The sequence below is a fragment of the Latilactobacillus fuchuensis genome (genome assembly GCF_900258455.1).
Classification (GTDB): Bacteria; Bacillota; Bacilli; order Lactobacillales; family Lactobacillaceae; genus Latilactobacillus; species Latilactobacillus fuchuensis.
This window is the reverse complement of record NZ_LT984417.1, coordinates 1,459,294-1,574,636: the sequence shown is the minus strand read 5'-3', so window position 1 is coordinate 1,574,636 and position 115,343 is coordinate 1,459,294. Positions and strand designations below refer to the sequence as shown.

Annotated in this window: 116 protein-coding genes, 1 tRNA gene, 1 other RNA gene and 1 other annotated feature (1 of these 119 running past the window's edge); of the genes, 93 read left to right on the top strand and 25 right to left on the bottom strand. The window is 42.4% G+C overall.

Going from position 1 to position 115,343, the window contains the following annotated elements; translation table 11 throughout:
• Nucleotides 1-560: the 3' portion of a response regulator transcription factor gene (locus LFUMFP_RS07500; RefSeq protein WP_106483352.1), read on the top strand. 127 nt of this gene lie to the left of the window's left edge; the window shows 560 of its 687 coding nt (coding positions 128-687); its start codon lies off the left edge, out of view; its stop codon occupies nucleotides 558-560.
• Nucleotides 560-2,062 (top strand): HAMP domain-containing sensor histidine kinase, encoded by a 1,503-nt coding sequence (locus LFUMFP_RS07495; protein WP_025083915.1) that lies wholly within the window; start codon nucleotides 560-562, stop codon nucleotides 2,060-2,062. Before LFUMFP_RS07500 ends, LFUMFP_RS07495 begins: the two co-directional genes overlap by 1 nt.
• Before the next feature lie 51 nt (nucleotides 2,063-2,113).
• Here LFUMFP_RS07495 and yidC read toward each other — a convergent pair whose 3' ends face one another.
• A complete protein-coding gene (yidC, locus tag LFUMFP_RS07490) occupies nucleotides 2,114-3,109 on the bottom strand; it encodes a membrane protein insertase YidC (RefSeq protein ID WP_025083628.1) in 996 nt (331 codons plus the stop codon).
• 62 nt (nucleotides 3,110-3,171) lie between these two features.
• On the bottom strand, nucleotides 3,172-3,450 hold the full coding sequence (locus LFUMFP_RS07485) for an acylphosphatase (RefSeq protein ID WP_025083627.1): 279 nt from the start codon (nucleotides 3,448-3,450) through the stop codon (nucleotides 3,172-3,174).
• Between the two features lie 125 nt (nucleotides 3,451-3,575).
• On the opposite strand from LFUMFP_RS07485, the gene LFUMFP_RS07480 reads away from it, so the two are divergent.
• The 12 genes from LFUMFP_RS07480 (at nucleotide 3,576) to LFUMFP_RS07425 (ending at nucleotide 14,498) form a co-directional block, all read left to right on the top strand.
• On the top strand, nucleotides 3,576-4,337 hold the full coding sequence (locus tag LFUMFP_RS07480; protein ID WP_025083626.1) for a TrmH family RNA methyltransferase: 762 nt from the start codon (nucleotides 3,576-3,578) through the stop codon (nucleotides 4,335-4,337).
• Between the two features lie 114 nt (nucleotides 4,338-4,451).
• Entirely contained in the window at nucleotides 4,452-4,964 is a 513-nt protein-coding gene (locus LFUMFP_RS07475) for an HD domain-containing protein (RefSeq protein WP_025083625.1), read from the top strand.
• Nucleotides 4,965-5,035: 71 nt separating this feature from the next.
• Nucleotides 5,036-5,404, top strand: a complete 369-nt coding sequence (locus LFUMFP_RS07470) for a winged helix-turn-helix transcriptional regulator (protein ID WP_025083624.1) — start codon at nucleotides 5,036-5,038, stop codon at nucleotides 5,402-5,404.
• 23 nt (nucleotides 5,405-5,427) lie between these two features.
• Nucleotides 5,428-5,632: a binding site (T-box leader), on the top strand.
• Between the two features lie 45 nt (nucleotides 5,633-5,677).
• Nucleotides 5,678-6,724 (top strand): phenylalanine--tRNA ligase subunit alpha, encoded by a 1,047-nt coding sequence (gene pheS / locus LFUMFP_RS07465; protein ID WP_025083623.1) that lies wholly within the window; start codon nucleotides 5,678-5,680, stop codon nucleotides 6,722-6,724.
• A 3-nt stretch (nucleotides 6,725-6,727) separates the two neighbouring features.
• Nucleotides 6,728-9,148 carry a phenylalanine--tRNA ligase subunit beta gene (gene pheT / locus LFUMFP_RS07460; RefSeq protein WP_106483351.1) on the top strand — a complete coding sequence of 807 codons (2,421 nt, stop codon included), beginning with the start codon at nucleotides 6,728-6,730 and terminating at the stop codon, nucleotides 9,146-9,148.
• An 84-nt stretch (nucleotides 9,149-9,232) separates the two neighbouring features.
• Nucleotides 9,233-10,378, top strand: a complete 1,146-nt coding sequence (gene mltG / locus LFUMFP_RS07455; protein WP_106483350.1) for an endolytic transglycosylase MltG — start codon at nucleotides 9,233-9,235, stop codon at nucleotides 10,376-10,378.
• An 80-nt stretch (nucleotides 10,379-10,458) separates the two neighbouring features.
• Complete coding sequence (udk, locus tag LFUMFP_RS07450) at nucleotides 10,459-11,088, top strand: uridine kinase (RefSeq protein WP_025083620.1); 630 nt, start codon at nucleotides 10,459-10,461, stop codon at nucleotides 11,086-11,088.
• 33 nt (nucleotides 11,089-11,121) lie between these two features.
• A complete protein-coding gene (gene greA, locus LFUMFP_RS07445; protein ID WP_025083619.1) occupies nucleotides 11,122-11,595 on the top strand; it encodes a transcription elongation factor GreA in 474 nt (157 codons plus the stop codon).
• A gap of 141 nt (nucleotides 11,596-11,736) precedes the next feature.
• The gene (gene liaF / locus LFUMFP_RS07440; RefSeq protein WP_106483349.1) at nucleotides 11,737-12,495 is read left to right on the top strand and encodes a cell wall-active antibiotics response protein LiaF; all 759 of its coding nucleotides are present in this window, start codon (nucleotides 11,737-11,739) and stop codon (nucleotides 12,493-12,495) included.
• Nucleotides 12,492-13,565 carry a sensor histidine kinase gene (locus tag LFUMFP_RS07435; RefSeq protein WP_025083617.1) on the top strand — a complete coding sequence of 358 codons (1,074 nt, stop codon included), beginning with the start codon at nucleotides 12,492-12,494 and terminating at the stop codon, nucleotides 13,563-13,565. The genes liaF and LFUMFP_RS07435 overlap by 4 nt, the downstream gene beginning before the upstream one ends.
• The gene (locus LFUMFP_RS07430) at nucleotides 13,558-14,187 is read left to right on the top strand and encodes a response regulator transcription factor (protein ID WP_025083616.1); all 630 of its coding nucleotides are present in this window, start codon (nucleotides 13,558-13,560) and stop codon (nucleotides 14,185-14,187) included. Before LFUMFP_RS07435 ends, LFUMFP_RS07430 begins: the two co-directional genes overlap by 8 nt.
• A gap of 11 nt (nucleotides 14,188-14,198) precedes the next feature.
• Nucleotides 14,199-14,498 carry a HesB/YadR/YfhF family protein gene (locus LFUMFP_RS07425; RefSeq protein ID WP_025083615.1) on the top strand — a complete coding sequence of 100 codons (300 nt, stop codon included), beginning with the start codon at nucleotides 14,199-14,201 and terminating at the stop codon, nucleotides 14,496-14,498.
• A gap of 31 nt (nucleotides 14,499-14,529) precedes the next feature.
• Here LFUMFP_RS07425 and LFUMFP_RS07420 read toward each other — a convergent pair whose 3' ends face one another.
• Nucleotides 14,530-15,516: a YhdH/YhfP family quinone oxidoreductase gene (locus tag LFUMFP_RS07420; protein WP_056950319.1), complete on the bottom strand. Its 987-nt coding sequence runs from the start codon at nucleotides 15,514-15,516 to the stop codon at nucleotides 14,530-14,532.
• A 145-nt stretch (nucleotides 15,517-15,661) separates the two neighbouring features.
• On the opposite strand from LFUMFP_RS07420, the gene LFUMFP_RS07415 reads away from it, so the two are divergent.
• The 8 genes from LFUMFP_RS07415 (at nucleotide 15,662) to glmS (ending at nucleotide 25,024) form a co-directional block, all read left to right on the top strand.
• Complete coding sequence (locus LFUMFP_RS07415) at nucleotides 15,662-16,753, top strand: ABC transporter ATP-binding protein (protein ID WP_056950314.1); 1,092 nt, start codon at nucleotides 15,662-15,664, stop codon at nucleotides 16,751-16,753.
• Nucleotides 16,754-16,759: 6 nt separating this feature from the next.
• Nucleotides 16,760-17,575, top strand: a complete 816-nt coding sequence (locus LFUMFP_RS07410) for an ABC transporter permease (RefSeq protein ID WP_025083614.1) — start codon at nucleotides 16,760-16,762, stop codon at nucleotides 17,573-17,575.
• On the top strand, nucleotides 17,572-18,396 hold the full coding sequence (locus LFUMFP_RS07405) for an ABC transporter permease (protein WP_056950311.1): 825 nt from the start codon (nucleotides 17,572-17,574) through the stop codon (nucleotides 18,394-18,396). Before LFUMFP_RS07410 ends, LFUMFP_RS07405 begins: the two co-directional genes overlap by 4 nt.
• Complete coding sequence (locus LFUMFP_RS07400; RefSeq protein WP_025083613.1) at nucleotides 18,393-19,460, top strand: ABC transporter substrate-binding protein; 1,068 nt, start codon at nucleotides 18,393-18,395, stop codon at nucleotides 19,458-19,460. Before LFUMFP_RS07405 ends, LFUMFP_RS07400 begins: the two co-directional genes overlap by 4 nt.
• A 71-nt stretch (nucleotides 19,461-19,531) precedes the next feature.
• Nucleotides 19,532-20,371, top strand: a complete 840-nt coding sequence (gene cdaA, locus LFUMFP_RS07395; protein WP_025083612.1) for a diadenylate cyclase CdaA — start codon at nucleotides 19,532-19,534, stop codon at nucleotides 20,369-20,371.
• A complete protein-coding gene (locus tag LFUMFP_RS07390; RefSeq protein ID WP_233210634.1) occupies nucleotides 20,371-21,480 on the top strand; it encodes a CdaR family protein in 1,110 nt (369 codons plus the stop codon). Before cdaA ends, LFUMFP_RS07390 begins: the two co-directional genes overlap by 1 nt.
• A 34-nt stretch (nucleotides 21,481-21,514) precedes the next feature.
• A complete protein-coding gene (gene glmM, locus LFUMFP_RS07385) occupies nucleotides 21,515-22,864 on the top strand; it encodes a phosphoglucosamine mutase (RefSeq protein WP_025083610.1) in 1,350 nt (449 codons plus the stop codon).
• Nucleotides 22,865-23,209: 345 nt separating this feature from the next.
• Nucleotides 23,210-25,024, top strand: a complete 1,815-nt coding sequence (glmS, locus tag LFUMFP_RS07380) for a glutamine--fructose-6-phosphate transaminase (isomerizing) (protein WP_106483347.1) — start codon at nucleotides 23,210-23,212, stop codon at nucleotides 25,022-25,024.
• A 72-nt stretch (nucleotides 25,025-25,096) separates the two neighbouring features.
• Here the strand turns inward: glmS and LFUMFP_RS07375 are convergent, their stop codons facing one another.
• From LFUMFP_RS07375 to thiD, 3 genes are read right to left on the bottom strand one after another with little or no spacing between them, the layout of a single operon-like run.
• A complete protein-coding gene (locus LFUMFP_RS07375) occupies nucleotides 25,097-25,660 on the bottom strand; it encodes a TIGR01440 family protein (protein ID WP_106483346.1) in 564 nt (187 codons plus the stop codon).
• 10 nt (nucleotides 25,661-25,670) lie between these two features.
• Entirely contained in the window at nucleotides 25,671-26,171 is a 501-nt protein-coding gene (locus LFUMFP_RS07370) for an ECF transporter S component (RefSeq protein ID WP_025083607.1), read from the bottom strand.
• Complete coding sequence (gene thiD / locus LFUMFP_RS07365) at nucleotides 26,171-26,977, bottom strand: bifunctional hydroxymethylpyrimidine kinase/phosphomethylpyrimidine kinase (protein WP_025083606.1); 807 nt, start codon at nucleotides 26,975-26,977, stop codon at nucleotides 26,171-26,173. Before thiD ends, LFUMFP_RS07370 begins: the two co-directional genes overlap by 1 nt.
• A 117-nt stretch (nucleotides 26,978-27,094) precedes the next feature.
• Here thiD and LFUMFP_RS07360 point away from each other — a divergent pair, with 117 nt between their 5' ends.
• The 3 genes from LFUMFP_RS07360 to LFUMFP_RS07350 are packed head-to-tail and all read left to right on the top strand — an operon-like array spanning nucleotide 27,095 to nucleotide 29,807.
• Entirely contained in the window at nucleotides 27,095-28,501 is a 1,407-nt protein-coding gene (locus LFUMFP_RS07360) for an aminotransferase-like domain-containing protein (RefSeq protein WP_056950308.1), read from the top strand.
• 12 nt (nucleotides 28,502-28,513) lie between these two features.
• A complete protein-coding gene (locus LFUMFP_RS07355; protein ID WP_025083605.1) occupies nucleotides 28,514-29,185 on the top strand; it encodes a hydrolase in 672 nt (223 codons plus the stop codon).
• Between the two features lie 58 nt (nucleotides 29,186-29,243).
• A complete protein-coding gene (locus LFUMFP_RS07350; RefSeq protein ID WP_025083604.1) occupies nucleotides 29,244-29,807 on the top strand; it encodes a GNAT family N-acetyltransferase in 564 nt (187 codons plus the stop codon).
• 462 nt (nucleotides 29,808-30,269) lie between these two features.
• On the opposite strand, the gene LFUMFP_RS07345 is transcribed toward LFUMFP_RS07350, so the two are convergent.
• Both LFUMFP_RS07345 and LFUMFP_RS07340 read right to left on the bottom strand, forming a co-directional pair.
• Nucleotides 30,270-30,788 (bottom strand): LURP-one-related/scramblase family protein, encoded by a 519-nt coding sequence (locus LFUMFP_RS07345; RefSeq protein ID WP_106483345.1) that lies wholly within the window; start codon nucleotides 30,786-30,788, stop codon nucleotides 30,270-30,272.
• A 19-nt stretch (nucleotides 30,789-30,807) separates the two neighbouring features.
• Complete coding sequence (locus tag LFUMFP_RS07340; protein ID WP_106483344.1) at nucleotides 30,808-31,680, bottom strand: Cof-type HAD-IIB family hydrolase; 873 nt, start codon at nucleotides 31,678-31,680, stop codon at nucleotides 30,808-30,810.
• A 115-nt stretch (nucleotides 31,681-31,795) separates the two neighbouring features.
• Between LFUMFP_RS07340 and LFUMFP_RS07335 the strand changes: the two genes are divergently transcribed.
• From LFUMFP_RS07335 to LFUMFP_RS07315, 5 genes are all read left to right on the top strand, one after another.
• Nucleotides 31,796-32,494: a uracil-DNA glycosylase gene (locus LFUMFP_RS07335; protein WP_025083601.1), complete on the top strand. Its 699-nt coding sequence runs from the start codon at nucleotides 31,796-31,798 to the stop codon at nucleotides 32,492-32,494.
• Nucleotides 32,495-32,572: 78 nt separating this feature from the next.
• Entirely contained in the window at nucleotides 32,573-33,562 is a 990-nt protein-coding gene (gene pta, locus LFUMFP_RS07330; protein ID WP_106483343.1) for a phosphate acetyltransferase, read from the top strand.
• A 138-nt stretch (nucleotides 33,563-33,700) separates the two neighbouring features.
• Nucleotides 33,701-34,168 (top strand): tRNA (adenosine(37)-N6)-threonylcarbamoyltransferase complex ATPase subunit type 1 TsaE, encoded by a 468-nt coding sequence (tsaE, locus tag LFUMFP_RS07325; RefSeq protein ID WP_025083599.1) that lies wholly within the window; start codon nucleotides 33,701-33,703, stop codon nucleotides 34,166-34,168.
• Complete coding sequence (locus LFUMFP_RS07320) at nucleotides 34,158-34,685, top strand: GNAT family N-acetyltransferase (protein WP_025083598.1); 528 nt, start codon at nucleotides 34,158-34,160, stop codon at nucleotides 34,683-34,685. Before tsaE ends, LFUMFP_RS07320 begins: the two co-directional genes overlap by 11 nt.
• A gap of 18 nt (nucleotides 34,686-34,703) precedes the next feature.
• Entirely contained in the window at nucleotides 34,704-35,606 is a 903-nt protein-coding gene (locus LFUMFP_RS07315; protein WP_025083597.1) for a DMT family transporter, read from the top strand.
• Between the two features lie 168 nt (nucleotides 35,607-35,774).
• On the opposite strand, the gene LFUMFP_RS07310 is transcribed toward LFUMFP_RS07315, so the two are convergent.
• Entirely contained in the window at nucleotides 35,775-36,311 is a 537-nt protein-coding gene (locus LFUMFP_RS07310; RefSeq protein WP_025083596.1) for a 3'-5' exonuclease, read from the bottom strand.
• 35 nt (nucleotides 36,312-36,346) lie between these two features.
• On the bottom strand, nucleotides 36,347-37,111 hold the full coding sequence (locus tag LFUMFP_RS07305) for an exodeoxyribonuclease III (protein ID WP_056950302.1): 765 nt from the start codon (nucleotides 37,109-37,111) through the stop codon (nucleotides 36,347-36,349).
• A gap of 126 nt (nucleotides 37,112-37,237) precedes the next feature.
• Between LFUMFP_RS07305 and murB the strand changes: the two genes are divergently transcribed.
• On the top strand, nucleotides 37,238-38,146 hold the full coding sequence (murB, locus tag LFUMFP_RS07300) for a UDP-N-acetylmuramate dehydrogenase (protein WP_025083595.1): 909 nt from the start codon (nucleotides 37,238-37,240) through the stop codon (nucleotides 38,144-38,146).
• 64 nt (nucleotides 38,147-38,210) lie between these two features.
• Nucleotides 38,211-40,328: a cation:proton antiporter gene (locus tag LFUMFP_RS07295; protein ID WP_025083594.1), complete on the top strand. Its 2,118-nt coding sequence runs from the start codon at nucleotides 38,211-38,213 to the stop codon at nucleotides 40,326-40,328.
• Nucleotides 40,329-40,605: 277 nt separating this feature from the next.
• On the opposite strand, the gene LFUMFP_RS07290 is transcribed toward LFUMFP_RS07295, so the two are convergent.
• Entirely contained in the window at nucleotides 40,606-43,224 is a 2,619-nt protein-coding gene (locus tag LFUMFP_RS07290) for a YfhO family protein (protein WP_056950817.1), read from the bottom strand.
• A 220-nt stretch (nucleotides 43,225-43,444) separates the two neighbouring features.
• On the opposite strand from LFUMFP_RS07290, the gene LFUMFP_RS07285 reads away from it, so the two are divergent.
• The 7 genes from LFUMFP_RS07285 (at nucleotide 43,445) to LFUMFP_RS07255 (ending at nucleotide 48,770) form a co-directional block, all read left to right on the top strand.
• A complete protein-coding gene (locus LFUMFP_RS07285; RefSeq protein WP_056950815.1) occupies nucleotides 43,445-45,556 on the top strand; it encodes a peptidoglycan D,D-transpeptidase FtsI family protein in 2,112 nt (703 codons plus the stop codon).
• A gap of 103 nt (nucleotides 45,557-45,659) precedes the next feature.
• Nucleotides 45,660-45,809, top strand: coding sequence for a 50S ribosomal protein L33 (rpmG, locus tag LFUMFP_RS07280; protein ID WP_081779567.1), 150 nt, complete (start codon nucleotides 45,660-45,662; stop codon nucleotides 45,807-45,809).
• Nucleotides 45,810-45,875: 66 nt separating this feature from the next.
• The gene (locus tag LFUMFP_RS07275) at nucleotides 45,876-46,415 is read left to right on the top strand and encodes a 5-formyltetrahydrofolate cyclo-ligase (RefSeq protein ID WP_025083951.1); all 540 of its coding nucleotides are present in this window, start codon (nucleotides 45,876-45,878) and stop codon (nucleotides 46,413-46,415) included.
• Nucleotides 46,416-46,427: 12 nt separating this feature from the next.
• Complete coding sequence (locus LFUMFP_RS07270) at nucleotides 46,428-47,093, top strand: rhomboid family intramembrane serine protease (protein WP_025083952.1); 666 nt, start codon at nucleotides 46,428-46,430, stop codon at nucleotides 47,091-47,093.
• A gap of 32 nt (nucleotides 47,094-47,125) precedes the next feature.
• Entirely contained in the window at nucleotides 47,126-47,359 is a 234-nt protein-coding gene (locus LFUMFP_RS07265) for a YqgQ family protein (RefSeq protein WP_025083953.1), read from the top strand.
• Nucleotides 47,356-48,327, top strand: a complete 972-nt coding sequence (locus tag LFUMFP_RS07260; RefSeq protein ID WP_025083954.1) for an ROK family glucokinase — start codon at nucleotides 47,356-47,358, stop codon at nucleotides 48,325-48,327. The genes LFUMFP_RS07265 and LFUMFP_RS07260 overlap by 4 nt, the downstream gene beginning before the upstream one ends.
• Nucleotides 48,328-48,350: 23 nt before the next feature.
• On the top strand, nucleotides 48,351-48,770 hold the full coding sequence (locus tag LFUMFP_RS07255) for a rhodanese-like domain-containing protein (protein WP_106483342.1): 420 nt from the start codon (nucleotides 48,351-48,353) through the stop codon (nucleotides 48,768-48,770).
• A gap of 238 nt (nucleotides 48,771-49,008) precedes the next feature.
• Here LFUMFP_RS07255 and LFUMFP_RS07250 read toward each other — a convergent pair whose 3' ends face one another.
• Complete coding sequence (locus LFUMFP_RS07250) at nucleotides 49,009-49,188, bottom strand: DUF3042 family protein (protein WP_025083956.1); 180 nt, start codon at nucleotides 49,186-49,188, stop codon at nucleotides 49,009-49,011.
• Nucleotides 49,189-49,289: 101 nt separating this feature from the next.
• Here LFUMFP_RS07250 and miaA point away from each other — a divergent pair, with 101 nt between their 5' ends.
• From miaA to LFUMFP_RS07215, 9 genes are all read left to right on the top strand, one after another.
• Nucleotides 49,290-50,222 carry a tRNA (adenosine(37)-N6)-dimethylallyltransferase MiaA gene (gene miaA / locus LFUMFP_RS09900; protein ID WP_199190573.1) on the top strand — a complete coding sequence of 311 codons (933 nt, stop codon included), beginning with the start codon at nucleotides 49,290-49,292 and terminating at the stop codon, nucleotides 50,220-50,222.
• 12 nt (nucleotides 50,223-50,234) lie between these two features.
• Nucleotides 50,235-51,488, top strand: a complete 1,254-nt coding sequence (locus LFUMFP_RS09895; protein ID WP_199190572.1) for a methionine gamma-lyase family protein — start codon at nucleotides 50,235-50,237, stop codon at nucleotides 51,486-51,488.
• A gap of 93 nt (nucleotides 51,489-51,581) precedes the next feature.
• Nucleotides 51,582-52,124, top strand: a complete 543-nt coding sequence (locus LFUMFP_RS07240; RefSeq protein ID WP_025083531.1) for a DNA-3-methyladenine glycosylase I — start codon at nucleotides 51,582-51,584, stop codon at nucleotides 52,122-52,124.
• 68 nt (nucleotides 52,125-52,192) lie between these two features.
• Nucleotides 52,193-53,044 carry an aldo/keto reductase gene (locus LFUMFP_RS07235; RefSeq protein WP_025083530.1) on the top strand — a complete coding sequence of 284 codons (852 nt, stop codon included), beginning with the start codon at nucleotides 52,193-52,195 and terminating at the stop codon, nucleotides 53,042-53,044.
• A 132-nt stretch (nucleotides 53,045-53,176) separates the two neighbouring features.
• Nucleotides 53,177-53,548, top strand: a complete 372-nt coding sequence (locus tag LFUMFP_RS07230) for a MerR family transcriptional regulator (RefSeq protein WP_025083529.1) — start codon at nucleotides 53,177-53,179, stop codon at nucleotides 53,546-53,548.
• 15 nt (nucleotides 53,549-53,563) lie between these two features.
• Nucleotides 53,564-54,907 carry a type I glutamate--ammonia ligase gene (glnA, locus tag LFUMFP_RS07225; RefSeq protein WP_025083528.1) on the top strand — a complete coding sequence of 448 codons (1,344 nt, stop codon included), beginning with the start codon at nucleotides 53,564-53,566 and terminating at the stop codon, nucleotides 54,905-54,907.
• A 57-nt stretch (nucleotides 54,908-54,964) separates the two neighbouring features.
• Nucleotides 54,965-55,654, top strand: a complete 690-nt coding sequence (locus LFUMFP_RS07220; protein ID WP_025083527.1) for an NAD(P)H-dependent oxidoreductase — start codon at nucleotides 54,965-54,967, stop codon at nucleotides 55,652-55,654.
• A complete protein-coding gene (locus LFUMFP_RS09890; RefSeq protein WP_169788636.1) occupies nucleotides 55,654-55,830 on the top strand; it encodes a hypothetical protein in 177 nt (58 codons plus the stop codon). Before LFUMFP_RS07220 ends, LFUMFP_RS09890 begins: the two co-directional genes overlap by 1 nt.
• Before the next feature lie 186 nt (nucleotides 55,831-56,016).
• Nucleotides 56,017-56,304 carry a hypothetical protein gene (locus LFUMFP_RS07215; protein ID WP_025083526.1) on the top strand — a complete coding sequence of 96 codons (288 nt, stop codon included), beginning with the start codon at nucleotides 56,017-56,019 and terminating at the stop codon, nucleotides 56,302-56,304.
• 56 nt (nucleotides 56,305-56,360) lie between these two features.
• Here LFUMFP_RS07215 and LFUMFP_RS07210 read toward each other — a convergent pair whose 3' ends face one another.
• A complete protein-coding gene (locus tag LFUMFP_RS07210) occupies nucleotides 56,361-56,912 on the bottom strand; it encodes an NADPH-dependent FMN reductase (protein WP_025083525.1) in 552 nt (183 codons plus the stop codon).
• A gap of 214 nt (nucleotides 56,913-57,126) precedes the next feature.
• Between LFUMFP_RS07210 and LFUMFP_RS07205 the strand changes: the two genes are divergently transcribed.
• Genes LFUMFP_RS07205 through LFUMFP_RS07195 form a run of 3 tightly spaced genes read left to right on the top strand, consistent with a single transcriptional unit; the run spans nucleotide 57,127 to nucleotide 60,677 of the window.
• Complete coding sequence (locus LFUMFP_RS07205) at nucleotides 57,127-58,035, top strand: RluA family pseudouridine synthase (RefSeq protein ID WP_025083524.1); 909 nt, start codon at nucleotides 57,127-57,129, stop codon at nucleotides 58,033-58,035.
• 20 nt (nucleotides 58,036-58,055) lie between these two features.
• Nucleotides 58,056-58,868 (top strand): alpha/beta hydrolase, encoded by an 813-nt coding sequence (locus tag LFUMFP_RS07200; RefSeq protein WP_025083523.1) that lies wholly within the window; start codon nucleotides 58,056-58,058, stop codon nucleotides 58,866-58,868.
• Between the two features lie 24 nt (nucleotides 58,869-58,892).
• Nucleotides 58,893-60,677 carry a glycerophosphoryl diester phosphodiesterase membrane domain-containing protein gene (locus LFUMFP_RS07195; RefSeq protein WP_106483341.1) on the top strand — a complete coding sequence of 595 codons (1,785 nt, stop codon included), beginning with the start codon at nucleotides 58,893-58,895 and terminating at the stop codon, nucleotides 60,675-60,677.
• A gap of 61 nt (nucleotides 60,678-60,738) precedes the next feature.
• Here LFUMFP_RS07195 and LFUMFP_RS07190 read toward each other — a convergent pair whose 3' ends face one another.
• Both LFUMFP_RS07190 and LFUMFP_RS07185 read right to left on the bottom strand, forming a co-directional pair.
• Complete coding sequence (locus LFUMFP_RS07190; RefSeq protein ID WP_106483340.1) at nucleotides 60,739-62,055, bottom strand: MATE family efflux transporter; 1,317 nt, start codon at nucleotides 62,053-62,055, stop codon at nucleotides 60,739-60,741.
• Nucleotides 62,056-62,065: 10 nt separating this feature from the next.
• The gene (locus LFUMFP_RS07185; RefSeq protein ID WP_025083520.1) at nucleotides 62,066-62,893 is read right to left on the bottom strand and encodes a LysR substrate-binding domain-containing protein; all 828 of its coding nucleotides are present in this window, start codon (nucleotides 62,891-62,893) and stop codon (nucleotides 62,066-62,068) included.
• A gap of 110 nt (nucleotides 62,894-63,003) precedes the next feature.
• Between LFUMFP_RS07185 and LFUMFP_RS07180 the strand changes: the two genes are divergently transcribed.
• Nucleotides 63,004-64,017 (top strand): YeiH family protein, encoded by a 1,014-nt coding sequence (locus tag LFUMFP_RS07180; RefSeq protein ID WP_025083519.1) that lies wholly within the window; start codon nucleotides 63,004-63,006, stop codon nucleotides 64,015-64,017.
• Between the two features lie 72 nt (nucleotides 64,018-64,089).
• On the opposite strand, the gene LFUMFP_RS07175 is transcribed toward LFUMFP_RS07180, so the two are convergent.
• Entirely contained in the window at nucleotides 64,090-64,329 is a 240-nt protein-coding gene (locus LFUMFP_RS07175; protein WP_025083518.1) for a cytochrome b5 domain-containing protein, read from the bottom strand.
• A gap of 192 nt (nucleotides 64,330-64,521) precedes the next feature.
• Between LFUMFP_RS07175 and LFUMFP_RS07170 the strand changes: the two genes are divergently transcribed.
• The 15 genes from LFUMFP_RS07170 to ssrA all read left to right on the top strand — a co-directional run bounded on the left by LFUMFP_RS07170 (nucleotide 64,522) and on the right by ssrA (nucleotide 73,470).
• Nucleotides 64,522-64,896 (top strand): hypothetical protein, encoded by a 375-nt coding sequence (locus tag LFUMFP_RS07170; protein ID WP_025083517.1) that lies wholly within the window; start codon nucleotides 64,522-64,524, stop codon nucleotides 64,894-64,896.
• A 52-nt stretch (nucleotides 64,897-64,948) separates the two neighbouring features.
• Nucleotides 64,949-65,021, top strand: a tRNA-Ala gene (locus LFUMFP_RS07165).
• A 114-nt stretch (nucleotides 65,022-65,135) separates the two neighbouring features.
• Nucleotides 65,136-65,636, top strand: a complete 501-nt coding sequence (locus tag LFUMFP_RS07160; RefSeq protein ID WP_106483339.1) for a VanZ family protein — start codon at nucleotides 65,136-65,138, stop codon at nucleotides 65,634-65,636.
• Nucleotides 65,637-65,733: 97 nt separating this feature from the next.
• Nucleotides 65,734-66,465, top strand: coding sequence for a YebC/PmpR family DNA-binding transcriptional regulator (locus LFUMFP_RS07155; RefSeq protein ID WP_106483338.1), 732 nt, complete (start codon nucleotides 65,734-65,736; stop codon nucleotides 66,463-66,465).
• Between the two features lie 99 nt (nucleotides 66,466-66,564).
• Entirely contained in the window at nucleotides 66,565-67,446 is an 882-nt protein-coding gene (comGA, locus tag LFUMFP_RS07150) for a competence type IV pilus ATPase ComGA (protein ID WP_106483337.1), read from the top strand.
• A complete protein-coding gene (comGB, locus tag LFUMFP_RS07145) occupies nucleotides 67,436-68,446 on the top strand; it encodes a competence type IV pilus assembly protein ComGB (protein WP_106483336.1) in 1,011 nt (336 codons plus the stop codon). Before comGA ends, comGB begins: the two co-directional genes overlap by 11 nt.
• Nucleotides 68,443-68,742, top strand: a complete 300-nt coding sequence (gene comGC, locus LFUMFP_RS07140) for a competence type IV pilus major pilin ComGC (protein WP_106483335.1) — start codon at nucleotides 68,443-68,445, stop codon at nucleotides 68,740-68,742. The genes comGB and comGC overlap by 4 nt, the downstream gene beginning before the upstream one ends.
• Complete coding sequence (locus LFUMFP_RS07135; protein ID WP_106483334.1) at nucleotides 68,717-69,157, top strand: hypothetical protein; 441 nt, start codon at nucleotides 68,717-68,719, stop codon at nucleotides 69,155-69,157. Before comGC ends, LFUMFP_RS07135 begins: the two co-directional genes overlap by 26 nt.
• Before the next feature lie 34 nt (nucleotides 69,158-69,191).
• On the top strand, nucleotides 69,192-69,458 hold the full coding sequence (locus tag LFUMFP_RS07130; protein ID WP_106483333.1) for a hypothetical protein: 267 nt from the start codon (nucleotides 69,192-69,194) through the stop codon (nucleotides 69,456-69,458).
• Complete coding sequence (locus tag LFUMFP_RS07125; protein WP_233210633.1) at nucleotides 69,424-69,897, top strand: ComGF family competence protein; 474 nt, start codon at nucleotides 69,424-69,426, stop codon at nucleotides 69,895-69,897. The genes LFUMFP_RS07130 and LFUMFP_RS07125 overlap by 35 nt, the downstream gene beginning before the upstream one ends.
• Entirely contained in the window at nucleotides 69,887-70,198 is a 312-nt protein-coding gene (locus LFUMFP_RS07120; RefSeq protein ID WP_025083508.1) for a hypothetical protein, read from the top strand. The genes LFUMFP_RS07125 and LFUMFP_RS07120 overlap by 11 nt, the downstream gene beginning before the upstream one ends.
• A 124-nt stretch (nucleotides 70,199-70,322) precedes the next feature.
• Nucleotides 70,323-71,333 (top strand): class I SAM-dependent methyltransferase, encoded by a 1,011-nt coding sequence (locus LFUMFP_RS07115; protein ID WP_025083507.1) that lies wholly within the window; start codon nucleotides 70,323-70,325, stop codon nucleotides 71,331-71,333.
• Nucleotides 71,334-71,355: 22 nt separating this feature from the next.
• Nucleotides 71,356-72,549: an acetate/propionate family kinase gene (locus LFUMFP_RS07110; protein WP_025083506.1), complete on the top strand. Its 1,194-nt coding sequence runs from the start codon at nucleotides 71,356-71,358 to the stop codon at nucleotides 72,547-72,549.
• 46 nt (nucleotides 72,550-72,595) lie between these two features.
• Entirely contained in the window at nucleotides 72,596-73,054 is a 459-nt protein-coding gene (locus tag LFUMFP_RS07105) for a hypothetical protein (protein WP_025083505.1), read from the top strand.
• A 48-nt stretch (nucleotides 73,055-73,102) separates the two neighbouring features.
• Nucleotides 73,103-73,470: a transfer-messenger RNA gene (gene ssrA / locus LFUMFP_RS07100) on the top strand.
• 205 nt (nucleotides 73,471-73,675) lie between these two features.
• Here ssrA and LFUMFP_RS07090 read toward each other — a convergent pair.
• Nucleotides 73,676-73,963 carry a hypothetical protein gene (locus LFUMFP_RS07090; RefSeq protein WP_025083504.1) on the bottom strand — a complete coding sequence of 96 codons (288 nt, stop codon included), beginning with the start codon at nucleotides 73,961-73,963 and terminating at the stop codon, nucleotides 73,676-73,678.
• Nucleotides 73,964-74,355: 392 nt separating this feature from the next.
• On the opposite strand from LFUMFP_RS07090, the gene lepA reads away from it, so the two are divergent.
• Nucleotides 74,356-76,194 (top strand): translation elongation factor 4, encoded by a 1,839-nt coding sequence (lepA, locus tag LFUMFP_RS07085; protein ID WP_056950685.1) that lies wholly within the window; start codon nucleotides 74,356-74,358, stop codon nucleotides 76,192-76,194.
• A 158-nt stretch (nucleotides 76,195-76,352) separates the two neighbouring features.
• The gene (locus LFUMFP_RS07080; RefSeq protein ID WP_025083503.1) at nucleotides 76,353-76,790 is read left to right on the top strand and encodes a universal stress protein; all 438 of its coding nucleotides are present in this window, start codon (nucleotides 76,353-76,355) and stop codon (nucleotides 76,788-76,790) included.
• A 191-nt stretch (nucleotides 76,791-76,981) separates the two neighbouring features.
• Here the strand turns inward: LFUMFP_RS07080 and LFUMFP_RS07075 are convergent, their stop codons facing one another.
• The 4 genes from LFUMFP_RS07075 to galE all read right to left on the bottom strand — a co-directional run bounded on the left by LFUMFP_RS07075 (nucleotide 76,982) and on the right by galE (nucleotide 79,380).
• Nucleotides 76,982-77,308 (bottom strand): heavy metal-binding domain-containing protein, encoded by a 327-nt coding sequence (locus LFUMFP_RS07075; protein WP_025083502.1) that lies wholly within the window; start codon nucleotides 77,306-77,308, stop codon nucleotides 76,982-76,984.
• An 82-nt stretch (nucleotides 77,309-77,390) separates the two neighbouring features.
• Complete coding sequence (locus tag LFUMFP_RS07070; RefSeq protein ID WP_025083501.1) at nucleotides 77,391-77,750, bottom strand: YxeA family protein; 360 nt, start codon at nucleotides 77,748-77,750, stop codon at nucleotides 77,391-77,393.
• A gap of 176 nt (nucleotides 77,751-77,926) precedes the next feature.
• Nucleotides 77,927-78,295 (bottom strand): DUF1304 domain-containing protein, encoded by a 369-nt coding sequence (locus tag LFUMFP_RS07065; RefSeq protein WP_025083500.1) that lies wholly within the window; start codon nucleotides 78,293-78,295, stop codon nucleotides 77,927-77,929.
• A gap of 92 nt (nucleotides 78,296-78,387) precedes the next feature.
• Entirely contained in the window at nucleotides 78,388-79,380 is a 993-nt protein-coding gene (gene galE / locus LFUMFP_RS07060; protein WP_106483331.1) for a UDP-glucose 4-epimerase GalE, read from the bottom strand.
• A gap of 137 nt (nucleotides 79,381-79,517) precedes the next feature.
• Between galE and recJ the strand changes: the two genes are divergently transcribed.
• On the top strand, nucleotides 79,518-81,830 hold the full coding sequence (gene recJ, locus LFUMFP_RS07055) for a single-stranded-DNA-specific exonuclease RecJ (RefSeq protein ID WP_199190571.1): 2,313 nt from the start codon (nucleotides 79,518-79,520) through the stop codon (nucleotides 81,828-81,830).
• A 38-nt stretch (nucleotides 81,831-81,868) separates the two neighbouring features.
• Complete coding sequence (locus LFUMFP_RS07050; protein ID WP_056950691.1) at nucleotides 81,869-82,387, top strand: adenine phosphoribosyltransferase; 519 nt, start codon at nucleotides 81,869-81,871, stop codon at nucleotides 82,385-82,387.
• Between the two features lie 447 nt (nucleotides 82,388-82,834).
• On the opposite strand, the gene lexA is transcribed toward LFUMFP_RS07050, so the two are convergent.
• Nucleotides 82,835-83,449 carry a transcriptional repressor LexA gene (gene lexA, locus LFUMFP_RS07045; RefSeq protein ID WP_025083499.1) on the bottom strand — a complete coding sequence of 205 codons (615 nt, stop codon included), beginning with the start codon at nucleotides 83,447-83,449 and terminating at the stop codon, nucleotides 82,835-82,837.
• A gap of 135 nt (nucleotides 83,450-83,584) precedes the next feature.
• On the opposite strand from lexA, the gene LFUMFP_RS07040 reads away from it, so the two are divergent.
• The 5 genes from LFUMFP_RS07040 to LFUMFP_RS07020 all read left to right on the top strand — a co-directional run bounded on the left by LFUMFP_RS07040 (nucleotide 83,585) and on the right by LFUMFP_RS07020 (nucleotide 88,737).
• Complete coding sequence (locus LFUMFP_RS07040; protein ID WP_025083498.1) at nucleotides 83,585-83,827, top strand: DUF896 domain-containing protein; 243 nt, start codon at nucleotides 83,585-83,587, stop codon at nucleotides 83,825-83,827.
• Nucleotides 83,828-83,906: 79 nt separating this feature from the next.
• Entirely contained in the window at nucleotides 83,907-84,140 is a 234-nt protein-coding gene (locus tag LFUMFP_RS07035) for a YneF family protein (protein ID WP_025083497.1), read from the top strand.
• A gap of 115 nt (nucleotides 84,141-84,255) precedes the next feature.
• A complete protein-coding gene (locus LFUMFP_RS07030; RefSeq protein ID WP_025083496.1) occupies nucleotides 84,256-86,001 on the top strand; it encodes an ABC transporter ATP-binding protein in 1,746 nt (581 codons plus the stop codon).
• Nucleotides 86,002-87,786 (top strand): ABC transporter ATP-binding protein, encoded by a 1,785-nt coding sequence (locus tag LFUMFP_RS07025; protein ID WP_025083495.1) that lies wholly within the window; start codon nucleotides 86,002-86,004, stop codon nucleotides 87,784-87,786. It abuts the gene before it with no gap.
• Nucleotides 87,787-87,804: 18 nt separating this feature from the next.
• Nucleotides 87,805-88,737, top strand: coding sequence for an alpha/beta fold hydrolase (locus LFUMFP_RS07020; protein WP_025083494.1), 933 nt, complete (start codon nucleotides 87,805-87,807; stop codon nucleotides 88,735-88,737).
• 53 nt (nucleotides 88,738-88,790) lie between these two features.
• Here LFUMFP_RS07020 and LFUMFP_RS07015 read toward each other — a convergent pair whose 3' ends face one another.
• The gene (locus tag LFUMFP_RS07015) at nucleotides 88,791-89,420 is read right to left on the bottom strand and encodes a lysophospholipid acyltransferase family protein (protein ID WP_025083493.1); all 630 of its coding nucleotides are present in this window, start codon (nucleotides 89,418-89,420) and stop codon (nucleotides 88,791-88,793) included.
• A 104-nt stretch (nucleotides 89,421-89,524) separates the two neighbouring features.
• Here LFUMFP_RS07015 and LFUMFP_RS07010 point away from each other — a divergent pair, with 104 nt between their 5' ends.
• The 7 genes from LFUMFP_RS07010 (at nucleotide 89,525) to frr (ending at nucleotide 94,474) form a co-directional block, all read left to right on the top strand.
• Nucleotides 89,525-90,262, top strand: a complete 738-nt coding sequence (locus LFUMFP_RS07010) for a tRNA1(Val) (adenine(37)-N6)-methyltransferase (protein WP_025083492.1) — start codon at nucleotides 89,525-89,527, stop codon at nucleotides 90,260-90,262.
• A complete protein-coding gene (locus LFUMFP_RS07005; protein WP_025083491.1) occupies nucleotides 90,255-90,539 on the top strand; it encodes a GIY-YIG nuclease family protein in 285 nt (94 codons plus the stop codon). The genes LFUMFP_RS07010 and LFUMFP_RS07005 overlap by 8 nt, the downstream gene beginning before the upstream one ends.
• A 25-nt stretch (nucleotides 90,540-90,564) precedes the next feature.
• The gene (locus LFUMFP_RS07000) at nucleotides 90,565-91,095 is read left to right on the top strand and encodes a GNAT family N-acetyltransferase (protein ID WP_051552828.1); all 531 of its coding nucleotides are present in this window, start codon (nucleotides 90,565-90,567) and stop codon (nucleotides 91,093-91,095) included.
• Between the two features lie 170 nt (nucleotides 91,096-91,265).
• Entirely contained in the window at nucleotides 91,266-92,060 is a 795-nt protein-coding gene (rpsB, locus tag LFUMFP_RS06995) for a 30S ribosomal protein S2 (protein ID WP_025083489.1), read from the top strand.
• 114 nt (nucleotides 92,061-92,174) lie between these two features.
• Nucleotides 92,175-93,050 (top strand): translation elongation factor Ts, encoded by an 876-nt coding sequence (gene tsf, locus LFUMFP_RS06990; protein ID WP_106483329.1) that lies wholly within the window; start codon nucleotides 92,175-92,177, stop codon nucleotides 93,048-93,050.
• Between the two features lie 138 nt (nucleotides 93,051-93,188).
• Entirely contained in the window at nucleotides 93,189-93,914 is a 726-nt protein-coding gene (gene pyrH, locus LFUMFP_RS06985; RefSeq protein WP_025083487.1) for a UMP kinase, read from the top strand.
• A gap of 2 nt (nucleotides 93,915-93,916) precedes the next feature.
• Complete coding sequence (gene frr, locus LFUMFP_RS06980; protein WP_025083486.1) at nucleotides 93,917-94,474, top strand: ribosome recycling factor; 558 nt, start codon at nucleotides 93,917-93,919, stop codon at nucleotides 94,472-94,474.
• Nucleotides 94,475-94,646: 172 nt separating this feature from the next.
• Here the strand turns inward: frr and LFUMFP_RS06975 are convergent, their stop codons facing one another.
• Entirely contained in the window at nucleotides 94,647-97,394 is a 2,748-nt protein-coding gene (locus LFUMFP_RS06975) for a YhgE/Pip domain-containing protein (RefSeq protein ID WP_106483328.1), read from the bottom strand.
• Nucleotides 97,395-97,565: 171 nt separating this feature from the next.
• On the opposite strand from LFUMFP_RS06975, the gene LFUMFP_RS06970 reads away from it, so the two are divergent.
• Nucleotides 97,566-98,321, top strand: coding sequence for an undecaprenyl pyrophosphate synthase (locus tag LFUMFP_RS06970; RefSeq protein WP_233210632.1), 756 nt, complete (start codon nucleotides 97,566-97,568; stop codon nucleotides 98,319-98,321).
• Between the two features lie 24 nt (nucleotides 98,322-98,345).
• Nucleotides 98,346-99,134: a phosphatidate cytidylyltransferase gene (locus LFUMFP_RS06965; protein WP_025083991.1), complete on the top strand. Its 789-nt coding sequence runs from the start codon at nucleotides 98,346-98,348 to the stop codon at nucleotides 99,132-99,134.
• 333 nt (nucleotides 99,135-99,467) lie between these two features.
• Here the strand turns inward: LFUMFP_RS06965 and LFUMFP_RS06960 are convergent, their stop codons facing one another.
• The gene (locus LFUMFP_RS06960; protein ID WP_025083990.1) at nucleotides 99,468-100,391 is read right to left on the bottom strand and encodes an agmatine deiminase family protein; all 924 of its coding nucleotides are present in this window, start codon (nucleotides 100,389-100,391) and stop codon (nucleotides 99,468-99,470) included.
• A gap of 299 nt (nucleotides 100,392-100,690) precedes the next feature.
• Between LFUMFP_RS06960 and LFUMFP_RS06955 the strand changes: the two genes are divergently transcribed.
• From LFUMFP_RS06955 to LFUMFP_RS06920, 8 genes are all read left to right on the top strand, one after another.
• A complete protein-coding gene (locus LFUMFP_RS06955; protein ID WP_106483327.1) occupies nucleotides 100,691-102,010 on the top strand; it encodes an IS1380 family transposase in 1,320 nt (439 codons plus the stop codon).
• Nucleotides 102,011-102,288: 278 nt separating this feature from the next.
• A complete protein-coding gene (gene rseP, locus LFUMFP_RS06950) occupies nucleotides 102,289-103,584 on the top strand; it encodes an RIP metalloprotease RseP (RefSeq protein WP_051552794.1) in 1,296 nt (431 codons plus the stop codon).
• Nucleotides 103,585-103,609: 25 nt separating this feature from the next.
• Nucleotides 103,610-105,331, top strand: a complete 1,722-nt coding sequence (locus LFUMFP_RS06945) for a proline--tRNA ligase (protein WP_025082863.1) — start codon at nucleotides 103,610-103,612, stop codon at nucleotides 105,329-105,331.
• 142 nt (nucleotides 105,332-105,473) lie between these two features.
• Complete coding sequence (locus LFUMFP_RS06940; protein ID WP_106483326.1) at nucleotides 105,474-109,814, top strand: PolC-type DNA polymerase III; 4,341 nt, start codon at nucleotides 105,474-105,476, stop codon at nucleotides 109,812-109,814.
• 104 nt (nucleotides 109,815-109,918) lie between these two features.
• A complete protein-coding gene (locus LFUMFP_RS06935) occupies nucleotides 109,919-111,673 on the top strand; it encodes a DUF2075 domain-containing protein (RefSeq protein ID WP_106483325.1) in 1,755 nt (584 codons plus the stop codon).
• The gene (locus LFUMFP_RS06930; protein ID WP_106483324.1) at nucleotides 111,666-111,959 is read left to right on the top strand and encodes a nucleotide pyrophosphohydrolase; all 294 of its coding nucleotides are present in this window, start codon (nucleotides 111,666-111,668) and stop codon (nucleotides 111,957-111,959) included. The genes LFUMFP_RS06935 and LFUMFP_RS06930 overlap by 8 nt, the downstream gene beginning before the upstream one ends.
• Before the next feature lie 270 nt (nucleotides 111,960-112,229).
• Nucleotides 112,230-114,971, top strand: coding sequence for a hypothetical protein (locus tag LFUMFP_RS06925; protein WP_106483323.1), 2,742 nt, complete (start codon nucleotides 112,230-112,232; stop codon nucleotides 114,969-114,971).
• Between the two features lie 18 nt (nucleotides 114,972-114,989).
• On the top strand, nucleotides 114,990-115,286 hold the full coding sequence (locus LFUMFP_RS06920) for a hypothetical protein (protein WP_106483322.1): 297 nt from the start codon (nucleotides 114,990-114,992) through the stop codon (nucleotides 115,284-115,286).
• The last annotated feature ends 57 nt before the right edge of the window (nucleotides 115,287-115,343 follow it).

The window sequence follows — 115,343 nt, the reverse complement described above, 5'->3', positions numbered from 1 at the left end:
ATGAAGAATGGTATGCCATTTTATTAGATTTAATGTTACCAGAATTAAACGGGTTAGAAGTTTGTCGGCGGGTACGTCAGGTTAAGAACACACCGATTATCATGATGACTGCACGTGATTCAGTGATTGATCGGGTCTCAGGCCTTGATCACGGTGCTGATGATTATATTGTTAAACCATTTGCGATTGAAGAATTATTGGCGCGTTTACGCGCTTTGTTACGTCGAATTGATATCGAAGGTGAACATAACGCTGCGAAACAAACAACGGTCACTTATCGTGATTTAACGATTGAAAAAGAAAACCGAGTTGTGCGGCGTGGTGACGACATCATCGAATTAACCAAGCGGGAATATGAATTATTGTTAACCTTAATGGAAAACGTCAACGTTGTTTTAGCGCGCGATGTGCTATTAAGCAAAGTTTGGGGTTATGATTCAGACGTTGAAACCAACGTGGTGGATGTGTATATCCGTTATTTACGTAATAAGATTGATCGTGCTGGCGAACAAAGTTACATCCAAACGGTTCGTGGTACGGGTTACGTGATGCGCTCTTGATGAATGCGGAACAAGACCAACCCATTGAAGTCGTTAATAAGGGTCGAAAAATATCGCTAAAAGTAAAATGGGCGGCTGCCGTCGGGCTAGCCATCTTTATTACTTTTGCGATTTTTTCAATTGTTATTTCGAGTAGTATTTCCAATATTTTACTGAATAAAGAAATCGATAACGTTCATGATACAGTTCTAGTGATCCAACAGCGCTTAGCACAAGCGGATCAACCGTTATCCACCCAATATGTGACGAATCAACTCGACCCCGAATTGCGGGGCTCTAAATCAATTTATCAAGATACAGCCTTAATGCGATTGGCCCAACAAGATATCACGGTTAAAGTCTTTAATGCTGATAAACAAGGTGTTTTTGCCTCACGGGGTTCAGTTGGGACTTTTCCAAAGGGTGATAGTAACACGTTGAGACGCCAAAACACACTCGGGCAAACCCGATTAGTTGGTATTCGACCGATTAAAGCGGGGCGTTCCGGCAAAGTGATTGGGTACGTTCAAGTGCTTAATAATCTACGCGATTATAATCACGCGATGAATGAATTACGGATTGTGTTAGTCGTGGCTGTGTTGTTTGCGATGTTATTTAGTGCCGTGATTGGTTATCTATTGGCCAATCAATTCTTACAACCGATTGAAGTCATGAAAAAGACGATTGAAACGATTAATATAGAACCAAATTCAGCTGTTCGAATTCCGGAAACAGGGCGTAGTCAAGACGAGTTATCGGATTTAGGGCTCGCATTTAATGCGATGCTCAATCGAATTCAACATTATTTTGAACAACAAGATCAATTCGTGAGTGATGTCTCGCATGAATTACGGACGCCGGTTGCGATTATTGAAGGCCATCTACAATTATTAAATCGCTGGGGCAAGGATGATCCAGAAGTGCTTGCCGAATCGTTAGCGGCCTCGTTACAAGAAATATTGCGTATGAAGAATTTAATCCAAGAAATGTTAGATTTAACCCGAGCCGATCAGGCAGTGACTGAAGGGACCGCGGAAGTCACCGATGTCGGCGAGGTTGTGTTACAGAATTATCATAACTTTGAAATGCTCTATCCCGATTTTACGTTTATTTTAGATGATGATTTGCATCAACCGGCGTTAGTCAACGTTAATCGGAATCATCTCGAACAAATTATGATTATTTTATTGGATAATGCGATTAAATATACAACAACTCGCAAGGAAATTCACATTGCGGTTGCCAGTGATGAACGTTACGCCCAAGTCGCCGTTCAGGATTTCGGTGAAGGAATTTCCGAAGCTGATAAGAAACGCGTTTTCCACCGTTTCTACCGGGTCGATAAAGCCCGTAGTCGTGAAAAAGGTGGTAACGGCTTAGGATTAGCCATCGCGCAACAATTAGTTGAAGGGTATGAAGGTAATGTGTCGTTGGAAAGTAGTGTTGGGCATGGTTCAGTCTTCCGGATTGAACTCCCCTTAAAACTAGCCTCAACGACTGAACAAGCTGAAGAAAACCATTAAAAAAACAGGTGTCACCGCTTGATTCAAAGCGATGACACCTGTTTTTTAAACTTAAGCTTGTGGTTTGTGATTCTGTTTACCTGAATTACGTTTGTGATCAGTTGTGTGATTTGAATGATCATTTGTTTTTTGATTTGTTTTGACGGTTGTTTCGCTAGCCGCAGCTGCGGGTTTAACGGATTTTTTGTTAAACATCTCGCGAGTGACGACTGTGACAATTGGATTTTCTGCGATTTCAGCATCGACCCGTTTTTTAACACGTGGCATGATGACGAAAGTGGTGAGGACTTGTTGAATAATCATGATCATCCCACCCGCCAAGAAGTAAAGGGCTAAACCGGCTGGGGCGAATAATGAAATGAAGAAGGTAATCGCAGGACTCATTAGGACCGTTGTTTGCATTTGTTTCTTTTGTTCTGCGGGCATGCCAACGAGTGACAACGCGCTTTGACCAACGTAGAACAAGGTAGCTACAATTGTAATAATGATGTTCGGTTGGCCTAAACCAATGCCTAAGAAATGGCTGCTTGAAATTTCTGGTGAATATTGAATGGCTTGGTATAAACCAGAGAAAATTGGTAATTGAATGATTAACGTTAAGCAACCGAGACTAGGCATCATGCTTGAGCCGTTTTCTTTGTAGACTTTCATCATCAATTGGCTTAATTCTGCTTTTTCTTCAGGCGAAGTCGCCACTTTTTGTTGTTCTTGAATAATGTCTAATTGTGGTTTTAAGCGACGGGTCTTTTCTTGTTGTTCCGTCATCTTGTTCGATTGGTTGAGCATTAATGGTAATAGAATCATCCGGACCACGAAGGTGATGATGATGATTGCCCAGCCGTAGCCGTTTAAACCACCGAAGAAGTTCGCGATGCTTTCCATTAAATGTTGCAATGGCACGGCAATGTATTTGTACGATGAACCGTAAATCAAACCAGTTGGAATCTTAGGATGGGCGCTCATCTTTTGTGGCACACAGCCAGCCAAGAAGAACGTCATCGTCACTGCTAACATTGCAAGCGTTGCAATGCGTTTATTTTTTTTCATAAATTTAACCCTCTCAAGTAAAGTTTCAACAAGAGTAACTATACTGGAAGGAACGCCGAATTTCAACCGACAACCGAAAATTTACGACACAGTGACACATCAGCTAGCTCGGTTTGAATCAATTTAGTCACGTGACCACTGGGGCTCGGGGACGCTTTAACGGCCCCGATAAATTGTTGTAAAGTAGCGGATTCACCGATTGCAATAATTTTGACGGAACCATCGGCTTGATTGGCCACGGTGCCTTTAATCCCAAGTTTGTCAGCGACGAGTTTGGTCATCCAACGAAAACCAACACCTTGCACGCGACCGTAGACCTCTAATTGAACTGCTTTTTGCATTTCTATCACCTCAATCACTATTGTAAGGCGTTCAATCGATTTTGGCGACTAATAAGAATGGTCGCCATAGCTATTGGGGGGCAAATCGCGTATAATAATAGGTACTAAATAGACTGGAGCACATTATGGAATACATTCAATCGAACCAAAATGCTAAGATTAAAGCTGCTAAAAAATTGACGGTTAAAAAGAATCAACGTAAGGAAAATACTTATTTATTAGAAGGTTGGCATCTCGTGCAAGAAGCCATCCAAAGCAAAGCGACGATTCGCCAAATTTTTGCAACGGATAAATATGTTGAAGAACGCGCTTTACGTGGTTTCTACGATCAAACCTTTGAAATCGCCCCTGAAGTGGCGCAACATTTAAGTGAAACCAAAGCCCCTCAAGGTATCTTTGCAGTCGTTGAACTCGTTGAAAACACCGTGCCAGAAACATTAGAAGGCCGTTATCTCTTGTTAGACGCCGTTCAAGATCCTGGCAATATCGGCACGATGATCCGGACAGCGGACGCTGCTGGGTTTGCTGGCGTGGTTTTAGGTGAAGGCAGTGTCGATTTGTATAATCCTAAGTTGTTACGGTCAATGCAAGGTAGCCATTTTCATTTGCCCGTTTACCAAGGTAAGTTACTGGATTGGGTTAAACGATTCCAACACCAATCAGTCCCCGTTTATGGCACTGAATTAAACCAATCAGCAATTAGCTATCAAGCTGTCCCTAAAGCTGATAATTTGGCTTTGATTTTAGGCAATGAAGGCAATGGTGTCAGTGTTGATTTACTATTAGCAGCTGATGATAATTTATACATTCCAATTCCAGGACACGCTGAATCATTGAACGTCGCAGTTGCTGCTGGGATTCTGATGTTTAAATTAATCGAAGGCTAAATCGTTAAGTTTTTCTAATAGTCAAAACTTTTTAAGGCGTTTAACTTCTTTTTTGGTGAAAAAGCTGTTATTCTATGGGCAGAATTTAATTTAAATCATGTCAGGAGTCTTTGAATGAATACATCTGCTAAATGGTCCACTGATGAAACGTACATGGCAATTATTGCCGATTTGTTAGAAAAACCAGAAGTGCAACAGTTGGCTAATTACACCCAACATCATCATTCTGACCGGTTGGAACATTCTTTGAGTGTTTCTTACCGGAGCTATGAAGTCGCCCTTAAATGGCACCTAAACGCGCGTTCAATCGCACGGGCGGGGTTATTGCATGATCTATTCTATTATGACTGGCGCGATACGAAATTTGATTTAGGGACCCACGCCTACGTCCATCCAAGAATTGCGTTGCGCAATGCGGAGAAGTTAACGGAATTATCACCACTGGAAAAAGACATCATTGTTAAACACATGTGGGGTGCAACGGTTGGGTTACCACATTATCGGGAAAGTTACATTGTCTCGTTGGTCGATGATTATTGTGCGATTACCGAATTTTGTTCACCCGTTTGGCAAAAGATGAAGAAGCGTTGGGCTAAACCAGTTGCGTCATCACAAATCAATAAATAGCTTAGGCTAAAAGATTGATTTTTGAAACAATATTCAGTACACTTATTATTAATAAGTGTGAGGTGAAAAAAATGGATATGATTAAGGAAAAGGTAACTTCTGACTGTCAGAAGGCCTTTCAACTTTGTCCTAAATTTGAAAAAACTTTTTCAATTTTAGGTAAGAAGTGGAATGGTCTGATCATAGATGTCCTATTAGAAAATGGGACGCAACGCTTTAAAAATTTGGTGCACAGTGTGCCCAAATGCAGCGATCGCGTCTTGGTCGAGCGACTAAAGGAACTCGAACAGGTCGGTGTTGTTGACCGCATTACGAGTACGGATTCATCATTAATTGAATATCGTTTAACCACCAAAGGTGAAGAATTAGCACCCGTAATGGCGGCTGTCCACCTTTGGTCTGATAAATGGTGTGACGCAGAAGATGAGTTGCGAAATTAATTAAATTACGCTAAAATAAAACTATTAAAACAAAGACGAAAAAGAGTAACCTATTAGGCCGTTTTAACAGGGAGAATAACCAGTTGACTGGAAGTTATTCAAACGGGATTAGGTGAAGTTCACTTTCAGAGTTGACTAATCAAGTCCGGTGTTGCCCGTTATGCAATTTTGAGTGTGCAGTTACCATAACTGTAAACTAGGGTGGTACCGCGAAGCTTCGTCCCTTTTGAGGGATGGGGCTTTTTTTGTTGTTAAAAATAAGGAGGTCAAAGCATGTCATTAAAAGAACAGTTAGAAGCCTTGCAACAAAAAAGTTTGCAAGAGATTCAAAAAGTCGTTGATTTAGACGCGTTAAATCAAATTCGGGTTGAAGTATTAGGTAAAAAAGGCCCGATTACCGAAGTATTACGGGGAATGCGTGACCTTAGTAATGAAGAACGACCAAAAGTCGGCGCGTTTGCCAATGAAATTAAGAGTGATTTAGCGCAAGCCATCGAAGCTCGCAAAGCCGAATTAGAAGCTAAGAAGGCCTCCGCACAATTGGCCCATGAAACACTCGACGTGACGTTACCTGGCCAACCAGTGGTCAAAGGAACCCCTCACGTGTTAACCCAGGTCATCGATGATCTAGAAGATTTATTTGTTGGGATGGGTTACCAAGTCGTCGCTGGTTACGAAGTTGAAGATGAAAAGCATAACTTTGAAATGCTCAATATCCCAGCCAATCATCCGGCTCGCGATATGCAAGACACGTTTTACATCACGAAAGAGACGTTGATGCGGACGCATATGTCACCTAACGAAGCACGTGATTTAGAAAGCCATGATTTTGCGAACGGTCCAATTCGCATGATTAGCCCAGGGCGGGTCTATCGACGCGATACCGATGATGCGACCCATTCACATCAATTCTACCAAATGGAAGGGCAAGTCATTGATAAGCACATTACGATGGCTGATTTGAAGGGCACGCTTGAATACACGATTCGCCACATCTTTGGCGAAGATCGTCAATTACGTTTCCGTCCTAGCTATTTCCCATTTACGGAACCCTCTGTCGAAGTGGATATTTCGTGTTTCCGTTGTAATGGCCAAGGCTGTAACGTCTGCAAACAAACCGGCTGGATTGAAGTTTTAGGGGCTGGGATGACGCATCCGAACGTTTTAAAAGCCGCTGGTGTTGATCCTGACGTTTATGGTGGTTTTGCCTTTGGTCTCGGAATTGACCGCTTTGCAATGTTGAAATATGGTGTGGATGATATTCGAAACTTCTACTTAAACGATGTTCGATTCTTAAATCAATTCACACAGGAGGGCTAATTCATGAAAGTATCTTATAACTGGTTAAAAGACTATCTAGATTTAACAACAGAACCAGCCGCGTTGGCTGAAAAAATTACCCGGACTGGGATTGAAGTCGCCGGCGTGACGCAAATGAGTGCTGGTCTGAAAAAGATTGTCGTTGGTCATATTTTGAGTTGCCAACCGCATCCAGATTCAGATCATTTAAACGTCTGCCAAGTCGATGTCGGCGAAGACGAACCGTTCCAGATTGTCTGTGGTGCACCAAACGTGGCCGCCGGACAAGATGTGATTGTCGCATTACCAAATTCACGAATTGCCGATAACGTTAAAATTAAAAAAGGTAAGATGCGCGGCGTGGCTTCCATGAGCATGATTTGTGGCCTCCAAGAAATTGGTTTTGCTGACAGCGTTGTCCCAAAAGCTTATGTCGATGGGATTTTTGTTTTCCCAGAAAGTATTGAACCCGGCACCGAAGTCTATGAAGCCCTTGGGATGACCGATTCAATCATCGATTTAGATTTAACGGCTAACCGCGCGGATGCGATGGGGATGCACGGTGTCGCTCATGAAGTGGCTGCTATTGAAGATTTACAACCCCATTTTGAAACCGTGACGGTCGCTGAAAGTGACGTGACGACGGCCTCACAAATTAGCGCTAAAGTGGCTGATGCAACCTTGGCGCCTAGCTACCAATTACGAATGGTCCAAAATGTGACGATTCAACCTAGTCCACTCTGGTTACAAACCCGTTTATGGCACGCTGGGATTCGCCCAATCAACAACTTGGTTGATGTCACTAATTATATGATGATGACTTACGGTCAACCCTTGCACGCTTTTGATGCCGATACACTAACCGGTACTGATAAACAAATTGAAGTCCGTTTAGCACAAGCTGGTGAAAAGCTAGTGACTTTGGATGAAGCCGAACATGAATTAACGACTGAAGATATTGTGATTACCGACGGCCACCAACCAATCGCTTTAGCCGGTGTTATGGGTGGTTTGGCTTCAGAAATCACACCGCAAACGACGAATGTGATTATCGAAGCAGCCATTTTTGAACGGACGGCGGTTCGTAAAACCGCCCAACGGCATAATTTAAGATCCGATGCGTCATCACGTTTTGAAAAAGGCGTCAACGTAGCTGATGTTCAAGTGGCGTTAGACGCTGCAGCGGCTATGATGGCTGAATTAGGCAACGGGCAAGCGACCGCTGGCGTTGTGAGTCCAACCCAATTGGCTCCCGTTGCCAAAGTGGTCGAAATTGAAGCGCAACGGATCAATCATGTGTTAGGCACTGATTTAACGGTTGAAACAATCATCACGTTGTTAAACCGTTTTGGTTTTGCTGTTGCAAACGATGAAGGTCATTTGACCGTTACGATTCCTGCACGTCGTTGGGACATCGAGATTGAAGCCGATGTGATCGAAGAAGTCGCGCGTCTATACGGTTATGATAATTTACCAAGTACACTACCAACCGGTGCCATGACGACTGGGGCGTTAAATGCAACCCAAAAAGCCCTACGCCACACGCGCCATTTCTTGGAAGGCGCTGGTTTAACCCAAGCGATTAGCTACGCGTTAACCACGCCAGAAAAGGCGCAACAATTCATGTTACGGCCCGCAACAGCGACCGTTCTAGATTGGCCAATGACCCAAGATCATTCAGATTTAAGAATGAATTTAATCACTGGTTTGTTGGATGATGCGGCCTACAATGTCGCTCGTAAACAAACTGATTTAGCGTTATACGAACAAGGTCGGGTTTTCTTGAAAACAACGGCTGAACAAGATCGGCCTCATGAATTAGAATACGTCGCTGGCTTGTTAAGCGGCAACCGTCAAGTTAAATCATGGCAAGTAACCGCTGAAGTGGTTGATTTTTATACGATTAAAGGGGTCGTTGACGCCTTATTAGCAAGCTACAATTTAGTGGATGATGTGCGTTATGTTGCGACGAGTGAATTTGCTGAAATGCACCCGGGCCGCACGGCTGCAATCTATGTTGGTGAAATTTTGGTTGGTTTTGTCGGCCAAGTTCATCCGCAAATTGCCAAAGCAAATCATTTAAAAGAAACTTATGTTTTCCAAATTGATATTGCGCAAATTCTAGCCTTACCAATGCAAACATTAATTGCTAAACCAGCGCCTAAATTCCCCGAAGTGACTCGAGATATCGCGCTCCAAGTCGCTGAATCAGTGACGAATGCTGATTTAGTAGCGGCAATTCAAGCTAAGGGCGGCCAACATTTGGTCTCCGTTCAGTTGTTTGATGTTTATGCCGGTAGTCATATTGAAGCCGGTGAGAAATCAATGGCGTATACGTTGACGTATCTCAATGAAAGCGCGACGTTGACGGAAGAAGAAGTCACCGCTGCTTTTGAAAAAGTTGTCGCCCATTTAATCGCGACTTTTGACGCAAAAGTACGTTAATACCGAATCTTTAATGCAATTTATAAAATTTTTGGTATAATGTTTTAAGGATTGTATTTAAAAGTTCTATTAGGAGGTCATCCTTTGAAGAAAGCTGATCAAAAGGAGCCAGTTGAACAAACATCAGAACAACTATACGCAGAACGACGGGCAGAAAAAAAAGCGGCCAATAAGATTGTTTATTGGATTATTGGGATTGCGCTAGCGCTCGTTGTGATTATTGGTCTAATGGGTTATCGGTATGTCCAAACATCATTGAAACCCTATAACGCTACGGCTAAAACTGAAATTACGGTCAAGATTCCGAACGGATCAACCAATAAGGAAATTGCGGCCATTTTACAAGAAAAGAAATTAATTAAGAGTGCAATGGTTTTCAATTACTACGTTAAAACCCACAATTTTTCAGATTTCCAAGCGGGTTATCATGTATTGAAACAATCGATGGGCTTTGAAAAGATTATTTCAAACTTGCAAAAAGAAGGCACACCAACCCGACCACGGGACGTTACCGGTAAGGTCTTGGTTAAAGAAGGGGTCACGCTTGAAGAAATCGCAACAGCGGTTGGTAAGAATACTAAGTATTCAAAAGCGGACTTCATTAAATTAATCAAAGACAAACAATTCTTAGCGAGCTTGAAGAAGAAGTATCCAGAATTATTAACGTCAACGATGGCTAAGAAAAATGTCCGTTACCATCTAGAAGGGTATTTATTCCCAGCTACCTATGAAGTTTATAAAGACAGCACGTTAAAAGAAATTGTGACTGAAATGGTCAAAACAACGGATCAAAACTTACGACCTTATTATGCAACGATTAAGAGCAAGAAGTTGACGGTTCAAGAAGTCTTGACCTTGGCTTCCTTAGTTGAGCGTGAAGGGGTAACGGCAAGCGACCGTCAAAAGATTGCCGGTGTCTTCTTTAACCGACTAGACATTGATATGCCAATTCAATCTGATATTTCGGTCATGTACGCGTTGAACACGCATAAGACCCATCTGTATAATAAGGATGTTCAGGTCGATTCACCCTATAACTTGTACGTCCATTCAGGTTATGGACCAGGACCATTTAATTCACCAAGTTTACAATCGGTAACGGCTGTCTTGAATCCGTCCGAACGCGATCAAGATTATCTATACTTTGTTGCTAATCTCAAAACTGGTGAAGTCTATTATTCACATACATTAGATGAACATACCCAAACAACCAATTCGATTGAAGATTAACTGGTAAATCGTGGAAGTCGACCTCAATTGGGGTCGACTTCTGTCCGTTCAAAAAGAAGTAGAGAATAAAGGAGCGTCCCATGTCGAGTCAAAAGAAAGCACCAATTATTATCGGAGTTACCGGCGGATCGGGTAGCGGTAAAACAACCGTTAGCCAAGCCATCGCCACTAAATTTGCCAATCATTCGGTGATGTTATTACCACAAGATGCTTATTATAAACATCAAGACTTACCGTTTGAACAACGACAACAAACCAATTATGATCATCCAGATGCATTCGATACGGATCTGTTGTTGGCGCAAGTGACTGAATTGAAACAACATCGAGCAATTGAACAACCCGTTTATGATTATACGATTCATAATCGAACGGATGAAGTTGTCCATGTTGAACCGCAAGATGTGATTATTTTAGAAGGTATTTTAGTGTTGGCAGATCCACGATTACGTGATTTAATGGACATTAAGGTTTACGTGGATACCGATGATGATATTCGGTTATTACGGCGGATGAGTCGTGATATGGAAGCCCGCGGCCGGAGTTTTGACGACATTGTGGCGCAGTATTTGAAGACGGTTAAACCGATGTTCCATGAATTTATCGAACCGACTAAACGTTATGCGGATTTAATTGTCCCTGAAGGTGGCAATAACCGTGTTGCGATTGATTTGTTAGTCACGAAGATTCAATCGATTTTACATGCTTAATTAAAAAATAACGAAATAAATGAGGTGGCTAAGATGGCTGGAAAAAAATATCCAATGACCGAAGCTGGTAAAGCAAAATTAGTTGAGGAATTAGAAACGTTAAAAATGGTTAAACGACCAGAAGTCATTAACCGGATTAAGATTGCGCGTAGTTACGGCGATTTATCTGAAAATTCAGAATATGAATCAGCAAAAGATGAACAAAGTACGTTAGAAAGTCGTGTTTTAGAAGTTGAAAATATGTTACGTTTTGCCGAAGTAATCGATGCTGATAGCGTCGCAGACGGCATCATCGCGGTTGGTAGAACCGTGACTTTCACAGACGATGAAGATGGCGAAGAAGAAACATACCAAATCGTTGGGGCGGCTGAATCTGACCCACTTGCGGGCAAGATTTCAAATGATTCACCGATTGGTCAAGCAATTGTTGGCAAACAAGCCGGCGACAAAGTGGTGATTCAAACACCAGGTGGCGATATGCACGTCACGATTACTGACGTTAAATAAAGGTTCTATCAAAAAAAGACAATCGAAGGATTGTCTTTTTTTGATGAGACTGATTGATTAATCAGCCCATAGACGGATTGGGTTTTGTTGAAACCTTAGTATAATAAGAACTAATGAGTACGTGTGAAGGGAGCTTTTTAGATGCCGATAGTCTGGCGTATTTTCTTAATTATCGAAGCCATTATTTTTGGCACATTTATTTGGCAGATTATTTCGTATCCCGCCAATCTCTTTTTCATCATCTTCGGGATTGTTTGTCTCATTTGGGCGAATAAACGCCGAGGCAACCGTAAAGTCGGCTTTTTAACGACTTTGTTGACGATGATTGGGACGATTTCAATTTTAGTGACGCTCTTCATTAATTTTTCATTGTGGTTATTATTGATTAACGCGGTCGTTTTTTTGGCGCTCAATCATCGACGGGTGGGTCAATTCAATAACCGTAATTTAAATCAATTGTTTGATAATGCGCCTTGGCACCGGAAGAATTTTGTGCCAGTCAATACCAAAGAACCGACCGCTAAGTCGGATCAGGTCAAGCGTCATCAATGGTTTGGCAACCAAACGATTGGCAATAATATTTTTGAATGGGATGATATTAATTTTGCGGTCGTTGCTGGGGATACGATTATTGACTTAGGCAGTACGATTTTACCGAAGGCGGATAACCACATTGTGATTCGCAAAGGGTTTGGTAAAACGCGGATTTTGGTGCCGGTCGGGACTGGGGTTTATTTAGACCATTCCGCGATGATGGGGAGTGTCATCATCGAAAATCAACGTTATAACTTGAAAAATGAGTCGATTCAGTTGTATAGTAAAAACTATGATGAAGAAAGTCGCCATCTTAAAATCATTACCAACGTGGTAATCGGAGATCTTGAGGTGATTCTCGTATGAGTAAATTAGCCCGTAGTTTTATTTTTGGTATGACGGTCTTATTGACGCTCCTGTTTTCAGTGGCGTTGTTTTTTGCGTATTTCTATAGTGTTAACCAGAAACAGTGGTTATTGAAATTAGTCACAGTCCGCTTGTTTTACGTGCCATTGCTAGTGTACATCATTGCGGCGGCGGTGGTCGTTGGATTGGGTGTCACTTCGGTCGTGTATTTATTGATGCGCCAACAATTATCGCATACCGAAAGTCAGTTACAATATTTGGCGTCGGGGCAATATGAATCGCCAATTTTTGAAAATAACATGACGAACACGACGGATTTTGTCCAACCGATTGAGCAAACCATTGAACAATTACGTCAAAAAATGATACGCTTGCAACATGAAATTCAAAGTTATAGTGAACGACCAACCGTCTTGGTGGGTGAAACCAAGGAAGAAATTTTGGCACAAGAACGGCACCGGTTAGCCCGCGAATTGCACGATTCAGTCAGCCAGCAGTTATTTGCCGCGACGATGATGTTGTCAGCGCTCAGCGAAATAGCCCAAAAAGCGACGGATCAACCGCAGCTTTTGCAATCTTTAACCACGGTCGAACGGGTGTTAAACGATGCGCAATCCGAAATGCGGGCCCTTTTATTACATCTGCGGCCGGTTAATCTGGCGGGTAAGAGTTTACGTGATGGGATTATTCAATTATTGAACGAATTAAAGACTAAGATTAGCATCGAAATTACTTGGGATATTGATAATGTTCAGTTACCAAGCGGGATTGAGGATAATCTGTTTAGAATTGTGCAAGAATTGTTGTCGAATACGTTACGACACGCTAAGGCCCACGAAATTGAAGTTTATCTCAAAAAAGTTGGCCCCAGTGTCTTGCTGAAAGTGATTGACGATGGTCAGGGATTTGATCCCGCGGTCGCCCAAAAGGCAGGTAGTTACGGGTTAAATAACATTACCGAACGCGCGCACAGTATCGGTGGGACGGCTAAAATTATTAGTTTACCCGATCAAGGCACGAGCATTGAAATTCGAGTACCACTATTAAAGGAGACTAACTTAAGTGATTAATGTATTGATTGTCGATGACCATGAAATGGTCCGATTAGGGATTGCGACGTATTTAGGGGTGCAATCTGATATAACGGTGGTGGATCAAGCGGTCAATGGCCGTGAAGGGGTCGAAAAAGCGTTGGCTTTGCGACCAGATGCGATTTTAATGGATTTAGTCATGCCCGAAATGGACGGGATTGAAGCGACTAAGACGATTTTAAAAACATGGCCAGCCGCTAAAATTATTATTTTGACCAGTTTTATTGATGATGAGAAAGTCTATCCAGCGATTGAAGCTGGGGCGGCCAGTTACATATTAAAGACCTCAACGGCTGAAGAAATTGCGAATGCGATTCGTAAAACGGCGCAGGGGCAATCGGTTTTAGAACCAGAAGTGACTAATAAGATGATGAATCGAATGTCACACCAGTCAGAAGTCCAATTGTATGAGGATTTAACCAATCGGGAACGCGAAGTCTTAGGCTTAATTGCGAAGGGCCGTAGCAATCAGGAAATTGCGGATGAACTCTTCATTACCCTAAAGACGGTTAAGACCCACGTTTCGAATATCTTAGCAAAATTACAAGTTGAAGATCGCACGCAAGCCGCGATTTATGCCATTAAGAACCATTTAGCCTAGGAGGCGCAACCATGCAAATCACAATTACACCGGCAGCGAGTCATTGGTTTCAATCAGAACTAGGATTAAAGAGCGGCGATTCGGTCCGCTTTTTCGGGAAAGTGTATGGGCAAACTGCGGTGCACGATGGTTTCTCATTAGGCGTAGAACGTGCTGAAGTGCAAGCACCAATTACAACGGTGACGGTTGACGGGATTACCTATTTTGTTGGTGAAACCGATGATTGGTTTTTTGCGGGTTACGATTTACACGTGGCCTACAATGAGACGTTAGATGAACCGGCCTATCAATTTGAAGCACAAAAAAGCTGACCATTTCTGGTCAGCTTTTTTGATGTCCTGATTAATATTGAATGACGGTTCTGGATGTTGTTTGCGGTGTTGCCTCATTAAACAACGTTGCTAGTTGGTTAAAAGCCACTGTTTCAGTCGTTGGCCAATTAACTGGTTTGAAATTAGTGGCGAGTAGTTGCCAGATTTCTTTACGGTCTTTACGGGGATAATAGACGGAATCAATCCCATAAAGCGTGACGCCACGTAAGATAAAGGGGAGGACACTCGTGTTGAGTTGAATACCAGCCGCGTTGCCACAAGCGGCAACCACGCCATCTTGGTGCATCAGTGGTAGTAAGTGTTCTAGAACGGGCCCGCCTAAAGTATCAATCACCCCGGTATAGGTTTGGTGTGCTAATAATTTAGTTGGTTGTACGGTCAGTTGATCAGTCGCTAACACGTGAGCGGCCCCTAATTGGGTGAGATAAGCGCTTTGGGTTAAATCACGCGTGGTCGCCGTGATTTGATCAAAACCAAGTTTGGCTAGAAAACTGAGCGCGAAACTACCGACACCACCAGTCGCACCGGTCACTAATAAGGGCGTATGGTGGTCGATGGTTGCTGGTTGGCGGAGTAACTTAGTCACCGCAATCGCCGCTGTAAAACCGGCCGTGCCGTATTGCATGGCTTCTTGTAAACTGAGATCTGCCGGCAGTTTTAAAAGCCAATCACTGGGGACTTTAACGTACTGCGCATAACCACCATCAATTTGAATGCCCGTTCCATAGCCGGTGCATAAGACGGCATCGCCGGGTTCAAAAAAGAGATTATCGGAGGTGACGACGGTACCGGCAAAGTCGATACCGGGGGTTGCTGGATAGTTTCTCAAGACGCCGCTTTTAGCGTTCATCGTCAGTCGGTCTTTGTAGTTGATGTCGGAATAGGCGATTTTCACTAAGACCCCGGTTTTGGGTAACGCCGGGGTTAATTTCGTTTCGTAAGCTGCTGTGACGTTAGTTTCGGTTGCAGTTAGAACTAAAGCTTGATAGGCGACCATTGTAAAACCCCTTTTCTGATTTCGTTATTACTGTCATTATACATCAAACGTCAGTTTAAATTGGCATAAGAGTTCGGAAACGGTATAATTAAAGGGATATTGACAACTGAGTTAATTGAATGAATTGTTAAAGGGGCCAAGTAAAATGGAACAATCAATGGTGGAATTTAAAAATGTCATTAAACAATATGATGATGCCCAAATTTTAAAAGGCATCGATATGGCTTTGGAAAAAGGCAAATTTTATACGTTGTTAGGGCCGTCCGGTTGTGGGAAAACCACGATTTTAAGAATTATCGCTGGCTTTACGAATGCAACCTCTGGGGATGTTTTGTTTGAAGGCCAACGGATTAATGATTTACCGGCTAATCGGCGGCAAGTTAATACCGTTTTTCAAGACTACGCTTTATTTCCACATCTCAATGTTTTTGACAACGTTGCGTTTGGGTTAAACTTACGCAAAGTCAAAAAAGCGGATGTTCAAACTAAAGTCATTGAAGCGTTGAAACTAGTTCGTTTAGAGGGTTATGATCAACGCGAAATCAGTGAGCTATCTGGGGGTCAACAACAACGGGTGGCCATTGCGCGCGCACTAGCCAATGAACCGAAAGTTTTGTTGCTAGATGAACCGTTATCCGCACTTGATATGAAATTACGCAAAGCGATGCAATATGAATTACGCGATTTACAACAACGTTTAGGGATTACCTTCTTATTTGTCACACATGATCAAGAAGAGGCCTTAGCGATGAGTGATGAAATTTTTGTCATGAATGAAGGTCGGGTCTTGCAAAGTGGCACGCCAGTGGATATTTATGATGAACCAATTAACCATTTTGTCGCCGATTTTATTGGTGAAAGTAATATTTTACCCGGTAAGATGGTCGCGGATTATCAAGTTGAGATGGTCAATAAGGTCTTCGAATGTGCCGACGCCGGCATGCGGCCCCATGAAGCCGTCGAAATCGTTTTACGACCAGAGGATTTAGATATTGTGGCGGTTGATCAAGGCCAACTAGTGGTGACGGTTGATACCCAATTATTTAGAGGGGATTATTACGAAATCACCGCGTACGATACTGATCAGAACCGGTGGTTAATTCATTCGACGAACCCCGCTAAAGACGGGCAACAAGTCGGGTTGTTTTTTGAACCAGAAGATGTGCATATTATGCGTTTTGGGGAATCGGAAGAAGATTTCGATGCGCGACTCGATAGTTACGAAGAGGAGGAATAGGTTAGCATGCGGCGAAAACAGTTTATTTATTATATTCCGTACGCGCTGTGGTTAGTGCTATTCGTATTGGCCCCAGTCGCGCTGATTCTTTATCAATCCTTCTTCGATATTAACGGACAGGCGACGTTGCAAAATTATGCAACCTATTTTCAATCAGGGACTTATTTGAAGATGACGTTGAATTCACTATGGTATGCCTTTTTAATCACCTTAATCACGTTGTTGATCAGTTATCCAACGGCTTATTGGTTGCATCAAACCAAGCATAAACAATTGTGGTTACTGTTGATTATTTTACCAACGTGGATTAACTTATTATTAAAAGCGTACGCCTTTATTGGTATTTTTAGTCAAAACGGCGCCATCAACCATTTCCTAGGTTGGTTTGGCATTGGCCCACAACAGATTCTGTTCACTAATTTTAGTTTCTTAGTGGTTGCGACGTACATTGAAATTCCGTTTATGATTTTACCGATTTTTAACAGTTTAGAAGAATTAAATCCGTCATTGGTCAATGCGAGTCGCGATTTAGGGGCCAGCAATTGGCAAACCTTCACCAAAGTGATTGTGCCGTTGACGATGAGTGGCGTTAAAGCTGGCGTTCAAGCGATTTTTATTCCCTCATTATCCCTCTTCATGTTGACCCGTTTAATCGGGGGCAACCGGGTGATCACCTTAGGGACCGCGATTGAGGAACATTTCTTAACCACGATGAATTGGGGGATGGGTTCAACAATTGGGGTCGTCTTAATCGTTGCGATGGGCTTGATTATGGCCCTGACTGGTGAAAAGAAAACCAAGAAGAAGGTGACCCTTAAATGAAAAAGCACGCGTTTAAATGGCAAAATTTATATTTAATCGTCATCTTTATCTTGTTATACGCACCGATTTTCTATTTAATTTTTTATTCGTTTAGTAGTGGCGACAACATGAATGGCTTTAAATCGTTTACTTGGCAAAACTACCAGACGTTATTTGCCGATCAACGGATGATTGAAATTGTGCTAGAGACCTTGTTGATTGCGATTCTATCATCGCTATGTGCCACGATTATTGGGACGTTTGGGGCTTTGGGGATTTATTCCACTAAACAACGCCGCACACGGAATATTATTTTGTCATTAAATAATATTTTAATGGTGTCACCCGATGTGATTATTGGGGCGAGCTTCTTGATTTTCTTCACATTCTTAGGACTTGGGCTGGGCTTTGGATCGGTTCTATTAAGTCATATCGCTTTTTCAATTCCGATTGTGGTCTTGATGGTGTTACCGAAGTTAAATGAAATGCGGCCAGCATTAGTTGATGCCGCCCGTGATTTAGGGGCAAGTGATTGGCAAGTGTTGAGTCGCGTGATTTTACCCTACATTAGTTCGGGGATTTTCGCCGGTTTCTTTATGGCGTTTACCTATTCACTCGATGATTTTGCGGTCACTTTCTTTGTGACGGGCAACGGGTTTGAAACCTTATCCGTTGAAATCTATTCGCGGGCCCGCCAAGGGATTAGTTTAGAAATCAATGCCTTATCCGCGTTGATGTTTGTCTTCTCACTGATTTTAGTGGGTGGCTATTACTTCATTAATCAACGGAATCAGGCTCAAAAAGCTCGGCAAAAACGAAAGGGGGCCACGCGAATCAAATGAATAAATTAAGTCGAATTGCAGTTGCAATTTTAGTGGCCTGTTTAGCCTTGTGGCTGGGCATTGTCCAATTACAAAAATCACAGGGTTTTACGAAGGATAATACATTAACGTTATATAATTGGGGCGATTACATCGATCCAGCCTTAATTAAAAAGTTTGAAACCAAAACTGGCTATCATGTGTCGGTCGAAACCTTTGATAGCAACGAAGCGATGTACACTAAAATCAAACAGGGCGGAACCGCCTATGATTTAGCGGTGCCTAGTGATTACATGATTGAAAAGATGCGCAAAGCTAAGATGTTAAAACCAATTGATCATTCAAAATTGACGGGGTATCAAAATCTCGGGCAATCATTTTTAAATCAACCATTTGATCCGGATAATCGTTATTCGCTACCCTATTTCTGGGGGACGTTGGGGATTATCTACAATGATCAATTGACGAGCCAACCGATTACCAGTTGGTCTGACCTATGGCAACCGCAATATAAAGGCGACATCATGGTTGTCGATAGTGCGCGGGATATGATGGCGGTCGGATTGATTGAAACCGGTCAATCGGTCAACAGCACGAATCCGGCAGCTTTGGAAAAGGCTAAACAACGCCTCGATCAGATGGCACCAAACGTCAAAGCGGTGGTTGCGGATGAAATTAAAATGTATATGGTCCAAAATGAAGCGAGTGTCGCGGTAACTTGGTCGGGCGAAGCGGCTGAAATGCTGGCGAACAATTCGCATCTACACTATGTCGTGCCGACTGAAGGCAGCAATTTGTGGTTTGATAATTTGGTGATTCCGAAGACCGCTAAGCATGAAAAGGCGGCGTATGCCTTCTTGAACTTCATGTTAGAACCCAAGAATGCGGCGCAAAATGCGGATTATATCGGCTATTCAACACCGAACACAGCGGCTAAAAAATTATTGCCAGCCGCCACGCGGAATAACCCCGCCTTTTATCCTAGCAATCAACTGATTCAAAAATTGCAAGTTTACAGCGATTTATCACCGACAACGGTGGGCTTGTACAATGATTTATTTTTGGAGTTTAAGATGCAACATTAAGCCGGAAGTCGGACTTAAAGGGCAGAATTTATATGGTATAATAAACACAGCTTTTTTAAAGGGAGGTCGCTATGTCAATTGACTGGTCACAATTACTAACTTGGCGCATGCTGGCCAATGTATTAGACATTATCGTTGTTTGGTATTTTGTCTATAAATTAATGATGCTCATTCGTGGCACCAAAGCAGTTCAACTCTTTAAAGGAATTCTCGTCATCGCACTGATTAAGATTGTGAGTTGGTATCTAGGTTTAAGGACGGTTTCGTATATCATGGATCAGTTTATCAACTGGATCGTGATTGCGTTAATCGTGATTTTCCAACCAGAAATCCGCCGGGGCTTGGAACATATCGGTCGCGGTTCACTATTGATGCGGGGCAACAATCCTAAATTAGAAAAAGAAAATCAACTGATTAAAGCGTTAGATAAAGCGATTCAATACATGTCAAAACGCCGAATTGGTGCATTGATCACGATTCAAATGAAGACTGGTTTGGAAGATTACATTGAAACCGGGATTGATTTGGATGCTGACGTGACTGGTGAATTATTGATTAACATCTTTATCCCCAATACACCATTGCATGATGGTGCGGTGATTATTCGTGAGGGTAAAATTGCGGTGGCGGCCGCCTATTTACCACTTTCCGAAAGTAATTTAATTCCGAAAGAATTGGGGACGCGACACCGAGCAGCAGTCGGGATTAGTGAAGTCACTGATGCTTTAACGATTGTTGTTTCCGAAGAAACCGGTGGTGTCACGTTAACCAAGAATAATGAATTAATGCGCGATTTGACGCGGGATGATTATATGAAGTATTTCAATTCGCATTTGATTACGCAAGAGGAAGACAAGAATAGCCTTTTACAAGAATTCATTGATGGCTTCAAAAAAGGAGGCCGTAAATGATGAAAAAATGGGTTGAAGGACCTTGGCCTTACCGGATATTTGCGTTATTCTTAGCTATCCTACTGTTTGGGTACGTCAATATTGATAAGATCAATACGACGCGGCAAACGGATAATAATACGACTCAAATGTTAGCGACCCGTTCTGAAACGGTTAAAGTGCCGTTGCAGATTAACGCCGATACGGATCAATATTTCATTACCGGTTATCCGCAAAAGGTGAAAGTGAAATTATCGGGCCCCAACGCGTTAGTGACTTCCGCCGTTAATACGTTGAATTTCAGGATCATTGGTGATTTAACTAAATTATCGACAGGGACGCACACGGTTAAGCTGAAGCAAACTGGGATTAATAAAGAAATCAGTGTTAAAATTGAACCAGCTACGATTAAAGTCAAGATTGAAAAAAAGGTCACGAAGAATTTCCCAATTCAGGTCAACGTCAACGAAGAGAATTTAGCGACTGATTACAGCATTGGTAATCCTAAGTTAAGTCAAGATGTCGTTGAAGTCAGTGGGGCTAAGTCCGCTGTTAATGCGGTTAGTCAAGTGATTGCAACGGTTGATCCGGCTAAAGACACCAAAAAAGACATCAGCGAAGAAGTGTTGTTGCAAGCCGTTGATTCTGCGGGTAAGGCCTTAAATGTTTTAATCTCACCACAAACGGTCAACGTTAAAATCGCCGTTACGATGAATAAAAAAGCATTACCCGTTAGTTTAGAAAAGACTGGCGCTGTTTCTGGGTATCAATACACCTTAACGACGGACACTCAAAATGTGACGGTTTATGGGAAACAGCAGACGTTGGCTAAGTTATCATCCTTACCGGTGACGGTTGATTTAAGTGATGTGACCAGTTCAACGACTAAGACGGTTAAAATCAGTTTACCAGATGGGGTTTACGACAGTTCGCCAACTTCGATTAAAGTCAAAGTGGCTGTCACGAGTGATGGGAACGAAGCGAGCAGTCAAAGTTCGACCGCAACAACGTCTGCCAGTACCAGTACGGCTAGCAGTCAGTCCGAATCAACTAGTAGTTCATCGACTGATCAATCATCAAGCTCGGCAGATTCGTCAGCATCGACAAGTCAAAGTACAACAACCGAATAAAAATAATCTGGAATAGTATAGAGGAGTTTTTGAAATGGCAAAATATTTTGGTACAGATGGTGTCCGTGGTGTCGCCAATCAAGAATTAAGCCCAGAAATGGCATTTAAATTAGGCCGTGCCGGTGGTTACGTTTTAACAAAGCACGCAGACAAAAACCAACGGCCTAAGGTATTGGTTGCGCGCGATACACGGATTTCTGGTCAAATGTTGGAACAATCATTAATCTCTGGTTTGTTATCAGTCGGGATCGAAGTCTTATCATTAGGCGTCATCACAACACCAGCTGTGGCGTATTTAATCAAGGTACAAGAAGCGAGTGCCGGTATTATGATTTCGGCTTCACATAACCCAGCAATTTATAATGGGATTAAATTCTTTGGTGCCGATGGTTATAAATTACCGGATGAAACCGAAGAAGAAATTGAAGCGATTATTGATGCACCAACGGATACGTTACCTCGTCCAGAAGGCGAAGGTTTAGGGACCGTTGAAGAATATCCAGAAGGCGCTTTGAAGTACACACAATTCCTAGAACATACAATTCCAGATGATTTAGCTGGTTTAAAGGTCGCATTGGACGGCGCGAACGGTTCAACGAGTGGCTTAATTAGCCGTGTTTTTGCCGATTTGGAAACTGATTTCACGACAACCGCAACTCATCCTAATGGGTTAAACATTAACGATGGTGTCGGTTCAACCCATCCAGAAAACTTGGTTCGTAAAGTGCTTGAATCCGGTGCGGATGTCGGCGTCGCTTTTGATGGTGATGGGGATCGTTGTATCGCGGTTGATGAATTGGGGAATATCATCGATGGTGATAAGATTATGTTCATCTTAGGCCATTATTTATCACAAAAAGGCCGTTTAAAACAAGATACGATTGTCACGACTGTTATGAGTAACATCGGTTTGTATAAAGCGATTGAAGCTAACGGGATGAAGTCCGCCCAAACCGATGTTGGTGATCGGCACGTCGTTGAAGAAATGCGTGCGTCTGGTTATAACTTAGGCGGCGAACAATCAGGTCACATTATCATCTTTGATTATCATAATACTGGGGATGGCATGTTAACTGGGATTCAATTGTTGAATGTCATGAAACAAACCGGTAAGAAATTATCAGAATTAGCCGCACCAGTCAAAACTTATCCTCAAAAATTAATCAATTTAACGGTGACTGATAAAGATGCTTGGGAAACTAACGCTAAAATTCAAGCCGCGATTGATACCGTCGAAAAAGAAATGAACGGCGACGGTCGGGTTCTAGTGCGTCCTAGTGGGACAGAACCATTACTACGCGTCATGTGTGAAGCCGCTACGGAAGAAAAGGTAAATCAATACGCAGACCAAATCGCAGCAGTTGTTAAGGAAGAAATCGGGTAGAGCGCGACTCAAACGGTTTTAGTTTTAAATATTAATTAAAAATCACCATTTAACCCGAACTGAGGTTGAATGGTGATTTTAGATTAGACGGAAATTATTGTCAGAAAAAGCGTGTTTTAAAATCCTATAAATAACGTCCGATAGTCCTATATTTCAGGGATTATCCGGCGTTATTTTTGACGCCAAAAAGATTGACTAGCAATCGACGTTGAGGACTATACCGATTGTGCAAACTAGTCTATACCAATAAAAATTCTTGACATTAAAAAGCCTAATGGTATTATATTTAAGTGTTATACCAATTATATAATTAAAGCATACCAAAGATGAGAAGAGGATTTTATAATGTGTGGAATTGTTGGTGTCATTGGGAAATCAAATACAACTGAAATTTTATTAAATGGATTAGAAAAATTAGCCTACCGGGGTTATGATTCGGCTGGCATTTATGTCAATAGTCAAACGGGTCAAGATTATTTAGTCAAAGAACCCGGTAAAATTAGTGTCTTACAAGCGGCAGTTGGTCCCGAAGTGCAAGGGACCATTGGCGTTGGGCATACGCGTTGGGCAACCCATGGTGTGGCTAGCCAAGCGAATGCTCATCCCCACGTTTCAGCTGACGGTCGTTTCTATTTAGTGCATAACGGCGTTTTAACGAACTATGCTGAATTGCGTGCGACTTACTTAGCTGATGTTCAATTTGCGAGTGAAACCGATACGGAAGTGGCGGTTCAGTTGATTGCGAAAATTGCCCACGATGATCAGTTATCAGCCAAAGAAGCGTTCCGTAAGGCCTTAACGATGATTGAAGGGTCATACGCCTTTGTCATGGTCGACCGCGATGATCCAGAGACGTTATACGTTGCTAAAAATAAATCACCATTGTTAATCGGCGTGGGTGACGGTTTTAACGTTGTCTGCTCAGACGCGCTAGCAATGCTTAACGAAACCAAAGATTTTATCGAAATTCATGACCGTGAAATGGTCACTTTAAAAAAGAATTCATTACAAATTGAGGATTTAGACGGCACCTTTATTCACCGCGCTAGTTACCACGTTGAAATGGATGCTAGCGAAACGGGCAAAGGCGCTTATCCTCATTACATGCTCAAAGAAGTTGATGAACAACCCGCTGTCATGCGTCGGTTGTTAAACGAATACGTGACGGCTGATGGTCAGATTAAGATCAACGCTGATTTATTAACGGCGCTAGAAGCAGCGGATCGGTTGTACATTGTTGCAGCCGGAACGAGTTACCATGCCGGTTTAATCGGGAAGACCTTGTTTGAAAAGTTGGCTAAGAAACCAGTGGAAGTCCACGTTGCCAGTGAATTTGGCTACCATATGCCATTATTATCGGCGAAACCATTTTTTATCTTTTTAACGCAAAGTGGTGAAACCGCCGATAGTCGCCAAGTCTTGGTACAAACCAATCAAATGGGTTATCCAAGCTTGACGATTACCAACAGCCAAGGGTCGACGCTCTCACGTGAAGCCGACCATACCTTGTTGCTACACGCCGGTCCTGAAATTGCGGTGGCGTCAACTAAAGCTTACACCGCTCAAATTGCGGTTGAATTATTCTTAGCAGTTGCCTTAGGCCGCCATCAAGAACAGGCTGTTGCACTTGAATTTGACGTTAATCATGAATTAACATTGGTCGCAACCGGTATGGAAGCCGTCCTAAGTGATAAGGATCAAATTGAAGCCTTGGTTAAACACTATTTAGCCACGACGCGTAACGCGTTTTATATCGGACGGGGCACGGACTATGCGTTGAGTTTAGAGGCTGCCTTGAAACTCAAAGAAATTTCGTACATTCAAGCGGAAGGTTTTGCGGCTGGCGAATTAAAACACGGCACGATTGCTTTGATTGAAGATGGCACACCGGTGTTGGCCTTCTTAATGGATCAATCGACCATTGACCATACTCGGGGTAATCTCCAAGAAGTCACGGCTCGGGGGGCGCAAACGTTCACGATTGTCAGTGACGCTTTCGCACAACCAACTGATCAGATTGTTTTACCACAAGTCAATCCGTTGTTAACGGCGCTAGTTGGCGTTGTGCCAGCACAATTAATCGCTTATTATGCGAGCTTACAACGCGGATTAGATGTCGATCAACCCCGGAATCTCGCTAAGAGTGTGACGGTTGAATAATTATTAAAAGCCACAATAAAACCCGCTTAATCAGCTGATTAGGCGGGTTTTTATTGTGGCTTATGAATGGGTTTAAACCATTTGATCTGTATCGTAAATTGCACGGGGACCACCGACGTATTTAGGCCGGGAACGAAGTGCGGTCACGTGAGCGGCGCCCAATGTTTGTAGTGTCGGACGGACCGGGACTTGGACGAATTTAACGTGCATCCCGATTGCGGTATCGCCAATATCAATGCCGGCTTGAGCCACAATATGTTCAACCTCAACTGGTTGTTCGAATTGATCGAAAGCGGCAACGGAACAGGCCCCACCAGCGTGCATCGCTGGGACGACCGAAACGATTTCGAATTGGCGTTGTTGGGCGACCGTCTTTTCGACGACTAAGCTGCGGTTGATATGTTCACAGCCTTGAACGGCCAATTGAATTTGCCGTGGTTTTAAAATAGCTAATAAGGTTTCGATAATGACCGCACCCGTTTCTTGGCTCGATGATTGGCCAATCTGACCGCCGACGACTTCACTGGTTGAACACCCTAAGACGAAAAGGTCGCCGGCTTGCAGGTGAGCGGCTTCTAAAACATCAAGCGTGATACTTGTTAAATCGGTTTTGATTTGCGTTAATTGAGTTGACATCTAAACACTCCTAAGAATTAAATAATTGTGGTCGCGCTTTGTACAGACTAGCGGTTAACGGAATGGTGACCGCGATTCCGAACCCGTTTTGAACGAGATTACCAATTAGTGAGGCCCATCCGGCGGTCCAACCAAATAACCAACTGGTTGCTAGGAAATAGCCAACCAACATGACGAGGCTGCCACACAGTAAGGCTTGTAAAATAGCGATTGGTTTGTTGTGTCGTTTGGTTAAATAACCGACAACAAAGCCTTGAGTGCCGTGAATCACTAATGAAAAGAGACACCATTCTGGATAACCGGAGAGGATATCAATCAATAGGCCGCTGAGGGCGCCGACCGCTAAACCACCGGGATTTTTTAATAGGATGGCGGTCGTGTAGATACCGACTTCACAGAGCGTGACAAACCCTTTGGTGGCGGGAATGGGAATGATGAACAGTAATGATAAGGCGACCGTCAAGGCGGTCAGCATCGCGATTAAAGTAATCTGTCGTGGTTTAAATACCATTAGTCACAACCTCTTTTCTGATAATGATTCACTTGCCAAACATTGCCCAATTGATGGCGCAAGACAATCCCGTTTTGTAAGGATTGATAAACATAATCTTTCGCCGTTTTAACGGCCTTTTCAAGCGATTGTCCTTGTGCCAATTCAGCCGTAATCGCTGCGGAAAAGGTGCAACCGGCCCCATCAACCGTTGATGTGTTTAAGCGGGGCCCTTCGAAATAGGTTTGGCTAGTTGATGTTTGTAGTAAATCTAAAGCGGTTTGACCAGGTAACCGTTGGCCGCCTTTAATCACAACATTTTGAGGACCGAGTGAACGAATAATGGTGGCCGCCTGTTCTAATTCAGTACGGTTTGTAATTTGGGAAAGCCCACTTAATTGACAGGCCTCAATTAAATTGGGGGTTACGACAAGCGCGCGCGGGAGTAGTTGTGTTTTGAGGATTTCTAAATAGGATTGTGAAGGCGTTAAGGTGCCTTCCTTAAAAGCCAGTACCGGATCGATGATTAATTGTAGTTGCGGTTCAGTAGCTAAGCGCGCAATAATCAGTTTGAGCGTCGCCACATCATTAATCAAGCCAATTTTGACATAGGTGATTGGGACGTGGGCTAAGACGGCATCGAGTTGGGTTAAGACGGTTTCACTCGCGATGTTATCAATTGTGAATTGTCGGTTAGCTTGAACCGTTGCTAAACAAGTGACAACACTTAAACCAAAGGTCCCGAGGGCTTCAAACGTTTTTAAATCGGCCTGGAGCCCCCCGCCAGCTAAAGTGTCAGAGCCGGCAATCGTTAAGATGTTGGTCATCGAATCCCTCCTAGTAGTTGAATAGATTTAGTTTAACGCCAACTAAAATGAATTAAAACAGCCAATTGGCTTGTTTTTTTACCAACCAATTTATACACTAGGATTAGAGGTGATTAAATGATTGATTGGACCCGTTATCCTTTAAATGAAAAGCCCAAATATCGTGCCTTGCAACGGTTAATTGAAGCGTTGATTCAACAAGGTTTGTTGCTAGCTGGGGAACAACTACCAGCTGAACGCCAATTAGCGATTCAGTTGGGGCTTAATCGCTCGACTGTCGCGCGCGCGTTTGATGAATTGGCGAGTGCTGGCTTTTTGGAACGCCAGGTGGGGCGGGGCACTTACATCAGCCAAGCGGCATTAACGCAAATGACCCATAAACGGGTTAATTGGCATACTTATTTAACGACGCAACGCCGACCGAAAGGCCAGCGTATTCGTCAACAATACCAGGCGCTGATCCAACAAGCACCGGCCGGTTTGATTGATGGTTTCTCGAGCGATTTACCAACGGAATTAGTCCCAGCTTTTCAATTACCAGCGTTAAGGTGGACCGATTTTGTCAAAGCGCAAGAATTGGAAAGACCTAATGGTTATCAACCGCTATTAGCGGCCGTCCAACAACATTATTCATCAACGCTAACGGTGTCGCAATTGTTGATTACCGCTGGTGCGCAACAATCGTTATTATTAGTGTTGCAAGGTTTACTGATCCCCGGAGAGGCGGTGGCGATTGAACAGCCTTCATTCTTCTATGACGCGGCGATTTTTGAAGTTGCGGGTGTTCGAACCTATTCAGCCCCGTGTGACGCTGAGGGGATGTTACCGGCCGAATTAGAACGGTTGATTAAACAACACCGACTTAAATTAGTGATTCTAAACCCAAATTATCAAAATCCAACTGGCCAAGTGATGGGTCTAAAGCGGCGGCAAGCATTGCTAGCACTTTGTCAGCAATATCAAATTCCAATCGTTGAAGATGATGTCTTCGGCTGGTTGCATTTTGAACAGCGCCCATTACCCACATTAAAAGAACTAGATCCGGAAAATGTGATTTACATTAGTTCGTTGTCTAAAATTATGGGCAGTAGCACGCGGATTGGTTGGTTAGCGGCCACCCCGCAAGTCATCCAACAGTTAGCGCAAATCCAAGCTGAAATGGACGTTGTGCCAAGTATTATGGCCCAACAAATGGTGACCTTAGCGATGGCTGAGCCACAATTTAAGAGCCAATTGCAGCGGTTGACGCGACTACTAAAAGCTCGTGCGCAGGCGACTTATGAGGCATTAACAACGGCTTTTCCTGAATGGCAAATTGAACAACCGCGTGGGGGTTATTATTTGTGGGTCCAATATGGTGAACACCCGCGTCCGCTAACCGACTTTATTAATGAACGGGTGATGGTGGCGCCGGGGATATTATTTGGCAGTTCAATTGGGACCTTTAGGTTAAATTTTGCGCGGTTAGATCACGTGGCTTTAACCCAATTAGTAGAACGACTACGACTCATTTTTGACATTTAAGGAGGTAGACTGATGACTGAACCCTTTATTCCTGAAATTTACACGCCACTCAAAACAAGTGTGATTGGCCCGCCGGCGATTGCTCGGCAAGTTGGTGGTTTAAAAATATTAGGCAAAAAAATTAAGACGATTATTTTTACAACCGATGTGGCGATTGTCAATAACACGAACGCGGATGCAGTCTTGGCGGTTTATCCGTTTACACCACATCCGGCCGTCATGAATGCAATCAGTAGTGTCGCCAATATTCCAGTTTTTAACGGCATTGGTGGTGGCTTGACGGGCGGCCAGCGCTCGGCCTATATGGGATTATTGGCCGAAGCCGCGGGATCTATCGGTGTCGTCGTTAACGCGCCCACTTCAATTGAAACGATTCAGCGGATTAACGCCGTGGTTGATGTGCCGATTGTGGGGACAGTTGTTTCAGCGCAACAAGACTATACAAGTCAAATTGCCGCGGGTGTGTCGATTTTAAACGTCAGTGGGGCGGCTAAGACGCCGGCGATTGTCCGGCAAATTCGTCAAGATTATCCGACCATTCCAATTATGGCAACGGCGGGTAAACAAGAAGCTGATATGTTAGCGACGATTGCGGCCGGTGCGAATGCGTTGACCTACACGCCACCCACTAATGGTGAATTGTTCGCTAAAAAGATGAATGATTATCGGTTAGCTTTAGAATAGTTGACGAATCACGTGTTTCTCGCTAGACTGAATCTATTGACTAAGGAGGACTTTTTAGATGATTCGACAAGCAACAGTTGCTGATGCCAAAAGTGTATTACCGATTATTAATATCGTATTTGAAGAAATGGAAATGCCGCTCTTTCAGGAAATTCCAATTGAAAATCTTTTTAAAATATTAAAACAAGCTTTTGAGATGCCAGAATATCGGTATAGTTATGCCAATACGCTGGTTTATGAAGAAGCAGGTCAAATATTAGGGATTGCAGTTGGTTTCCCAGAGGCTAAGGAAGCCACGATTGATGATGTTTTAGCACCGTTATTCCCACAAATCGGGTTGCCAACCTCGACGCGCTTTTTTACGGATAAGGAAGTGCAAGTCGGTGAATGGTATCTGGATACGCTAGCCGTCAGTGAAATGGCCCAAGGTAGAGGGGTCGGAACGGCACTTTTGAAAGCATTACCTGACTATTTAAAAGCGCAAGGTGAAAGCTTAATGAGTTTGAGTGTTGATTTAGAAAATCCAGGCGCCAAAAAATTATACGAACGAATGGGTTTTAACAAAACCGATGAACTAATGATCGGTGATCATCGATATGAACATATGATTAAAGAAATTTAGAAGTGCTGAACTCACGGTAGCTTCTGAGCATTAGCCTAGTTTCGTGAATGAAGTCCGGGTTATGGACTTTGTTTGCGAAACGTAGCTAAGCACAGGAAGCTGTGAGTGCAAGCACGTTAAAATGGAAGTGCTGACTCGAACGGGTTAGACTTTGAGGATTAACCTAAGGATACGAATTATGGTTGGGTTTAACCATAATTTGAATCCTGTCGTTAACCGGAAAAGGCTGTTCGATAAGCACGTTATCAAAGAAGTGCTGTGGGTTGCGGTTAGCAACTGAGCATTAACAGAAAAATATCGATTATCTTTGGTTTTTAAGATAATTGATATTTTTAGGTTAAGCGGAAGTTGTTGCAACCCAAAAGCACGTTATCAAAGAAGTGCAGTGAGTTGCGGTTAACTTCTGAGTATCTAACACCAAAAAAGCGACGATTTTCCAATTCGGAAAATTGTCGCTTTTTTTTAGCTGTTAGGACGCAGAGTTAAACCAACTTTGCGCAAGAAGGCTTTCGGTTGGCTGTAAGCCCACCGGTTGAGCACCGCCGCAATCAAGATGCATGGAATCAGATCAGCATCATCACTGATTGTCAGTTGGAAAGCCGTTCCGGTACTAATCATGACCGGCTTAACTTGCATAATGGTTTGGGTGTGGTAGACAATTCGGTATTGATTCTGGGTTAAATCACCGATAATTAACCAATTAAAGTGGGTGACATACACGAATTCGTGCCAAACGCCCCAGATTTTTTTGAGATCAGCGATTGGTTCTTGATTTTGGAAAAGTTGATAGCTAGGTGAGAGGCCTAGCGACATTTGTTTAATCTCGCCTAACACATCACCGGAGAGGGTGTATAACACAAAACTATCTTGGCGTAAGCCGTGTTTACCATCTAAAATATACAGTGGCTTTTGGTGGTTGTCGACAACTGTCGAGACGCCCCGTAAAGCGTTAGCCGTTTTTTGAATGTATAACGTTGGCATCTAATCACATCTTTTCAGCTTATTGATTGATATCCTGAGCGTGATGGATGGCGCGCGCAACCCCATCTAAGACGTTGGTATTGGTTTGATAGTTGGCAACCCCTTTAATCGTCGGCACGGCATTGGCCATCGCAACCCCAATCCCAGCAACTTTAATCATCGAAAAATCATTTAAGTTATCACCAATTGACATTGTGGCTTCGATGGGCACGTTTTGACTGTCAGCATAAGCGGCTAAGGCAATCCCTTTTTGCGCATCAACGTGGTTAATTTCGATGTTGTTGCTTGAAGAAGAGGTGACAATTAGCTGGCTCTGTTGATCACAAAGTTCTTTAACGGGGGTTAAGTCGGGCGTTGTCGCGTTACTAAAGGCAATCAGCTTATAGATTTTAATGTCAGGATCAGTTAATAATTTGGTATAACCATCCGTTACGTAATTAATATTCATCAACTCAAGTCGTGAAGCGGAAAGCGCCACGGCAATTTTGTAGCTCGTGTCGGGATTCAGGTTGACTAATAAATCAGCGACGTTTTGAATGTGGTGGACTTTACTATCAGAATAATTGCCCTGATTAGTCGCTAATTCAAAATAAATACCGTGGGCGTGTAAATAATCAATTAAGGTGCGGACGGTATCTTTATCGATGGCGACGTCGAAAACTGATTCGCCAGCTTGATTGAAAACTTGGGCCCCATTCATGGTAATCATGGCCGGGATTTGTTCGAGTCCGGTTAATAAAGGTAGGACTTCGTGGCGACTACGACCAGTGGCAATCACGAATTCGATATTGGCCGTTTGAGCGGCCTTAATTGCGGTTAAATTGCCGTCAGAAATTTGCATTTTATCATTTAATAGGGTGCCATCCATGTCGGATGCAATAATTGAAATCAAAATAATTCCTCCTGTTACCATAATAGGCGATACTTAACTACATATTAGCATGCAAGTGCGGTTTCTTCTAGCAACTTGCGTTAAAACACGATAAACTGTTCTGTGAGGTGAGATGATGAAAACAATTATTCACAATGATTGGCAGACGGTATTGGCACCTGAATTTGAAAAACCGTACTACGGCCAATTGCATGCTTTTTTAAAAGAAGAATATCAAACAACAACGGTTTATCCGGAGATGCACCATATTTTTCAAGCATTTGAATGGACGCCATTTAAAGACGTTAAAGTCGTCATTTTAGGACAAGATCCTTATCATGGCCCGCACCAAGCGCACGGTTGCAGTTTTTCGGTTTTACCAGGCGTTAAAGTGCCGCCGTCATTACGCAATATTTATCAAGAATTAACAACGGACGTGGGTTTTCAACCCGTCAATCACGGTTATTTAAAGGCGTGGGCGACTCAAGGCGTCTTTTTATTAAACACTGTCTTAACGGTTCGTGACGGACAGGCTAATTCACATCGCAATCAAGGTTGGGAGCAGCTGACTGATGCGGCGATTGCGGCCTTGTCCGAGCGCGGTGGCGTGGTCTTTATTTTATGGGGCAATGCGGCTAAGGCTAAACGGACTTTGATTGATGAACAAACCAATGCCGTTTTAACGGCGGTTCATCCGAGCCCGTTATCCGCGTACCACGGCTTTTTTGGAACGAAACCATTTTCGCAAACGAATCAGTTTTTAGAGGGTTGGCACCAAACGCCGATTGATTGGCAACTCCCGTTAAATGTTCAAAAAGATGAAGCGCTATCATAATTTACTTGTGGCAGCATTAGAAACGTTGTATGATTGAGTAGTATTCTTAAATAAAACGCTTTTATGGAGGTCACTGTTTTGGATTTATTTGAAAGTTTAACCGCAAAAATTGCTAACAAAAATTATAAAATTGTCTTCCCCGAAGGCACTGAACCCCGGATTATTGGTGCGGCAGCGCGTTTAAATGCTGATCGTGTTTTGAAGCCAATTTTATTAGGGAATGAAGCTGATATTCATCAAATTGCATCCGCAAAAGGGTTCAATTTGGCGGGGATTACCATCATTGATCCAGCAACCTATCCAAGCGAAGGCTTCGCTGCAATGGTGACGGCTTTTGTTGAACGGCGTAAGGGCAAAGCGACTGAAGAACAAGCCCAAACGATTTTAAAAGATCCTAATTATTTTGGGACCATGTTGGTTTACATGGATCTGGCAGATGGCATGGTTTCGGGTGCTGTTCATTCAACGGGGGATACGGTTCGACCAGCACTTCAAATTATTAAAACCAAACCGGGCGTTCACCGGACGAGTGGTGCGTTCATTATGCAACGCGGCCGCGACAACGAACGTTACCTATTCTCTGATTGTGCGATTAATATCAACCCGAATGCCCAAGAATTAGCTGAAATTGCGGTTGAATCAGCCAAAACAGCTGAATTATTTGATATCGATCCTAAAGTTGCGTTGTTAAGTTTCTCAACGATGGGTTCAGCACGTGGGGATGAAGTCACGAAAGTGCAAGAAGCCACTAAGATTGCGCATGAATTAGCCCCTGATTTAGCAATTGATGGTGAATTACAATTTGATGCCGCATACGTACCAGTGGTTGCGAATCAAAAGGCCCCTGATTCTAAAGTCGCCGGCCAAGCAACCGTCTTTGTCTTCCCTGAATTACAATCTGGGAACATCGGTTACAAGATTGCCCAACGTTTCGGTAATTTCGAAGCGATTGGTCCCATTTTACAAGGATTAAACAAACCAATCTCTGATTTATCACGTGGGAGTAATGAAGAAGACGTGTATAAATTAGCAATTATTACGGCCGCTCAAGCTTTACAAACGACATAAAAACGATGTGATTACAGAGACACAATTCGCTTAGAATAAAGCCGATTGTGTCTTTTTTGCGTGATGTGGTATTGGTAGTCGACGTAACTTTCTGTATAATGGATACATGATGTCAGGGACAAGGAGCTGTACAAATAAATGCAAACTAAATTTAAAACGAATACACCAGAAGCGACAATTGAAATCGCTGCGCAACTCGGTAAAAATCTACAAGCGGGGGACGTCATCCTACTAGATGGCGATCTTGGAGCGGGTAAAACGACTTTTACGAAAGGGTTAGCGCAGGGGTTAGGGATTAAACGCTACATAAAAAGTCCCACGTTTACGTTAATTCGTGAATACCAAGAAGGTCGGTTACCGTTATATCACATGGACGTTTACCGGTTAGAAGAAACCGGGGCTAGCGATTTAGGTTTAGAGGAATATTTCGATGGTGATGGTGTTAGTGTGATTGAATGGAGTCAATTCATTGCCGATGAATTACCGGCTGATTATTTGGTGATTCATTTTAATAAGGTCGATCAAGTCGATAATGATCGCAACTTGGTCTTAGAACCACGCGGGCAACGTTATTTAGCGTTAGTTCAAACTAGTTTTGGCGATTAATGGGGTGATTATCCGGCGAATTGCCGTCAGCGATGCGGCACACTATCGTGAATTTCTACGCCGGATTCAACAAGAAACGAACTTAGTGCCGGTTGCCGTCGAGGAAACGGAATGGACCGTGGCACTATGGCAGTTAACGATTGCATCGATTTTAGAACAACCGCAAGACCAATGTTGGGTGGCCACTAACGACCAACAAATCATCGGGGCGGCCCGCTTAGTTAGTGCACCAGAACCGGGGTTGCGGCACATCGGTGAATTGAGCATTGCGGTCGTTCAAGACTATTGGCATCAATCGATTGGCACGCAGTTAATGACCAAATTAATGGACGCGGTGCAACAAGCCGCAATGCCGCGTCGTCTGGAATTGACCGTCCAAGCGCGGAATACGCACGCCATTGCGTTGTACCGTCAGTTTGGCTTTACTGTCGAAGCAGAATTAACGGCCGGGTATCAAGAGCCACAACTCGGCTGGCTGCCGGTTTTACAAATGGTTCAATTAATCAATATTGGATAGAGCAAGGGGATTTTTGAGTTGGTACAAAATAGAATTAAAGGGATTTATTTGGCGATTATCGGCTCCATTTTTTGGGGCGTTCAAGGGCCGGTCTCACAATGGTTATTCACGGATACGCAAATTGCACCAGAATGGTTGATGGGCGTCAAAATGGGGCTTTCCGGGATTTTCTTGATTGGTTATGCGCTGATTAAACAACCGCGAGAAGTCTTTACCATTTGGCGACAACCAAAAGATTTAGGGCGATTATTCGCCTTTGCTTTGTTGGGATTATCGGCTGTTCAATACTTTTATTTTTTAACGATCCAAGCCAGTAACGCACCAACCACCACGATCTTGCAACAACTTGGCACGATTATGATCATCATCTTGAGTCTGGTTTTATACCGTCGGGGACCGAGTCGCGCGGAATTAATCGCCGTCGTCATCGCATTATTGGGGACGTGGTTGCTAGTCACCAAAGGCCAGCTGACCCATTTAGCGATTTCCGGGAGCGCACTAGGCTTAGGGCTATATCTGGCTTTTTCAGGGGCCCTCAACACGTTGATTCCGGTCAAACTATTTCAAAAATACGCGACGTTAATTGTTGTCGGATGGGCAATGCTGATTGGCGGCGTCGCTTTTACGATCATTCACCCGTTTTGGCGCGCGGTGCCACCGTTGAATTTTGCGACGGTCGCCAGTGTCCTATTCATCGCCATCTTTGGGACGGCACTGGCCAATGTTTGTTTTTTAGGCAGTTTACGCTACTTAACGCCAACCACGGCCGGTTTATTGAATACGTTTGAACCATTGGCGGCCACGATTGGCACGGTCCTTTTCTTGAAGACCAGTTTGAATGTCTGGGAAATAGTGGGCGGTTTATTAGTGATTAGTACCGTTTTTATTTTAAGTTGGTCACCTAAAAAGAAGATAAGTTAATATAGTGAACTGATTTATGGTACACTAATAGATGGAGATAGAAGCGTATTTCATTGATTGAAATATCAAATTGTTACAGCTTGTTTACTGAAAAATCAATTTTTGCTTTAATCTACCATTCGCTAAAAAGGCGTCCCTCAATTGAAGGACGCCTTTTGTCATGTTCAATTAACCAATTAACTTAGTCGCTTGTTTTAGTGGTTCAACGCCAAAGTCGTTGGCCTCTTTAATCAGGATTTGCGCACAAGCGATACTATCGGCGAGTGCGTTATGATGATTTTCGAGCGGAATGGCTAAATTGGCACAGAGGGTGTTTAATTTGTGGTTCTCAAATTGCGGATAGAGCCGCCGACTGGTTTTTAACGTGTCGAGCGCTAAATAATGGGGTTCAGGAATATCATAATGTTGGAGCGTGCTCCGTAAGACCCCAATGTCGAAGTTCGCATTGTGAGCGACGACTAATCGGTTAGGCGTAAAGAAGGGGGCGATGTGCGGCCAAACTTGGTTGAATTTAGGTGCTTGGGCGACATCGGCTTCATAAATGCCGTGAATCTGGCTATTTCGCGCACTAAAATAGGTCTCCGGTTTAATTAAGGTATAAAATTGATCGACGATTTGGTTGTTACGGACGACCACTAAGGCCAATGAACAAGCACTGTGGCGTTGGCCATTGGCGGTTTCAAAATCCATTGCAATAAAATTCATAAAAACGCCTCACTTTGATAATCGGTTTGCTTAGTTTAAGCGAATAAATCCTGGGTGTCAAGTTCGATGGGACAGTGATCGGAACCAAAAATGTCGTTGTGAATCTTGGCGTCGATTAAACGAGATTGGAGATTGTTAGAGGTGATGAAATAGTCAATCCGCCAACCGGCATTGTTATCGCGTGCGTGGAATCGGTAGCTCCACCATGAATAGCTGTCGGCTTGGTCGGGATAGAAATGACGGAAACTATCCGTGAAACCACTAGCAAGTAGCGTTGAGAAGGCTTGCCGTTCTTCATCTGAGAAACCGGCGCTGTGGTGATTCGTGCGATCATTTTTTAAATCAATCGCTTCGTGGGCCACGTTTAAATCGCCACATAAAATGACAGCTTTTTGAGTCGCTAATTGGTTGACATAGTCTTTAAAAGCGGCTTCCCAAGTTAAACGATAAGGGAGTCGTTTCAATTCACCTTGCGAGTTGGGGGTGTAACAAGTGATAACGTAAAAGTTGGGGTATTCGAGGGTAATCACGCGCCCTTCATGATCATGTTCGGGTTGATTGATGCCGTAAGTCACCTGGAGGGGCTCGTGTTTGGTGAAAATGGCGGTGCCTGAATAGCCCTTTTTTTCGGCATAGTTGAAATATTGGTAATAACCGGGTAAATCGAGTTCGACTTGACCGGCTTGCATCTTGGTTTCTTGTAGACAGAACCAGTCAGCCTCTAATTGATTGAAAGTCGCTAGGAAATCCTTTTTTAAGACTGCCCGCAGACCGTTGACGTTCCAAGAGATTAATTTCATAGTCTCGCCTCATTTCTAATCCCTATTTTACCGATATTTCGTGTAATACGCAAAAAGTGTTGACTGTTCAATTGCCGTTTCGTTTGTTAAACTAGAGTAAGATTATTTTTGAGAGGAACGACAGCCGTGTCAAGTCAAAATCAGGCGTTTTTAGAAGCCAATCAAACCATTAATATTAAAGTCAACGAACCATTAAGTCATTATACATTTACCAAAACGGGTGGCCCAGCCGATGTGCTCGCCTTACCAAGTTCAGTGGCAGAAGTCCAACAGTTAGTGACCACTGCTCATCAATTTGAATTACCGATTACGATTATTGGGAACGCTAGTAATTTAATTGTGCGGGATGCGGGGATTGCCGGATTAGTGATTATTTTAACGGCGATGAATCAAATTACGGTCGATCAACACGTAATTGTGGCCCAAGCTGGGGCTGAAATTATTCAAACGGCCGAAGCTGCTTATCAAGCAAGCTTGACCGGTTTAGAATTTGCTGCCGGAATTCCGGGGAGTGTCGGCGGGGCTGTCTTCATGAACGCCGGGGCGTATGAAGGCGAAATCAGTGATGTTTTAACGTCGGCAGAAGTGTTGACACCGGACAATCAAGTCATCACGATGACTGCTGCTGAATTAGAATTCAGTTATCGTCACAGTTTAATTCAAGAAAACGGCAGCATTGTCTTGGCTGCTCGATTCGATTTACCAAACGGGGTAGCAACACTTATTCGTGAGAAAATGGATGAATTAAACGCGAAACGGGCCGCTAAACAACCATTAGAATACCCATCGTGTGGCAGTGTCTTCAAACGGCCCAAGGGTTACTATGTGGGGCCTTTAATTCAAAAAGCGGGTTTACAAGGGTACCAAATTGGTGGGGCGCAAGTGTCACAAAAACACGCGGGTTTTATCGTCAACATTGATGGCGCAACAGCCACCGATTATTTGACGTTGATTGCCCACATTCAAGCCGTAATCTGGGAGCAGTTTGAAGTTCGGTTAGAACCGGAAGTCCGGATTATTGGTCGAACAGTCTAAAAATTAAAAAGAAGCGGTCGGATTTAGCGACGGCTTCTTTTTTAGAAATCAAGGGAGTGATTGGATGGCCATTATCGAAGCCATTATATTATTAATTTCTTTGGTGATTATTGCCAACATTATTGGTCATTATATCCCCAAATTACCAGTGAGTTTGATTGAGATTGTCTTAGGTTTAGCGGTTGCGGTCTTATTTTCCTTTAAGATTCCGTTGAAGACGGATTGGTTCATGTTAGTATTCGTCGCGCCGTTATTATTTAATGACGGTCGACGTTTCCCGAAAAAAGAATTGTGGGCACTCCGAGGGCCGATTATCGGCAATGCCATCTTTTTAGTGTTTATGACCACCTTGGTGGGCGGTTTAGCGATTCATGGGTTAGTGCCCAAGTTACCGTTGGCGGCTAGTTTTGCGTTAGCCGCGATTTTATCACCGACCGATCCCGTAGCGGTGCAATCGATTTCGGAACAAGCCGCTCTGCCACCGAAAGTGTTACATCTAGTCAGCGGTGAAAGTTTAATCAACGACGCCAGTGGTTTGATTAGTTTTAAATACGGGATTGCCGCCGCAGTGACGGGTTATTTTTCATTACAAAATGCGGCTGGCGATTTTATCTATATCAGTATTGTCGGCGCAATCGCGGGGGCCGCTATGATGTATCTGATTCATTTGGTGCGTCTGTTCATGTTGCAACAGGGGATTGACGACGTTGTCTTTCATACCGTGTTGCAGTTGCTCACCCCGTTGTTGATCTATTTAATTGTCGAAGATGGGTTACACGCGTCAGGGGTCATCGCGGTCGTCGTTGCCGGGATTGTTAGCCATTCTAGTCGCAACGTCTTTTTAGATTTTTTACCAGAATTAAAATTAGTCACCGAACAAACTTGGTCAATCAGTGTCTATTTATTAAACGGCATTGTCTTTTTGATTCTCGGTATTGAATTACCGGTGGCGATGGGCAGTACCGTGCGCAATCCATTGATTGCCACGAGTGAAGCAATCTTGCTAGTTTTTGCCGTTTGGTTAATTCTGGTGTTGGTCCGGACGTTATGGACTTTTTCTTATTTGATATATACCAATAAGAGTAATCCAAGAACGTTGCGGGCTAACGCCAAAATTTCAATTTTATCAGGTCTATCTGGGGTTCGCGGGGCGATTACGATGGCCGGGGTCCTCTCGGTGCCGACCGTCTTAGCGGACGGCTCCGCCTTTCCCGAACGGGGGTTAATGTTGTTCATCGCTGCCGGGGTGATTATCGTCAGTTTAGTGATGGCGATTATCTTGATTCCTAAATTAACCAAGGTCAACACGCCAATTGAGTTACGGGGAACACAACTGGATAGTGAGGTTGACGTCGAGGATGAAGCGACTGATGAACCCCATTTTTTGAGTGAAACGGAAGCTAAAATTTACATTTACCGGGTGGCCGTTGGTTTGATTGAAGCGCAACGGCATATCGATAATAACCGAGCAGCGCTGGATTTAATCGCGGAATATCAAGTGATGATTCATCGTTTAGAGAGTCAACAAAACGACGCGACTGAAGGCACCGAGTTACCACCGCTCATCACGGAAGAATTAATTTTGCGTCAAGTCGCCTTGGCTGGTGAACGTCAAGCATTAGACGGGATGTGGCAGGCCAAAGAAATTAGCGCGAAAACGTACCGGCACGGTCAACGAAAATTGAAACAAAAACAGGTCCGTCTAGCAGTGATCGGCTCCAACTTTAATTGGCATCACGTTCAGCTCCTATTTTACCGACTGGTAGGGGCAGTGAAACATTTTGGTTGGTGGTTAGTGCCACACAAGCAAACGGTCAAAGTCGCGACCGAATGGCAATTAACGGAACGTGAGATGGCGAAGGCGGGCATCAAGGCGTTATCGGCTTTCTTGAAACAACCAGAAAATCGGCAACAACATTATAATCGGCAAGTCATTTATCAAATTATCATGCGCTATCGTAATCAGATTGAAAACATGAAGAGTCTCGGTCACCGCAAGACCGATATCTATGAACGCCAATTGCAAAAATTGCGGATTAAGGCGTTGACCGGTGAACGAACGGCGATTCAGAATTTATTAGAGCAACACAAAATTTCGTGGGCGCTAGCCGATGAATTACGCAAGAATATCAATTATTCAGAAAACGCGTTGATTCTAGCCAATAGTGATGCGGAAGAATAGGATAAGTGCTGACTCAAGTTGGCCAGACTTTGAGGATTAACCTAAAAATTAGCGTTATGATTTGTACTTTGAATCATAACGCTAATTTTGTAGTTAACCGGAAAAGGCTACTTGAGAAGCACGTTACCAATTGCCTATTAAGTTAAAAAAAAGAGTATCCTGAATTTAGGATACTCTTTTTTTGATTTGAACGGAAATTGATGAGTTATGGCGCGCGTTAAAGAAAAACGTAAACTTACTAATAGGTTGTTAGCTTTTATCACAGCTTGTTTTTAAATTAGAATAAGCGACGGTGGCGGTAGAAACGCCAACCAAAATGACCAATCAGACTCACCAGAATGGTCAGCCCGGAAATTAACAAGCCGAGTTTTAAATAAGGCGGGGTATAGGTGAACTGGATCTTGTGCTGACCTTTTTTGAGGGGCACAGCTAAGAAATTTTTTAAAGCTTTTTTGGGTTTGACCGCTTGGCCATCCACTTTGACTTGCCAGCCGGGCGAATACGGAATCGTGGTCATCAAGACTTGCTTTTGTTTGGTAATCTTAATGGTCCCCGTAATCCTTCGGTTTGAGAAGTGTGTGATTTTGAGCGGATTGGCTTGTAGTTTTTGGATGGTCTGTTGGAAGTTTTGCGTATTTAAACGATAGAGGTTAATATTCTGCAACCAAATCTCAGATTTTGAAAAGGCGAAATCAAGGGTTTGGGTTTGGCCCTTAACGTGATTCGCTAAGTTGACGACGACTGGATCTCGGAAAGTGTCATATTGTTGGACGGTTTGTCCGTTGATCGTAATCCGGACGGCATTTTTTTCAAGACTCGAACCAAGCGTCAGATAGTAAGCGTCATTAGTGGTTGGCGTGAAGGTGTAGATGACATGGCCATCTTTTTTAGAATCAATTTTCAAAAACGTTTCGTTCAGTTTCGGTTTTTGTTTCACATTCTGATAAGTCACCGTGTTGAAGAATTCGAGGTTGAATAACTGCTGATTGACGCCAGTTTGTCCGGATAGTTCAGCAGCAATATTATTCTGTTCAATCAACGGATAATCGGCCGTCTTTTTATGTTTCAGAATTTGGTTGGAAGCGGCAAAACCGAGCGCTAATGCATTCGGATTGTGATAAATCTCAATATCGCCGGCCTTTTTAATCGGTGTGTAATCGACTAAATCGGGTTTATAACTCGTTTTTGGAACCGTCGCTTGGACCGTCTGACTATTCAAATAATAGCGATAGCTTAAAAAGGCGTCGGTGAATTCAGTTTGATTGGTGTCCGCGACGAAGCCATCGCCAGCTGGTTCACCAATCTGGCCCATAAAATTGGGATAGCTCGGTTCCAACATTGAATTGAAATGGGAACCACCAAAGTAATCGGCTTGCATCGGATCATTTTTGGTCCGCATAAAGGTCTTACCGATCCGTTGGAATGCCGCTTTTTGGGGAGTGGTTTGAATTGCCTTTTGGAGTTGCACCGTATAATCAGCGTAATCTTTCTGGGAGACGTAGCTGATCTGGTTCAAACTGATATAAGCGTTGGCGGTCATTTCGAGCGTGACGGTGATTAAAATCAAACAACCCACCGGTAACTTAAAGTGGCGCGGAATCAGTAAGACGGCTAAACTCGCCAGAATTAAAAAACCAATACTGAGATACACTTGGTAGTTATCCAGTGCGGTGAAGGATTTAAGATGTTTTGCGGTATAACCGATACCGCTGATTAATAATAGGAAGGTCCACAAGAGTAACGGCCAGTTCATCCGGGGTTGGTAGTGGAGTCGTTGAACCGCTAAGACGATTAGCCAGAAGCTGATCACGTATGAGAAACGGTAAGGATACCAAACGGGGAATTGCATGCCGTGCCACAATAAATCTAACGGTTCAAAACAAAGCGAGAGCCCCAAGAAGCCGGTGACTACCAAGGCAGCAAGTCGGTCTTTTAGGGGAATCTTTTTGGTGAAGAAGTAGGCTAAAAAGAGAATCAGCACTAAACTACCGACAAAAATATTCGGTTCGCCTTTGGGCATTTGATCGAAATTAAAGTTACCGACAATTAGTTTTGATAACATTTTGAGGGGATTATATTCAAGTTTCCAATGAATTTTTTGAATCGTGTATTGCCCTTTACTCTGCGTTAATTGATAGAAGGTGGGTAATAATAACCAGGCGGCCAATAAACCAGCCCCGAGTGAACCACCGATGAATTTTAGAATGGAGCGGCCAGTTTGCCGCCAAGTGGTATGATGGCAAACGAGCGTCCAAGCAAAATAAGCAACGACGAATAGACAAACCATGTAGCCCATGTAATAATTGACGACGAGTAAAATAGCGAGGCTGATCGGGTATAACCAAAAATGGCGTGGTTTAAAGAGTTGTTCGATGCCTAAGACGATTAAAGGCAACCAGATTAGGGCGTCGAGCCACATGATGTTAAATTGATTGGCAATCGCAAATCCGGATAGCGCAAAGGCAATCCCGAAAGTCGGGAGCCACCAGCCAGTGGCCAGTCGGGTTTTCTTTAAATAATAAGCCATACTGAGACTCGTACAGCCGGTTTTTAAGAGGACGATTAACCAGACCCCGAAACTGAGCCATTTACCAGGGGTTAGAAGGACAACTAGGTTGAAAGGACTCATCAGATAATAAGCCCAAACGCCGAGCATATCGCCACCTAAACCTTTGGCAAAAGAATATAGAAAAGTGCTGGGATGTTGAAGCAAGGTTGTTCTAAAATAGGCAAAAAAATCAATGTATTGCTGGCCTAAATCGACGGTCATAATGGTTTGACCCCCAAAAGGAAAGACGTGGCGCATGATGCCGTAAATAAAGAGTAGGATGACGGGAAGTAGAAAACTAAGGGTTAAAAACCCGTGCCGGTGCCAATAATTGTATAATCGAGTCACAAGAATCCTCCAATTAATAAAAAAATCTAAAAATTAGTTTACAAATCAGCTTTTCCATATTAAAAGCTGTAAACTAGCAATGTAGTGTTTAGTGTCCTTAGCATACCATAATCTTGGTATCATTTAGTGATTTACCATAGCTTGTTCTGGATTATTTTGCTAAACTTAAACAATGAGAATTCTAAAATAGAATCAACTGGATAGGAGCAACTGAACATCCGTGAATATTATTAATCGAAAACCTAAGAAAAAACAAAATAGGGAGAAATCACACATCCCGTTTCGCTTAAACTTCTTGTTCTTCATTGTTTTTGCTTTATTTGCCGCGTTGATCATTCAACTGGCGCGTTTGCAAGTGCTTGGCGGGGCCAGTTATCAAGCCATGGTCAACAGTACGGATAAAACCATCGTGACCGGCAACGTTCCGCGGGGGATGGTGCTCGATTCTAAAGGGCGTGTGTTGGTCGGCAATAGTGCTAAATCGGCCATCTCATATACGAAGAATATGAATGTTTTATCCGATAAGATGTACAAAGAGGCCAACGAATTAACCCAATATTTGACGGTTAAAACAGATACGCTATCAAAGCGTGATCAAATTGATTACTACTTAAGTAACCCTGCTAATCTGAAAAAATGGAACGCTAAGTTGCCGAAATCGAAAAAGGTCGCGGCCGATGGTTCTGAACTCTCAACTAAAAAGGTTTATCAATCAACCATCGATTTAGTCGAAAAGACGTTTACCGGATTATCAGATGAGCAGAAACAAGCGGCCGCCATCTTTAAGATTATGAGTGGCGCTTATCAATTATCGACGGTCTACATTAAGAATTCGGACGTGACCGATAAAGAAATTGCTGAAATTAGTGAACATTTAACCAGTTTACCGGGGATTAGTGTCGGGACGGACTGGGAACGGTCGTATCCGAACGGTTCATCGATGCGCAGTATCATCGGGAGTGTTTCAACTGAATCCCAAGGGTTACCTGAAGATAGTTTGAAATCTTTATTGGCCCAAGGGTATTCACGAAACGACCGGGTCGGGACCAGTTATTTAGAGAAACAATATGAAACGGTCTTACATGGATCGAAATCACAATCCGAAGTTGAAGTCAGCGCGAATAATCAAATTTTATCCAGCAGTGTGCTTTTCAAAGGGCAAAAAGGGAGCAATTTGAATTTAACGATTGACCAGACTTACCAAACCCAAGTCGAAGCGGCGTTGAAGAAGATTTATAACCAAGCCAAGACTGCGGGAGCGACCACCTATTCAGATGGGGCGTACGCGGTGGCGATGAATCCGAAGACCGGCGCGATTTTAGCAATGGCTGGTGAATCAAACGACCGAACGACCACAGAAGTTTCTGATGATGCACTTGGCGTGATTAACCATACGTTTGTCATGGGGTCCGCGGTCAAGGGCGCGACTGTCATGGGTGGTTTGATGGATGGCGTGATTACGCCAACTGACAATACCTTGCCGGACACACCGATTTATTTAGTCGGGACACCGGTCAAGAAATCCGTTTATCCAGTCGGCACGTTTAGTTCGTTAACGGCGCAATCAGCCTTAGAAGTGTCTTCCAATATTTACATGATGCATTTAATCATGAAAGAAGCCAATGCTGACTATGTAGCCAATTCAAAAATGAACATGAGTCCGGATATCTTCACTAAAATGCGCGGTTATTTCAATCAATTCGGATTAGGTCAAAAAACTGGCATTGATTTGCCGGGTGAAGCCAAAGGAATTGAAGGGGCAACTTTGGATTCAGGTGGCAATACCTTAGTCGGTTCGGCACTTGATTTATCTTACGGGAACTACGATGCCTATACCTTAATTCAACTCGCACAATACATTTCAACGATTGCTAATGGTGGCAAACGGATGAAACCTTACTTGGTTGATTCGATTCAACAAACGGGTACCGATGGGTCATTAGGTAAGATTGAAACCAAAACAGCACCAACCGTCTTGAATACCATTGATGCACCGCAATCTTACTTTAACGTGGTTAAAGAAGGGATGTATAACGTCGTCAATGGTTCCAACGCTTGGGGCACAGCGCATACGTTGAAAGATATCAAACCAACGTTAGCCGCTAAGACCGGGACGGCACAATCTTTTGCCCGGACGGATCCTAACGATTCAACCAGTGCACAGGTTGAAACAGTCACCTCAAGTCTCGTTGGTTTTGCACCGTATGACGATCCACAAATTGCGATTGCGGTCGTTTTCCCGAACCTCACATCGGATGATGGCCATTACAATACCTTGCTAGCGCGCGAGATGATTACGGATTATTACAAACTAAATAATATTAAAGAATGAAATATTTAGAAATAACCTTTTCAGATACTATAAAAAATGGTATGATATTATGAGTCTAAGACTTAAACACTAGAAATTAATTAACAGCTTGGAGGCTATATCAATGCGCGTACACATTACAATGGAATGTACAGAATGTCACGAACGTAGTTACTTATCAAACAAAAATAAGCGTAACAACCCAGATCGCTTGGAATTAAAGAAATATTGCCCACGCGACCGTAAAGTGACTTTACACCGTGAAACTAAATAATTAGTTATAAGAGTTAGGGCAACTGCCCCGGCTCTTTTTTTGTTAATTATTAAGGAGGCCTATCAAATGTTGACTAAGAAAGCACTGCGCCAACAACAGATTCAACAATTAGTTGAATTGTCCCAACAACCAGCACTTAAACAGGCTCAAGAAGCGACGATTTTAAAACAGTTGGCCGCATCAAGCGCGTTTCAAGCAGCCACGGTCATCGGAATCACGTTGAGTCAATCAATTGAATATCAAACGCAACCGGTGATTGAATTAGCCAGGCAGCTCGGTAAGACAGTGGTCGTGCCTAAAACCTTACCGAAACGGCAAATGGCTTTCTATGAATTAACCCCGACAACCGAACTGATTAAAAGTGATTTTGGGGTGCTCGAACCGGTCGCCACGGTGGTTCGTGTTCCGGATTTAATGATTGTCCCCGGACTCGCTTTTACGGATGATGGTTGGCGTTTAGGGTTTGGCGGCGGTTATTACGATCGCTATCTGGCCCAAAATCCGATGCCGACCATCGCGTTGGCCTTGAAACCACAACAAAAAGCGGCGTCGGACTGGACAGTTGACCCATTTGATATTAGAATCAATCAAGTAATCAAAGGTTGAAAAGGAGAAGAGATGAACATTAAAAGAAAATTGAATCAATGGCGTGATCAACCATTCGTGGCTTACGGCTTAGTGGTTATTGCGATTTTGATGTTTTGTATCAGATTTGTGTTACCTGCCGTGACGTTCCATGGCTTTGTTTCGGTTAATACTTTATTAACGGGCCAGATTGGCTCATTTATCCTATCCGCCTTTAATGAACTAAGTGTTTCAGGCTTGGTGATGGACGGCTTGATTTTATATTTTGTGGGTGGCCAATTGGAACAATTAGTTGGGCATTGGCGAATATTAGCGATTTACCTATTGAGTGGGCTAGCTGGCTTAGTCACGCAGGGCCTCTTTTTAGGAACAGATTCGATGACCACGACCATCAGTATGGCCGTTTTAGGTATTTTTGGTGGCTTTTTGATGCTCGGGGATGCGTTTAAAGAAAGCGCGGTTCTTGGTCAAGTTGCCCGGCAATATTGGCTCTTTTTAATTTTGTCAGTCGGCTTACAAGTGATTTTTAATCGGAATGCCGTCTATGGAATGCTTGGCGGGATTCTCGGTGGTTTTTTAAGTGCGATGGCGCTTGGTGCACCAAAAGTGGGTAAAATTAACCCGGTAAACCGGATAATCAGTGGTGTGGTTTACGTGGTTGCAATCATTTTATTCGCATATTTGGGTATGAATCGTTAACAATTTTAGGTATACTATTAAAGGTGAAGTTGATGAAAACTCTTTATGATGTGCAACAACTTTTAAAACAATTTGGCGTTTATGTCCATGTTGGCAAGCGACTTTGGGATATTGAATTAACCAGTATTGAATTACGCCACATCTATGATGCGGGGTTAATTGATGGCAAAGTGTATCGTGATGCCAAGATGGTGCTTGTTCATGAACACCGGTTGGAAGAAAAAGAAACATTTAATCATGAATTATTGGAGGAAAAGTTTAAATGACAGATAAAAAATTAATCGGCGTAGATTTGGGTGGCACAACTGCTAAGTTTGCAATTATGACCACGGATGGTGAAATCCAACAACGCTGGAGTATTGAGACTGATATTTTAGATGAAGGTAGTCATATCACACCTGATATCATCGAATCGATTAATCATCATTTAGATTTATATAACATGGTCCCTGCTGATTTTATCGGGATTGGCATGGGAACGCCTGGTAGTGTCGACATCGAAGCCGGCACGGTCATCGGGGCTTATAATTTAAATTGGAAGACAACCCAATATCTAAAGCGTGATATCGAAGCGGGTACTAAAATGAAATTTGCAATTGATAACGATGCCAACGTGGCTGCCTTAGGCGAACGTTGGAAAGGTGCTGGTGAAAACCAACCCGACGTTGCGTTTGTCACATTAGGCACCGGTGTCGGTGGCGGGATTGTCGCTGACGGTCATTTATTGCATGGTGTTGCGGGTTCCGCTGGTGAATTAGGCCACGTGACTGTTCAACCAAATGGTTATGAATGTACTTGTGGTAAAAAAGGCTGTCTTGAAACTTACGCATCAGCAACCGGGGTTGTCCGGGTTGCGCGTGACATGGCTGAAGAATATGCTGGTAACTCTAAATTGAAAACAATGTTAGACGATGGCGAAGAAATCAGTTCGAAACTGGTTTTCGATATGGCAAAAGAATCAGATGCCTTGGCCGTTAAAGTCGTCGATCGCGTTTGTTTCTATCTTGGTTTAGCGTTGGCGAATGTCGGTAATATGTTGAACCCCGCTTACATCGTAATCGGTGGTGGCGTTTCAGCAGCTGGTGAATTCTTACGCAAGCAAGTCCAAGCTTACTTTGAAGAATTTACATTCCCTAACGTTAAGAACACGACTAAGATCCGTTTGGCTAACTTAGGTAACGTAGCTGGTGTCATTGGGGCTGCTTCGTTAGCATTGCAACTTGATCAACAATAATTAAGTTAAAGGAAGTTATGTAGATGTTTGTCTTAGGATCAATTACAACGTGGACCATTAATATTATCTTATTACTCGTTTTACTTTGGTTAGTCGGCGATTGGGCTTACTACAAGATTCAACGCAAACGTTTAGGCGGCGAATTAACGGCCGAAGACTTCGAATCAACGATGCGTAAAGCACAAATTGTTGATTTACGCGATAAAAAAGATTTTGATGCCAACCATATTTTAGGGGCGCGGAGTATTCCGTATCCAATGTTAAAACAAAATATGGGCGAATTGCGTCAAGATTTACCCGTCTATTTATACGATACTGGGATTACATTGAGTATCCGAGCAACGTTAAAATTACGTAAAGCCGGTTTTACAGACATTAAATGGCTGCAAAAAGGTTATGCTGGTTGGACTGGTAAGACGAAACGTAAAAAATCATTAAACTAAAAAAGAACCCAAAAGTCAGTTGAGTATTAGCGACTTTTGGGTTTTTCATTTCAAATAAAAAAGGACCGTGGCATAAATTTCAGTATCTTGATGTTAATGGATATGTTTCGTTGACGCGTGTCAGAACTCATCAATCTCCGTTCAGATCAAAAAAGCTGATTATCCTTAGTTCGGAATAATCAACTTTTTCAACTTGATACTCAATTGATAACCAAGTTCTGTCACAGCTAGTACTATATTAACCTTGGTGAGCAGCGTGGCTCTTACGGTTAGCGCGCCGACGATTATCTTCAATTTGGGATTCTTTTTCTTCGATTGGATCAACAACGGTTTTCTTGAAAGCCAATAATGAACCAGCAATCGCCCCAACTGTTGAAATTGTACCGATAACGAAACCTTTAGCAAATTTATGTTTCATGATAAAACCTCCTAAGATCTAATTGATTCAAGCTATAAACTTATTATCGCGTATTTAGGCTTGAATAGCCAGTAAAATCCATTAATTAGTGGGGTGAAATAATGACAAAAGAAAAAGTATTAGTCATCGTGGGGCCGACGGGGGTTGGTAAAACAGCCCTTAGCCTAACCTTGGCGCAACAGTTGAACGGTGAAATCATCTCCGGAGACTCTATGCAGGTCTACCGCCAATTAGATATTGGGACCGCTAAAGCGACACCGGCGGAACAAGCGCAAGCACCACACCATTTAATTGATATTGTCGATGTGCAAGAACGGTTTACCGCGTATGATTTTCAACAGCAAGGGCAGTCGTTGGTGCAGCAGATTCGCCAACGGAATGCGTTACCGATGATTGTTGGTGGGACCGGTCTGTATTTACAAGCATTATTGTATGATATGACGTTAGGCACAGCTGAAGAAGCTGAAGCTAATTTTAAGGTTCGCCAAAAATGGCAAGCTTATTTAACCGATCACACGCCGGCCGAACTGTGGCAAACACTTCAGCAAATTGATCCACAAGCGGCGGCTAAGATTCCGCCGGCTAATACACGCCGAGTCATTCGCGCGCTTGAAGTCTATGAAACGACGGGTGTGAAATTTTCTGATCAAAAACCCAATGAATTACGTTACGATACGTACGTGATTGGGTTGAATTGTGATCGATCGGTTTTATATGAACGGATTGATCAACGCGTGGATCAGATGTTAGCGACTGGGTTATTGGATGAAGCTAAATGGGCGTACCAGCAACAGGCTGATAGTCCCCAAGCGGTCCGGGGGATTGGTTATAAAGAGTTTTATCCCTATTTTGATGGCCAGTATTCATTAGCGCGCGCCGTTGAACTCGTCAAACAAAATTCACGGCATTACGCCAAACGCCAATTAACGTGGTTTAGAAATCAAATTCCGGTTCATTGGTATAATTTAGTGGAAAATCAGGCTGAAGATCTTGTCCGTATTCAACAGGATGTTCAAGCTTGGTTAGAAAAGTGAGGAAGAATATAAATGAGTTGGCAAACCGAATTAGCACCCGAATTACAAACTAAAATTCAAGCCGTTGACGCCCAAATTGCTCCCCGATTGACAGCGTTAGACGATCAGATTATCAATAATCAAGCTAAAGTGCTACAGGCTTTTCAAGATCAGTCAATTTCGGAAACGCATTTAAATGGGACAACCGGTTATGGGAATGACGATCAAGGACGCGACAAACTGGAAGCGGTCTATAGTCAAGTCTTTGGGACTGAAGACGCACTCGTCCGACCCCAACTGGTTTCAGGAACGCACGCGATTGGGACGGCCCTGTTAGGGATGCTACGCCCAGGGGATGATTTACTTTATTTAACGGGCGAACCCTACGATACCCTGCAAGAAGTCATCGGCATCGCTGGTAACGGGATTGGTTCGTTGAAGGAATACCAAATTGGCTTTGATTACGTGCCATTATTGGCAGATGGGAGTGTCGATTTCGAATTAGCGAAAACGATGATTACCGCTAAAACAAAGGTCATTGCGATTCAACGTTCACGCGGCTATGCCGTTCGCGATAGTTTTACGGTCGCTAAAATTGCGGAAATGGTTCGTTTCATCAAAACGGTTAATCCGGACAGTATCATCTTCGTCGATAATGCTTATGGTGAATTTTCAGAAGTGATTGAACCCACGGATGTCGGCGTCGATGTCATGGCCGGTTCGTTGATTAAAAATGCCGGCGGTGGGATTGCCCAAACAGGCGGCTACATTGTCGGGACGCAACGTTTGATTGAAATGATTGGTTATCGCTTAACCGTGCCGGGTGTCGGTGCGAGTGAGGGTGCAACCCAAGGTAATTTACAGTTAATGTTTGAAGGCTTTTTCTTGGCGCCAAGTGTGACCGGTAATGCCATTAAAGGGGCGATTTATGAAGCGGCACTGCTTGAAAAAATGGGCTTGTCGGTTTCGCCTAAATGGGACGCGCCGCGGACCGATTTAATTCAAACCGTCAACTTCGGTAATCCGGATGACATGGTTAAATTTGCCGGTTGTGTGCAAGCGCAATCGCCAATTGATTCGTTTGTGACCCCGATTCCAAGTGACTTTGCCGGTTATGAAGATCAAATCGTCATGGCAGCTGGGACCTTCATTCAAGGGGCTAGTATTGAATTCTCCGCTGACGGCCCCATTCGGGCACCGTACACGCTTTATTTACAAGGCGGGTTAACTTACGCCCACATTAAGTTGGCGATCAGTCGTGCCGTACAGACGACGTATTATGCTTAACACAAATCAAGAAAAGATTAGACCATAAATTGGTTTAGTCTTTTTTATTTTTATGATAAAATCAAAATAAAATTTAGACGTGCGAGGCATGTGATGGTTGAGTTATCAGCGCAACAACAATTTGAAACGAATCCAGATGGGGTGCAAGCTTATCAAGCCTATTTTGGAACGCCGACGTACGATGACCGTTTATGGTTTGTATTATTGACGGTGGGGGTCTTTCAAGTCGGCTTGAGTTGGCAAGCAGCAGCCAGTAAGTTACCCGTTTATCGCGCTGTTTTTGCGGGGATGTCAATTGAAGAAGTCGCGCAGTTCGATGAAGCCGATGTCGAACGACTGCAGCAAGATGAACGGCTGATTCGCAATCCACGTAAGATTCGAGCGGTGATTCAAAATGCGCGGGCGATTTTAGCCATCCAGGCGACCGGTATCAGTTTCTCCGAATTTCTATGGGATTTTGTCGGTGGCCAACCGCAGCTGTTATTAATGAGTGATTCTGGGGTGACTGAGCGGTCAGCGCCAATCAGTACGCAATTAGCGAAGGCATTAAAAAAACGCGGGTTCAAGTTTGTCGGACCAGTTGTGACGCACATGATGATGCTTGCCGGTGGCTTGTTACAAGTTGCGGACGACTAAGGGTTATTAGTTGTCGGTCAAGTGAGATTGCGCGATAATAACGGTATTAAGTGAAGGGTGGTCATCCAATGACAGCAAAAACATTTCAATTTGATCCAGAATTAGTCGTTAATCGTTTGGGATATGGCACGATGCAATTACCTGGCAAAGGCGTTTGGGGACCGGCTGAAAATCCGGAAGAAGCGGTGGCTGTGATGCAAGCTGTCTTAGCGAGCGATGTTAATTTTATCGACACAGCTGATTCTTACGGGCCATTTTTCGCGAATCTATATGTAAAAGAAGCCCTTAAAACCTATCGAGGACCGCATAAAATGATTGCAACTAAAGTCGGTTTTACCCGCCAAGGACCGGGGGAATGGACGGTTGTCGGTCGCCCCGAATATTTACGCCAACAAGTTGAGTTGAACTTATGGTCGTTGGGACTAGAGTCAATTGATTTATTGCAACTGCACCGGATTGATCCGGCGGTTTCGTTAGAAGCGCAAATTGGTGTTTTAGCTGATATGCAACAAGAGGGTAAGATTAAACACATCGGGTTATCACAAGTGTCAGTCTCTGAATTGAAACAAGCCCAAGCGATTACGCCGATTGTTTCGGTTCAAAATCGTTATAACCTGATCGACCGTCATGACGAAGCGGTTTTGAACTATGCTGACGAACAAGGGATTGCGTTTATTCCGTGGTTCCCGTTAGCGACTGGTAAGTTAGCAACTGATGAAAATGGCATCTTGATGCAAATCGCTAAGACCCACCAAGCCCAACCGGCTCAAATTGCGTTGGCTTGGTTATTACAGCGTTCCGACGTCATTTTGCCGATTCCAGGCACACGTAATATTGCGCATTTAAAGGCCAATATTGCCGCGCAAGAAATTGTTTTAACGCCTGCTGAATTTGATCAATTAAGTCGATTAGCAGATTAAAAGCCAAAAGAATTTGAACCTTAAAGGGGGGCGAATTCTTTTTTATTTTTAACTGATGTTAGAAAACCTAACATCAAATGTTGACCGGATTAAAAGTGACTGTTATGATAAAACGCAAGTGAGGTGAAATCAATGGCTGAAAAACAACTGAGACGTAATTTAGCGGTGTTGCCAATCGGGACCGTGATGAAATTAACGGGTCAAACGGCGCGCCAAATTCGGTATTACGAAGCACAACAACTCGTTTTACCAGAACGAACTGCTGGACACCAACGACTTTTTTCATTAAACGATGTCGATCGTTTGTTAGAACTTAAAGATTATTTAGCGGAAGGGGCGACTATCGCCCAAATTCGCCAAATCTACCAGAAGCAGGCGCAAAAACGGCAGCAACCTGAATTGTCAGACACGCAAACCCGTCAGCTACTGGCCCAAGAATTATTGTCGGTCAGTGGTTTAGTTGGACAACGGTCAGCAATTTCACAATCATCTAAATTATATTAAGGGGCGATCGGATTAATGGCACGTAAAGTATTGGCAGCAGCCACTATCAAGCAATTAGTAGAAACAGAAAACGTTAAATTTTTGAGATTAATGTTCACGGATATCAACGGCATTATTAAGAATGTGGAAGTTCCGATTAGTCAATTAGATAAAGTGTTGAGCAACAAAATGATGTTTGATGGTTCTTCAATCGACGGTTTTGTGCGAATCGAAGAAAGTGATATGTATTTACGGCCAGATTTAAGCACTTGGTTAATTTTCCCATGGGAAGCTGAACACGGCAAAGTTGCCCGATTAATCTGTTCAGTTTACACCGCAGCTGGTGAACCATTCCTAGGCGATCCCCGCAACAATTTAAAAAAATTAGTCCGCGATATGCAAGCAAAGGGTTTTAAAGATTTCAACATTGGACCTGAACCTGAATTTTTCTTATTCAAATTAGATGAATTTGGCAAACCAACGTTAAAATTAAACGATCAAGGGGGCTATTTCGATTTTGCCCCAGTTGATTTAGGCGAAAACTGTCGCCGTGATATTGTTTTGGAACTTGAAAAAATGGGCTTTGAAGTTGAAGCCAGCCATCATGAAGTCGCACCTGGTCAACATGAAATTGATTTCAAATATGCGGATGCCGTCGATGCGGCCGATAATATTCAAACCTTTAAGTTAGTCGTTAAAACGATTGCTCGTAAACACGGATTGCACGCGACGTTCATGCCAAAACCACTCCATGGTGTCAACGGTTCTGGGATGCACATCAACATGTCACTCTTTACTGAAGAGGGTCAAAATGCGTTCTTTGATGAAAATGGCAAGGAACAACTTTCTGAAACGGCTTATTATTTCTTAGCCGGTTTATTACACCACGCCCGTGCGATTACCGCCATCAACAATCCAACGGTTAATTCGTACAAACGATTAGTCCCTGGTTTTGAAGCGCCCGTTTACGTCGCTTGGTCAGGTCATAACCGTTCACCATTGATTCGAGTACCCCAATCACGCGGTTTATCAACCCGTTTGGAACTTCGGAGTGTCGATCCCAGCGCCAATCCATATCTAGCCATCAGTGCGATTTTAGCGGCCGGTTTGTCAGGCTTAGAACAAAAATTATCACCTGATGCTGGCGTTGACCGCAACATCTACAGCATGGATGAAACGGAACGGAAACAAAGTCACATCACCGATTTACCTTCGACCTTGCACAATGCGTTGAAAGAATTAGCTGATGATCAAATCATTAAAGATTCAATGGGGCCTTATCTCTATCAAAGTTTCATGGATTCTAAATCACTCGAATGGGCGGCTTATCGTCAACAAGTGTCTGAATGGGAACGTGAACAATACCTAGAGCTTTATTAGTCGCAATTTGTGAGTGTTTTTTGTACAATGAACTTTTAAGTAAAGGAAGTTTATTCAATGAAAACATTAGTGATTGTTAGTCACCCAGAAATTGAAAATTCAATGGTTCAAAACTTTTTAAAAGCAAGTTGTGCCGGACTGGAAGAGGTCACTTGGCATGTTTTGCCATCAATCTTAGATGTAGCTTTCGAACAAGCCCAACTAAAGACTCATGACCGGATTATTCTCCAATTCCCGCTTTATTGGTACGCTGCACCGGCCAGTTTAAAAAATTGGTTGGATACCGTCTTAACCGGCGACTTTGCGTTTAACGGGAGCCAACCGTTAGCAGGTAAAGAATTTGGGCTGGTTGTGTCAACGGGCATTGCCGCAAAACATTTTCAAGCTGGTGGTAGCGAACAAGCGACCATGTCAGAAATTTTAAGGCCCTATGAACTGGTTGCGCGGAAACTAGGGATGACGTATTTAACGCCATTCGTGATTCACCAACTGGGTTATTGGTCTGAAACGGCGAAACAGTTATTGGTCGTTGATTACCAACGCTATCTTAGCCAGCAAAACTTTACGTTAACGGATAAAGTCGCTTGGTTCCAAGCACAATTAGCCCAGCGGCAAGCGGTGGCTGAAGATGAAGCGCAACAGCAGCAGTTGGTCTTAATTGGGGAACAATTAGCGGAACAAAGCGAGTTGTTAACCGATTTGAACTGGCAAGTCCAAATGATTCGGCAAGAAGAAGGTGAAGGCTAATGACTGAAGAAAATTGGTTACAACAACAGATTCAGCAATTACAAAGCCAAGCCACCACTTATGAAGATCAAGCTTTTTATCAGGCACTCGGTCAAGTCAGTCACGAACTAGCGCAACGAATTGAACAACGCCAAGGTGAATTGGATGGCCGCATCTGGAACGCGACAAAATGGTAACTGAAATGTTGCTAAGCACAGGAGTCAGTGGGATTGGCACGTTATCAATTGTCTATCAAGTCGGAAAATCCGATTATCCTGAATTTAGGGATAATCGGATTTTTTGATTGCTTAAAAAAGAACTTGCTTTCATTCTGGAAAGCGCTTATATTCAAGCTAGATTAACGATTAGTGGAGGCGATTGAAATGGCAGTACACGACTATTTTAAGTTCATGACCAATGCAACCAGTTTAACGGGAGACGACACGGCTAATTATCTATTAACGAGTCAGATTCCGATTGATGAAACGATTCTAAAACAGGCTTTGGGTGATCAGGCTAGTTATTTGCGCACTTATGGGGATGCGGGTTATCAGTTTAAGTCAGCTGCTAGCTTGCCTGCTTTGAAGCAATTAATCATGGCCAGCACTAATTTGTCACAAGACCAACTTGAATTAATTAGCTTATCAGGATTGAATGGGTTAAGACCTTAAGTGACGCAAAAAAAGAAGCCTAATCATTGCGATTAGACTTCTTTTTACTATTTAAATTAATAGCGTTTAATTAATGCAACAAAAGCATCCACGATTGCTTGGAAGAAACCGATTGTGTCTGGGTTATTCACATCACCGTTGTCATCTAATAAATTCATGACATTGCCGATATAAGCTTCTGGTTGTTGAACCGTTGGCATGTTTAAGAAAACAAGTGATTGACGTAAGTGATGGTTGGCGCCAAATCCACTGATAGCACCAGGTGAGACGCTGACAATTTCAGCGGGTTTGTTATCCCAAACACTGGCACCATAAGGGCGTGAACCAACGTCTAAAGCGTTTTTCAAAACGGCAGGGACTGAACGGTTATATTCTGGTGTCACGAATAAAACGGCGTCCATTGTTTGCATCTTTTCTCTAAACGTGGTGTAAGCGGCCGGCACTTGGTCAAGATCATCGTAATCTTGATTATATAAAGGGAGATCGCCAATTTCGATCACTTCTAAATTGAAATCAGCGGGGAATAGCTTGCTTAAATTCTTAGCAACAGCTTTACTAAATGAATCTTTGCGTAAACTTCCGACTAAAACAGCGATATTTTTTGACATATAAAAACCTCCAGTAATTTAACTTATTTTTTGTAAGTAACTTTAGTATAGCACGCAACTTTTTAGATGCAACTAATGATACTTATACTTTCAGCATATAAAGGTGAAGGGACTTATGCAAATAAAACGACTTTTAAGCGAACAGATTTGAATTATGAGTGAGACTACCAGTATAATAAAGCTAATCGATCAATTAATTATTGGAGCTGACAACATGGAAATCAAATGGCAAGTGCAAGCCGGGCAACAGCGGAGTTTTAAACAGTTTTTATTGGGCCAGGGTATCAGTCAGCGATTATACACTAAAATTAAAGCGTTACAGTTACCGCTTTATTTGAATCAAAAAAAAGTGACGCCTGACAGTGTCGTTCAAGTTGGGGATTGGGTTAGTTTACAGCTACCTGCAGAACCGGCAGACGAGTCCGTCATCATCAGTCATGGCCCGCTGAGCGTAATCTATGAAGATGAGTACTGGTTAGTGGTCGACAAACCAGCCGGACTCTCGACGATTCCAGGGCCGACTAACCAGACTGATACGTTGTTGAATCGGATTAAAGGTTATTGGCAACAACAAGGTGCCCAAAATTTGGTGCCGCATATTATCACCCGGTTAGATTACGACACAAGTGGGGTGGTCTTAGTTGGGAAACACCAAGTTGCCCAGAGTTTATTGCAACCGCAAATTGAAAAGCATCAATTACAGAAACTTTATTTAGCGGTGGTCGCGGGCAACGGATTAGCCGCACAAGGTGAAATCAACGCACCGATTGGTCGGGTAGCTACGGAAATTCGGCGCCAAGTTTTGGCAACTGGTCAATCGGCGCGGACGAGTTATTGGTTGTTAGGAGAAAGTAACGATCGTGCCGCGGTCAAAGTTCAAATTCACACGGGCCGGACGCACCAAATTCGGGTCCATTTCAGCGATTTAGGGCATCCGCTGTTAGGTGATCAATTATATGGCGGACCGCTTGATTTAGGGATTGAGCGTCAAGCATTACACGCATATCAATTATGTTTCTTAGATCCTTTTACACAACAAACCAAGTGTTTTAACGCACCAATCCCAGAAGAGATTCAAACCGTATTGCCGGCTACGGTACAACTAGCAGATTTAGTAAATTAGTAGCAGCAAGGGGCGATTGGATGAAACATTGGAAAATAATAGTAGTGGGTTTAATTTGTCTGCTGATTGGTGGGATGATTGGGAATGTCTGGCCCGTCAATCAGTTAACCGCATCGTCGAATCAGGCAACGAATCAGTCACGGCGACCACTGATTTTTGTGCCCGGTTCCGGTGGAACGCAAGAAAGTTATAATCGGATGTTGCAGACGTTAAATCGGACTAAGCAACACAGTATTCTAAAAATAACGGTCGCCGATAACGGTGATTTGAAGGTGACTGGAAAACTGAAATCAGGTGATAAAAAGCCGCTGATGGTTGTGGCATTTGTCAATAATGCTGACGGTGATCAGAATGTGGCACTTCAAACGGCGTTATTTAAAACCACGCTTCGTCAACTTGAGAAACGGTATCATTTTAAGCAATTTGATGGTGTCGGTTATTCTAATGGTGGGTTGGTGTTAACGCAGTTTGCGGAACAGGATAGTCACCGGACAGCCCTTAAGCGGTTAATGACGATTGGCACGCCGTACAATGATTTAAACCCGAAGGCGAGTCAAAAAAGTGCGATGTTAAAAAGTTTATTGGCCGATCGAAAGAAATTATCGAAGCAGTTGACTGTTTTTTCGTTAGGCAATATTGTTGAGGGTGATAGCGATGGGATTGTACCGATTAGTAGTGTTTTAGCGGGGCGTCAAATATTTACGAATCAAGTTGCCCATTTTACCACGTTAATGACCAATGATCCACAAGCGGCCCATACAGAACTCATCGATAATCAGACGATTATCTGGTTTGTGAAACGGGTGATGATTAATCGAGAAACACCAATTTAAGGTAATGCAAAGGGGATTAGTGAGATGAAAGCATTCCAATTATTTAAACACCAGAACACCCATTTTTGGCATCATTGGTGGCAATACGGCAAGGTCGTTTTGACGATTGAATTATTGATCGGTTTAATCTGTGTGCCAGTGCTTAATCTGTTAGCGAATACGATTTTAAATTTAGGTCGGGTTAAATACGTCTCTTACACTAATCTGGGTCAGTTATTAAAACAACAACCGTGGGTGATCTTAGCTTTATTAGTCATTTTAGGGCTTATCTTAGCGTTGGTTTTCACCCAATTTACGTTGTTATTATTGGGCTTTTATCATGTTCGTCATCGACAGACGGTTACGTTTGGGACCGAAATGAAGATGGCGGTCAGCCAAATCAGACAATTGCCAATTAGCGCAATCGGTTTTTTTAGCTTATATTTTTTAATCATTTTACCTTTTAGTCAAATTGGTTTCACCAGTCAATTATTAAGTAAGGTCAAAATTCCCCGCTTCATTTTGGATTGGTTAATTAGTGAACATCCAATGTTGGCCGGATTAGTGGCCATCTTGTATCTGCTCATTTTATATTTGGGTTTACGGTGGTTATTTGTCCTACCGTTAATGATTCTGGAACAACAACCGATTCGCCAAGCCATGCGCTTGAGCTGGGCGAAAACGGCGCACCGCAGTTGGGGCTATGCGCGCTACATTATGACGGTTGGTTTAGCGGTATTGGTCGTCGTTGGGCTATCGTTCGGTGGTTTGTTAGCGATTCAATCGGGACTGGATCATTATTGGCACGCAGGTGCGCTTAGTGGGGCCATCATTAACTTGAGTTTAACCCAAGTGATTAGTGTCTTAGCCAGTATTTACGGGACGAGCATGATTGCATTGTTAATGTTATCGGAAGTTGAACAACAATCTCCTAATTTTGCCATTGCTAATCGCGGGCATTATCGCTTAAAACAAGGCCTTTGGGTCGGATTTTTCGTCGTCACGGGTTTCTTGTTTGTTGGATATAGTGTTCTTTATTTTCAAGGTTTCTTGGCGCAACAACCGATGACCATTTCCCACCGTGGGGTTGATAACGGTAACGGGGTTCAAAATACGATTCCGGCGTTACAACGGACTGCTCGTGAGAAGCCGGACTACGTTGAAATGGATGTTCAAGAAACCAAAGACCATCAATTTGTTGTGTTGCATGATGAAAATTTGAAACATCTAGCAGGAATCGATCAGTCGCCCAGCGACTTAACGCTAGCGCAACTTCAAAAAATAACGGTGCACGAAAATGGCTATTCAGCTAAAATCGTTAGTTTTGATGATTACTACCGAGCGGCGCGACAAGCTCATCAGAAATTATTAATTGAATTTAAAAAAACGCCAGCAATGACTAAGGGATTTGTTAAGCGATTTGCAACACAATACGGGTCGACCATTCGTAAAAATGGGGATTTGGTGCATTCGCTGGACTATACGTTAATTCAACAGAGTCGACGGGACATGCCGAAAGTCGGGGCGAGTTACATTTTGTCGTTTAATCTGGTTGGCGTGCCGAAAACGACAGCCAATTATTTCACGATGGAATACACAACCTTGAACGATACGTTTATCGATAACGTTCATGCGCAACATAAAAAAGTGTTGGCTTGGACGGTCAACGATGCGGATGACATGGATCAGTTGATGTTGAAAAATGTTGACGGGATTATTACCGACCAATTGGGGACGTTGAATACTGAAATTAAAGCGAATTTTAAACCAAATACTTACACGATGCGGTTGTTAAATTACATGATTGATATGCCGGCTAGTCAAATCTAAAAAAATAGCGTACTAAAAAACGGCTAATCTGATGACGGATTAGCCGTTTTTGATTTATTATTTAGGCGGTTAAATCGTTGAGGAGACTATGGCTAATCAGTCCACCAACGATTAGAATTAAGACTTCTGTTAGCGGAACACTGAACCAGACCCCGGTTAAACCGAATAGACTAGCGAGAATCAAGACACTACTAATTAAGACGATATACCCTCGCATAATGGCGACAAAGAACGATAGTCGTGGTTGTGCGATGGCGGTCATGAAGAGGTTATTGACGATATTGAGACTGGAGAAAAAGAAACTGATAAAGATTAGTGGAATCCCGGCTGAAGCGTATTTAACCAATAATTGATTTTGTTCGTGGTTAAAGAGGGCAATAATCGGTTGTTTGAAGAGGATTAAAACTAGGTATAAGCAAACTGCAATGCCAAAGGCTGAAGCGAGACCGATTCGCAGACTCGTCCGGACGTTAGCAAAATGCCGTTTACCAAACTCACGACTGACAATCGGTTGAACACCAACTGCAACGCCGTTAAATAAGGATAACCCGACAATCAAGATGTTCGCGATAATCCCATAAGCCGCGACCGCATAATTGCCAGCTAAATGTAAAATCACGAGGTTAAACACAAAGATGCTGACCCCAGTACTCATTTCAGTTAGAAATGACGGGAAGCCCAAATGAATGGCGGTGAAGGTTGGTTTTAGATTTAAGTCTAATTTTTTTAAGGTTAATAAGCGTTCAGGATGGTGGCGATGGCGCGTTAGAATCAGCAGACTAACCAACGGTGAACAGATTGTCGCTAAAGCCGCACCTAGCATACCCATGTGCAATGGAAACATCAAAATGTAATCAAAGACAATCACGAATAGGCTTTGGGAAAGCGTCGCAATCATCGTGAGATGTGGATTACTGTCATTTCGAATAAAACTTAAAACCAGATTATTGATAATGAATAAGGGGCTACCAATTAGAATAATCCGCAAATAAGTTAGTGCAGGGGCCATCGTTTCATGATTGGCGCCCAGCAAATGTAACAGTGGTCGGATAAAGATTAAGCCACTAATCATAATAATTAGGCCTAATAGAATAGCGAAGGTTAAGACTTCGGTAAAAATTTGTTGACTCTTTTCAGGATGGCGAACTTTGTTAATGGAGAAAATCGTCGCGCCCCCGATGCCGAGCATTAAACCAAGGCCGTTGAATAAATTGAAGATTGGTAAATCAATGTTCAATGCGGCTAAACCAATGGGACCAACCGCAAAAGCGATGAAATAGGTATCGGCTAGGATAGAGATTGATAGGCCGAGTGAGCTAAAGACATCTCGAACAATGTAACCCGTTAATTCTTTTTTGATACTGGGTGAACTTGACATTAAAACACTCCTATTCAATTGGTAGTGGGGTTGCCTGTAAACGTGCGATGAGGTGCTGGATTGGCGTCGGCAGTTCTTTACGGGCAACAAGGTAGAACTGACGTTGATACTGTTTGGAAAGCGGTTGATAAGCAATTTCTGGATAATCAAGGAGTGCAGCACTAGAAATGAGTGATTGACCAACACCTTGTCGTAATAATTGTACGATTATTGCGTTGCTTTTAATAGTCATCGTTTGCGTTAATGTTAAATTATTTTCTTTCAAGTAGTTCATCGTGTAATGATAAACCCCGGAACCTTCCTCACGCAATAACCAAGGTTGGTTAGGTTGTCCCGCTAAAACGAGTTGGTCGGATTGCAGTGTAGTCCGAATTAAATTCTTTTCAGTTAATGGTTTTTCGATAAAACCAAAATCTAATTTATGTTGGGTCAGTTGTTCGACAATTTGGGAGGAATTAAAAGTACTAATTTCGAGTGCGAGGCCGCTTAAATCGGTTTGATGACGTTGCAATAGTGCGGGTAGCAGGTACATACCGGTGGTGTGTGAAGCCGCAATACGACAAGGAATCGGTTGATGGGTTAGTGGTGCTTGCAAGGCTTGTAAATCTTGTTGCCACAGATCCAATAGGTGTTGTGCTTGTTGGTAGAATAAATCAGCGCTTGGTGTTGGACTAATTTGTTGGCGCCCGTTGCGTTCAAAAAGGGTGACCCCTAAAGTTGCCTCAAGTTGTTTGATTTGAACCGAAACAGTTGGTTGGGATAAAAATAAGAGTTGGGCGGCGGTGGTGAAGTTTTTGGTTTCATAAACGGTTTTGAAAATTTGGAGTGCTTTGAACATTTAATCACTTCCATTAATTATTTTAATAACAACTATTATAAAGATTTATTTTATTAATTGAAAGCTTTTCGGTATAGTTAAGTTATTGATTAACAGAGGAGTTTGATGAGATGAAAAAAGTGTTGCAGAATTTACCAGGTTTTGGGTTGTCATTGGCGATTGCAATTATCAGTTATTTAATCGCTAAATGGTGGTTACCGATGTTGGGCGGCGCGACAGTTGCGTTATTTATCGGGATTATTTTAGGTAATACTTGCCTCAAACAACCGGTCTTAGCAGCTGGTACTCAATTTTCCGAAAAGAAATTATTGGAATATTCCGTGTTCTTATTGGGCGCGACGATCACGTTTCAGAGTATTCAACAAATCGGTTGGAACGGGGTGTTATTCACCGCAATCCAAATGAGCTGCACGATCGGTTTTGCGATTTGGTTTGGTAAAAGGCTGCAATTCAGCGAAGGAACCTATCTATTGATGGCCGGAGGTAACGCAGTTTGTGGTTCGTCAGCGATTGGTGCAATTGCCCCAGTCGTTGAAGCCGACAATGAGGAAACTGGAATTGCGATCACGATGGTCAATTTGATGGGGACCGTTCTGATGTTAATTTTGCCAGTCATCGGAACACTTTTATGGCACGGTAATGATCAATTGCGCGGGATTTTAATCGGTGGCACCGTTCAATCCGTTGGCCAAGTTGTCGCCAGTGCCACGATGGTCAACCAATCAACCGTTGTGACGGCAACTCTATTTAAGATTCTACGGATTATTTGTTTAGTTTTTGTTGTCAGTACGTTTGGTTATTTACATCAGAAACAACAAACGAAAGCTAGCGATGTTAAATTGAGCCAACAATTATTAGCGAAGAAAAGTAGTTTAGTGCCTTGGTACGTCTTAGGATTCCTTGCATTTTGTATTTTAAATAGCTTGCGGTTCTTACCCAATGGCTTTGGTGATTTTTGCCACTTCTTGAGTACTTGGTGTGAAACAACCGCTTTGGCAGCGATTGGCTTGCGTTTAAACTTGAAGAAATTATTCAGCCAAGGTAAACAATTGATGGCTTACGCTGGCGGAATTGTTGGTGTCCAAGTTGTCTTAGCGATTATCTTAATTACCGTTTTATTCTAAATTGAAAAAAAGCAACGGCACCGCCTATTTTAATGAGGCGATGTCGCTGCTTTTTTAGTTATTCGTGATTGATTAGGCTTGATAAGTGCCAACTTGTGGCACACTCTTCAATGTCTTGGGCGTGTGATGTGAATTTGCAAAAAAGTCAGTTAAATCCTGACCCGCTTTTAAACCTTTATAGTGTTTGCCACCGGCCCAAGGACCGATTGCGGATAAGTCATAGACGATTCCGTCAACCGCGACGTAGGCCGGTTGACCATCCTGCCCGTTAAATTGGGCAAGCGTTTTTTGATTAAAAATAGTGTCGTTCATCCTAAAAACCTCCTGTTGGAAACTGTTGCTATTAATATAGCGCTTTTATAATTAATTAACAACAATTAAGTTGTGTGCGGAGTAATTGTTTTTTTATGTTTTTATATCCGCTATCTACGGTACTAAAAAAGATTTGCCAGTTGTTGCCAACTTAAAAATCCGCTATACTACAAGTCGAAAGAAGGTTGTTTAATGTCAGAACAAGATCGTTTTTATCAACCCCAAAACGTTAAAGACGCCATGCGTTTCGTTCAAAAATTATTTAATCAATATAATCAAGCAAATTTAACGGATGAATTGATTGCTTATCACCAAAAACTAACCCTTTATTTAACCGATGACGTGTTAGCCGAAGTGCAAAAAAGCGACAATCCAGAACAACTCAAAAAATTACAGGTGATGATTACTGTCATGCAGGACTGGCTAAAGATTCGTTTGAGCGGCAAACCATATGCGGGTAAAATGCAACATTTTGAATACATTGCCGATCAAGAACATACGAGTTTTAAACATCGGACGATCAAAGGTGGCAAGCGCCCCGGTAATCTCCGGACATCCCACCATTAAAATTTCTCTTGTTATTTTATCAAAAAGTGCTAGACTATTTCTGTAAGCACTTGGGTCCATAGCTCAGTTGGGAGAGCGCCTGCTCCGCAAGTAGGAGGTCGCCAGTTCGAATCTGGTTGGATCCATCGCAGTTTTCGAAAAGCCAGCAAATTAATTTGCTGACTTTTTTATTTGCAGTTCAATTGTAAATTCGGCATACTAACGGTAACGTATTTTAGAGGATAAGGGTGGCAAAATAATTGTTTAAACGAAAAAGCGATTGGTTTTTAATATTAGCGCTCGTCATGATGGCTGTTTTATTTTACAGTTCATCGATGACGTATCATGAACAAACGTCGGTACCGCTGCTAGAACGATTATTGCACGCACAACCGTTAAAAAGTTGGTTGAGTCAATTTTCATTTCAGTATGCAGGTAGTGAACAAAGTATCAAAGTCAGTGGTTATTTTAAATTTGTCGAATTTTTTGTCCGTAAAGGGGCCCATTTTGGGACTTATTTCCTATTAGGTTTGTTTAGCTATCTGGGATTGCGACCACGGCTGACGGGTGCCGGTTTAGCGGTGATTTTCAGTTGGTTAGCCACGACCGGTTATGCGGCCACTGACGAATTCCACCAAATGTTAACCGGTGATCGGACACCACTATTTCAAGATGTGATATTAGATAGTGTCGGCGCACTGACCGGTATCGTGTTATTTCTAATCATCGAACGGTTATGGCGCTTGAAAAAAAGACGATAACCTTAGTGTGATTGCTTTTAGCGTGTGAATTTGCTATCATAGTATTCGTCTAAAAGAGTCAAGTAATTCAATCTATAAACGAAAAGGGGAGTTAGATATGTCAGGACATTCAAAATGGCATAATATTCAAGGCCGCAAAAATGCACAAGATGCAAAACGGGGCAAAATTTTCCAAAAATTATCTCGTGAGCTTTTCATGGCCGCGAGAAGTGGTGGTCCTGACCCAAGTTCTAACGCTTCGTTACGTTTAATTATGGATAAGGCCCGCGCAGCAAACATGCCTAAGGATAATATTAAACGGGCATTGGATAAAGCTGAAGGTAGCGACGGCGCTCATTACGATGAAATTACTTATGAAGGTTACGCACCAGGTGGCGTGGCTGTCTTAGTTCACGCGTTAACTGATAATAAAAACCGGACTAGTTCTGAAGTTCGCATCGCTTTTACCCGCAATGGTGGGACGATGGGCGCTTCTGGTTCAGTGGCTTACATGTTTGACCGTCTTGGTTACATTGCCATTGCCCGCGAAGGCTTAGACGTTGATGAAGATCAAATGTTTGATGATATTCTTGAAGCTGGTGCTGATGATTTACAAACATCAGACGATGTTTTTGAAATCTACACAGATGCTAAAGAATTAGCCAAAGTGCGTGATATCTTAGAGAAGAAATATACATTAGCCAATGCTGAATTAACGATGATTCCACAAAATACGACACCCGTTGCCGAAGATAAAGTGGAACAATTCGAACACATGATTGATGCGTTAGAAGATAATGATGATGTTCAAGATGTTTATACGGCTGGTGAACTACCAGACGCTGAATAGCGTATTAATGAAAGATTAACGGTTAAATTCGTTAATCTTTTTTTGTTGCCGAAAATTTTGAAGCGATTGCGTAAGTGAAGGTAGGAGGGAGGCGTCAAGATGGCAATTCAAGATGAATTACAGACGTTGTTAGTTGATTGTTGTCAGCACCGAACGCAAGATTTATATTTTCGACCAATCGCAACTGGCTGGCAATTAGCAGAACGTCGCGCAACGGGGCTGGTGCAACGAGAACCAGTCAATCAAGCGGTCGGTGAAAAGCTGATTAACCGGTTGAAATATCTAGCAGGGATGGATATTAGTGAGAATCGACGGCCCCAAACCGGGCGTTCCGAAATCACGATTGATCAGGAGGTGGTCTATTTAAGATTAGCAACGATTGGCGATTTTTTGAACCGGGAAAGTTTAGTCATTCGGTTTATTTATCCATTATTAACGGCCTATCGGTGTGCGCAGGTTAGCCAATTAGCACAATTGGAAGCAGTTGTGCAACAGTCAGGACTGGTGCTCTTTGCGGGCCCGACCGGTTCGGGGAAGACGACTAGTTTGTATTATTTAGCGAGTCAGGTGATGCAAGAGCGGATGGTCGTGACGATTGAAGATCCAATTGAGATTAAACAACCTGAATTTCTACAGTTACAAGTGAATCAGGAAGCGGGATTGAGTTATGCGGCGCTGTTAAAAATCAGTTTACGGCTGCGACCAGACACGTTAATCATTGGCGAGATTCGCGATTTAGCGACGGCCCAACACGCGGTGACGGCAGCGTTAAGCGGGCATTTAGTATTAAGCACGATTCATGCGCGCAATGCCCAAGGGGTCGTCCAACGATTAATCAACTTAGGCATTGAACCAGCCCAATTAACGACGTGTTTAACGTGTGTTGCTTATCAATCGTTAGTGTTGAATTCACAAGCGCAACTGGCGGCACACTATGATATTTTAATGGCTGCTGATTTGGAGGTAGACGATGACCTTTAATCAGCGCCGTCAATTAGCTAATTTTCAGGCCGAGTTATTAACGATGTTGGGTCAGTTATTACAAAATGGTTTTTCGTTAAAACAAGCCTTTCAATTTTTACCGGCGGTTTTTCCGAAACAGACGACCCGCTTAACGCAAATTAATCAGCAATTAGCGGCTGGTAGCGGGTTAGCACAAAGTCTAAAGGCAGTCGGATTTGACGCCGATGTGATTGCTCAAATTGAATTAACCGAATTACAAGGGCACATGGGGCTTTGTTTAAGTCATCTCGGCCAGCTACAGAAAATTCGGCAAAAGCGCCGGCAAGAATTATTGGGGTTATTAGCCTATCCGCTTTTTTTGTTGGTCTTTTTATTGACTCTGATTGGCCTATTAAGGGGATACCTGTTGCCGGAAATTAAAGCATTAGGGCAACAGTCAACCGGTATTTTGCCGTTAACCTATTTATTAATCGTCTGTCTAATCCTAGTCGGGATTGGTTTGTTAGTGGGGGTGGTTCTCCACGGCTATCAACGACGGTTACCAATTTTGGCGCAACTTGAATGGCGCTTTAAATTGCCATTCATCGGACCAGTCATCCAACAATATTATCAATACTATCTGGTTTTCGATTTAGCGACCTGTTTACAAAATGGTTTAACGTTAACCGAAATGGGTCAACTGATGCAAAAGCTAGCGACTAAGTCGTGGTTGGCGGCGGTCGTCCAACAGTTAGAAGCTGGCCTAGCAGCGGGCAATTCGCTCGTTGCGCATTTAACGGCCTCTAGTTTTTACCCATTAGAATTACGTTTAATACTAGTCAAGGGAAACCCACCGGCACAATTGGCCAAAGAAGTTGAAATGTTGGCGGATCTTAAATATACCGCGTTACAAAATCATCTAAAACGCCAGTTAAGTTGGTTACAGCCGATGCTATTTATTCTGATTGGCTTGATTATTATTTGCACCTATCTCAGTATTTTATTGCCGTTATATCAAACAATGGAGGGAATTGCATGATGCGTCAAAAAAAGGCTTTTACTCTGATCGAAATGGTGATCGTTTTAGCGATCATCGCGTTATTAATTTTGCTGATTGCGCCAAACTTAATGCAACAAAAAAACATGGCTGAGAAAAAAACCGACCAGGCGATGGTGACCACGATTCAAACCCAAGTCGAATTAGCGAAAGAAGACGGAAAAGGGAATCCGACGATGGCTGATTTACAGCGTCGGGATTTTCTATCGCCAGCACAGGTTAAACACGCTAAAGAACGGGGGATTGAGATTAATGACGGGGTGGTTAAGAAAAAATAAGGCGTTCACCTTAATTGAAAGCTGTGTCGTCTTAGCGTTGATTGTTGGATTAACCTGGTTCCCAATTCAACGTTATCAACGATTTCAAGCCCAACAAGCCGAACGGTTGTTTTTTCAAGAGTTTGAAACGACTTGGCAATCAATGCGCCAATATGTTGCGACCGAACCAGATAGTGTGGTGATTACAATGTATCCACAAGGGCGGCGGATTGAATTTAGCGTCACTCGTCAGCAACAGTATAATTGTCAAATCGAAATTCCGAAGACTTTAAAATTAACCGTTGAGCAATGGCAAGGATTGATTTTAAAACAAGATTATGGGGTCAATCCGCGGACGTTGACGTTTAAATCGACGATTAATCAACGACGCTATGATTATAAAATTCAAATGATGTGGGGGATGCTACACGTTTAAACAGCAGAAAGCCTTTATTTTAGTCGAACACGTCGTGGCTTTAACGCTTTTATTGATTAATAGTTTGGTATTGACGGCTTGTTTACAACAATATCAACAAACGTTACAACAACGGCGCAATCAAGCGGACATCCACGCGGTGCTTAAAATGGCGACGACTCAGCTGGCCGCGCAGGATCAATTGACGACTGAATGGCAATATCATTCACAACCATATCGGTGTCGCAAAGGCACCGATTGGATTCGGATTCAACAAGTAAAGACGGGTGAGACAATTGAAATTCATTGGACGGGTGACTAGACCAGCGTTTACCTTAATTGAAATGGTGATTTCGTTGGTGGTATTAATCCTATGCACCCAATTATTATTAGTGAGCGTTCGCTTATTGGGTCAGATGACAACGTTAGCGAATGCAAATCAGCAGAATATTAGTTGGCAAATTGGGATGGTGCAACTCGATCGATTTTTGGAAGAGGCGTATTTTATGAAGCATAAAACGGATGAAGGTCAAAATAAAATCATTTTTAAAAAGCAGGAACCAGATAATATTTATCATTTGAAACAGGTTAAACAGGAACTCGTCGTTGTCAGTCAGGATGAGGGGTATATGCCGTTGATTGGTAACTTAAGACGCATTCAATTCAGCTATCACGAACCGATGTTAAGTCTGCAAGGCACTTTTAAAGATGGGACGGTTTATCAACATCGATGCTACATGGAACAATCCCATGCGCAATAAACGTTCCGGGATGGCCCTATTGAATGCGGTGCTGTTGTTGAGTGTGACGGCGGGCTTGTTATTGATTGTCACGCGTAGTTATCAACAACAAGCGTTGACCTATACGCGGTTAACGCGCTATTATCAAGCGCAGAGTTTGGCCAATTTAACCCAATCAGCAGCAAAAAAACGGCACATTAAAGGCTTAAAAACGACGCTTGGGACCACTAAAATTAATTGGAAAACGCGTCAAATCACCGTGCAATTAGACAGTGGTTACCAAAAACAGTTTCGATTGAGGGGTGGAACAGAGTCGAAATAAAAATACTATTTGATAAAGCGCTTACTATCGACTATACTACTTAATATAACCATCTGTATTACTTGCTTTGCCGTTGGATTACCGCTAAAATATAACAGGAATCTAATGAATAGAGGTGGCTATTTTGCCTAAGAGTGCTGTAGAAAGTTTGTTTGATCAATTGGATCAGACAACAACATTAATTGAACAGAATTTGGAAACAACTTATTTGGATGCACTGACTGAATCCATCGCCAACATTGCCGATGGCGGTCGGGTCAAAGTGGTTGACGGCTTACCTGATCAACAGACGGTCAGTCAGTTGAACGCGTTGTACGCCGAAATCAACCTTAAGCAATATGATGCGGAATTGATTCGTCAAGCAATCCAATTGGTCACACTAAAAGGGTTACGCCAAGTCAAGGTTGAACCCAACAAGCAGATGACACCTGATGCGATTGGCTATCTAGTCGCTTATCTAGCTGAAGTTTTCAGTGGCGGGACCGCCTTTAAGACAATCTTGGATCCGGTTGCTGGAACGGGGAATTTATTAACGACGGTCATGAATCATTTGCAAAGTATCACCAAGCAAGCGATGCGTGGGTTTGCCGTTGATAACGACGACAGTTTGTTGGAGATTGCTGGGATTAGCAGTGAATTGCAACAGTTGGATACGACGTTATTTCATCAAGACGCGATTGAACCTTTGATGATTGAACCCGTTGGACTAGCGGTCGCTGATCTACCAATTGGCTTTTATCCAATCGATGAGCGCGCTCAAGACTTTGAAACCCGTGCGCAAACCGGTCATTCATATGCCCATCATTTGTTGATCGAACAGACGATGCATTATGTCCAAGACGGTGGTTTTGGGTTCTTCTTAGTGCCAAACGTGATTTTAGAAACCGATGAGGCCAAGCAATTGGTGAAATGGGTGACGAAACACGTTTATCTGCAAGGGTTATTGAGTCTACCAGCTAACTTGTTTAAAACTAAAGAAGGTCAAAAGGCCATCTTAATTTTACAAAAAAAGGGTGCTGGCGCCCAACAAGCGAAACAGATTCTTTTAGGTGAGTTTCCAAATTCAAATGATCAAAAGGCTTTTGCCGATTATCTACAGAAAATTCGGACATGGCATCAAGAAAATTTAGTATAACTCATATAGAAAAGGTGATTAGATGTCAAAAGTATTAGCAATTAACGCAGGTAGCTCAACACTAAAATGGCAATTATTTATTATGCCAGAAGAAACAGTCGTCGCTAAAGGGATGGTTGATCGTTTAGGGTTAACCGATTCTGTTTTTACGGTTAAATACGGGGATGGTCAAAAATTCTCAATGACTCAAGATATCGAAACCCAAGATTTGGCTGTTGAATTATTGTTACAAAAGTTAATTGAATTTAAAATCATCGCAGACTATGCTGAAATTAGTGGGATTGGTCATCGAGTGGTTGCTGGTGGCGAAGATTTCAAAACGTCAGCAGTCATCAACGAAGACTCACTCAAACGGATTGAAGAATTATCTGAATATGCGCCATTACACAATCCTTCAGAAGCCCGCGTGATTCGCGCCTTCCGGAAGATATTGCCGAATGTACCGCAAGTCGCTGTTTTCGATACCTCGTTCCATACAACGATGCCAGAAGAAAATTACCTATACAGCTTGCCACTAGAATACTATCGCAAGTATGGTGCCCGTAAGTACGGTGCACATGGGACAAGTCATCGTTACGTGTCACAACGCGCAGCTGAAATGGTCGGCAAACCATTGAAAGACTTGAAGATGATTACGATGCATTTAGGTAGTGGCGTTTCAATGACTGCTATCAAAGATGGTAAATCGTTAGATACGTCGATGGGCTTCACACCACTGGCTGGGTTGACGATGAGTACCCGTTCAGGTGATATTGATGCGTCATTAGTGGCTTTCTTGATGGCAAAATTAAACATCAAGGACCCTGCCGAAATGATTGATATTTTAAATAAAAAATCAGGCATCTACGGTATTTCTGGTTTATCACCCGATATGCGTGATCTCGAACAAACGCGTGAAGAACGCCCTGAATCACAATTAGCGATTGATATTTTTGTTAACCGTTTAATTAAATACGTGGGTTCATACGTGGCCATCATGGGTGGCTTAGACGTCCTAGTCATTACCGCTGGGATGGGCGAAGGCGATATCTTGATGCGTCAACGGATTGGTGATCGTTTAGGTTATTTCGGTGTTCAAGTTGATCCAGAACGCAACAATGTGATGGCGCAAGAACGGATTATCAGTACGGATGATTCCAAAGTCAAAGTATTGTTAGTGCCAACGAACGAAGAAGTCATGATTGCCAGAGATGTGGTCACATTAGGCAATCTTTAAAATATGAAAGGTAGCAAACTGCTACCTTTTTTTGATGGAGGCAACAATGAGTAAATTTGCAATATTTTATGGTTTATTAGCAATTGGATTATTAATCGTCTGGATTTTTGCGCAATTCCAAATGGTCTATCGCGCTAAAAGTAATCGGTTATGGCAAGCAATGATGACGGTTGCAGCGCTTATCCTATGTGGGGTAACGGTAGTCGTGATTGGTGATTTAAGTGATAAGGTGACCGGTCTAGGGTCTGCTTTGATTTTATTAGTCCTAGCATTCTGGCCAAAAGGGTTAACGAAGAATAGTGTCGTCGCTAACGTCAATACGATTCGGCAATTTGCCGCAATTTCAAAAATTGAATTAACACCAGTTGAATCCGTGGTTGAATTAAAGTTTTTCGCAGGTGAGATGCAAATCGCTAAATTGAAATTTAACGTGGCGCAAAAAACGCTGGTCGCCTTTTTACAAGCGCGAATCCCTAAGAAGCGCTTAGTGATTAATAAGGGCTAGGTCTTTCATCTAAGCGGGATTTATGCTAAAATATGCTATGCATATATCGGGGGCGTTACGGATTCGACATGTGTAGGTGAGCGTGAGTCGCACTTCGTAGGTTACGTCTACGTAAAAACGTTACAGTTAATTATAACTGCAAACAATAACAATTCTTACGCTGTAGCTGCCTAAACACCAGCATAGCGTGATCCGCCTGACTTTACCTAAGGGTTAGATACGGGTCTCAAATTAATTAGGTTACGTTAAACATTGCCGCTTGAGGTGTTTAAAAGAGATTTGCAAGCTAGCTGGATCATACTAGCCCTGTCGAATGGCGTTTTGATTCAGCGAAATCCCAAATGATTTGGCTATGAGTGTAGAAGCTGGCGTGGCAATGCGCATGGACGCGGGTTCAACCCCCGCCGCCTCCATAAAAGGTTGTTTTTAAAACATTTTAAAATCTGTTTAATGGCTTCAAACGTCACCGTAACGACGTTTGGGGTCATTTTTTTGTGGCTTGAAAAGGAAGTGAATAAGCGGGTGTCACACAAAAAACACACATTTGATTCAGGTGATTTTAAGGTGAAAAATTGCATAAAAAAACTAATCCGAAAAATAATGGGATTAGTTTGGATAACGTTATTCAGTGGTGAGTGACACAATATTGCTTGTTTGATAATAGGTTGTGGGTTGGTCGTCTAAAGTCAGCCAATCAGCATCCGCTAACAGTCCGGCGAGACTCGCAAGCGGATTGGTGTGGGTTTCGGTTGTAATTGATTCAGAGGTACCCTTAAAAATTTCCTCCAGATAAAAAGCTTGGTCCTCACCGACGTTAAGATAACTGGTATCGTTCTTCCAAGCGTGAATCGTATCGGTGGCTTGAACGACGAGGGTTTGATTGTTGGCAAATATTAATTTGAATGACATAGTAGCGACCTCCTATAGAGTAATGATTGAACTAACTTTATTATAGCAGTGGTTGTTCAATCGGGAGCGTTTAAAGCCTCATCAAGTTGTTCTTTTTGACAGCGGTATCAGTGAAGCCTAGAATGGAGTTGTTAAAAAGGGGGCGTTCGGCATGGCGAATGAAGAACGACTGGATAGTTTAACGACTGAAATTGAAAGTACCGTTAAGAAAGTCGCAAGTGACTTTAAACGGGTCACCAAACAAGCTCAATCAAAGACTAAGGCCTAATGAAGGCTCAACGTATCATCTAGCAAATTTTGGATGATGCGTTTTTAATTTTAGCAAATCAATTCGCTTTTAAAGAACAGGCTTGGTATAATTTAAAGGACAGTTAGAGGAAGTAGGTACAATAATGGATTACGCAGAAATGGTAGATCGGCAAAAACACATTCGTAATTTTTCGATTATCGCCCATATTGATCACGGTAAATCAACATTGGCTGATCGAATCTTAGAAATGACGGATACAATTGCCAAGCGCGATATGCAAGCCCAAATCTTAGATGATATGGAACTTGAACGCGAACGGGGGATTACAATTAAATTAAATGCGGTCGAATTGCATTATCATGCGAAAGACGGCGAAACTTATATTTTCCATCTTATCGATACACCCGGGCACGTCGATTTCTCCTATGAAGTTTCGCGGAGTTTAGCGGCCTGTGAAGGGGCACTCTTAGTCGTTGACGCGGCGCAAGGGGTCGAAGCTCAAACGTTAGCCAACGTTTATTTAGCCATCGATGATGATTTAGAAATTGTGCCAGTTATCAATAAAATTGATTTGCCATCTGCGCAACCAGAGGTCGTTAAAGCTGAAATTGAAGAAATGATTGGGTTAGATGCTTCCGAAGCCGTTTTAGCCAGTGCTAAAAGCGGGATTGGGATTGCAGAAATTCTAGAAAAAATCGTGGCGGACGTGCCGGCCCCAACTGGTGATTTAAAGGCGCCCTTAAAAGCCTTAATCTTTGATTCAGTTTACGATAGTTACCGCGGGGTCGTTTTAAACGTCCGCGTCTTTGAAGGCACGGTTAAACCGGGTGATCGGATTCGTTTAATGAATAGCGAAAAAGAATTTGAAGTGACTGAAGTCGGTGTGATGTCACCGAAAGCCGTTAAACGTGATTTTTTGATGGTCGGCGATGTTGGTTATATTACCGCTAGCATTAAAACGATTCAAGATACGCGGGTTGGTGATACCGTGACTTCAGCGGATAATCCTGCTGAAGAGGCGTTGAAAGGTTATCGCCATATTCAACCGATGGTGTATTCAGGGATGTATCCCGTCGATAACGCGAAATTTAACGATTTACGTGAAGCCTTAGAAAAGCTCCAACTGAATGATGCGGCTTTAGAATTTGAACCGGAATCATCCCAAGCGTTAGGGTTTGGTTTCCGTTGTGGTTTCTTAGGCCTTTTGCACATGGATGTCGTTCAAGAACGATTGGAACGTGAATTTAATTTAGACTTGATTATGACGGCGCCGTCCGTTGATTATCACGTTAATTTAACCGATGGCACCGAAGTGGTTGTTGATAATCCATCAGAAATGCCAGAACCTTCTAACATTAGTGAGCTTAAAGAACCGTACGTTAAAGCGTCAATCATGGTGCCGAATGAATATGTTGGGTCGGTCATGGAATTAGCGCAACGTAAACGGGGCGAATTTGTCACGATGGATTATTTAGATACTTATCGGGTCAACGTGATTTATAATATGCCGTTGTCCGAAATTATCTTTGATTTCTTCGATGATTTGAAATCGAATACTAAAGGTTACGCATCATTCGATTATGATGTGACTGGTTATCGCGCGAGTGAATTGGTCAAAATGGATATTTTATTGAATGGTGAATCGGTTGATGCGTTGAGTTTCATCGTTCATCGTGATTTTGCTTTTGAACGCGGCAAGGCGATTGTTGGTAAGTTGAAAGAAACGATTCCGCGTCAACAATTTGAAGTACCGATTCAAGCAGCCATTGGCAATAAAGTCATCGCACGATCAACCGTTAAAGCTTTCCGGAAAAACGTGTTGGCTAAATGTTATGGTGGCGATATTTCGCGGAAACGTAAATTACTTGAGAAACAAAAAGCCGGTAAGAAACGGATGAAATCCGTGGGTTCTGTGGAAGTGCCGCAGGAAGCCTTCATGTCCATTTTGAAGATGAATGATGAAGATAAGACCGGTAAATAAGGATTCTTAAAAATAAAATAATCACAAAGTAGTCGTTTTGCCGACCATTTGCCTACGCGATTTTGAGTAGGTCGGCAAATCGGCTATTTTTTTCTTAAAAAAGCCCCGATTGAAGCGCTTTACATGGTATATTTAAAGTACCAAAAGGAGGGTTTACCATGATTATGAATTATCAACATATTTTAGTGGGAATCGACGGTTCTAAAGCGGCAGATCGCGCATTCGAACGCGCAATCGCAGTGGCGAAGGGCAACCAGGCAACGCTTGATATTGCTCAAATTATTCCTGATGGTGATTTTGCAGTTTCAGCAGTTGGTTTATCAGCTAATTTAATCGCACATGAAAAAACAATTATTCAAGCCAAATTGGCTGAAAAAGTCGAATACGCGCAGCAACAAGGCGTACGGAATGTTAACTCAATTCTGAAATTTTCAACACCACGTCAAGAATTAACGAAGACGATTCCCGAAGCACGAAACACTGATTTAATCATTTTAGGGACCAGTGGACAAGGTGCCATTGATCGTTTTGTCCTAGGCTCAGTGGCACAATACGCGAGCACGCACGCCAAGATTGATGTTTTATTGGTGCGATAAAAGTCAGCTGTGACAGAACTCGGTTATCAATTGAGTATCAAGTTAAAAATGCGGTCTATCCAGAACTAAGGATAGACCGCATTTTAAATTTGAACGGAAATTGATGAGTTATGGCGCGCGTTAAAGTAAATATTCGTTTGACTATGGGATTACTGAGACTAATATGGTAGCTACTTTTTTGCTATTTACAATTAGTCTGTATAACGAACAGCAGTGCCATACGCCGCAACTGATTGCATATCTGTGCCGATTGAACCGGAATCGAAACGCATCATGACAACCGCGTCAGCACCCATTTCAGCTGCATTTTTACGGAGGCGGCTAATCGCAACGTCGCGTGATTCAGTCATCATTTCGGTATAAGCACCGATTTCGCCACCAACGACGTTTTTTAATGAAGCACCGATATTTTTAAAGACGTTTTTAGATTGGGTCGTTAAACCGAAGACTTCGCCCAAAACTTCGTAGTTTTTACCAGGGATCTTTTCGGTAGTTGTGATTAAGATTTGCTCTGTCATATTAAACACTCCTTCGGAATCGTTAATTTACTTGCTAATGATAGCGTAGCAGATATGCTAAAGGTGGTCAATTAAATTGCTATCAATCGATGACTTTTAAAGCCTTTTGAGGGACATCTTTTTGAGGAACAGCTTCGTAACCATTTTCTGCTTTGGCACGGGTGTAGCTGATTTTGAGATAAGCATTGCGTTTGAGTGGCGTATTGTCTTCTTTGACGCTAGTGAAGTTTAATTGCTTCGTCTGACCATCTTGATCAGCCCCTTGCAATTGGTAGCGATAACTGACGAATTTGGTGCCATCATCTCCCTGGCCGTCTTCACGTTGTCCGTTAGTTGTCACCTTTACATAATAATAGTGAGGACTGTAGCGGTATTGATAGATGCCTCCTAAACCCAATAGGATTAGAATTGCGAGTGCGATGATTAATATTTTCTTGGCCATTGAAGGCACCTCCTAAGTTGATAAGTTTATTATGCCGGAAAATTAGTTTGTGCACCATTTATTTGGCTAACAGTCAGCTAACAAATTTGTTAGGTCGTTAAACCAATTTAGAATGCAAAATAAAAACAGTCAAAATACTGATCAACGATCAAGTGATTGTGACTGCTAAGGATGGTTTATTTAAAAAATAGAATCAATAGTAACGTGATTAGTGCAGGTAAGCATTGTAGGAAGAAAATTTTCTTAGTGGCGGTGAAAGTCCCATATAATGCGACAATCACAATGTATAACATCAATAGCGATAAGACGGTCATTAGTGTTTGACCGCTGAATAGCAGGTTTGCCATAAGAATGGTGACGCCTAACATGCCGTTATAGATACCTTGATTCCCCAAAGCGACTTTAGCGTTGGGCAAGCCGACAAAATTAAGTGGCATGTCAAAAGCATTAGCTTTAGTTTGGTCACTGGCAAACATTTCGATGCCCATAATGCCAAGATGTTCGATGGCGATTAGACAGGTTAAAATAACAATTAATAAATGCATGGATGCTCCTCCTTGAAATAACTTTTTCAGTATACCAGAATTGTCAAAAAAAGCCTTGGCTAACGTTTGCTTAGCCAGGGCTTAGTGAGTGTTTAACGATCTGCATAACCTGCTGGATGGCTTAAATGCCAGTTCCAAGCAGTTTCGATAATCGCTTCAATATTGTCATATTTTGGTTGCCAACCTAATGTACCACGGGCTTTGTCGCTAGCGGCAATCAAGGTGCTAGGATCGCCAGCGCGGCGGGGTGCGATCTGAGTTGGAATCGCTTTGCCAGTTACTTTACGGGCGGCTTTCACGATTTCCATGTTTGAAAAACCAGTTGATGAGCCTAAGTTGAAGGCGTTACTACCGTTACCGGCTGCCAAATATTTGAAGGCGAGAATGTGCGCATCGGCCAAATCCAATACGTGAACGTAATCGCGGACGTTGGTGCCATCTGGTGTCTCGTAATCGTCGCCGAAGATTGAGAGTTCGGCGCGATCGCCAGCAGCGACTTGTAAGACGATGGGTAATAAATGGGTTTCAGGATGGTGATCTTCACCAATTGAACCGTCCGCTTTAGCGCCGGCGACGTTGAAGTAACGGAGCGCGACGAACTTGATGCCGTAAGCTTTGTCGGCCCAACGCATCATCGTTTCCATCATCAACTTGCTTTCGCCGTAAGGATTGGTGGGGATTTGTGGATCAGTTTCCTTGATTGGAATTGATCTGGGTTCGCCATAAGTGGCCGCCGTTGATGAGAAGACAATCTTCTTAACATCGAATTCCGTCATGACTTCGAGCAGAGCGGTCATGCCATAAGTATTGTTGTCGAAATATTTAAGTGGTGCTTTCATGGATTCTGGGACGATTGAGAAGGCCGCGAAATGAATCACGCCTTCGACGTCTTCTTGGTCGAAGACGGTCCGCATAAAATCTTTATCGCGAATATCGCCTTCGTAGAAACGGGCTTGGGTGTTGACCGCAGCGCGATGGCCAGTGATTAAGCTATCGACAACGGCCACATCGAAGCCTTGGTTAACTAATTGGTCGACGGTGTGTGAACCGATATAACCGGCCCCACCTAAAACTAAAATTGACATTAAATAATATCCTCCTAGAGAATGGCTTATTGATTCTTAATTAGTATAGCATTTCGACGAATAAACCAAAACTAGCGAAATGATTTGCAACTTAAAATTAAGAACTTTGCTATAATAGAACAGTTAATGATTTGAAAATGCGAGGGATTAATGTGGAAGCCCAATATAAATGGCAATTAAAAACAAAACCAACTGAAGCAGAATTAAAAACAGTCACGGCATTTGATGCAATGCCCCCAGCAATCGCTGAATTATTATGGCAGCGGGGCTTACGCGATGATGATGCGGTGACCAATTTTATGCAACCTAACAGTCAACAATTACACGATCCATTCCTATTAAACGATATGCAAAAAGCGGTTGAACGGATTCAATCCGCCGTTGAAGCTGGCGAAAAAATAACGGTTTACGGTGATTACGATGCTGATGGGATTACCAGTACAACTTTGATGCGCGAGACGTTAGAAATATTAGGCGCCGACGTCAACGTTTACGTGCCTAATCGGTTTACCGACGGCTATGGGCCGAATTTAGCGGCGTATCAACGGATTATTGCTGATGGCACGCAACTGATTGTGACCGTTGATAACGGGGTCAGTGGTCTAGAACCGATTGCTTATGCGCAAGAACACGGTGTTGACGTTGTAGTCACTGATCATCATGAATTGCCAGCCGAACTACCGAAGGCGACGGCGATTGTGCATCCCCGTTATCCAGGAAGTGACTATCCGTTTGGCGATTTATGTGGTGTCGGAGTTGCGTTTAAAGTCGCGACGGCCTTATTGGATGAGATTCCGTATGAGAGCTTAGACTTAGTTGCGATTGGGACGATTTGTGATCTAGTCTCACTAACTGATGAAAATCGGGCGCTGGTCAGCTTAGGGTTACAACAATTACAAAATACGAGTCGCCCAGGATTGGTGGCATTGTGTCAAGCTGCTGGCGTCGAACAAGCCACGATTGATGCCACTTCGATTGGTTTCGGCATCGGTCCGCGGTTAAATGCGATTGGCCGGCTCGGTGATGCGACTCTAGGGGTTAATTTATTAACGACTTTTGATGAAGAACAAGCGGTCGAACAGGCTAAGTTTGTCGAAAGTCAAAATAAAGAACGCCAAGGTTTAGTTCAAGAAATTACGACGGCTGCTATGGCGATGGCTGAAACACCGGAAAATCAAGCCCATCAAACGCTAGTATTGGCCCATACGGGTTGGCACGAAGGCGTCTTGGGAATCGTGGCAAGCCACGTCGTTGAACAAACGGGCAAACCGACTTTAGTGTTAAACATTGATGAAGCAACTGGGTTGGCTAAAGGTTCTGGACGTAGCGTCGAAGCGTACCATCTATTTAAGGCGTTAGACGCCAATCGAGACCTATTAACCCATTTTGGGGGTCATCATATGGCAGTCGGCTTAACGGTTGCTGTGGACCAGATTGAAGCGATTCAGACGGCAATGGATGCTTATGCGACTGAACAACACCTTGATTTAACTGCTAAACAACCATTAGCGATTGATTTAGCGCTCAGTTTAGCGGAAATTACCTCTGATTTATATCAGACGTTACAACAATTGGCGCCGTTTGGGACGGATAATCCAGAACCGTTGATTGAATTGGAAATCCCTCAATTAGCTGATCTAAAACAAATTGGGGCGGATCAAAAACATCTGAAATTTACCGCCGTCGAACAACAACAAAAACTACCAATCTTGGCGTTTAACCGTGGGGCGTTACTGCCGGCACTACAAGCGGTTGAAGCCATTGAAATAGTCGGGACGTTGAGTGAAAATACTTGGCGGAATCAAACCACTTTACAGATGATGTTGAAAGATTTGAAAACCAGTGGTCAAATTTTGTTGGATCAACGCAGTAATCATCTGACCCAACAATTGTTTAAGAACACAGGGGCGTATGTCTTTTTTAACCCTAAACTATTGGCGCAATTACAAACGTATTTGCCTGCTGGCAGTCAAGCAATATTAGCGACCGATGCAGAAGTTGCAACGGCAACTAACATCACAGTCGTTGATGAACCAACCGATTTAACCGAATTTACGACTTTCTATCAACAACAATCGGCCACTCAGTTAGCTTTTATCTGTTACGCGAAACATTCGGCCTATTTAGATGGTATTTCGAATAAACAACAATTTGCAACGTTCTTAGTTTACTTACGGCAACACCCAGGTATCGAGAAAGCCCGGTTAGGCGAACTAGCAACTTATTTAAAAATGCAATTACCATTAATGATTTTCATGTTAGAGGTGTTTTTTGACCTCGGATTTGTTAGAATAGAACGTGGTCTGATTTCGGCCGAACCACAGCCAGAAAAGCATGCACTCGAAAGTGCACCAAGTTACCAACAACGATTAGCTAAAATTGAAATGGAGAAACAGCTCGTTTACTCAACTTTTTCTGAGCTGAAGAACTGGTTAAAAACAATTTCGTGATTAGCCGATCGCTATTAGATTTAAGGAGCGAATTATAAATGTCAATTAACTTTAAAGACTATGTCGCAAGTGTCCCTGACTTTCCAGAAGTCGGCGTCACTTTCCGAGACATCTCACCATTGATGTCAGACGGGGAAGCCTATGCGGCAGCAACTGACGAAATCGTGGCATACGCTAAAGATCGTGGCGTTGAAATGATTGTGGGCCCAGAAGCCCGTGGATTCATTGTCGGTTGTCCAGTGGCTTACAAATTAGGGGTCGGTTTTGCACCTGCTCGTAAAAAAGGTAAATTACCACGACCAACTGTTTCAGCAAGTTATGGTTTAGAATACGGTCAATCAACGCTATACATGCACAAAGATGCGGTCAAACCGGGTCAAAGAGTTTTAGTCACCGATGATTTATTAGCAACCGGCGGCACAATCGCCGCAACGATTAAGATGGTCGAAGAACTAGGCGGCATCGTCGTCGGCACAGCCTTCTTAATCGAACTAAACGACTTAAACGGCCGTGAAAAGATTAAAGATTACGATATTTTCAAACTAATGGATTATTAAGAAGTGCTGACTAAGCCGGTTAACTTCTGAGTATAGCCTAAAAGCGGACGTTGTGACGGGGTTAGTCATGACGCCCGCTTTGTAGCTAGACGGAAGAAGTTGGCTTAGAAGCACGTTACCAAGAAGTGCTGTGAGTTGCGGTCAGCAACTGAGCACTAACAGAATAATACCGATTATCTTTGGTTTTTAAGATAATTGGTATTATTCTGTTAAGCGGAAGTTGTTGCAACTCAAAAGCACGTTACTAAGAAGTGCGACTCAATTTGGTCAGACTTTGAGGATTAATCTAAAACTGGGTATTATGAGTGCTTTTTACTCATGATACCCAGTTTGTAGTTAACCGGAAAAGGCTAATTGAGAGAGCACGTTATCAAAGAAGTGCCGTCAAATCACAGTAAAAAGGCCCTCTCATCCACATATCGGATGGGAGGGCCTTTTAAGATTCAGTTAAATTCGATCTCTATAGAGTCCGACGACTTTACCTAAAATACTAACTTCGTTTAAAATAATCGGTTCAAACGTGTCGTTTTCGGGTTGGAGCCGGTAATGATCGGCTTCTTTGAAGAAGCGTTTGCAGGTCGCTTCGTCTTCGGCGGTCATCGCAATCACGATGTCACCGTTATCGGCGTTGGCCTGTTTACGAATGATGACTTCATCACCGTCTAAAATACCGGCGTTAATCATACTTTCGCCCCGAATCGTTAACATGAACAAATCTTGTTCGGTTTGCAAACTTGGGGGGATGGGGAAATAGTCGGTGGCTTCTTCAACGGCTAAAATGGGCACACCGGCAGTGACGACGCCTAAAACGGGAATCTTTTTAGGCGTGGCGCCAATTGCACTTAAACCCGCAGCGGTTAATTCAATGGCGCGGGGTTTCGTTGGATCTTTTTGAAGTAAGCCTTTCTTCTCTAAACGTGCTAAGTGACCATGAACGGTGGACGTGGAAGAGAGATTAACGGCTTCGCAAATTTCGCGGACCGTTGGCGGATAACCTTTGTCTTGAACCCGATCATGGATGAAACGCAACACTTCTAATTGTTTGGATTCAGTTCTAGTCATAAAAGCACCTCATTCATTCTGTTAATGATATGGTAGCATATCTATAGCGCTATTTCAAACAAGTGTTCGTGTTTTTTGACTTTTTACCCATAATAGGTCAAAATAGAGAAATAGATTTTAATGGAGGCAATTAAAATGGTAATGAATCAAGAACGATTGGATCGGATCAATGAGCTGGCCCATAAAGCTAAAGCTGAAGGGTTAAGTGAAGCTGAAACGGCGGAACGGCAAACATTACGCGATGCTTACATCAAGGATTTCCGGGCTAGTTTCCGTTCACAAGTTGAAATGTTACAGGTCTACGACAAGGAAGGTCAAGAAGTCACGCCGGAGAAAGTTAAAAATATTCAACGTGAAAAAGGGTTACGTGACAATTAAACTGAGAATTCCGCTTTCTTTTTGCCGGAATTATGTGTAAACTATTTAAGTGAACTGAAAGAAAAGGGGTGCATAAGATATGGGTATGGGATTAGGTATTTTAATTTTTGTCATTGGCGCGCTTTTAGGGGCTGTAGCAGGTTTCTTTGGTGCACGTGCTTACATGAAGAAGTATTTCCAAGACAATCCACCAGTTAACGAAGAGATGTTGAAAGCTATGATGATGCAGATGGGTCAAAAACCATCAGAAAAGAAATTGAATCAGATGATGAATTCAATGAAGGCTCAACAAAAACGTAGCAACGATAAATAATCAACGTTGAAACATCGCTAATGGCGATGTTTTTTTGTTCTAAAAAACAGATGATTGTCCCCGTTAAGTAAGATTGCTATAATAGGGGATATCGAATTTTCACAGGAGGTGCACTATGGGCATATTTAAAAAGCTTAGTTGGTATTTTAAGCAAGAAGCACGCCGCTATTTCTTAGGGGTGGTCTTCTTAATCTTAGTGGCAATTGTTCAGGTGATTCCACCAAAAGTGATTGGGAACTTGGTCGATTTAATGGCCGCTCAAAAATTAACCGCTAAAACGTTGTTGATTTGGTTGGTGGTGTTATTTGCCGCTGCGATTTTACAATACGTCTTTCGCTATGGTTGGCGCACCCGAATCTGGGGCGGGGCCGCCAAGTTAGAACGAATCTTACGCAGTCGATTATTTAACCATTTTATGCAGATGGATACGCCGTTCTTCCAGAAACATCGAACGGGCGATTTGATGGCGCATGCTACCAACGATTTAACCGCGATTCAACAAGTGGCCGGTGCCGGGATTCTAACGTTTGCGGATTCGATTATCACCGGTGGGACGACCATCATTGCGATGATAATCTTCGTCGATTGGCGTTTAACCTTAGTGGCGTTAATCCCCATGCCGTTATTGGCCGTTGCTTCACGCAAGTTAGGGGCGCACTTACACACGGCGTTTGGTAAATCGCAAGCCGCTTTTTCGCGTCTGAATGATAAAACGCAAGAAAGTGTCTCCGGTATTAAAGTCATCAAGACGTTTGGTCAAGAAACGGCTGATACGGCTGATTTTGACCGCCTAGTCGACAAGACCGTGGCGATTAATAAGAAAGTCAATTTTGTCGATGCCTTATTCGATCCCGTGATTAGTTTGATTATCGGGGCGACCTACGTCATTACGATTATCTACGGTGGCTATCTGGTCAGTCACAAGATGATTACAATCGGGCAATTGATTGCTTTCATCAGTTATATTGCTGCTTTAGTTTGGCCGATGTTTGCGATTGGTCGCTTATTCAACGTTTTGGAACGGGGCAATGCCAGTTACGATCGGGTTGATCAATTGTTACGAGAAACCAGTACGATTATCGAAAAACCAAACGCGATTCAAACATTGGCGACGGGTGATTTGCAATATGATGTGACCCGTTTTAAATATCCAGATGATGCAAAAGTGATTTTAACCGATATTCATTTCAACCTACCGCAAGGGCAGACGTTAGGGATTGTTGGTAAAGTCGGGGCGGGTAAAAGTACGATCATTAAACTACTTTTACGCGAATATGATCGGTACAAAGGCCAGATTCAAATTGGTGGCCATGATATTCAAGATTACGCACTAGATGCGTTATTGGACAGTATCGGTTACGTCCCGCAAGACAACTTCTTATTTTCTACCGACGTTCGCGACAACATTCGTTTTGCGGATTTTGAACAGGATCAAGCGCAGATTGAAAAAGTCGCCAATCAAAGTGCCGTTCACGATGATATTTTAACCTTTGCACAGGGTTACGATACGATTGTTGGTGAACGGGGTGTCTCCTTATCGGGTGGTCAGAAACAACGGATTGCGATTGCGCGGGCGATTATGACCAACCCTGAAATTTTAATTTTAGATGATTCGTTATCGGCCGTGGATGCTAAGACGGAAGAAACGATTTTGACGAATCTCAAGACAATGCGGGCGCACCAAACGACGATTATTACCGCTAATCGATTGAGCAGTGTGATGCACGCCGATGAAATTATTGTGATTGATGAAGGTACGATTATCGAACGCGGGCAACACACTGAATTATTGGCACAAGCCGGTTGGTACGCGCAAATGTGGCAGAAACAACAATTGAATCAAGCGATGGGAGGCGATTAGATGGTTCAAAAATATCAATCAGAATGGTCAAAAACCATTACGACTAAGGAACAATTGACGATTATGCGGCGTCTTTTTCGCTATACCAAACATTATAAAAAACAGTTTATTGGTGCGATTATTGCGGCGGCCTTTTTAGCCATCATCAATATTTTATTACCCCGCTTGTTACAAGTTTTTATGGATCGTTATTTAACAAATGGTAATGCAACCCTGAACATTTTGCTAGCGGTGGCTGGTTTATACATTCTCGGGGTGGTTATCAAAGCGATTAGCCAATTCTTTCAAGCTTTTCTATTTTCAATGGGTTCGGAACGGGCGATGGAAGATGTCCGCCGGTCGCTATTTCAACAATTACACCGGTTAGGCATGCGTTATTTTGATCAGACGCCCGCCGGTTCAATTGTATCGCGGGTGACCAATGATACGATGACGTTAATTGATTATTGGAACGTCTTCTTATCGTTATTAGTCGGGGCGTTTTCGATTATCTCGGCTTTTATCGCGATGTGGTTATTATCACCGCAAATTGCGTTAGCGACCGCCGCTTTTTTACCGATTCTACTCATCATTATTTGGTATTATAGTCGCTACAGCGCACGGGTTTACCGCCATATGCGTGAAAAGTTGAGTCAATTAAATACGAAGTTAAATGAATCAATCGAAGGCATTACGATTATTCAACAATTCCGCCAAGAAAAACGGTTGACGGCTGAATTTGAAACGGTCAACGCGGATTATTTAAAAACCCGTGAAGCGATGATTCGGATTAACTCGTTGTTGTTAGCGCCAGTCGTTAATCTATTGTATACATTGGCGTTAGTGGTCGTGTTAAGTCTGTTTGGGTTAGATGCGTTGCACAGCTTCGTGGCGGCCGGTACGGTTTATGCATTCACCACGTATGTCAGCAATTTCTTTAATCCGATGACCAACATGATGGATTCTTTGTCAGCACTTCAAGACGGGATGGTCGCGGGGAGTCGGATTTTTAGAATCCTAGACCAAACCGAATTTGTGCCGCAACAAAATCCAGACGCTAATCGTGAAATCACGGCTGGCAAAGTTGAGTTTAAACACGTCTCGTTTTCTTACGATGGCGAACATGAAATTCTGCACGATATTTCGTTTGTTGCACAGCCGGGTCAAACGGTCGCGTTAGTGGGCCATACCGGTTCAGGTAAGAGCTCGATTATCAACGTCATGATGCGCTTTTATGAATTCTATGAGGGCCAAATTTTGATTGATGGGCACGACATTCGGGATTATCCGATGGCTGAATTACGTCAGAAGATGGGTTTGGTTTTACAAGATGCCTTCATGTTTTACGGCGATATTGCGTCTAATATTCGCCTGTTTGATCAATCGATTACCGATGCTCAGATTCAAGACGCGGCCGAGTTCGTGCAGGCGGATCAATTTATCGAACAACTCCCTGGTCAGTATCACGCCAAGGTGATTGAAGGTGGTAGTCAGTTTTCAAGTGGTCAACGACAACTCTTGTCGTTTGCCCGGACGATTGTCACGAACCCCAAGATATTAGTGTTGGACGAAGCAACTGCCAATATTGATACTGAAACGGAAGAAGCGATTCAAACCGGCCTGAAACGGTTACGGCAAGGCCGGACGAGTATCGCAATCGCGCATCGGTTGTCAACGATTAAGGATGCCGATTTAATTTTAGTCTTAGACCAAGGTCGCATTGTTGAAGCGGGGCAACACGCCACGTTAATTGCAGATCAAGGCCGGTATTACGAAATGTATCAATTACAAAATGGTGACGCATAACTTCGGAGGAATTTAAGCATGAAAAAGAAACATTGGGTAAAATGGACCTTAATTAGTTTAGTGGCATTGATTGTGATTGGGGTCGCGGGCGCAACAACGTATATGTATCATTACGCATTTGTACCCGGCGACAAAGCGTTCCTGCATGGTGGTAAAAAATCGCAAGATTATATTGATAATCAAGCGTGGCTTAAAAACGTCAAACAAGCCAAATGGCAACAGACATCGGCAACGGACAATATTAAGTTAGTCGCACTTTATGTACCAGCGGCCAAAGCCACTAAAAAAACAATCATTGTCGCGCATGGTTATATGGGTAAAAAAGAAGATATGGCCCGCTATATCCATATGTACCATGACTTAGGCTACAACGTTTTAGCGCCGGATGATCGGGGCTCTGGCCATTCAGGTGGCGGTTATATCGGTTATGGTTGGCCGGACCGCTTGGATTACGTTAAGTGGGCGAAAAAAGTCGTTAAAACTGATGGTCAAGACAGTCAAATCGCCCTCTTTGGGGTCAGTATGGGTGGCGCGACCGTCATGTATACGGCTGGCGAAAAGTTGCCGAGTCAAGTCAAAGCCGTGGTTGAAGATTGTGGTTATAGCAGTATTTCAGGCGAACTAGAATATCAATTAAATGATTTATTCGGGTTACCTAAGTTTCCGTTATTCTACACGACCAACCTAATGGCGCGGGCACGAGCTGGCTATAATTTCTACGAAGGCGATGCCACTAAGAGCCTGGCTAAATCGAAACTACCGATTTTCATTATTCACGGTGGCGCCGATAAGTTTGTGCCGACTAAGATGGCGTACGAAAATTATAAAGCGGCCAATCAACCAAAGCAGTTATGGATTGTCCCTAAGGCTGGGCATGGTGCAGCTTTAGAAAAACAACCGACACAATATCAACAAAAAGTATCGGCGTTCTTAAATCAGTATTGGGATTAAAATAAAAAGCGGTCATCAGCTGAATTTAGCTGGTGGCCGCTTTTTAATGGGGACTATTTCTTAGGTTTCTCAACAATTTCGTATTTAAAATCAGGATTAATTTCTTGATCCAACTGATCGAAAGCATCTTGCATTTGTTGTCCAACTAGGGCTATGTTTTCATCGTTTAATTTCAATTTAGGCGCGACCGGAATCGGTTCACCAAAACGAATCGTAATCTTCTGACGTTTCAATAAATCTTTGAAGGTTAAGGGGCCTTGATAAACAGCGGGGACGAGTGGCACGCGCGCCATTTTTGCAATGACGATTGCGCCACCTTTTAATTCGCTGGCGTAACGGCTACCGGTTGGAAACATAATCAATGACAGGTCTTTGGAACGGAGTGCTTTAACTGGTGTTTTAATCGCTGAGGGGCCCGGATTTTGACGGTTAACGGGAAAAGCATTGGCGTGATTTAAAATAAAGCGAATTACGGGGTTTTTAAACAATTCTTCTTTAGCCATGAACGTAAATTTACGTGGGCTAGCGGCGAGTGCAAAGAAAATTGGATCCCACCAAGTTCGGTGCGGTCCCACTAAAACGTAGGTACCTTCAGGTAATGCTTCTTTATTTTCGACGTTTGGTTTGCCGTTTAACAACCAAGCGAGAATGCGGACGATAAAACGGGCAAAAGAGAAAAACATAAATTTTTAATTCCTTTCAAATCAGACTTCTTTTTTTCTCATTATACCAAATAACGCTTTCCTTTGTTATAATATGGGCTAAATATAATTGGGGTTGACGGATAATGTTAAAAACAGGGGAACGAATTGATCAGTTGCATCGCTTAGAGATTCAAATTATTCAAAGTCCGGCCGTCTTTTCATTTTCGATGGACGCCGTTTTATTAGCTGACTTTGCGCGTTTACCCAAGCAAGGCCAGATTGTTGACTTGTGTGCGGGCAATGGCGCGGTTGGCTTATTTATGAGTCATAAGACCAACGGGACGATTACTGGTGTTGAGCTGCAACCACGTCTAGCCGATATGGCACAACGGTCGATTGAATTGAATCAGTTAGAAAAACAGTTAAAAATAGTGACGATGGATTTAAAAGACGTCAGTACCGTGATTGCCAAGGATAGCGTCGATGTGGTGACGTGCAATCCACCGTATTTTAAGGTAACACCGGAAAGTCAGAAAAATCCGAATCAGCATCTGGCGTTGGCGCGCCACGAAATTGCGACGGATCTTAAGACGGTGGTTCAAACGATGAGTGGCTTGTTAAAAATGAATGGCCGCGCTTATTTAGTGCATCGACCGGATCGGTTCTTAGAAATTTGTGATGAATTACGGGCGGCACGTTTAGAACCGAAAAAAGTGCAATTTATCTATCCGAAAGCGGGCAAAGAAGCCAGCATGGTTTTAATCGAAGCGGTTAAAGATGGTCGACCAGGCGGTTTGCGCTTGCTGCCGGAATTGACGATTTATGACCAAAATAGTGAATACACACCAGAAATGCGAAAGAAGTTATTTATGGATGACTGAAGAAGCGGATCAACAATATTATTTTTACGTTTTAGTTTGTAGCGACCACAGCTTCTATGGGGGCTTTACGACGGACGTGACTAAAAGAGTCGCCACCCATAATACGGGTAAGGGGGCTAAGTACACTAAATTGCGCCGACCGGTTCGTCTACTTTATTATGAAACGTTTGCGGATAAATCGGCAGCGCTCAAAGCCGAATACGCGTTTAAGCACCAAAGCCGTTTGAAAAAAGAACGTTATCTAGAAGCACACGGGATTGCATCGACCCAATTTTAAAAACAAATGTAAAGAGGGAATGATCATGAAGCAACAAGTAATGATAAGGCCAGTCAAGCTAACGGATGCTGAGGCACTATACCAACTGGTTGACCGCAATCGAGCCAATCTAAGAATTTGGCTACCATGGGTGGATGCGATGCATTCGGCGCAAGATGAATTGAATTTTTTGGACTACTCTGTGCAGAAAATGGCCAACGGTGGCTTATGGATGATGACTATTTTAGTCGATCAACAAGTCGTTGGGATGATTGATATTCATAATTTGGAACCGACTGAACAATCGGGTGAAATCGGCTATTGGTTAACCGCTAATCAACGGGGACAAGGTGTGATGGCTCAAGCGCTGCAACAACTTGAACAACTAGCTAGTCAGCAATTAGGTCTGTCGCAATTAAGAATTATTACTGCGATGACCAACGAGGATAGTCAGGCGGTGGCTAAACGTGCTGGCTATCAGCAAATAGCTGATTTTGAGGGGCAAGTGACGGTCGCAAATGTTGTCCAAACCGGTCTGTTGTACGTTAAAAAATTAGCGAAAATCACTACTAAATAGGCCTTGAAAAGAGGCTTGACGTGGGCTGAAATATTTAGTATACTTTTAAACGGTATTTCAATACCAAAAAAATAATTCACACTGGTCGATTTCTAGAGAGGTGCTCAGCAATGAGTTCTCTAAAAAAGTGAAATCAGTGGTCGAATAAAACCATATGGAGGTCTGTTGACATGGCTGTATTGTCAATGAAACAATTATTAGAAGCGGGTGTTCACTTCGGTCACCAAACACGTCGTTGGAACCCAAAAATGAAGAAGTTTATCTTTACTGAAAGAAATGGTATCTACATCATCGATTTACAAAAAACCGTTCGCATGGTTGATGATGCTTATGATTTCGTTAAAGAAGAAGCTGCTAACGAAGGTGTATTCTTATTCGTTGGTACTAAGAAACAAGCACAAGATGCAATTGCTGAAGAATCAGTACGTGCTGGTCAATATTTCGTTAACCATCGTTGGTTAGGTGGGACTTTGACTAACTGGGATACAATCCAAACACGTATCAAACGTCTTAAAGAAATCAAAGCAATGGGCGAAGATGGTACTTTCGAACGTTTACCTAAGAAAGAAGTTGCCTTGTTGAAGAAACAACAAGATAAACTTGAAAAATTCTTAGGCGGTATCGAAGACATGCCTCGCATCCCAGATGTTATGTTTGTTGTTGATCCTCGTAAAGAACGTATTGCTATCAAGGAAGCTCAAAAATTAAATATTCCTGTTGTTGCTATGGTTGATACTAACTCAGATCCAGATGATATTGATGTTATTATCCCATCTAACGATGACGCAATCCGCGCTGTACGTTTGATCACAGCTAAAATGGCTGATGCCATCATCGAAGGCCGTCAAGGTGAAGATGATGTTGAAGAAGCAACATTCGTTGCTGAAAACAAATCAGCTGACTCAATGGAAGAAATTGTTGAAGCCGTTGAAGGTAACAACGATACTAACACTGACGCTAAATAAGGATTCAAATAAAGCTGTCTTAGAGGTTGCGCAAATACTGCAGACTTTGTGAGGCAGCTTTTTTTAAACAAGAAACGCACTCTATAAATTATAAATTGTCGGAGGTACATCAACATGGCTGAAATTAAAGCTGCTCAAGTAATGGAATTACGTAAGAAAACAGGCGTTGGGATCATGGACGCTAAGAAAGCCCTAGTTGCAAGTGATGGCGACGTTGCTTTAGCAATCGACGCATTACGTGAAAAAGGCATGGCCAAAGCGGCTAAGAAGAGCGACCGGATTGCTGCCGAAGGTTTAGCTGGCGTTGCCGTTAATGGTAACACTGCTGCAGTTGTTGAAGTGAATTCAGAAACTGACTTTGTTGCTTCAAACGATCAATTCAAAGCTTTATTAAAAGACATTGCTGAAACAATCGCTAAAAACAAACCAGCTGATATGGCTGCTGCTAATGAACTACCAATGGGCGAAGGCACAATTGCTAGCTCAGTTGTTGGTTTAACAGCCGTTATCGGTGAAAAAATCAGCTTCCGTCGTTTCGAATTAGTTGAAAAAGCGGATGGCGATCACTTTGGTTCATATCTACACAATGGTGGCCAAATTGCGTCATTAGTAACCCTTGAAGGTGCTGATGATGAAGCTGCTCATGATATCGCAATGCACGTTTCAGCGGTTAACCCTGAATACGTTTCTCGCGAAGATGTACCTGCTGAACAATTAGCTCATGAACGTGAAGTTTTAACTGAAGAAACTAAGAACGAAGGCAAGCCAGAAAAAATCATTCCTAAGATTGTTGAAGGCCGTGTTAACAAGTTCTTGTCAGAAATCAGCTTGAACGACCAAGCATTTGTTAAAGATTCAGACCAAACTGTTGCTCAATTTGTCGCATCAAAAGGTGGCAAAGTTAAGAGCTTCGTTCGTTTCACTGTTGGTGAAGGGATCGAAAAGAAAGAAAATAACTTTATTGATGAAGTTATGGGTCAAATCAAATAATTATTTGAGTGTCCGAAAAAAAGGAACGCAATTTGCGCTCCTTTTTTTTCGGACTATTATCAGAATTCACGATGGCGACCCTATTTCATTCCGGAATATGGTAAAATAAGCCTAGTAATCAACGAAGGGATGTCAATCATGTCAAATACAAAATATAAACGGATTGTTTTAAAGGTTAGTGGTGAAGCATTAGCTGGCGAAAAAGGATTTGGAATTGATCCAGAAATCGTTAAAACAGTCGCAGCTGAAATTAAATCAGTTCATGAATTAGGTGTTCAAATCGCAATCGTTTGTGGTGGCGGTAATATGTGGCGCGGTGTCACTGGCGAACAAATGGGTATGGAACGTGCGCAAGCCGATTACATGGGCATGCTCTCAACAGTCATGAATGCTTTGGCATTACAAGATATCTTAGAAGGCATCGGTGTCCCAACACGCGTTCAAACCTCAATCGAAATGCGTCAAATCGCTGAACCTTATATTCGTCGGAAGGCTGTTCGTCATTTAGAAAAAGGCCGCGTGGTCATCTTTGCTGGTGGCACGGGTAATCCTTATTTCTCAACTGACACCACTTCTGCATTACGGGCTGCTGAAATCAACGCTGACGTCATCTTGATGGCTAAGAACAACGTTGACGGTGTTTATTCGGCTGATCCTAACACGGACCCTACAGCCGTTAAGTATGACACATTAACGCATTTAGACATCATCAACAAAGGCTTAAATGTCATGGATTCAACTGCAAGTACATTATCAATGGATAACGATATTCCATTGGTTGTCTTCAATTTAAATGAACCTAACAATATTAAACGCGTTGTTGAAGGCGAAAATATTGGGACAACGATCAAAGGGGGAAAATAATTTTGGCAAATAAAAGTTTAGAAAAAGCACAAAGCAGCATGGAAAAAGCTGAAGCAGCATTACAACGGACATTGGGCCAAATTCGTGCCGGTCGCGCGAATGCTAGTCTAGTCAACCGAGTGATGGTTGACTATTATGGTGCACCAACACCTTTAAACCAAATTGCTGCAATCTCAGTCCCAGAACCACGGGTCTTGATGATTACGCCTTACGATAAAGGCGCTTTGGAAGACGTCGAAAAGGCCCTTTACACGGCTGATATCGGAATTTCACCCGCTAATGATGGCACGGTAATTCGTTTAGTGATTCCACAATTGACTGGTGAACGCCGGAAAGAAATCGCTAAAGAAGTCGGTAAAGAAGCAGAAACGGCTAAAATTGCCGTTCGTAACGCGCGTCGCGACGCAATGGATGATTTGAAAAAATCAGAAAAAGCCAGTGAAATTAGCGAAGACGAAATGCACGACTTGGAAGAACAAGTCCAAAAATTAACCAACGAAGCCACAAAACGCATCGATGAAATTTCAAAAGACAAAGAAAAAGAAATTACAGAAGGCTAAAGAGTGCTGACTCAAGCGTTTAAACCTTGAGCATAACCTAAAAATGAGCGACATGATTTGAATTATAATCATGTCGCTCATTTTGTAGTTAGGCGGAAAGGTTTGCTTGAGAAGCACGACTAAACCATAAAAAACGGCCGTCACCTTAATTAAGGTGGCGGCCGTTTTGCGTTTAATGAATAATATGACTTTTTGCAGCGGCGGCATGTAGTTTATTAAACCAGGGGTTAATGCGATCTTTAAAAAAGAGACCAATGAAGAAGAAGCTAATTCCAAAGAGTGCCAGAATTGCAACATTGTACCAGAGGTTTGGCCCGTAGATGCCACCAGTTGGTTCGCGCAACATGTTGACCCCGTAAGTGAAAGGCAACAGCGGGTTGATGAACTGGAAGAATGAATCGGACAAGACGACGGGGAAGTTACCACCCCCGCCGGAAATCGAGAGGACTAAGATGATCATTGCGAGCCCCTTACCGACATTACCGAACATGGCGGCTAACACATAGACAATTGTCATAAAGACCATGCTCAGGAAGATAGCGAGTAAGAAAAGGGCCAGCTTATCAACGACGTAAGCTTTTAAGATAAAGAGGTTGCCGATGACCACAATCGCAGCTTGGGCAATCCCAATCACGATGTAGGTTAACCACCGTGCGATGAATTGTTGTTTCTTGGTATATTTCTTTTGTTGTGCATCGTCTAGACTGAAATTGGTTAAGACGATATTGCTGAGTAACAGGGCACCGACCCAGAGGCATAGCGCTGTATAGAATGGGGCGCTAGCGGAACCGTAATTTTTAATCGGATAAACGTGTTTTTCTTTTAGTTTAACCGGTTCGGCGAGGAAGTTACTTTCCTTAGTCGCATCACGGCGCAACAGTTTAATTAAATCTTTCAAATCAACCGTTTTTTGTTGTTGACGAATCGCGGCAGCGCCTTTTTGAATTCCGCTGCGCAAGAACGGCCAATCATTATTAATCAGGTCGGTTGCATCGTTTAAGGCCGTTTTGAGTTGTGGGAATTTAGCGTTGGCCATCGCAAGGGTTGATGTTAAGTCGGTTTCGATGCCCGGTAAATCATTGTTAATGAAGTTGGTTGCGAGCTGGAGTTTATTTTTAACGGTCGGATAATCATTTTGATAGAAGGCACTCGCGGTATTTAAACCAGTGATAATCGTTGACATATTGCCGTTTAATAGCGTATTGGCATCATGAACTTCCTGTTTAATTGCCGGAATCTGTGCTTCGTATTTCTCGAGATAAGTAATTGCAGTTTGCAAGGTCTTTTGTGTGTTGGTTAATAGACTTGGCAATTTAGGCAATACTTGGCTGTTTAACTGACTTAAAACAGCGTCGCCTTGGTTAATCAGTGTTGAGAATTGGTCTAACAAGCTGGCAACGGTTGTGCCGATTTTAGCGGCTTGGATTTGTTGAATAGTTGCTTGAACTTGATTTTCAAAGGCAATCACCTGTTTAATTGCGGTTTGCAATTCAGTTAATGAAAGTTGATCATAATTCGCTAAGACCGTATCCAAATGTGCCTTAAATTGCCCCAATTGAGTGGCGACCAAGCGGAGGTTCTTGATTGGCGTGTCGAGTTGATGTGATTCGGGTTGACCAGCCGCGGTGGCCGCTGAATTATAAGCATCTTGTAAACTTTGGAGCGTGTCTGCCAATTGGGTGTTTTGTGCTTGGAGAGTTGTCACATGCGTCTCCAATTGTTGTAGGGCCGCTTTTAAAGCGGCTTTGGCTTCAATATTATCGGGATTATTTTGAAGCGCCTCTAGTTGCTGATTGACTAAGGTTAAATCGGTCGCAATATTCTTAGCAATTTGATTGGTAATCGTTAGGCCTTGATCAATCGCGCTCTGAATGGCGGGTAAAGCCGTTTTGAGTTTCGGAATTAAATCAGTTTTAATCTCGCCGGAAACGTCTTGTGCGCTCTGACTGAAACTAATCAGGTCAGGTAATACTTTTTGGGTTTTGTTTAAAACGGTTAAACCGGTTTTAGCTTCGTCAATCCCATTGGTCAGTGTGTTGGCAATCCCGTCGAAATCGCTGTCGATGGTCGCGATTTGTTGACCAACTTGTTGGATTTCAGGAATTTTACCTTGAACGGTTGTCACGAGTTGGCCGGTTGCTTCAACTTGGGGGAGATAGCTATTTAGGCCGGTGATTTTTTTAGCCATCGTGTTAGCTTGGGGTAAAAAGGCGGCAAATTCGTTAGCCTGTGCTAGCTTGACTGCCATGGCGGGTAGCTTTTTCTGTAGCGTTAGCACTTGTTGCGTATACTGATTAATCTGTGGGATTTGTTGATCCGTTTTAAGAATTAGACTCGAAAAACGATTAATGACCGGCAAGTTGGCGTCTAACTCGAAACCAGCCTTGTTAAGCGTCGACATTAAGGTTTTGGCAACGGTCGTGACAAATTCATCAGAAATAGTCGATTGCAAGGTGGTTGCGCCCGCACTAGTAATCTTCGGCGCAATTGCGTTAATTTTATCGTTGGAAGAATAAACAATCATCGGTTTTTGAATTTGACCATCAATGAAGCTAATCAGATCCTTAGAGAAGTTTTTAGGGATGTAAATGCCGGCATAGTACTTACCGGTTTTAACGCCTTGATCCAATTGCTTTTTGCTGGTTGTAAATTGCCAACCCAATTTATCGTTCTTTTTTAATTGACCAATCAGTTCATCCCCAATGGCGACTTTCTTATCAGCGACCGTGATGCTTTGATCGGCAGAATAGACGGCGACTTGTAAATCTTGGGTTTTGCTATAGGGATCCCACAACGCCCAGATATTGAACCAGGCGTAAAGCGAGGGGATGATGATTAAGGCTAATATTAATAGGAAAGCGACCGGATTTTTAAAAAGCCGACGCCAATCAAGTTTGAATAATTCGGCGATATTCTTCATGCAGGAACTCCTTTAAATGGGATCAATATTTAAATAGTTTAGCACATAATTAATTCACGGTCATTATTAGTTGTTTCGCTTCCTGGAAAATAATTAAGATGATTTTAAATAGTCAGTCTGCCTTATTTTTGGTACAATCATTGAGAGTACGAATGAACTGGAGGAATGGTTGTGTTTACAAAAAATAAACAGGCGCTCCCAACGGACATTGATCCCGATAATGTCCCACAACACGTCGCGATTATTATGGACGGAAATGGTCGTTGGGCGAAGAAGCGTTTGATGCCGCGGGTAGCTGGACACAAGGCGGGGATGGAAAACGTCAAAGTGATTACCAAAGCTGCTAGCCGGATGGGCGTTAAAGTGTTGACGCTATACGCATTCTCAACTGAAAATTGGAAACGGCCGAATGATGAAGTCCATTATTTGATGCAGTTGCCGGTCGATTTTTTTGGCGCTTTTATGCCAGAATTAATTGCGGAAAATGTTCAGGTCCAAGTGATGGGTAATTTAGAGGCGTTACCAGCTAAAACGCAACAAGCTGCGCGCGATGCGATGGCAGATACGGCGCAAAATACCGGGATGATTTTGAATTTTGCACTTAATTACGGTAGTCGCGATGAAATTCAACAAGCTGTTCAGCAGATTGCTAAAGATGCGGTTAGTGGTAAGATAGAACCTGAATCGATTGATGATGATTTAATTAGTCAGTATTTGATGACGGGTTTCTTAGGCCAATATGCGGATCCAGAATTATTGATTCGGACGAGCGGTGAAGAACGGATTTCAAATTTCTTACTTTGGCAAATTGCCTATAGTGAACTCGTTTTTGTCGACGAATTCTGGCCAGATTTTACACCCACTGTTTTTGAACAATCAATCTTAATTTACCAACATCGCAATCGGCGTTTTGGTGGTTTAAAGTAAACTGTTACTAGGAGGATCTATTTAATGAAACAACGTGTTATTACGGCGGTTGTCGCCTTAATTATTTTTATTCCAATTTTAATTTTCGGTGGCGTCTTTATCGATGTGGCTGCGGCAGTCTTAGCGTTAGTCGCTTTATCAGAAATTTTTATTATGCGTAAACGAATCATCGTTTCACCAGATGCGATGGTCGCCGGCTTAGCCGTTTTAAGTTTGGTATTACCAACGACGGCGTTTGACTGGTTACCAACTGGTGTCAGCCAATTTGATTTATTCTACCTATTCATTGCTATTTTATTAGCCATCACGGTTTTCACGAAAAACCGGGTCAATTTTGACGATATGGGTGTCACAACTTTAGCGAGTCTCTACATCGGTTTAGGTTTCCACTATTTAGCCGCAACGCGGAATATCGGTGGCTTTGATACCGTTATGTACATCCTATTAGTGATTTGGATGACCGATATCGGTGCATACACTTTCGGTCGGATGTTTGGTAAAAATAAACTATGGCCAGCGATTAGTCCTAATAAGACATGGGAAGGTTCAATCGGCGGCACACTATCAGCCGTCGTTGTTGCAGCAATTTATTTAATATTCTTCCCACAAGCCTACTCAATGCCCGTTATGATTGGCTTAACCGTTATCTTCTCAATCTGCGGTCAATTAGGTGATTTAGTCGAATCAGCTTACAAACGCTATTACGGCGTCAAAGATTCAGGCAAAGTATTACCAGGCCACGGCGGCATTTTAGACCGTTTTGACAGTATGTTGTTCGTCTTACCATTGTTGCATTTGTTTGGATTAATTTAATATAAATATAAAGTGCGACTGCGCTGTTTAGCTTCTGAGCATTAGCCTAGTTTCGCGAATGAAGTCTGGGTTGAGACTTTGTTTGTGAAACGTAGTTAACCGGAAAAGGCTACTTGAGAAGCATGTTTAGAGTGCTGATTTGATTGCGTTTAGCAATTGAGTACTAATAAAAATCTCCAATTAACCAGAATTTAGGTTAATTGGAGATTTTAGATTAGGCGGAAATTGTTGCAATCAAAAGCACGTTTTAGAATAGAGTGCTGGAACCCACGAGTGCTTCCGAGCATTATTCCCCAATCTAAATTAAACTTACCATGACGCGTCAATTCTCATTTAAGAATTGGCGTGTTTTTTTAATTGTGCCGGTAATAAATTGTTGGGACAATACCAAGTTAAACAGTTGACGGATCCGCCGAGTGTCGATAGGTGGGCAACATCAACGGCTTGGACTTTTTTAGAGGTGTGTTGTTGGACCAACTTGATGATTGCTTGATCCATTTTAAGACCGTATTGGGGAACGTAGACAGTCGAAGTCGTTTCAGTCATGTTGATATAGAGTCCTTTGGCCGACGGAATTTCGGAATCGTATTGACCAGCAGCTTGGTAACTGGAGGGTAAATCAATAATGGTCGTTTGAGGTAATGCACGTTGCAATTGCTGTTTGATTTTTTGATGACCACTAAAATCACCCAATAGTAGGCAGTCCGGGCTTAAGAAATGAACTTGACCATCAGCGTGTCCCAAAACGTCACCGGGTTCAGGGGCAATCAGGATAACGTGAGTGACTTGTAGTTGTGACTTGAGTGTCTGAATTAAGGCGGATCGTGAATACGCCGGATTATCTTGTAAGACCCTAGTGGTGATAATCACAGTGTCACGGCCGTTGTAGATGCAATTACCGCCATCTAAGATAATAGCGGATTTAAGGTAGTTAAAATGTTGTTGATCGAGCCAATCCGAAAAGGCTGATTCTAACGCAGCGCTTTGTTTTTTAGGGAGATAATCGGGCGAATAGCGGAACTTGACCAAGCGTGACGTCACGACTGGTGCGACATCTTTAATCCAGACATCGCCATAGGGAATCGGGATGCTAGTGGTCGCCCGTTCAAATTGTCGGATATCTTTTTTAAACGGCCAATAATAATGATCGCTTAATCGAGGACGACCGGTGAAGAGTTGTCCTTGTGGATGTGTACATTGGGGAATCGTCGTTGCTAAACTACCGGCGAACAATAATAAGCTGAGTTTACGGAACATGGTGAAACCTCCTTTGGTTGATTGCCGTTATTATACAGGCTGGTTTGGTTATATAATATTAATAAAAATATAAAGCCGAGCTAGCAGCTTAAATTGATGCTTGACAACTTTTTTTTAATTAATATTATAATTATTTTAAAAGAGCCTGAATAATTCATACTTTGACTTCAAACCGTCTGAAACTGCCTAACGGCAGTCTTCATTTACTTTTTCATTTTCACCTGTTAAGTGATGCAAAAAGAACCCCATTCTGATATGGTAAAGGTGTCGAAACCAACCATAAGAAAGGAGTTCTTCTCATGACTAGCTTACACAAAAACCAGGTAAAATTCAATTCAAATTTGACTATTTCACATACAGGTGGTCGCTTATCGAGTGATTCGGGTTTGGTCTTAGTTAAAGAGGTGATGAATACCTTCGACTTTTCACACGTAGCTAAACAGTGGCTCCATATTAAAGACAAACGTGTTTACTTCACACATGATAACTTAGCGATATTAGAACAACTCATTATGCAGTTAATTGCTGGGTACTCGGCAGACTCATCAGCTAATCTATTAAGACAGTATCCAGTCTTTCAAGCTGTACTCGGTAAAAAAGAGTTGGCCTCACAATCGTCAATCTCACGGTTTTTAGATCGTTTCACCGAGGAGAACATGGATCAACTCCAAGCATTAAATCAGTCGCTGATTGATAAAGCGCGTTTGATTCGCAATGACACCGAGTTAATCATTGATGTCGATTCCACACATTCGGATACCTTTGGACGCCAAGAACAAACAGATTATAATGCCCATTATCAAACCTACGGCTATCACCCATTAGTTGCATTTGACGGATTGACCGGAGATTTCCTAAAAGCTGAACTGCGTTCAGGCAATCAGTACACGTCTAAAGGGGTAAAAGCCTTTATCGACCCGCTGTTACACCACTACAAGAGCACGTTACCTCATACCGAGATATTGGTTCGGGGTGACAGCGGCTTCGCCACACCAGAGGTGTATGAATCTTGTGAAGCAACTGAAAGCCAGTACGTTATCCGATTAAAGAGCAATCGGAGGTTAAGTCAGTTAGCTGAACACTCTGTTCTTTATGGGGATAATAAAAAATGGGAAGACCGAGAAATACAGTATTTTTCACTCCCTTATCAAGCACAATCCTGGTCAAAACCCCGTCGCGTTTGTATTCGATCAATCCGTGAAGCAGGAGAGCTTCTTTTTCACCACGCATTCATTGTGACGAATCTATCCGATAATGTCTCGCCTGAAGTCATATTCTCTCTTTACGGCAAGCGTGGAACAATGGAAAATTTCATCAAAGAAGCGAAATTAGGCTTTTATTTTGACAAAACAGATAGTCCGCGTTTCCTGGAAAATCATGTCAGAATGATGATCAGTGTCCTGGCTTACAACCTCGTCAATTTTTTAAAGACCATTGGATTTGAACAAGTGAATCGGGGGATGACGATTCATTCTATACGATTGACATTGCTTAAAGTTGCCGGAAAACTCGTTAAAACAGGTAGACAAGTCTATCTCAAACTGTCGAGTTATCATGTGTATCAAACTGAATTTTATAAGGTTTTTGAACGCCTACGGCGATCTAGGCAATGGATTTAGGCTAGTTATCGTAAAAATTTTTAACCTATTTTTCCAAGGGGTCAGTCTGCCCTTAAATAGACAAATAATTTTTATTATAGCCTTCTTCCGTATATATCCTGTTCGAAAACACATTATTTTGGAAGAATGTATCTGCCTAATTTAAATGTAGGCACTTTGTTCAAAAAAATAGCTTAAATTTAGAGCTATGAATTATTCAGGAAGAGAATTAAGCATTATTTTTGAGAAAACCAGATTCGTGATATAATATAACAGTTCATACTTAAACAAAGTCTAAAATGACGCATCTAGAAGGGAGTCGTACACAATTGGCGGCGATAATTGCGTTTATCATTATTTTTGGTATTTTAGTAGTGGTGCATGAATTTGGTCATTTCTATGTGGCTAAACGTTCAGGCATTTTAGTGCGCGAGTTTTCCGTGGGGATGGGGCCTAAGCTCTTTGCCACCCGGAAGAATGGCACGACTTATACGATTCGCTGGTTACCGTTAGGCGGTTACGTCCGCATGGCGGGGATGGCGGATGATGAATCTGAAATCGAAGCAGGTACCCAAGCAACCCTGATTTTGAACGATCAGGGCCAGGTTCAGCGGATTAATACGAGCGATAAGGTGACCACTTTAAACGGGGTACCTTTCCAAATCGCTAAAACCGATTTACAAAAGGAATTGTGGTTAGAAGGTTATGAAGCCGGCGATGAATCCGAATTAAAACGGTATTCAGTCTTACACGACGCGACGATTATTGAAGCGGACGGGACTGAAGTGCAAATCGCACCGGTCGATGTTCAATTCCAATCAGCGACGTTGATCAACCGGATGTTAACCAACTTTGCCGGACCGTTCAACAACTTTATTTTGGCGATTGTGGCCTTTATTCTCTTTGCGATGTTAAGCGGTGGGGTTGCCCAGAATAAGGCGCAACTCGGCACAATCCAAGCGAACTCACCCGCGCAAAAAGCGGGTTTAAAAACCGATGACAAACTCTTGGCCGTTAATGGCGACAAGGTCACTTCGTTCACGGATTTCAGTCAGATTATTGCTAAGAATCCAAATAAACCGGTTCAAATTAAGTACCAACGGGGCCAACAGACGAAGACGGTCACGGTGACGCCCAAAGCAGTCACGCAGGATAAAACCAAAGTGGGTCAAGTCGGTGTCACTGCGAGTCAAGATCATCGGATTATGACGATGGTTAAATACGGCTTCACGCAATCGTGGTCGATTGCCAGTCAGATTTTTAAAGTCCTTGGTTCATTTTTAACCGGTGGTTTTTCATTAAATAAATTATCAGGACCGGTCGGCATGTATTCGATGACGACTCAATTCACAGAACAAGGGTTTAACGCGTTGGTCTATTTCTTGGCCTTCCTATCATTAAACTTGGGGATTATGAACTTAATTCCAATTCCAGCATTAGATGGCGGCAAGTTAGTCTTAAACGTGATTGAAGCGATTCGCCGTAAACCACTATCACCCGAAAAAGAGGGGATTGTGACGTTGGTTGGGGTTGGTATCATGGTATTATTGATGGTCTTAGTCACTTGGAACGATATCCAACGCTTTTTCTTTTAGATTACATTTGGAGGCATAACAACATATGAAACAGTCAAAATTATTTATTCCAACTTTAAAGGAAGTTCCTAACTCAGCGGAAGCTAAAAGCCATCGCATGATGTTACGGGCCGGCTATATTCACCAAGTCTCAGCGGGTATCTATAGTTATTTACCACTCGGTTTTCGCGTGTTAGATAAGATTCAAACGATTATTCGCGAAGAAATGGACAAGATTGATGCGATTCAAATGCAAATGCCAAGTGTGATTCCCGCTGAATTATGGCAAGAATCAGGTCGTTATGACACATACGGCCAAAACTTGTTCAAGCTAAAGGATCGTCATGAACGCGACTTTATCTTAGGCCCCACGCATGAAGAAACGTTTACTGATTTAGTGCGAAATAACATTAAATCGTACAAGAAACTACCATTAACGTTATATCAAATTCAAACCAAGTATCGTGATGAAAATCGTCCACGCTACGGTTTATTGCGTGGTCGTGAATTTATTATGCAAGATGCGTATTCATTCTCAGCCAACGAAGCTGATTTAGATACGACTTTCCGTCAAATGGAACAAGCTTACACGAATATTTTTACCCGTTGTGGATTAGATTTCCGGGCCATCATTGGGGATGCCGGGGCGATGGGTGGTAAAGATTCTAAAGAATTTACCGCAATTGCTGATATCGGTGAAGATACGATTGTTTATTCTGATCAAAGCCAATACGCGGCCAACTTAGAAATGGCTAGCGGTGTTCGTCCTAGCCAAAGTTCAACTGACGTTCAATTGGAAACTGAAAAAGTGGCGACTGGCGATGCACATACGATTGAAGAAGTCGCAGCTCGTTTAGAAATCACGGCGCAACAAATCATTAAGAGTGTCCTCTTTATCGCCGACGAAAAACCAGTCTTGGTTTTAGTTCGTGGTGATTACGAAGTCAACGACGTTAAATTAAAGAACTTCTTGAATGCTGATTTCTTAGAAATGGCAACGCCAGAACAAGTGCAAACTGTTATGGGCGCACCAATGGGTTCAATCGGACCGGTCAATGCACCAGAAGCAGTCAAATTAGTCGCTGATTATAGTGTTGAAGCGATGGTCAATGCAGTCGTTGGCGCCAATGAAGCCGATCATCATCTATTAAATGTTAACGGCAAACGTGATTTTGCTGAAACGGACTATGCTGATTTACGTTTCGTTCAAGAAGGTGAAGCCTCACCAGATGGCGAAGGTAAATTACAATTTACTAAGGGCATCGAAATTGGTCATATCTTTAAATTAGGCACACGCTATTCAGAAGCATTTGGTGCGACTTTCTTAGATGAAAACGGCCGCGCTAAACCAATCATCATGGGTTGTTACGGGATTGGGGTTAGTCGTTTACTATCCGCCATTACGGAACAACAAGCTGACGATAACGGCCTCGTTTGGCCAAGTACGATTGCGCCATTTGATTTACACATTGTCCCCGTCAACGTTAAAGATGCGGACCAAGTGCTATTAGCGGAACAAATCGAAATTTTATTAGAAGAAGCCGGTTATTCAGTATTAGTTGATGATCGTAAAGAACGTGCGGGCGTTAAGTTTGCCGATAGCGATTTAATTGGCTTGCCAATCCGGATTACGGTCGGTAAAAAAGCGACTGAAGAAATTGTCGAAGTCAAAATTCGTAAAACGGGTGAAACACTAGAAGTGAAGAAAGATGAATTAATCAATTCATTAAGTGTCCTTTTAGATAGCAAACAATCAGTCACTGAATAATCACGACGATAGTGTTTAAGCGTGTTGAGTTTGTCACACGCATCCATTTCCGTTCAAATCAGAAAACCAGTTTATCCTTAGTTTCTGGGTAGACTGGTTTTCTGACTTGATACTCAATTACCAGCGTTAAGGGGGCCCTTTTGTGGCATTAGATCAAACGGCATTGTTTCAGAAATTATTAGAACAAATCGAATTACCCGCCGATGTGGCGAACTATCCCGGTTTTAAAACCGGTCAAGTCGAACAAGTCATCGTCCATGAAACCTCGAAGGCGTGGACGTTCAAATTGCATTTCGAGACGGTATTACCTTACGCGGTCTTTGTGACGTTTGAACAATATTTGGAAGCGGCATTTAAGTCCATTGCGACCGTCCAACTTGCGATGACGACTGATAAAACCGAACTTGATGGTGGTGTCTTAGCGGCCTATTGGGAATACGTCGTCAATCATAGCGGCATCCAATCGTCACTATTGCACGAACTCTGTGCGAAAGAGACACCTTACATGGACGGCAAGCAAACTTATCTAGTCGTTGAAAATGATATTGTTAAAAACTTCTTCATTAACCAAGCACAAACCGCGATTCAAGATGGTTATCGCCGTTTAGGATTTCCGAAGTTTGCGATTCAACCGTTGATTGATGAATCCGCTTCGCAAAAAGCGATTGAGGATTTCCAAGCGAAAAAAGCGGTCCAAGATGCCGCCCGAGCGCAAGCCGCGGCTGAAGCCATTAAGAAAAATGAAGCGCTTAAAGAAAAACGCCAAGCTGAAGGCAAACCAGTTGACGGTCCAATTAGTATGGGCCGCGGCTTAAAACCCGACGAACCAGCGCGTCAAATGATCACAATTAACGAAGAAGAACGGTCAGTCGTGATTGAAGGTTACGTCTTCGATAAAGAAGTTCGTGTCTTGCGTTCGGGCCGTCAATTGTTAATCTTGAAGATGACCGATTATTCATCATCATTTACGGTTAAGAAGTTCTCACGGGATGCCAGCGATGAAGGGCTGTTTGCCGCCATCAATCCGGGCATGTGGTTCAAAGTTCGTGGGAGTGTCCAAGAAGATAATTTCCTCCGTGATTTGGTACTGAATGCCAATGATTTGGTCGAAGTCAGTCATCCGAAACGCCAAGATACCGCCGAAAATGGTAAACGGGTCGAATTGCATTTGCACACCAACATGTCGCAAATGGACGCCACTAATAAAATTGGCGACTTCGTCAAACAAGCCGCCAGTTGGGGCCAGTCCGCCATTGCGGTCACCGATCATTACAATTTACAATCGTTTCCGGATGCGTACGCCGCGGGTAAGAAGAATAACGTTAAAATTCTGTACGGCGTGGAAGTCAATCTCGTCAATGACGGCACACCAGTCGCCTATAATTTACGCGACGAAGTTCTTGAAACTGCCGAATACGTGATTTTTGATGTGGAAACGACCGGGTTGTCGGCCGTTTACGATTCAATTATCGAATTAGCCGCCGTTAAAATGAAAAACGGTGAAGTGGTAGCTTCGTTTGATGAATTTATCAATCCTGGTAAATCGTTATCGGCGTTTACGACGCAATTAACCAGTATCACGAATGAAATGGTACAAGACGCTAAATCCGAAGCCGCCGTCTTGGCGATGTTTAAGGATTTTGCTGGCGATGCCGTTTTAGCGGGCCACAACGTCACGTTTGATATGGGCTTCTTGAACGCCGGTTACGGTCGTAACGAGCTAGGTCAAATCGAAAATCCCGTGATTGATACGTTGGAATTATCACGGATGTTGCACCCAGAATATAAAAATCATAAATTAGATTCATTAACGAAACGCTACAAGATTAACTTGGAACACCATCATCGCGCCAATGCCGATGCGGAATCCACTGGTTATTTATTGTACAAATTAGAAACCGAAGCGGCCACGCGCTACGAGATGCTTAACGTCAATCAATTAAACAATCGAGTCGGTGAAGGCGATTCGTATAAACAAGCGCGGCCAGCCCACGCCGTTTTGATGGCGAAGACCCAAGCTGGTTTGAAGAACTTATTCAAATTAGTTTCGGCGTCAATGACCGAATATTATTACCGGACACCACGCTTACCGAAGAGCCGTTTAGACGCATTGCGTGAAGGAATTATCGTTGGTTCGGCCTGCAGTAGTGGTGAGGTCTTCGAAGCGATGATGCAAAAAGGTTATGAAGAAGCTCGCAGTCGGGCGAAGTATTACGACTACATCGAAGTCATGCCCAAAGCCGTTTACGCACCGTTGTTGGAACGTGAATTGGTCCAAGACGAAAAAGCTTTGGAAGAAATCATTGCCAATTTAGTCAAGCTGGGTGCCGAACTTGGCAAACCAGTCGTTGCGACGGGCGATGCCCATTATCTAAACCCGGTCGATTCAATTTATCGTAAGATTCTGATTAATTCGATGGGTGGCGCTAATCCGTTAAACCGGTCGAAATTACCAGACGTCCATTTCCGGTCAACTGATGAAATGTTGAAAGCTTTTGCCTTTTTAGGCGCTGATAAAGCCCAAGAAATCGTCGTTACAAATCCCAATGCGCTAGCCGATAGTCTCGATGAAATTGTGCCGGTCAAGGACAAGTTGTATACGCCGAAGATGGAAGGCGCTGAAGATGAAATTCAGACCCTGACCATGAATCGGGCGCACGAATTATACGGTGCTGAATTGCCTGCGATTGTCCAAGAACGCTTGGATAAGGAATTGAAGAGTATTATTGGGAATGGTTTCTCGGTGATTTATTTAATTTCGCAAAAGCTCGTGTATAAGAGTGGTAAGGACGGTTACTTGGTTGGTTCGCGGGGATCGGTCGGCTCGAGTTTAGTTGCCACGATGACCGGGATTACCGAAGTTAACCCATTGCCACCGCATTACCGCTGTCCTAACTGTCATTATTCCGAGTTTTATACCAAGGGTGAAGTCGGTTCGGGTTACGATTTAGACGATAAAAATTGTCCGAAATGTGATACACCGCTCGATAAAGATGGCCATGATATTCCGTTCGAAACCTTCCTAGGCTTCCATGGGGATAAAGTCCCCGATATCGATTTGAATTTCTCGGGTGATTATCAATCGGTGGCGCATAATTATACGAAAGTTTTGTTCGGTGAAAATAACGTGTTCCGGGCTGGTACGATTGGCACGGTCGCCGATAAAACGGCGTACGGTTACGTCAAAGCTTACGAACGTGACACAGAACAAACTTTCCGAGCGGCTGAAATTGATCGACTCGCCAAGGGGTCAACCGGTGTCAAACGAACGACTGGTCAACATCCGGCCGGGATTATCGTTGTGCCGGATTATATGGATATTTACGACTTTACGCCAATCCAATTTCCAGCCGATGATCAAGATGCGGCTTGGAAGACAACCCATTTTGATTTCCATTCAATCCATGATAATATCTTAAAACTCGATATCTTGGGCCATGATGATCCGACGATGATTCGGATGCTCCAAGATTTGTCGGGGATTAACCCCAAGACGATTCCAACCGATGATCCCGGTGTGATGGCGCTCTTTTCTGGGACCGATTCGTTGGACGTCACACCAGAACAGATTAATTCGAAGATGGGCACCCTCGGCGTACCGGAATTCGGGACGCGTTTTGTCCGCGGAATGCTCGAAGAAACCCACCCAACGACTTTCTCGGAATTGTTACAAATTTCCGGCCTGTCTCATGGGACCGACGTGTGGTTAGGCAATGCCGAAGAGTTGATTAACAAAGGCGTCGTCACGTTGAAGGACGTGATTGGTTGTCGGGATAACATCATGATGGATTTAATTCATTGGGGGATGGACGACAGCATCGCCTTCAACATCATGGAACGGGTCCGTAAGGGTAAAGGGATTCCGGATGACTGGCAACAAGCCATGCGCGAAAATGAGAACGTGCCTGATTGGTACATCGATTCTTGTTTGAAGATTAAATACATGTTCCCGAAAGCCCATGCGACCGCTTATATCATGATGGCGTTGCGGATTGCTTATTTCAAAGTTTATTTCCCGATTATTTATTATTGTACGTATTTCAGTGTGCGCGCCGATGACTTCGACCTCGTGGCAATGGCCCAAGGCAAAGAAGGCGTCAAGGCCCGCATGAAGGAAATCACCGATAAAGGGATGGAAGCCAGCACCAAGGAAAAGAATTTGTTGACGGTCCTCGAAATCGCCAACGAATGTTTGGAACGGGGTATCAACATTAAGATGGTCGATGTCGAAAAATCCGACTCCGCCAACTTCTTAATCCAAGATGACCACACGTTACTCGCCCCATTTAGAGCCGTGCCTGGCCTCGGCGATAACGTCGCCAAACAAATCGTTTCCGCTCGCGAAGAAAAGCCCTTCTTATCCAAAGAAGATTTATCCAACCGTGGTAAAGTTTCCAAAACCTTGATTGAATACATGACGGTCAACAACGTCTTGTCTGATCTACCGGATGAGAATCAGTTGTCGCTGTTTGATATGATGTAACCAAATAGACAAGCTAGATTGCGAAGGCAATTGGGCTTGTCTATTTTAATAAGGATTAATTAATAGTATAATTTGATTAAATGCAATGCTGGGAGGATCCTTTAATGTCACATCTAAGACCGATAATATATGAAATGGGTTATAACAAAGACGTTATCAATCAAGATATTATCAAAGAAGATGATAAAAAATACATCTTAAGTTATCCAACCGTTTATATTGTGCAAGACGTCGATCGGCATGCCGGATATTCTGTCTACGTTGGCGAAACAAGTGACATTAAACGACGAACAATCGAACATATTAGCATAGATTCTAAAGAAAGATCTGATTGGCGAGAACTCGCTGATTCTGAATCGGCTGAGATGTACGTTATAGGGCATGAACATTTTAACAAATCGATGACTTTAGATATCGAGAATAAAATGATGCAATATTTAGCGAGTGTCGATGTTGTTAAAAAAGTGAATAATCGTCGCACTAATCAACAAAATATGTATTATTCATATGACGAAATGGAAGAGATATTTTCTAAGATTTGGCGAAAATTAAGAACCTTCGACCCAAAATTATTTCCACTTGAGAAAACAATTCGAGACTCAGCTTTATTTAAAGCATCCCCATTCCATAAGTTAACAGAAGAACAGTTGGCTGCGAAAGATAAAATTATGCGGCGTATTGAAACTAATTTGGCTAATAAAGCCGGAGTGGGCACGCTGATAGTAGTTGAAGGCGATGCTGGTTCAGGAAAGACCGTTTTAATGAGCAGTCTTTTTTATGAACTTAATCAGCTAGCCAAAGAAAATTCAGAAACTCAGCAGTTGAAAGGTACTAGCCAGTTTTTGTTAGTGAATCATGATCAGCAATTAACGGTTTATGAGGAAATCGCTAAAAAATTGGATATTTTAACGCATGATGGGCAAAAGACCGTTTTAAAACCAACACCTTTTATTAACGCACATCCGCAAGAGGAACCCGTGGATGTTGTCATTGTGGATGAGGCACATTTACTGTTAACGCAAGGCAAGCAATCCTATACTGGTAAAAATCAGCTTGATGATTTATTACAACGGGCACGGGTTGTTGTGGCGGTTTTTGATAGGAAACAAATTTTATCGCGTGAACAATATTGGACACCAGAACAATTAGAGACGCTATTAGCTAAGGTTAAAAGTGAGGGCAATCACATTGCTCTCAATAAGCAATTGAGAATAAATGCAGGTCAATCAACAATTGATTGGATTCGCAATTTAGTCGATCTGAAAACGATTGGGACATTGCCTAAGAAAGATTCTAAGGGGTACGAAATTCGGTTTTTTAACTCACCAGATGAATTACAGAAAGCCATTTTCGAAAAAGCACAGAATGAAGATTCTGGTATTTCAAGGTTACTAGCGACTTTTGATTGGCCATATTCTGGGAATAGAGATAATGAGGGCCAGCCATGGTACGTTAAAATTGGTGATTGGCAGATGTTATGGAACTTACAATCTAAATTAACGCGTCAACAAAAAAGACTTAACAAGGGGTTAGCGTGGGCAGAACAACCGCAAACGCTGAATGAAGTTGGGTCGACCTTTACAATTCAAGGGTTTGATTTGAATTATGCCGGTGTAATTATTGGACCATCTGTTAAATATAGAAATGGTAGAATTGTTTTTGATAAGTCACAGAGTGAAAATAGTAAAGCAAAACAAAGAAGATCGTTAGATAGTGGTCTTAAAATTGATGTTTCGGAAGAAATGTTGAATAATGAATTGAATGTGTTACTCTCTCGAGGGGTTAATGGTCTGTATATTTATGCGGTCGATGATGCTTTAAGAGCAGCACTGCAGTCGGAGGAAATCAAATATGAATAGCATGGAAAAAATTAATCAATTTAGGGATGATCGAAATTGGCGGCAGTTTCATAATGAAAAGGATTTGGCATTATCTATTTCATTGGAAGCCTCAGAACTACTAGAACTTTTTCAATGGAAGACAGCAGCAGAAGGGACTAAAGATATCGAGCGGGTGAAGGAAGAACTAGCTGATGTCTTAATCTATAGTTACATGATGGCAGACAACTTAAATTTGGATATTGATGATATTATTGAACAGAAATTAATTAAAAATGCTGAGAAATATCCAGTGTCAAAGGATTAATTCGATTTAATGAAAGAGCTTTGATTACATTATTTTATTAATGTAATCAAAGCTCTTTTAGTTATAGAGAGTTGAGGAGATTATTCGTTCATATAAATTTTAAAAATCGGTTTGATTAAAAAATATAAAATATCTATTTAAATTTACTAGTCCATCTCATTAATAATGCATAACGTAATTTAAAAAAATAAATATGGATTAATTATCTTAAAATAATGTATTCTTATAGGCTATAATATTAGTTAAAGACTACTATAGGAGTGGCTGTGCATGGATAATTATAGAAATAAACTAAAAGTTTTTATAAGTTCAAAAATTGGAAATACGGAAAATGATCAAAAATATATGTTGGCTCGTACAGCTGCAAAAAAAGCACTAGAGATGACGGGGTTATTTACTGTATACATGTTTGAGTCCACAGGACCCTCAACAGGAAGTGCGATAGATGATTATCAAGAAGAGCTAAAAGCAAGTGATGTGTGTATTGTTCTAATCGATAATGAAGATAATGTTCCTGATGGAGTGGCGGCGGAAATTAAAACTATTAATAAGTTTCGAATTCCGACACTCTATTATTTTTGTAAGGAGAGAAAGAGTGAACCGACACAACTTCAAGGAACATTGCAAGATCCTATCGGGCCCAAGTTTATGGTTATCTCGTCCTTCAATGAATTTATTGAGAACTGTACGTTAAACTTAGTAGATGATGTATTAAGTACCTATAAAGGGAAGCGCCCTGTAAATATTCAAAATGATATTCTAGAGGATGATACTAACTTAAATGTACAAACTAAGTTAGTAAGTAGTTCCTTTTATAAGAAAGAATCTTTATCGAATACTTATTGCAGAGACTTCTTTAACGACTTGATTTTTAGCGAAAAGAATGAAGCAGGTATCAACAAAGTCGATAAGAACTTTGATTATTATTGCTATAAATTTTTATTGATTCTATTTAGTAAGGATGATATAGAAAGCTTTAATATGAATCTCTTCTTAGAGTCCTTACAAAAAATACTTCCTATAAATTACTATAGAATAGTGAAAATAAGATGGAGTTCTAATCAAAAATATTATTTAGAACAATACGAGGAATCTATGAATCTTCTTCGCCAAGCTCTTGAAATGGCGAAAAAAGATGAAACTATTGAGGAATGGTTTATTCAAGATATATTGATAGATTTGAGAAATAGAGAAAATGAAATTGCAGAGTTGAAGAATGAATACCATCCAAATAACTATGGACAAAAGTCATTAAACGAACGGGAGGATAAATTATATTACCCAATTGTTGATAGAAATGAAAAAGAACTTCTAGAGTGGATTGAAAAAGACAGACAAAAAAAAGATTTAAGAAATGGCTCTGGTAAATTTAGCTATGGGGATCTTTCTTATTTAGGGAATTTACTGGCGGATAATTATTATGAAATGATGATGTTTGGTTCATTAACGCATATTAGTAGAATATATATGGTGATTCAAAAATTGGTTTATCAGTTAACTAAAACGACAAATTATTGGCCGTCAATAATGCTTTTATTAAAAATAACAATATTGACATTAGACCATAAAAAAGTAAAGAGAATAGTAAAGTCATTTGAGAATATACTCGAACAGATGGACAACAAAGAAGCAAAAAATATTTACGAATTTTCTAATTATTTAAAACCAAGTCATCAGCAGTTTAAAGCTAATTTGATTGCAATGAATACAGTCGGTCTTTACTTAGATGATTCTGATTTTACATTATATTGGAATAGTTTGAGAAAGCAAATAGATAACTGGTTAGACGAAGATAATAGTACTATTTTTGTGCAACCCGTCATTTTTGATTGTTTGAAAGGAGTATACAAACGTCTAAATAATCATTATATTGTGGAATTTTGTTTGAAGATACTATCATCTACAAGTAGAAGGTACTATAGAGAGACATTAATTTTAGCCGGACAAGCTATTGACTATAAATCGATTAGTAGCAATGATTCAAATGAAATTATTGATGTACTTATAGAATTTTCGAATAATACGCAGGATTCAGATTTGATTCAAAAAATAAAACCAATTCTTGTTCAACTTAAAAATCAAGATCAAAAGCATAATTTAGATATGGAAGAATATATAAAAAATAACTGGGGAACTTATTACAATGGTGAATATCTATTTGATAAGAATAAAGATGAACATGCTCGAAGTATGATTATTATGGATAGAGTTGAGGAAATTAAAAAAAGAAATAAGATACAAGGAGTTAATGGTAGTTACAGTATGTTCGCTACAAACCCGTATTTTGAAATTGAGAGTATTTTGGTTCAGGGAGAGAAAGATATAGATATTTTTTTATTAAGCGATGTATATAAATCTGCTGTAGAGACAATAATAAATCCCCAATTGCTAATAGAAGATAAATTCAGTGCCTACAGATTAATAATATTTTTAATGAGATATGATTCGAATCTAATAGATGAAATGCAAAATGAAATCGAAAAGATTAAAGAAATAGAAGATTTTGGCTCTTTAAAGAATTCGATGATAGGTTCAATCGATAGTTCGATGTTAGTTTTGTGTCACTTACTAGTGCTTGAATGTGTTGGTGTAAGAAATTCAATTGAGATTGCCAATACTATATCGGTTTTAAATAATACTAATCAGCAAATTCAAACTTGCCAAATAATTCAGGTATTTTTTTATAGCTACAGGAATATTCGAATTCGAACTGATTTAGAGAATCTTTTTTTTCAAAATTCATTAATGTGGGCAAATTCAAAGAATAGGGATATTCGGTGGCATAACATACATTTGATGTTGAAATTATTAGAGAAAAAGAAATTCAAAAAAATAATTGGACAGTATTTTAGAAAAACTATGAGTTCTGATAATGCAATTATTAAAAGTCAAATTGTTCATCGATTGGACGATATAAAAAAAGTGGATAAAAGATTGGAAGTAGATATTGAGAAGGCTGCTATGAAAGACAGTAATTTTATTATTCGTTTGATAGCAGAAAATAGATATTAGTATTCTTGGGAGGTATAAATGTTAGATTCAACTATGAAAATGGCAAAAAAACATCTTAATGAGGCTATAAAAGATGATTCTTTAATAATATTTGTTGGTGCAGGAGTATCAGCAAATTCGGGGTTGCCTAAGTGGAGTGAACTTATAAGTGAATTTAAAAATGAGATTGATTTGACTGATGAAACGGATTATTTAAAGACGGCTCAATATTATTACGATACTGTTGGACAACAAAAATATTTTCAGAAAATAATGGATATTTTTCAACCACATATAAAGGTGAATTTTATAATGAAGTTAGCCACCGCTAACTAAAAAACGCCACGTGAATTTCATGTTATATTGAAGTTACCACTAACTTTCAATAGACAA

Coding starts and splice junctions, on each gene's coding strand:
- LFUMFP_RS07425 (WP_025083615.1), top strand. CDS start 14,199: ATGCAAATCACAATTACACCGGCAGCGAGTCATTGGTTTCAATCAGAA.
- rpmG (WP_081779567.1), top strand. CDS start 45,660: ATGCGCGTACACATTACAATGGAATGTACAGAATGTCACGAACGTAGT.
- LFUMFP_RS07200 (WP_025083523.1), top strand. CDS start 58,056: ATGAAACATTGGAAAATAATAGTAGTGGGTTTAATTTGTCTGCTGATT.
- LFUMFP_RS07370 (WP_025083607.1), bottom strand. CDS start 26,171: ATGGTATTTAAACCACGACAGATTACTTTAATCGCGATGCTGACCGCC.
- LFUMFP_RS07175 (WP_025083518.1), bottom strand. CDS start 64,329: ATGAACGACACTATTTTTAATCAAAAAACGCTTGCCCAATTTAACGGG.
- LFUMFP_RS07000 (WP_051552828.1), top strand. CDS start 90,565: ATGAAGCAACAAGTAATGATAAGGCCAGTCAAGCTAACGGATGCTGAG.
- LFUMFP_RS07035 (WP_025083497.1), top strand. CDS start 83,907: ATGGGTATGGGATTAGGTATTTTAATTTTTGTCATTGGCGCGCTTTTA.
- LFUMFP_RS06975 (WP_106483328.1), bottom strand. CDS start 97,394: ATGAAGAATATCGCCGAATTATTCAAACTTGATTGGCGTCGGCTTTTT.
- LFUMFP_RS07355 (WP_025083605.1), top strand. CDS start 28,514: ATGACTGAACCCTTTATTCCTGAAATTTACACGCCACTCAAAACAAGT.
- LFUMFP_RS07305 (WP_056950302.1), bottom strand. CDS start 37,111: ATGAAATTAATCTCTTGGAACGTCAACGGTCTGCGGGCAGTCTTAAAA.
- liaF (WP_106483349.1), top strand. CDS start 11,737: ATGCCGATAGTCTGGCGTATTTTCTTAATTATCGAAGCCATTATTTTT.
- LFUMFP_RS07235 (WP_025083530.1), top strand. CDS start 52,193: ATGACAGCAAAAACATTTCAATTTGATCCAGAATTAGTCGTTAATCGT.
- LFUMFP_RS07155 (WP_106483338.1), top strand. CDS start 65,734: ATGTCAGGACATTCAAAATGGCATAATATTCAAGGCCGCAAAAATGCA.
- LFUMFP_RS07040 (WP_025083498.1), top strand. CDS start 83,585: ATGGTAATGAATCAAGAACGATTGGATCGGATCAATGAGCTGGCCCAT.
- LFUMFP_RS07360 (WP_056950308.1), top strand. CDS start 27,095: ATGATTGATTGGACCCGTTATCCTTTAAATGAAAAGCCCAAATATCGT.
- LFUMFP_RS07480 (WP_025083626.1), top strand. CDS start 3,576: ATGGAATACATTCAATCGAACCAAAATGCTAAGATTAAAGCTGCTAAA.
- LFUMFP_RS07210 (WP_025083525.1), bottom strand. CDS start 56,912: ATGTCAAAAAATATCGCTGTTTTAGTCGGAAGTTTACGCAAAGATTCA.
- LFUMFP_RS07215 (WP_025083526.1), top strand. CDS start 56,017: ATGGCAGTACACGACTATTTTAAGTTCATGACCAATGCAACCAGTTTA.
- LFUMFP_RS06945 (WP_025082863.1), top strand. CDS start 103,610: ATGAAACAGTCAAAATTATTTATTCCAACTTTAAAGGAAGTTCCTAAC.
- LFUMFP_RS06935 (WP_106483325.1), top strand. CDS start 109,919: ATGTCACATCTAAGACCGATAATATATGAAATGGGTTATAACAAAGAC.
- LFUMFP_RS07435 (WP_025083617.1), top strand. CDS start 12,492: ATGAGTAAATTAGCCCGTAGTTTTATTTTTGGTATGACGGTCTTATTG.
- LFUMFP_RS07345 (WP_106483345.1), bottom strand. CDS start 30,788: ATGCCAACGTTATACATTCAAAAAACGGCTAACGCTTTACGGGGCGTC.
- LFUMFP_RS07375 (WP_106483346.1), bottom strand. CDS start 25,660: ATGTCAACTCAATTAACGCAAATCAAAACCGATTTAACAAGTATCACG.
- LFUMFP_RS07030 (WP_025083496.1), top strand. CDS start 84,256: ATGGGCATATTTAAAAAGCTTAGTTGGTATTTTAAGCAAGAAGCACGC.
- LFUMFP_RS07470 (WP_025083624.1), top strand. CDS start 5,036: ATGGATATGATTAAGGAAAAGGTAACTTCTGACTGTCAGAAGGCCTTT.
- LFUMFP_RS07010 (WP_025083492.1), top strand. CDS start 89,525: ATGTTAAAAACAGGGGAACGAATTGATCAGTTGCATCGCTTAGAGATT.
- rseP (WP_051552794.1), top strand. CDS start 102,289: ATGACGCATCTAGAAGGGAGTCGTACACAATTGGCGGCGATAATTGCG.
- LFUMFP_RS07020 (WP_025083494.1), top strand. CDS start 87,805: ATGAAAAAGAAACATTGGGTAAAATGGACCTTAATTAGTTTAGTGGCA.
- LFUMFP_RS07090 (WP_025083504.1), bottom strand. CDS start 73,963: ATGTCATTCAAATTAATATTTGCCAACAATCAAACCCTCGTCGTTCAA.
- lepA (WP_056950685.1), top strand. CDS start 74,356: ATGGATTACGCAGAAATGGTAGATCGGCAAAAACACATTCGTAATTTT.
- pheT (WP_106483351.1), top strand. CDS start 6,728: ATGAAAGTATCTTATAACTGGTTAAAAGACTATCTAGATTTAACAACA.
- LFUMFP_RS09895 (WP_199190572.1), top strand. CDS start 50,235: ATGAGTTGGCAAACCGAATTAGCACCCGAATTACAAACTAAAATTCAA.
- LFUMFP_RS07270 (WP_025083952.1), top strand. CDS start 46,428: ATGAACATTAAAAGAAAATTGAATCAATGGCGTGATCAACCATTCGTG.
- LFUMFP_RS07390 (WP_233210634.1), top strand. CDS start 20,371: ATGAAAAAATGGGTTGAAGGACCTTGGCCTTACCGGATATTTGCGTTA.
- tsaE (WP_025083599.1), top strand. CDS start 33,701: ATGCAAACTAAATTTAAAACGAATACACCAGAAGCGACAATTGAAATC.
- LFUMFP_RS07350 (WP_025083604.1), top strand. CDS start 29,244: ATGATTCGACAAGCAACAGTTGCTGATGCCAAAAGTGTATTACCGATT.
- LFUMFP_RS07050 (WP_056950691.1), top strand. CDS start 81,869: ATGTCAATTAACTTTAAAGACTATGTCGCAAGTGTCCCTGACTTTCCA.
- LFUMFP_RS07135 (WP_106483334.1), top strand. CDS start 68,717: ATGACGGGGTGGTTAAGAAAAAATAAGGCGTTCACCTTAATTGAAAGC.
- LFUMFP_RS09890 (WP_169788636.1), top strand. CDS start 55,654: ATGACTGAAGAAAATTGGTTACAACAACAGATTCAGCAATTACAAAGC.
- LFUMFP_RS07420 (WP_056950319.1), bottom strand. CDS start 15,516: ATGGTCGCCTATCAAGCTTTAGTTCTAACTGCAACCGAAACTAACGTC.
- rpsB (WP_025083489.1), top strand. CDS start 91,266: ATGGCTGTATTGTCAATGAAACAATTATTAGAAGCGGGTGTTCACTTC.
- LFUMFP_RS07205 (WP_025083524.1), top strand. CDS start 57,127: ATGGAAATCAAATGGCAAGTGCAAGCCGGGCAACAGCGGAGTTTTAAA.
- miaA (WP_199190573.1), top strand. CDS start 49,290: ATGACAAAAGAAAAAGTATTAGTCATCGTGGGGCCGACGGGGGTTGGT.
- LFUMFP_RS07485 (WP_025083627.1), bottom strand. CDS start 3,450: ATGCAAAAAGCAGTTCAATTAGAGGTCTACGGTCGCGTGCAAGGTGTT.
- lexA (WP_025083499.1), bottom strand. CDS start 83,449: ATGACTAGAACTGAATCCAAACAATTAGAAGTGTTGCGTTTCATCCAT.
- LFUMFP_RS06920 (WP_106483322.1), top strand. CDS start 114,990: ATGTTAGATTCAACTATGAAAATGGCAAAAAAACATCTTAATGAGGCT.
- LFUMFP_RS07250 (WP_025083956.1), bottom strand. CDS start 49,188: ATGAAACATAAATTTGCTAAAGGTTTCGTTATCGGTACAATTTCAACA.
- LFUMFP_RS07400 (WP_025083613.1), top strand. CDS start 18,393: ATGAATAAATTAAGTCGAATTGCAGTTGCAATTTTAGTGGCCTGTTTA.
- LFUMFP_RS07105 (WP_025083505.1), top strand. CDS start 72,596: ATGAGTAAATTTGCAATATTTTATGGTTTATTAGCAATTGGATTATTA.
- LFUMFP_RS07185 (WP_025083520.1), bottom strand. CDS start 62,893: ATGTTCAAAGCACTCCAAATTTTCAAAACCGTTTATGAAACCAAAAAC.
- LFUMFP_RS07005 (WP_025083491.1), top strand. CDS start 90,255: ATGACTGAAGAAGCGGATCAACAATATTATTTTTACGTTTTAGTTTGT.
- comGA (WP_106483337.1), top strand. CDS start 66,565: ATGGCAATTCAAGATGAATTACAGACGTTGTTAGTTGATTGTTGTCAG.
- LFUMFP_RS07295 (WP_025083594.1), top strand. CDS start 38,211: ATGGCCATTATCGAAGCCATTATATTATTAATTTCTTTGGTGATTATT.
- LFUMFP_RS07265 (WP_025083953.1), top strand. CDS start 47,126: ATGAAAACTCTTTATGATGTGCAACAACTTTTAAAACAATTTGGCGTT.
- LFUMFP_RS07260 (WP_025083954.1), top strand. CDS start 47,356: ATGACAGATAAAAAATTAATCGGCGTAGATTTGGGTGGCACAACTGCT.
- LFUMFP_RS07405 (WP_056950311.1), top strand. CDS start 17,572: ATGAAAAAGCACGCGTTTAAATGGCAAAATTTATATTTAATCGTCATC.
- LFUMFP_RS06930 (WP_106483324.1), top strand. CDS start 111,666: ATGAATAGCATGGAAAAAATTAATCAATTTAGGGATGATCGAAATTGG.
- LFUMFP_RS07120 (WP_025083508.1), top strand. CDS start 69,887: ATGCGCAATAAACGTTCCGGGATGGCCCTATTGAATGCGGTGCTGTTG.
- LFUMFP_RS06965 (WP_025083991.1), top strand. CDS start 98,346: ATGAAACAACGTGTTATTACGGCGGTTGTCGCCTTAATTATTTTTATT.
- LFUMFP_RS07310 (WP_025083596.1), bottom strand. CDS start 36,311: ATGAATTTTATTGCAATGGATTTTGAAACCGCCAATGGCCAACGCCAC.
- LFUMFP_RS07335 (WP_025083601.1), top strand. CDS start 31,796: ATGAAAACAATTATTCACAATGATTGGCAGACGGTATTGGCACCTGAA.
- LFUMFP_RS07170 (WP_025083517.1), top strand. CDS start 64,522: ATGTCAGAACAAGATCGTTTTTATCAACCCCAAAACGTTAAAGACGCC.
- LFUMFP_RS07410 (WP_025083614.1), top strand. CDS start 16,760: ATGCGGCGAAAACAGTTTATTTATTATATTCCGTACGCGCTGTGGTTA.
- LFUMFP_RS07180 (WP_025083519.1), top strand. CDS start 63,004: ATGAAAAAAGTGTTGCAGAATTTACCAGGTTTTGGGTTGTCATTGGCG.
- LFUMFP_RS07015 (WP_025083493.1), bottom strand. CDS start 89,420: ATGTTTTTCTCTTTTGCCCGTTTTATCGTCCGCATTCTCGCTTGGTTG.
- LFUMFP_RS06925 (WP_106483323.1), top strand. CDS start 112,230: ATGGATAATTATAGAAATAAACTAAAAGTTTTTATAAGTTCAAAAATT.
- LFUMFP_RS07475 (WP_025083625.1), top strand. CDS start 4,452: ATGAATACATCTGCTAAATGGTCCACTGATGAAACGTACATGGCAATT.
- LFUMFP_RS07495 (WP_025083915.1), top strand. CDS start 560: ATGAATGCGGAACAAGACCAACCCATTGAAGTCGTTAATAAGGGTCGA.
- comGB (WP_106483336.1), top strand. CDS start 67,436: ATGACCTTTAATCAGCGCCGTCAATTAGCTAATTTTCAGGCCGAGTTA.
- udk (WP_025083620.1), top strand. CDS start 10,459: ATGTCGAGTCAAAAGAAAGCACCAATTATTATCGGAGTTACCGGCGGA.
- LFUMFP_RS07110 (WP_025083506.1), top strand. CDS start 71,356: ATGTCAAAAGTATTAGCAATTAACGCAGGTAGCTCAACACTAAAATGG.
- LFUMFP_RS07195 (WP_106483341.1), top strand. CDS start 58,893: ATGAAAGCATTCCAATTATTTAAACACCAGAACACCCATTTTTGGCAT.
- thiD (WP_025083606.1), bottom strand. CDS start 26,977: ATGACCAACATCTTAACGATTGCCGGCTCTGACACTTTAGCTGGCGGG.
- LFUMFP_RS07065 (WP_025083500.1), bottom strand. CDS start 78,295: ATGCATTTATTAATTGTTATTTTAACCTGTCTAATCGCCATCGAACAT.
- recJ (WP_199190571.1), top strand. CDS start 79,518: ATGCGAGGGATTAATGTGGAAGCCCAATATAAATGGCAATTAAAAACA.
- glnA (WP_025083528.1), top strand. CDS start 53,564: ATGGCACGTAAAGTATTGGCAGCAGCCACTATCAAGCAATTAGTAGAA.
- greA (WP_025083619.1), top strand. CDS start 11,122: ATGGCTGGAAAAAAATATCCAATGACCGAAGCTGGTAAAGCAAAATTA.
- LFUMFP_RS06960 (WP_025083990.1), bottom strand. CDS start 100,391: ATGTTCCGTAAACTCAGCTTATTATTGTTCGCCGGTAGTTTAGCAACG.
- LFUMFP_RS07190 (WP_106483340.1), bottom strand. CDS start 62,055: ATGTCAAGTTCACCCAGTATCAAAAAAGAATTAACGGGTTACATTGTT.
- cdaA (WP_025083612.1), top strand. CDS start 19,532: ATGTCAATTGACTGGTCACAATTACTAACTTGGCGCATGCTGGCCAAT.
- comGC (WP_106483335.1), top strand. CDS start 68,443: ATGATGCGTCAAAAAAAGGCTTTTACTCTGATCGAAATGGTGATCGTT.
- LFUMFP_RS07080 (WP_025083503.1), top strand. CDS start 76,353: ATGATTATGAATTATCAACATATTTTAGTGGGAATCGACGGTTCTAAA.
- LFUMFP_RS07230 (WP_025083529.1), top strand. CDS start 53,177: ATGGCTGAAAAACAACTGAGACGTAATTTAGCGGTGTTGCCAATCGGG.
- LFUMFP_RS06955 (WP_106483327.1), top strand. CDS start 100,691: ATGACTAGCTTACACAAAAACCAGGTAAAATTCAATTCAAATTTGACT.
- LFUMFP_RS07070 (WP_025083501.1), bottom strand. CDS start 77,750: ATGGCCAAGAAAATATTAATCATCGCACTCGCAATTCTAATCCTATTG.
- LFUMFP_RS07240 (WP_025083531.1), top strand. CDS start 51,582: ATGGTTGAGTTATCAGCGCAACAACAATTTGAAACGAATCCAGATGGG.
- LFUMFP_RS07075 (WP_025083502.1), bottom strand. CDS start 77,308: ATGACAGAGCAAATCTTAATCACAACTACCGAAAAGATCCCTGGTAAA.
- pyrH (WP_025083487.1), top strand. CDS start 93,189: ATGTCAAATACAAAATATAAACGGATTGTTTTAAAGGTTAGTGGTGAA.
- LFUMFP_RS07415 (WP_056950314.1), top strand. CDS start 15,662: ATGGAACAATCAATGGTGGAATTTAAAAATGTCATTAAACAATATGAT.
- glmM (WP_025083610.1), top strand. CDS start 21,515: ATGGCAAAATATTTTGGTACAGATGGTGTCCGTGGTGTCGCCAATCAA.
- LFUMFP_RS07275 (WP_025083951.1), top strand. CDS start 45,876: ATGTTGACTAAGAAAGCACTGCGCCAACAACAGATTCAACAATTAGTT.
- glmS (WP_106483347.1), top strand. CDS start 23,210: ATGTGTGGAATTGTTGGTGTCATTGGGAAATCAAATACAACTGAAATT.
- LFUMFP_RS07255 (WP_106483342.1), top strand. CDS start 48,351: ATGTTTGTCTTAGGATCAATTACAACGTGGACCATTAATATTATCTTA.
- pheS (WP_025083623.1), top strand. CDS start 5,678: ATGTCATTAAAAGAACAGTTAGAAGCCTTGCAACAAAAAAGTTTGCAA.
- LFUMFP_RS07220 (WP_025083527.1), top strand. CDS start 54,965: ATGAAAACATTAGTGATTGTTAGTCACCCAGAAATTGAAAATTCAATG.
- galE (WP_106483331.1), bottom strand. CDS start 79,380: ATGTCAATTTTAGTTTTAGGTGGGGCCGGTTATATCGGTTCACACACC.
- yidC (WP_025083628.1), bottom strand. CDS start 3,109: ATGAAAAAAAATAAACGCATTGCAACGCTTGCAATGTTAGCAGTGACG.
- tsf (WP_106483329.1), top strand. CDS start 92,175: ATGGCTGAAATTAAAGCTGCTCAAGTAATGGAATTACGTAAGAAAACA.
- LFUMFP_RS07025 (WP_025083495.1), top strand. CDS start 86,002: ATGGTTCAAAAATATCAATCAGAATGGTCAAAAACCATTACGACTAAG.